The 115343-nt window shown below is 44.8% G+C and carries 65 protein-coding genes (1 of these 65 only partly in view); 4 read left to right on the plus strand and 61 right to left on the minus strand.

The features are described from left to right. Positions 1–141: the 5' end (the start) of a rhamnogalacturonan lyase gene (locus HX021_RS04620; RefSeq protein ID WP_286588779.1), read on the minus strand. The gene continues 1710 nt to the left of window position 1, outside the view; only the first 141 of its 1851 coding nucleotides appear in the window; the start codon lies at positions 139–141; the stop codon falls past the left edge of the window. 38 nt (positions 142–179) lie between these two features. Next, on the minus strand, positions 180–1502 hold the full coding sequence (locus tag HX021_RS04625; RefSeq protein WP_286588780.1) for a rhamnogalacturonidase: 1323 nt from the start codon (positions 1500–1502) through the stop codon (positions 180–182). Positions 1503–1841: 339 nt separating this feature from the next. Between HX021_RS04625 and HX021_RS04630 the strand changes: the two genes are divergently transcribed. Then, positions 1842–3212, plus strand: coding sequence for a glycoside hydrolase family 28 protein (locus HX021_RS04630; protein WP_286588782.1), 1371 nt, complete (start codon positions 1842–1844; stop codon positions 3210–3212). Positions 3213–3352: 140 nt separating this feature from the next. Here the strand turns inward: HX021_RS04630 and HX021_RS04635 are convergent, their stop codons facing one another. The 23 genes from HX021_RS04635 to HX021_RS04745 form a co-directional block, all read right to left on the minus strand. Then, the gene (locus HX021_RS04635) at positions 3353–6226 is read right to left on the minus strand and encodes a glycoside hydrolase family 2 protein (RefSeq protein WP_286588784.1); all 2874 of its coding nucleotides are present in this window, start codon (positions 6224–6226) and stop codon (positions 3353–3355) included. A 218-nt stretch (positions 6227–6444) separates the two neighbouring features. Next, entirely contained in the window at positions 6445–7386 is a 942-nt protein-coding gene (locus tag HX021_RS04640) for a glycoside hydrolase family 43 protein (RefSeq protein WP_286588786.1), read from the minus strand. A 10-nt stretch (positions 7387–7396) separates the two neighbouring features. Further along, positions 7397–9808, minus strand: a complete 2412-nt coding sequence (locus HX021_RS04645; protein WP_286588788.1) for a glycosyl hydrolase 115 family protein — start codon at positions 9806–9808, stop codon at positions 7397–7399. Between the two features lie 15 nt (positions 9809–9823). Further along, on the minus strand, positions 9824–12352 hold the full coding sequence (locus tag HX021_RS04650) for an alpha-L-arabinofuranosidase family protein (RefSeq protein WP_286588790.1): 2529 nt from the start codon (positions 12350–12352) through the stop codon (positions 9824–9826). A 96-nt stretch (positions 12353–12448) separates the two neighbouring features. Further along, positions 12449–13756: a rhamnogalacturonan acetylesterase gene (locus HX021_RS04655; RefSeq protein ID WP_286588791.1), complete on the minus strand. Its 1308-nt coding sequence runs from the start codon at positions 13754–13756 to the stop codon at positions 12449–12451. Positions 13757–14084: 328 nt separating this feature from the next. Further along, positions 14085–15155 carry a glycoside hydrolase family protein gene (locus tag HX021_RS04660; RefSeq protein WP_286588794.1) on the minus strand — a complete coding sequence of 357 codons (1071 nt, stop codon included), beginning with the start codon at positions 15153–15155 and terminating at the stop codon, positions 14085–14087. 469 nt (positions 15156–15624) lie between these two features. After that, entirely contained in the window at positions 15625–16992 is a 1368-nt protein-coding gene (locus tag HX021_RS04665) for an FGGY-family carbohydrate kinase (RefSeq protein ID WP_286588796.1), read from the minus strand. A 12-nt stretch (positions 16993–17004) separates the two neighbouring features. Further along, positions 17005–18279 (minus strand): sugar isomerase, encoded by a 1275-nt coding sequence (locus tag HX021_RS04670; RefSeq protein WP_286588797.1) that lies wholly within the window; start codon positions 18277–18279, stop codon positions 17005–17007. Positions 18280–18358: 79 nt separating this feature from the next. Further along, on the minus strand, positions 18359–20482 hold the full coding sequence (locus tag HX021_RS04675; RefSeq protein WP_286588798.1) for a bifunctional aldolase/short-chain dehydrogenase: 2124 nt from the start codon (positions 20480–20482) through the stop codon (positions 18359–18361). A gap of 137 nt (positions 20483–20619) precedes the next feature. Then, entirely contained in the window at positions 20620–21696 is a 1077-nt protein-coding gene (rhaT, locus tag HX021_RS04680) for an L-rhamnose/proton symporter RhaT (RefSeq protein ID WP_286588800.1), read from the minus strand. A 270-nt stretch (positions 21697–21966) separates the two neighbouring features. Next, positions 21967–24288 (minus strand): DUF5703 domain-containing protein, encoded by a 2322-nt coding sequence (locus tag HX021_RS04685; RefSeq protein ID WP_286588801.1) that lies wholly within the window; start codon positions 24286–24288, stop codon positions 21967–21969. Between the two features lie 10 nt (positions 24289–24298). Continuing rightward, positions 24299–25720 carry a sialate O-acetylesterase gene (locus tag HX021_RS04690; protein ID WP_286588803.1) on the minus strand — a complete coding sequence of 474 codons (1422 nt, stop codon included), beginning with the start codon at positions 25718–25720 and terminating at the stop codon, positions 24299–24301. Between the two features lie 195 nt (positions 25721–25915). Continuing rightward, positions 25916–27934, minus strand: a complete 2019-nt coding sequence (locus HX021_RS04695; protein WP_286588804.1) for an aceric acid hydrolase — start codon at positions 27932–27934, stop codon at positions 25916–25918. A gap of 7 nt (positions 27935–27941) precedes the next feature. Next, positions 27942–31415, minus strand: coding sequence for a glycosyl hydrolase (locus HX021_RS04700; protein ID WP_286588806.1), 3474 nt, complete (start codon positions 31413–31415; stop codon positions 27942–27944). Between the two features lie 30 nt (positions 31416–31445). Beyond that, positions 31446–34766 (minus strand): glycoside hydrolase family 2 TIM barrel-domain containing protein, encoded by a 3321-nt coding sequence (locus HX021_RS04705; protein ID WP_286588808.1) that lies wholly within the window; start codon positions 34764–34766, stop codon positions 31446–31448. After that, positions 34744–36903 carry an alpha-L-rhamnosidase-related protein gene (locus HX021_RS04710; RefSeq protein ID WP_286588811.1) on the minus strand — a complete coding sequence of 720 codons (2160 nt, stop codon included), beginning with the start codon at positions 36901–36903 and terminating at the stop codon, positions 34744–34746. Before HX021_RS04710 ends, HX021_RS04705 begins: the two co-directional genes overlap by 23 nt. 16 nt (positions 36904–36919) lie before the next feature. Further along, entirely contained in the window at positions 36920–38227 is a 1308-nt protein-coding gene (gene fucP / locus HX021_RS04715; protein WP_286588812.1) for an L-fucose:H+ symporter permease, read from the minus strand. 12 nt (positions 38228–38239) lie between these two features. Further along, a complete protein-coding gene (locus HX021_RS04720) occupies positions 38240–38692 on the minus strand; it encodes a MaoC/PaaZ C-terminal domain-containing protein (RefSeq protein ID WP_286588813.1) in 453 nt (150 codons plus the stop codon). Positions 38693–38741: 49 nt separating this feature from the next. Next, a complete protein-coding gene (locus tag HX021_RS04725) occupies positions 38742–39815 on the minus strand; it encodes a Gfo/Idh/MocA family protein (protein ID WP_286588815.1) in 1074 nt (357 codons plus the stop codon). Beyond that, positions 39812–41035, minus strand: coding sequence for an extracellular solute-binding protein (locus tag HX021_RS04730; protein WP_286588816.1), 1224 nt, complete (start codon positions 41033–41035; stop codon positions 39812–39814). Before HX021_RS04730 ends, HX021_RS04725 begins: the two co-directional genes overlap by 4 nt. Beyond that, complete coding sequence (locus tag HX021_RS04735) at positions 41028–42170, minus strand: CaiB/BaiF CoA transferase family protein (RefSeq protein WP_286588817.1); 1143 nt, start codon at positions 42168–42170, stop codon at positions 41028–41030. Before HX021_RS04735 ends, HX021_RS04730 begins: the two co-directional genes overlap by 8 nt. Before the next feature lies 1 nt (position 42171). After that, on the minus strand, positions 42172–43323 hold the full coding sequence (locus HX021_RS04740; protein ID WP_286588818.1) for a CaiB/BaiF CoA transferase family protein: 1152 nt from the start codon (positions 43321–43323) through the stop codon (positions 42172–42174). Continuing rightward, positions 43316–44479 carry an ABC transporter substrate-binding protein gene (locus tag HX021_RS04745; protein ID WP_286588819.1) on the minus strand — a complete coding sequence of 388 codons (1164 nt, stop codon included), beginning with the start codon at positions 44477–44479 and terminating at the stop codon, positions 43316–43318. The genes HX021_RS04740 and HX021_RS04745 overlap by 8 nt, the downstream gene beginning before the upstream one ends. A 383-nt stretch (positions 44480–44862) precedes the next feature. Between HX021_RS04745 and HX021_RS04750 the strand changes: the two genes are divergently transcribed. After that, positions 44863–45639: an IclR family transcriptional regulator gene (locus HX021_RS04750; RefSeq protein ID WP_286588820.1), complete on the plus strand. Its 777-nt coding sequence runs from the start codon at positions 44863–44865 to the stop codon at positions 45637–45639. Positions 45640–45645: 6 nt separating this feature from the next. Here HX021_RS04750 and HX021_RS04755 read toward each other — a convergent pair whose 3' ends face one another. From HX021_RS04755 to HX021_RS04900, 30 genes are all read right to left on the minus strand, one after another. Beyond that, complete coding sequence (locus HX021_RS04755) at positions 45646–47226, minus strand: sodium:solute symporter family transporter (protein WP_286588821.1); 1581 nt, start codon at positions 47224–47226, stop codon at positions 45646–45648. Beyond that, positions 47223–48317 carry a Gfo/Idh/MocA family protein gene (locus HX021_RS04760; protein ID WP_286588822.1) on the minus strand — a complete coding sequence of 365 codons (1095 nt, stop codon included), beginning with the start codon at positions 48315–48317 and terminating at the stop codon, positions 47223–47225. The genes HX021_RS04755 and HX021_RS04760 overlap by 4 nt, the downstream gene beginning before the upstream one ends. 1 nt (position 48318) lies before the next feature. After that, positions 48319–50835: an L-rhamnose mutarotase gene (locus tag HX021_RS04765; RefSeq protein WP_286588823.1), complete on the minus strand. Its 2517-nt coding sequence runs from the start codon at positions 50833–50835 to the stop codon at positions 48319–48321. Continuing rightward, entirely contained in the window at positions 50825–52603 is a 1779-nt protein-coding gene (locus HX021_RS04770) for a RagB/SusD family nutrient uptake outer membrane protein (RefSeq protein WP_286588824.1), read from the minus strand. The genes HX021_RS04765 and HX021_RS04770 overlap by 11 nt, the downstream gene beginning before the upstream one ends. A 12-nt stretch (positions 52604–52615) precedes the next feature. After that, the gene (locus HX021_RS04775; protein WP_286588826.1) at positions 52616–55732 is read right to left on the minus strand and encodes a SusC/RagA family TonB-linked outer membrane protein; all 3117 of its coding nucleotides are present in this window, start codon (positions 55730–55732) and stop codon (positions 52616–52618) included. An 80-nt stretch (positions 55733–55812) separates the two neighbouring features. Continuing rightward, a complete protein-coding gene (locus HX021_RS04780) occupies positions 55813–58212 on the minus strand; it encodes a glycoside hydrolase family 2 TIM barrel-domain containing protein (RefSeq protein ID WP_286588828.1) in 2400 nt (799 codons plus the stop codon). 176 nt (positions 58213–58388) lie between these two features. Then, the gene (locus tag HX021_RS04785; protein ID WP_286588829.1) at positions 58389–59480 is read right to left on the minus strand and encodes a glycoside hydrolase family 130 protein; all 1092 of its coding nucleotides are present in this window, start codon (positions 59478–59480) and stop codon (positions 58389–58391) included. Between the two features lie 106 nt (positions 59481–59586). Continuing rightward, positions 59587–62349: a family 78 glycoside hydrolase catalytic domain gene (locus tag HX021_RS04790; protein WP_286588830.1), complete on the minus strand. Its 2763-nt coding sequence runs from the start codon at positions 62347–62349 to the stop codon at positions 59587–59589. 104 nt (positions 62350–62453) lie between these two features. Next, on the minus strand, positions 62454–63899 hold the full coding sequence (locus HX021_RS04795; protein ID WP_286588831.1) for a glycoside hydrolase family 28 protein: 1446 nt from the start codon (positions 63897–63899) through the stop codon (positions 62454–62456). Positions 63900–63925: 26 nt separating this feature from the next. Continuing rightward, complete coding sequence (locus HX021_RS04800; RefSeq protein ID WP_286588832.1) at positions 63926–64807, minus strand: sugar phosphate isomerase/epimerase family protein; 882 nt, start codon at positions 64805–64807, stop codon at positions 63926–63928. After that, positions 64804–66213, minus strand: coding sequence for a glucuronyl esterase domain-containing protein (locus HX021_RS04805; protein WP_286588833.1), 1410 nt, complete (start codon positions 66211–66213; stop codon positions 64804–64806). Before HX021_RS04805 ends, HX021_RS04800 begins: the two co-directional genes overlap by 4 nt. Then, complete coding sequence (locus HX021_RS04810; protein WP_286588835.1) at positions 66194–67342, minus strand: sialidase family protein; 1149 nt, start codon at positions 67340–67342, stop codon at positions 66194–66196. The genes HX021_RS04805 and HX021_RS04810 overlap by 20 nt, the downstream gene beginning before the upstream one ends. A 109-nt stretch (positions 67343–67451) precedes the next feature. Next, positions 67452–68108 (minus strand): DUF3826 domain-containing protein, encoded by a 657-nt coding sequence (locus HX021_RS04815; protein WP_286588837.1) that lies wholly within the window; start codon positions 68106–68108, stop codon positions 67452–67454. A gap of 4 nt (positions 68109–68112) precedes the next feature. Beyond that, on the minus strand, positions 68113–70902 hold the full coding sequence (locus tag HX021_RS04820; protein ID WP_286588839.1) for an alpha-L-rhamnosidase: 2790 nt from the start codon (positions 70900–70902) through the stop codon (positions 68113–68115). A 125-nt stretch (positions 70903–71027) separates the two neighbouring features. After that, positions 71028–73802, minus strand: a complete 2775-nt coding sequence (locus HX021_RS04825; RefSeq protein ID WP_286588840.1) for a glycoside hydrolase family 2 protein — start codon at positions 73800–73802, stop codon at positions 71028–71030. A 15-nt stretch (positions 73803–73817) separates the two neighbouring features. After that, positions 73818–75251: a sialate O-acetylesterase gene (locus tag HX021_RS04830; protein ID WP_286588841.1), complete on the minus strand. Its 1434-nt coding sequence runs from the start codon at positions 75249–75251 to the stop codon at positions 73818–73820. A gap of 1 nt (position 75252) precedes the next feature. Continuing rightward, a complete protein-coding gene (locus HX021_RS04835; protein ID WP_286588843.1) occupies positions 75253–77094 on the minus strand; it encodes a sialidase family protein in 1842 nt (613 codons plus the stop codon). Further along, a complete protein-coding gene (locus HX021_RS04840) occupies positions 77075–78007 on the minus strand; it encodes a glycoside hydrolase family 43 protein (protein ID WP_286588845.1) in 933 nt (310 codons plus the stop codon). The genes HX021_RS04835 and HX021_RS04840 overlap by 20 nt, the downstream gene beginning before the upstream one ends. Then, positions 78004–79458, minus strand: coding sequence for a glycoside hydrolase family 140 protein (locus tag HX021_RS04845; protein ID WP_286588847.1), 1455 nt, complete (start codon positions 79456–79458; stop codon positions 78004–78006). Before HX021_RS04845 ends, HX021_RS04840 begins: the two co-directional genes overlap by 4 nt. 14 nt (positions 79459–79472) lie before the next feature. After that, positions 79473–82574 (minus strand): DUF6298 domain-containing protein, encoded by a 3102-nt coding sequence (locus HX021_RS04850; protein ID WP_286588849.1) that lies wholly within the window; start codon positions 82572–82574, stop codon positions 79473–79475. Positions 82575–82690: 116 nt separating this feature from the next. Then, positions 82691–84322: a polysaccharide lyase gene (locus HX021_RS04855; protein WP_286588850.1), complete on the minus strand. Its 1632-nt coding sequence runs from the start codon at positions 84320–84322 to the stop codon at positions 82691–82693. A gap of 119 nt (positions 84323–84441) precedes the next feature. Next, the gene (locus HX021_RS04860; RefSeq protein ID WP_286588853.1) at positions 84442–86073 is read right to left on the minus strand and encodes a polysaccharide lyase; all 1632 of its coding nucleotides are present in this window, start codon (positions 86071–86073) and stop codon (positions 84442–84444) included. Positions 86074–86191: 118 nt separating this feature from the next. Beyond that, positions 86192–88222: a RagB/SusD family nutrient uptake outer membrane protein gene (locus HX021_RS04865; protein ID WP_286588854.1), complete on the minus strand. Its 2031-nt coding sequence runs from the start codon at positions 88220–88222 to the stop codon at positions 86192–86194. 61 nt (positions 88223–88283) lie between these two features. Next, positions 88284–91538, minus strand: coding sequence for a SusC/RagA family TonB-linked outer membrane protein (locus HX021_RS04870; RefSeq protein WP_286588856.1), 3255 nt, complete (start codon positions 91536–91538; stop codon positions 88284–88286). 18 nt (positions 91539–91556) lie between these two features. Beyond that, positions 91557–92129, minus strand: coding sequence for a DUF3826 domain-containing protein (locus HX021_RS04875; protein WP_286588857.1), 573 nt, complete (start codon positions 92127–92129; stop codon positions 91557–91559). A 219-nt stretch (positions 92130–92348) separates the two neighbouring features. Next, complete coding sequence (locus HX021_RS04880; protein WP_286588859.1) at positions 92349–95849, minus strand: malectin domain-containing carbohydrate-binding protein; 3501 nt, start codon at positions 95847–95849, stop codon at positions 92349–92351. After that, positions 95849–98647 (minus strand): glycoside hydrolase family 95 protein, encoded by a 2799-nt coding sequence (locus HX021_RS04885; RefSeq protein WP_286588861.1) that lies wholly within the window; start codon positions 98645–98647, stop codon positions 95849–95851. Before HX021_RS04885 ends, HX021_RS04880 begins: the two co-directional genes overlap by 1 nt. Beyond that, positions 98647–100233, minus strand: coding sequence for a glycoside hydrolase family 28 protein (locus HX021_RS04890; protein ID WP_286588862.1), 1587 nt, complete (start codon positions 100231–100233; stop codon positions 98647–98649). Before HX021_RS04890 ends, HX021_RS04885 begins: the two co-directional genes overlap by 1 nt. A gap of 1 nt (position 100234) precedes the next feature. Further along, a complete protein-coding gene (locus HX021_RS04895) occupies positions 100235–101773 on the minus strand; it encodes an MGH1-like glycoside hydrolase domain-containing protein (RefSeq protein ID WP_286588864.1) in 1539 nt (512 codons plus the stop codon). A gap of 107 nt (positions 101774–101880) precedes the next feature. After that, the gene (locus tag HX021_RS04900) at positions 101881–104499 is read right to left on the minus strand and encodes an alpha-d-galacturonidase (RefSeq protein WP_286588865.1); all 2619 of its coding nucleotides are present in this window, start codon (positions 104497–104499) and stop codon (positions 101881–101883) included. Between the two features lie 259 nt (positions 104500–104758). Here HX021_RS04900 and HX021_RS04905 point away from each other — a divergent pair, with 259 nt between their 5' ends. Then, positions 104759–105379, plus strand: a complete 621-nt coding sequence (locus HX021_RS04905) for a 3'-5' exonuclease (protein WP_286588867.1) — start codon at positions 104759–104761, stop codon at positions 105377–105379. Between the two features lie 9 nt (positions 105380–105388). Beyond that, entirely contained in the window at positions 105389–107302 is a 1914-nt protein-coding gene (locus HX021_RS04910; protein ID WP_286588869.1) for a DUF294 nucleotidyltransferase-like domain-containing protein, read from the plus strand. 94 nt (positions 107303–107396) lie between these two features. Here HX021_RS04910 and HX021_RS04915 read toward each other — a convergent pair whose 3' ends face one another. From HX021_RS04915 to HX021_RS04940, 6 genes are all read right to left on the minus strand, one after another. Further along, positions 107397–108422, minus strand: a complete 1026-nt coding sequence (locus HX021_RS04915) for a zinc-binding alcohol dehydrogenase family protein (protein ID WP_286588870.1) — start codon at positions 108420–108422, stop codon at positions 107397–107399. 16 nt (positions 108423–108438) lie between these two features. After that, a complete protein-coding gene (locus tag HX021_RS04920) occupies positions 108439–109590 on the minus strand; it encodes an aldose epimerase family protein (protein ID WP_286588873.1) in 1152 nt (383 codons plus the stop codon). Between the two features lie 32 nt (positions 109591–109622). Further along, positions 109623–111323, minus strand: a complete 1701-nt coding sequence (locus HX021_RS04925; RefSeq protein WP_286588874.1) for a sodium:solute symporter family transporter — start codon at positions 111321–111323, stop codon at positions 109623–109625. 68 nt (positions 111324–111391) lie between these two features. After that, positions 111392–112894, minus strand: coding sequence for an L-arabinose isomerase (gene araA / locus HX021_RS04930; RefSeq protein WP_286588876.1), 1503 nt, complete (start codon positions 112892–112894; stop codon positions 111392–111394). Between the two features lie 45 nt (positions 112895–112939). Then, positions 112940–113632 carry an L-ribulose-5-phosphate 4-epimerase gene (locus tag HX021_RS04935; RefSeq protein ID WP_286588878.1) on the minus strand — a complete coding sequence of 231 codons (693 nt, stop codon included), beginning with the start codon at positions 113630–113632 and terminating at the stop codon, positions 112940–112942. 20 nt (positions 113633–113652) lie between these two features. Then, the gene (locus tag HX021_RS04940) at positions 113653–115341 is read right to left on the minus strand and encodes a ribulokinase (protein ID WP_286588880.1); all 1689 of its coding nucleotides are present in this window, start codon (positions 115339–115341) and stop codon (positions 113653–113655) included. Positions 115342–115343: the final 2 nt, after the last annotated feature.

Below are 115343 nucleotides of genomic sequence, written 5' to 3' on the forward strand. Positions count from 1 at the left end.
ACGCCAGCTTAAAAAAACGGAGTTGTCCGTAGCTTTTACACCGACCATCCCCCGATCCAGAAACTCCATCTTGCGTTGGCCTGAAACGGCAAGGGAACCGATCAGCGCTCCTGTCAAAAGAAAAAGTTTTGTCTTCATCATTCAAGGACTAAGTCACAGCAATATACTGGTACAGTATACTATTGCTTTTTATTATTAACAGTTACATTATTTAGGATAAAGTTCTTCACATATTCCTTGTGAATCAGGGGATCTTTGGCTGCACGGACCTGCATATTTTGAAATGTAAAATCCGACAGTACATATTGCTCCGAATTGAGCACATCAAATATGATGTCACAATCTAGGTCAATGTTGCGTAGGACAATATTTCTTGCATAGGACATTTTGATATCTTTCTCACCCTTTAAATCAAAAAACTGGGTCCAAGGTTTGATAAACAACATGCTATTGACATTTCCTTTTACATTTTCAATCAAAATATTTTCATATTCCTGCGGCGTATCCGGACGCATCTTTAATTGCAATAATTTGCGCGCCTTATCTAAGGTATTGTTCCTAAAAATCACATTATAGCTATGGATAGATTCACTGCCGCAAGTCAGTGCACTATGGCAAAAACCAAAAAAACAATTTTCGATAATAATATTTGAATTAGGACCGTTATTAGGATCTTGATCGGACTTTGGTCCTTTACCGCCTTTTAGTGCAATGGCATCATCGTTGACGGATAAGTAACAATCCTTAATCAATACATTACGGCATACATCCAAATCGATCGCATCGGAACTAGGCGCTTTCACAGGTTCCTTGGGTGCAGAAATATGCAAACCGATCAATTTGAGGTTTTCACATTTATAATAATGCGAGGTCCAGAACGGTGAATTGATCAGGCGAATGCCTGAAATCTGCACATCCTTACTATTGGATACATAAAGTAAACGTGGACGCATCTCGTCCATGTTGGTGCACTTTGGATTAAACTGTCTTCTAAGCCAAAAAGACCGCCAATAGCGTAACCCGTTTCCATCGAGCGTACCCTTACCTGAAATTGTAAACCCATCCACCTGATCTGCATTGACAAGCGCCAAAAAATATTTTACTGTTTGACCTTCCATACGAGTCTCCGCTAGCGCGAAATCAGCAATATCATCGCTGCCTTTGAGCACAGCTCCTTCTTCTAGGTATAAATGTGTCTTCGGTTTAAAAAATAATGATCCACTCAGATAGATACCTTTTGGCACTACGACGACTCCTCCACCGCTGGCATAGGCTTTATCAATTGCTTGTTGGATCTTGGCCGTCTGTATGAGGGTGCTATCTGTCGTCACACCAAAATCTGTAATGAGAAATTTCTTTCCAAGTGTTCCGATCTCAGTCGATTTTACGGTCTCGAACCATTTTGAGATTGCTGTTTCGTCCGGAAATTTCCCTTGCGCATGTGCACTGGACAAAATGGCAATTGATGTGAGTAGATGTAAAAATCGAAAGAATTTTTTCATAATATTTAGTTTATAAATATGTTTTCCCTAGCCTAACCATTAAAATTCATGTATTGAAAGGCTTTTTAAAATTGATTAGCGCATTAAAAATATGCTTAATGAGTAGCTCATCTAAAAATATTAACATTTTTATGAAAAGCCGTCCTGTAGTATCCTGAACAAACCGGATTATACCGTCAAGAGAAAACCACCTTGTACTGTCCTGCTTGATAAAATTAGGTTCCGTCTCTATTGTTCATTATTTTTAGGAATTATTGTTGCTAACCCGTTGACCTTCGGATTTTTTGATGAAAATAAACTGAATATTCCATGTGCCCTTTGAAGACAAAAAATGAACATATGAAATATAAATCAATCTTTACCGCTATTTTGTTATCAATTTCTTTCACGACCTTGAGCTTCGCACAAACACATCAGCTCGTACAGGAAAAAATCAACATCAAAGCACCTTTTGAAATTCCGGTGTTTAGCGTTCCAAATTTCGAACATTGTAAAAACTACGATATCCGTAATTTTGGTGCGCTTCAGGGAGACAAAGAAAGTACTACTGCAGCAATTGAGAAGGCAATTGATCTAGCGACAAAGTCTGGTGGCAATATCATTATTCCTCCAGGCGAGTGGTTAACGAAAGCAATCCATCTAAAGAGCAATGTCAACTTACATGTCAGTGAGGGAGCAACCTTATTATTTTCGGGAGATCCAAAAGACTATTTACCTGCTGTTCACAGTAGTTGGGAAGGACTAGAATGCTACAACTACTCTCCATTGATCTACGCATATGAAGCGACAAATGTGGCTATTACCGGTAAAGGAACCGTAAAAGCAGATCTGACTGTCTGGGAAAAGTGGTTCACAAGACCAAAACCGCATATGGAGAGCATCAAAAATCTCTATAACTGGGCACAAGAGGGGGTGCCTGTCGAACAACGTCTCATGGTCAACGACACATCCAATCTGAGGCCTCAGTTTATTCAATTTAACCGTTGCCAACATGTTCGGGTCGAAGATATCAAGATCCGAAACAGTCCTTTTTGGACCTTGCATCTCTATTTAACTAAAGACGCGCTTATACGCGGCATTGACATCTACGCCCATGGGCATAACAATGATGGAATTGACCCAGAAATGAGTCAGAATGTATTGATTGAAAATTGTGTCTTTGACCAAGGGGACGATGCTATTGCCTTGAAGTCGGGCCGCAATCCTGAAGGTTGGCGGTTGAAAGCACCAACAAAAAATATTGTGATCCGTAATTGCGAGATCCGTGACGGTCATCAGCTCCTTGCTGTAGGGAGTGAGCTCTCAGGCGGTATCGAAAATATCTACGTAAACAATTGCACTGTATTGCCCAATGAGAAGCTCATGCATCTACTCTTCATCAAAACCAATGAACGTATGGGGGGGTATGTCAAAAGCATTTATTTTGCAAATATCAAAGCCCAAAATGTAAAGGAAGGTATACTTGGAATTGATACAGATGTGCTCTATCAATGGCGCCATCTGGTTCCAACCAAAGTAAAAAAACTAACGCCAATCACGAATATCTATCTTTCCAACATTGAAGCGGAAGTAGGTCAGTTTATTTCAAAGATCAATGGTAATCAGGAACTTCCGATTCAAACAGTTCAATTAAAGGACGTACATCTTAAAAAAATAACATCAACTGCTATCCAAAATAAATATGTCCATGATTTTTCTTACAGCGAATAGCAATAAAACTGAATAGAGCACAAACTTTTTTTCAAGAAACCTGAATAAGCATTAGTGAAAAGAATGCATGTCATGGGGACTACATCCATAAAAAAGGGACTTTCCATTAAATGAACAGTCCCCTTTTTTATTTTATTCTTTTAATCTGTTAACACATTGACCTTGGGCATCACAAATTGCGTGTTTTCTTTTTCGCCCTTTGGCGTACCAAAGTAAAAATAGAGTGTCCGATTAATGTTTTTATCCATTTGATTAAGCTCACCTGCGGGTCCATTCACGGCAGCATTTCCATTGATTCCCAACGCCAGTTTTGTACCAATAGGAGGAATAGCATCCAAAAAGGAGATATCCCCTGCCGGCAACTGCGGATAACCTTTAGGGCCAGAAATTCCATAAAACTCAAATAATCGCACAAATAAATCTTCCTGATCTGTTGCGACCAAAAACTTCCCTTGCACGGTATTGAATTGTACCCAGCTAACATCCGAGAAGTAACCTTTAAATTCAGGAAATGTCCATGGTCCAATACCGGCTTTGCCATCATTGTACATTTTTTCCCATGTATTTAGTGTAACACCTTGCATCCTATTCTTCCATACCCGATAAGGCCCATTACCGAGCCATTTAGCACCGATAATATAGTTTTCTGGAAAGTTAAAGCTAACGCCCGCATAGGGTACTGATTTCTTCATATTGTAAGCATAATCAAGTTTTAACCAACCGTCTGGGCGCATTGTCCAACGGATAAAACTTAGGTGACCATCAAACGTAAACTCAACAACTTCATTTTTTCCATCTTGCCAACGTTTAGCACTTTTCAGCTTCGACTCGCCATCGATAAGCACTGGACCATTATTGAACGCCAATTTCATGCTATAATCATTGGCCAGATCAACCAATAATCCTGTTTTTTTGGAAATAAATACTGTTATTCCATTTGCCTTAAGTACATAATTCACACTGTCTTCTTTCGATTCAACATCCGTAGAAGATTTTAAAGGTAGGATTTCAGCAGTCAATGTTTGATTGGATTTCACGCGCCATGTCCAGGTATAAATTTCCTCTCCCTGTGGATCAGTCGCAGTCAATATCAGCGCGTCATATCCTTTCCAGTCATCAGGCAAATTCACCTGCAGGTTTCCTTTATGCGTCGGAGCCACGGCGGGACTATTGACTTGTAGACGCAACACCGAATCCACCCCCGTTTCATCCGCATAAGGTTGTTGATACCTAATTAGTTTACCGGCAAACCGACAATTTTTCAGATCGGTAAAGTGATACCTATTTTCCACAGGAATAGTTCCGTTGAAGTCAGCAGGTAATTTCTTCAGCATAATATGCACAGGTGCATAGATTTCCCGAATGGCATAGAAACTTCCCTCTTTTTCGCGATGTGGCCCAAGAATTCCATCAGGGGCATTTACGCGGTTGACATCAATCACATTGTTGAAATCTGTACGCACAATACCTTCATCTGCAAAATCCCAAATAAATCCGCCGGCACCTAATTTGGCATTCCAGTGCAGCTCCCATATATCCGCTAATCCGGCCGCAGCCCCACCATCATCCTGGGCATGGAGAAATTCGGTTGGCATATAAATGTTAGGGCCTTCCAAAATCTTTTTCGTCGAATAAAAGTCTTCATAATGGTTACAGTCGATTCCATTGATCGCATTTCCCGGTCTATGATGTGCATGAATTACCGTTCTAGCCGAAAGATCATATTTCTTGTATTCGTCTACAAGGTCTTTATTGTGTCCACCTTCATTGCCGTTGCTCCATAGTACAATGGAAGGATGGTTGGCATCTCGAATAACCATTTCTCGCACCAGCTTTTTACCCACAGCAGTACTATAGGCCTTTTGCCACCCGGCCAATTCATCCAAAACATATAAGCCCAATGAATCGCAATAAGCTAAAAACGATCTATCTGGAGGATAATGCGAACAGCGCACCGCGTTCATATTCATTTCCTTGATCAGTTTAACATCATTCAGATCCAATTGCGCGTTGACCGAACGTCCCGTTTCGGGCCACCATACATGACGATTGACACCTTTCATCTTTACTTTTACACCATTGACATAGACACCATCGCCCTGACGAACTTCGATCGTCCTGAAACCAAAACGATCCTGGTATTGATATTCCTTGTTCTTCCCGTTCCATAGGGTATAGGTGACCTGATATAAGTTTGGTGTTTCCGCTGTCCATAGCAAAGGTCTACTCACCTTCATTTCGATCAATTTCACGGAGTCCCTGGTTGTAATCGGAAACTTCTGCATCGCGATCAGATTACCCATCAGATCTTTGATCTCTACCGATAGATTATTGGCCTTAGACAAGCTCTCTAAATGCACATTGCTGCGAAAAGTTCCATCTGCTTTCGCATCGATAGCTGTCCAGCTGATATGCTCCCGTGGTGTCGCCTCGAGATATACGGGTCTATAAATCCCTCCTAAAATCCAATAATCCGCAAGACGCTCTGCATTGTTAACTGATTTATCGGAAGACATTTTCGATACAGTCGCTTCCAATATATTGGCCTTGTCAAAGGTGATCTTGTCGGTAACATCGTACTTAAACTGATAGAAAGCACCCTGGTGAATATCTCCGGCTAGCTTCCCGTTGATCTTGACTTCAGTGTCGGTCATCGAACCTTCAAAAACGAGGCTTATTTTTTTCCCCTTCCAGTTTTTTGGAACAGTAAATTGATGCCGATACAGACCTTTTTCATCATGAAAGATAAAATTCTTGCCATAGGTCACATAATCCCGACCATAGTTGTAAGCCCCAAATCCCTGTTGTTCCCAATGACTGGGAACTGCGATCTTATCCCATTTTCCAGCTTTACGTCCCCCTGTCACCCAGAAGTCCCAATTGACTGTATGAACATTGTCCGTTCCCGAAAGATATTGTATTTCCTTCACCGTCTGCGCTGAGGCAAGATGGGCCCTGATCAGATATATCAAAGCAAAGAAAGCAATTCGAATTGTAAGCACAGGTTTATTCATTGTAATAACAAACTCCTAAAATAAAAAGTTCAGGACACTAAAGTGTCCTGAACTTACCTGAATGATTTTCAGCACCAATAGCTATATGTGGACATAGGTAATGCCGGTAATCTTTCCTTATTAAAAAAATTGGAACGCGCTGTTTCATGCCAACCAAAGCGAAACTGTTTTTCTAAACAGACAACTCTACGATAACGTGTCAGGAACTATAGACCAGGTTATCGGTTTGCTTTCAATAGATTTGATAAAACCATTTGATTGACAGTGAAAGCTGTTCCATGACGGACTCCTTTCGGAAAAGTCACTAGATCAGAAACATCTTCCCAGTTGATACCATCTTTGCTCCGTACGGCTCCATATTTATGATCACGATATTTATCGAAATATACATATGTATATTCCCCAACTTGTAGCGGAGCGGGACCTTCCGCCCAATAATCGCCTGTAATCGGCTTAGAAACAGTAGTCGGAAATCCTTGCGATAAACGCTTTGTTGTGGTGGTTCGAATATTTTTCTCAGGCGGATTGGAATTCTCATTTTTCAACACCATCATATATTCCGTATTGGCTTGCTGTATAATAGCCGCATCAATGACACTAAATTGGTGATCAAAGAACAACTTGGTTTTTGAAAAAGCCTTAAAATTTTTGGTCGTAATGCCATACATACGGTGGTTTAAGCCTTTCTCACTGGCACTAGTCTGTACCTCTTTATGTCGACCAGGTATTGTCGTGGCCCAAATGATATAATATTCCTTCGTCGCTTTGTCGTAAAAAAGTTCTGGAGCCCATGCATTTTTTGCATCGGGTTCATCTACCATGACTGGTATTGCTTTTTGTTCGGTCCAATGTATAAGATCTTTGGAAGATGAGTATCCGATAATTTTATCCCACCAACCTGTTGTCCATACAAGGTGGAACCTCCCGTCAGGTCCCTGGCAAATGCTGGGATCACGCATCAGTTTATCTTTTCCTACAGTTGGTGTTAAGAAGGGTTTTCCCTGATTCAATGGTTCCCATTTTAAACCATCCAAACTATATGCTAGATGCAATCCATCAGCACCATTACCTATAAAATAGGAGAAAAGATAGACCGGAGATTGTGCCCTGACAAATAGTGTTAATACTAGAAAAAAGAGAACAAAGATTTGCTTTTTCATTGTTGTATAATTAATAATAGACATTAACTTCATCAACCACTACCCCATCGTCCAGTGCTTTGATGCGCAATATTTCTTGCTGCACTGAAGCCACTTTAAATTTAATCGTTCGAATAGCTTGATTCCGCAAGACATTCTCTTTCCATTCTTCACTCCGTCCTATAGTCTTATATGAAATAGCGGGCGAATGCTGTGGTCCCAGGGAAACCTCAAAACGCAAATCATCTGAGGAGACCGGGTGGGTAGGCAGCAAGTGGACAACAATGGTCACAGAGTCGCCCTTTAATCCTTTCAGTCGATAGCTGGCTTCTACGCCCAATGGAATAGCTGCTGCCTGCCCTTGATAACCTAAACCCTCATATGCTATTGAACCTTTTAAATCTTTACCAGGAATTCTTTGGCCAGGCTCAGCATTGTTGGCCATCGGAACCGCTGCTTTTTCTTCTACAACCGTATCGAAAACAGCCAGGTTTCTTGGTTTAAAATCCATCATATCCTTCCACTTTCCTTTGTTCATGGCATTGTATTGCGCAGTTAAGGTAACGATTTGATCATATGCAGCATGGCTTTTTTGCCATTTAGCTTTGCCATGCCGTGCCAACTGTGCATAAAGGTGTTTCTCGTTCATCTTGGCCGCTGCGACCACAGGGTACAGGACTAATTCAAAATAGGCGTCCTTTCGATCTGGTGGAACAGCTGCATCAATTGCTGTAACAGCATCTTGAATATGTTTATACTGTACCAATCGCTGCTGAATCTGCTGTTCGGACCAAGGCAGGTCTTTAACAATTTTATAGGCTGGGTCTTTCTCTTCGGTACGTGTATTACCCATAAACTCCGGTTTTCGGATATGGGCCAACCGATAGTGTTCCTGCATAATCGGTCCTATTTTTTTTGCCAGCCTACTTCCAAATTCCCGACGCAAGAAATGATTCATATGCTGGTTGACACCTATTTTTTGTACCTGATCCATATTCCAGGCCATGTCCATCACTAATTCAATCTGGTATTCGGCAGGCTTAATATCCCCGACATTGACAATCCACATTTTCCGCACATCATGCTGATAGGCTGTACTCAACTGTTGATAAATCAATGCCGGGCTCATTGTCGACAGCCAAAGATAATCATGGGGCCTACCCCAGTAAGACACATGATAATACAATCCATTGCCGCCCGCTCTGTTTCTTTCTTTCTGATCTGGGAAGTGGGTGATATAGCCATAATTATCGTCACACCACATCAATGTTGTATAATCAGGAATAGCTATACCGGCACGATACACGTCCAATACCTCTTTATAGGGTATAACGACTTGGGGAATCTGCGCTGGATCAGCATTGACATATTTTTTCAACAGATCCGTTTGATCTTTAATTACTTCATTGAACGCATCTTTATAAGCTGCTGTTGTGTTGACACCCTCCATTGCTCCATCATGTTTACCGCGCATACCAAGTGTAAATATGTTATGGGACTGACCGAGTGTTTTCAGTCGATCGGACCAATAGTCAACAATTTCATTTTTATTTGTCAAATAGTTATAGGCCCCCTTGCCTACGATATCCCATTCCGTCGCACTATTTCTAGCGAGGGGCTCACAATGAGATGAACCGATATATATTCCATATTTTTCGGCCATTTCCCGATTTCCTTGAACAAAATAGAAAGGGACAGTTACTTCATGCATTGCTGGCCAGATTGAATTAGCCCGAAGCCGTAATAACAATTCAAAAATACGGGCATAAGTCTTCGGCCCGATCGTAGCCATTTTTTTTGTTTTCGATGGATCAATTCCTGCATCCAACTTAGCTTCGGGTTCATAAGTTTTGCTGCTCCAAGGTGTCAATCCCCAGTCCTCGTCATTTAAAAAAATACCCCGGAATTGCACTTTAGGAAATTGCTTATCTTCGAAATCAGCTGGAAGAGAAACAGTTGATCTTTTACGCGGAACTACATCAGCCCACCAACTCCATGGAGAAACACCTAATTTTCTGGAAATTTCCATCACACCATACGCCGTCCCTCTGGCATCAGACCCAACAATCAACAGTGTAGGTACTTTTTCCAGTTGAATCACTTTCAAATAATATGCCTCCCATTTATCGCTTATATCAGCAAGAGAAATATGATGATCTTTTATCAATTTGCCAATAACGGGATCGTTTAATTCCCCGATAATAATCGTCCCAGGGTCAGCATGGCCGATTCGTCTAAAAGCAGATTGGCCCACCTGCTTTGCATCTGTAGCCAACAGTGCCAGTGCAGTTTCAACCACGGTATTACTGCCTCCATAATAGATATTCGCAGCCCGATCATTTTTGATCAGATTGAACCCTGAACCGGCAAACAAGGGCACAATTGCCAAACAGAGATGAATAAAAACTAAAATAGACTTTTTCTGCAAAGCTGAATATATCATATGATTTGAATGAGGCTATTTCGCACCCGATTGAATCCGGATGATGGTCAACGAATAAGGCGGCAATTGTTGGTTTTTAAGCTTTTCAACTGCCATGGTCTTTTCTTCGGGTTTTGCCGTTTGACTTTCCAATTTTCCTGTCAACTGAGAAACAATAGCCTTATCAGCTTTCAAATGGAGTTGATCCAATTCCAGTTGTATGTTGACCGCAACTGGCAAAATATTGACCAGTTTTACAATGAGCGACTGATCTTTCGGATCTTTAACAATAGAAAATGCCACACGCTTCTGTACCTCAACAGCAGTATTAGAATAGCTTGCTTCTACCGGAATATATTCCGTTCCGTTATTTCGCCCAAATAATTGCTGTACGTAATAGGATGGTGTTAAATTCACATCGGTATTGGAGAAATAAATAAGATCAGGACGCCATTGGGTGTAACCATCTTTAGCCAACAGGGGTGCATAAGAGGCCATCTTAACGACGTCACCATTTCTTTCCAATGCCGTGAGATAGGCCGCTTCAGCCAATGCAACTTCCAAGGTACTCGCCCGCCCATGAATATGGGCAGCATATTCGCCCAAATAAACCTGAGATTTGCTTCGATCATATTTATCATAGAAGTCTTGATTATGAATAAACCAGCCCGGTGTCTGATAATAGTGTTCGTCCATAATGGGAACGCTTAATTTATCCGCGATTTTCCAACCTTCTACATAGTCGGTTCCTTCAAAAAAAGGCCCTGCTGTACCAATAACCTGTATTTCGGGATATTTTGTCCGAATAGCCTTGTAAATCATGGTAAAACGCTCCTCGAAGACATTTGATATTAAATCTTCGTTACCAACACCAATGTATTTTAGGTGAAATGGTTCAGGGTGCCCCGCGGCAGCACGTACCTTTCCCCAGGTACTATTTTTATCACCATTGGCCCATTCAATCAAATTAAGAACTTCCTGGATATAGTCATCCATATCTTCCATGGGGATACCACACTGTTGTCCGCCCAATGGATGACCGTGAGCGCCTGAATTTTGGCAGGGTACTCCAGCTGCTACTACTGGAACAGCATAGGCATCAATATCTTCACAAAATTGAAAATACTCGTAATACCCCAGGCCCACGGTTTGATGATATCCCCACATATTGCGTTGCGGCACACGACTTTCTAATGGTCCTACAGTATTGGACCAATGGTAGATATTTTCAATACCATCCCCATGCGCTAAGCAGCCCCCGGGGAAACGGACAAAACGCGGATTTAAGGCCGCAATAGCCTCGGCTAAATCCTTTCGTAATCCATTCTTACGACCTTTAAATGTATGCTGAGGAAATAAAGAAATCAAGTCCAAATCCAATTGTTGTCGATCAGTAAATACAATTTCCAATATGGCATCCTTACAGGTCGCATTGGATGTCAATACCAATTGATATTTTTTCCAGTTTTTACTGTCAATAGTTAAGGATTTCTCAGCGAGAACCTTTCCTTCTCTCGTACTCATCCGGATCTTTAGTTTACGTGCATTACCAGCGGTCCCTCTTCCGAAAAATGAAAGATCATAGCGTTCGTTCTTATTCAAGGCAATCCCATCATAGCCCATATTTCTGAGTATACCTTCGCCTTGCAGCCTGGCATAATGTTTATTATTGGGATGAATGGGATTTATACTGTCAATATGAAATTGTCCCGAGCCATCCATACGCCAAGCAGTTTTCGCGTTCCAATTTTTATCACGGCCTTGTTTATCACTCAATTTATATTCAAAGTCTCTATTTTGAATCAATTCTGCATAAAGACCTCCGTCTGCGGCATAATTAATATCTTCAAAAAACACACCCACCAACATATCACTGATGGACTTGGTTTGCCCGACCTTCGGCGTCAATTTGACATCCAATGGCTTTAGTCCAGGGAAGTGGGCATCATCGTCAATGCTTCGTTCAGACCATTGTTTTTGCTTAAGCAGAGCGAGATCATAATGCTTGATTAATTCTTTAACTACAGGCCATGAAACTTTCAACTTGGTTCCACACAAACTTTCGCCATTAATGGAGATATTCTCACGAGCCAACAAACTGTTTTTCACAAAAGACAGTGTTGATTTATCCAAATCATTTAATCTAACATAATAATCCTGCCTGCCCCAATTGAAAAAATCAGTTGTAAAGGTATATGCATAAGCTCCATTACTTTCAGGGCCTAGTTGCCATGCACAGGACCAACCACCTCCATTTCGAGGGAATAACACAGGATTTATCATCCGTTTTTCTGATCCCCAGCGTCCATAATCTGATTTTACAAAGGCAAGATCCTCTCCAATGGAGTTCCATTGCTTACCGTCCAGACTCCAGGCATATAACAGTCCTTCTCTGCCAGCGTTCTTTTCTTTTGCATAAGCAAAGAAATAGACCGAATCCGGCTCAGAAGTCCTGCTGCTATGGGCATATGCGGACGTACTGAAAACCCAAAATAGACAAAAAAAGCAGATCGCTTTTGTCAGAAAAAAATAGTAGGCTCTAAATTTGAAAATAGCGCGTTCCATTGGTTATAATTAATCAGAAATATTTATAAATGTAAAAATCACAATTATAAAATACAAACATTTATTATATTATTAGAACATGATATCAATACAAAACTAATTGCCATCTGGTTTTATCACACTATTAATCAAACTCGGAGGCCAATACCAAGTCTTAAAGTCATTTGGGTGATGCGGATTAAAACCTTGAAAATCTACGATGTGCTTAGCTAAGCTCAGCTGATTTTCTTCAATCCCCACCAACACCATCTTTGCAATCTCATATGCCCCATAGGGATTAAAGTGTGTATTATCAGCTAGTGCATTTTCCTGATTTGGGAAAGTATGAGCTGGATAGTGAACAAATGCTCGTTTGGATCCTTCAACGCCCAATGCTTCATAAAATATACTGGTTTTCTTATTAAGGTCGATCAAAGGGACTTGAAGTTCTCTGGCGACCTTACGAGCTGCAGCTGGAAAGTCACCTAACGTTTGTCGCAAGTGTCCCTGTTCATCAAATGAGCGTCGTGCTGTCGAAGTTAGTATAACTGGAATACCACCTTTCGCACGAAATTCACGAACAAAATAACGCAATCGTTCACTGTATCCTTTATACGCACCCGCATTTTCTCCTTTTTCCTTTTGATCATTGTGCCCAAATTCGATCAATAAATAATCACCAGGCTTGGCAATAGAAAGAATTTTTGCCAACCTTCTTGAAGATAAAAACGAACTTAATGCCAATCCAGATTCAGCGTGATTAGCAATGGCAACACCTGTATCAAAAAAGCGGGGAATCATTTGTCCCCAAGACGCCCAAGGTTCATCTTCCTGATTTACCACAGTAGAGTTACCTGCCAAAAATATGGTAGGAATAGAATTGATCGATTCAATACGAAGGTTTGATATACAATTTGTTTGTTGAAACTCTAAAGTCAATTTATCATCCCAGTCCAATTTTTGCTGCTCACGCGGCTTCTTCAATCCAACGATGCCATCAGAACCGATCTTGGGGTCTTTAATATGCACAATAAAGCTTTTCTCTAACGATTGTTTAGGTAACACCTGTTGATTTTCAATGTGTAATCGCCTGGATTCAGACCGTACTGTACTATGATAGGGTTTATCGCTGATGCCATGATAGGTAATCGTAATTTTATAATTTCCTTCAGGAACTTTGACCGAGAAGTAGAATGGTTTATCGCTAAAAAGACTGTTATTCTTTAGATCAATCCTGACATTTTGTTCCGTTGAAAAATCAAATCCATACCCCATCGCATCCGTATAAGATTGGATTTGCTTGAGAGAAATTACAGCCTGATCTTTTCTAGCGTCACCAAAGCTAAATTCCTTAACAATCTGTTTAGCAAACAAAACATGACAGCACAGCATAAAAAATACAATCGTTAAGACTAATCTCTTCATCTTTAAATTTTATAAATTTATAAAAAGTCGATTTTTGGCATAAAATCAGAGGTATTCAGCATTCTGAAGACCTATTTAGTGTAAACTCTAAACGATCAGTAGCGTATGGTCCGCCATTACGGGGCAAGACCAGGTCTCCGATAAGGCTATCCATGGCAACAGTTCAGGACAGCTGAACCATTATAAATTAACAACTTTACACATCATATAATAATTGGTATAATTATTCAATAATTTTAGGTTTTCAATAAAAGGTTTCCTTACTCCCGTTTGGAAACCTTTTATTTTTCAGTTAGGAATACTTGAGTACAGACTACCTATCGATATATTATTGCCAAGCTAAGGTACATTTTCCTAAACCAAAAAAGACTTTCCCTTGCTTCGTATAGCGTGCGGTGTAAACGACGGTAAACGATCCATCTTCTTCTTCGATCGCTCCCAATGGTGTACGGGTAGCATGGTCACCGGCATCGGCCCACAGGTTGTTGGGCGACTGTACCTTCAGCCGGCGCTCTCTAGCCCAATGGATACCATCGTCAGAAAGGCTATAGCCGATTTCCTGATCACCAAAAGAATCAAAAATCGCGAGATAGCCACCAGCTTTAAGTTCTGTAACTTCTACATTTTCATTAAAAATAGCTGAAATCGGGATGGGATTTTGTCCTTCGGGCAGTCGTGTCCAGGGACCACTTAATCGGGGAGCTTTCGCCATCCCCAGTGGCCAATCGCTCTTGGGCACATGATTATGTCCATCGTAAAATGCATACCAGCTATCCCCTACCCGATAAGGATTGAATGCTGCGATAGCTTGCTGCCCTTCCCAGGACTGACTGTTTGCATCGGGCTGCAAGACAATACCCATATCGACATAAGGTCCTGCTATACCATCCCGACCCGCAGCCGTTGATTTTGCCCGCCAGATGCGGCCTTCATAGTCATATCCTTCAAGTTCGCCCCGGGCCTTGTCACCGCCACGATAGGCCACATAAAAGATATTCCAGGCCTGCTCTTCTTCATTAAATTCAACAGCGGTCACCCACACTTCTGAGCGCAGGTTAGTTGCCGAACGGCCAGGTACACTCTCAACGACGGTGAATTCCCGTTTCCAGGTTACCGCATCTGTACTTGTCCAATAGGCAATCCGCATATCCAGGTGTGGCCGACCAAACATTTCATTGACAAACATGTGATATACGCCCTTGATTTTGACAACCTGACCGGTTTCAAAGCCACTTTTATTGCCGCTAGCGCTAATATCAGGGTGCTTATGGTCAATAATTGGGCCTTCTTGAATCTGTTTAACGACTAATTCCTTTTTTCCCTGTGCACAAACTGTTACAGCCATTAAAATACTGATTATTAAAGCACTGAAGTATAATCCCACTAATTTTTTACGCATGGTTATCTTTTTGATCAAATTGGTTTTTTATTATCCTATTACAACCTGTTTGCTCCTACTTATGCCCGTAATGACAGCACAATCACTAGTTTACGGATGTATTATTCCAATAAAAATAATCAAGCTTTTCCTAGCAACTGTTCTGTACCGTTATGTCCATCAACAGTTCAGGACAGTCAAATCATTTCTTTTCATGATCTTTAAACCATCATATAATAATTAATATAATTATTCATAATTTTAGGTTTAAAAAAGGTTTTCATTCTCCCCGTTTGAAAGCCTTTTTTATGTTCAATTGTATCATGGAGATAACCGCTCTTAGTCCCCCTGATTTATTCTCTTCTGTATATCCTTCCCATTCGACCAATTGCTTAAAAAGCTGCTGTAGTCCCATAAAAAAGGCCAGGCAACGAATTGCCTGACCTCACACGATAACTAATAAAAAAACTAAATTTATTCACCTAATCCATTAATGTAATGCTTGTTTTGTTCTGAAATAACGCAGCTCAATGATATCATTTGGGATGGCTTGCGTGTTCCAATGGTCGTGAATGACGAGTGCCGCTCCCAGGGCAGTGGCCTGCGCCATGGAGGCACCGAATACTTCACTGTTGGGAAAGGCTTGTGCGAGTAAGGCCATATAGATCGGATTGCGGCTAAAACCACCATCCACAAATATGCGCTGTACGCCTTTTTGGTTCATCACCAGCGATGTTGTTTTAATCTGTGCCTTGACCAAATGCATGATCAGCACATGATAAGCCTCGCTGTAATTATCAAAATGGCTCAGGTCAATGGATGCAAAAGCAGCTAATTCTGCTGAAATATCCAAAGCCTGATATTTTTCAATAATGTCCCAGTCCAATGTAATCTGTTTGAATTTCCCGGTAGATACCTGAAATGCTTTAGCAATCCGTTTCATCTGTTCCTCGTGCTCATAGCCCGCAAACAAACGGGATGCTTTGACCGGTTTGCCCGTATAGGTCATATATAAGAGACAGTCGTTATTCAACTCATCTTTGGTCAGCGGATCCATGTTAAATGGATTGAATGATATGCACCAGGTGCCCGTGGAAATCAAGATAAAAGGTTCATGAAAATTCAATAAATAGGGGATCAATGCCGAGGAACTATCATGCAATCCACTCCCCACCAGATACCCACTACCTGGAAATGTTGCCCGATATAAACGATCTCCAGGTACAATAGGTGCCATTTTTTCGATGATGCCGCTATCCTTCACCCATTGATGGTAATCATTTTTCCGATAATCCCAGAGTGCTGTATGACAGCCTATACTGGTCATATCTGCATAGGGCGTGCCCGAGATCAGATAACTCAGGTATTGGGGCAGGTGAAGTGCCCATTTTACTTCCTTGAAGATCGCCGGTTTCAATTTGGACAGACGATAGACCTGCAAACCTGAATTGAGGCTTCCCAAACTTGGCGAGGAGGTTTCCGTCGAAAATTTTTCCTTGCCGCCATACTGTGCATAAAAGGATTCCAGTAATTTTTTCGGATATTCTTTCAAGTAATTGTACAAGGGTGTCAATGGGCGGCCATCTTTGTCGATATAGACAAAGCTTGCTCCATAGGAGGTGAAGTTAATGGCTTTGATCTCAAACTCCCCTTTCCGAAATACTTCATGCAATGAATCAAACACAGATAGGCGCAAACTTTCCAGGTTTTCACAGGGATCGCCGTCTTCATCTACTGTTTCCAAAAAACGGGCCGACCGTTCAAATACGATCTGGTACTGTTCGTTAAATAGAAACAACTTCTTGTTCGTCTTCCCGACATCAAATATTGCCACTACCGGTATTGGTTTCCCCTTCATTTCTCTCCTTCTTTATAAACCGGTGGCTACGGTATTCAGGCCACGTTCGGCGATAAGTTGATCTCTTAATTTCGTCTCATTAAACAACTGAACAGGGTTCAATGCTGCCCCACTGCGCAAACGCGCTTCAGCTACCAGTGACCTCACATCGGTGCGGAAAGCATCCTGCAAAATTTCCTGTGCTTTAACCACGTCGTTTGCCTGTTGCGCCTGCTTCAAAGCAGCACGATCCACCAGCAATGCCTGCGCGTAAGCGATCTTAATGGCTTCCACAGATTGCAATAAGTCCACCAATGGATCTTTCAGGTTATGTGAGGCATCGATCATCCAGCCCAACCCTGAAGCATGGTCTATCCCATTGCGATCCATGCCATCAATCAGCTCATTAAAAATCAGAAACAATTGATAAGGCTTGATGCTTCCCGCCGTAAGATCATCGTCTGCATATTTACTATCGTTGAAATGGAATCCACCCAATTTGCCTTCCATCAGCAACAGGGAAACGATCTGTTCAATATTGGCATTGGGCAAATGATGTCCCAAATCCACCAAGGTATAGGCCTTAGGGCCTAATTTATTGGCCAGCAGCAGTGACTGTCCCCAATCACCGATCGTCATCGAATAAAAATAGGGTTCAAACGCTTTATATTCGACAAATAGCTTCCAATCCTCCGGTAGATGCTTATAGATTTCCTGTAAACTCGCCAAGGTATTTTGAAAAGCATCCCTAAAATTCAATTGCCCGGGGAAGGATGATCCATCTGCCAGCCAGACTGTCAACGCTTTCGAACCGACAGCTTTACCATAGTTGATCACTTCAATATTATGAGCTATAGCCTGTTGACGAACTTTGGGGTCCACATGGTGCAATGAGCCGAATTTATAGCTATGCTCCTGTCCGACCTGATCCTGAAAGGTATTGGAATTGACAGCATCAAAACCGATTTCCAGGGAAGCTGCCAGGGCCTTTATTTTTTCGCTGTCCTTAGGAATATCCCAGGGAATATGCAAGGATATTGCACCGCTGGACTTATTCAGGGCATGAAGTAGGCCTACATCTTCAATTTTCTGCTCGAGGGTACCTGGCTCACCTGGGCCAGAAAAGCGACCAAAACGTGTCCCCCCTGTTCCCAAGGCCCAGCTCGGAATGGCAATCTGGAATTGTTGAAGTTTTTCGATAATGGGCTCCACATTTGGTATATCCTGAGCAAGGTGGCCAAATGCTCTTTTATGTTTATCGATGAATTGGTTATTGTGCTGATTTATAATTTGCTTATCAAGAATCATAATGTTTTGGTTGTTGTAAAAAAATCGTTAGGTGCCGCGCCTGTTTCCCTTTCCACACGCGACACCTAAGATATAAAAATTAGCGTACAAATGCCATTGCCACGCCACCATCAACGTTCAATACATTTCCGGTCGATTTGTTCAACAGTCCGCCCACAAAGGCAAAACAAGCGTTGGCAATATCTTCAGGTAAAATGATTTCATTGAGTAGCGTCCGTTTTGCATAATACGCTGGTAATTCCTCCACTTTCACACCATAAGCTTTTGCCCGGCCTTCAGCCCAGCCTCCGGCCCAGATATTGCTATCTGAAATCACCGCATCTGGATTGACTACATTCACACGAATACGTGCCGGTCCAAGTTCTGCTGCACATAGGCGGCTTAAATGTAACTGTGCACCTTTGGCGCTGCCGTAACCCGTATTATTTGGGCCACTGACCAAAGCATTCTTACTGACAATATTCAGGATATCACCGCCAATATCCTGACCTTTTAATACGGGTGTGGCTGCCTGTGTAACCAAAAACTGTCCCTTTACAAGCACATCATACAAGAGGTCCCAATCTTTCTGGCTATGTTCTTCAATGGATTTAGAAATCGATAGGCCAGCATTATTCACAATGATATCAATTCCACCAAATGCCAACGCCGCGTCCTTCAGTGCAGCATGAATCTGCTCTTCATTGGTGACATCGATTATTGCTGAGATGACCGCATCTTTACCAAAAGCTGTAATGAACTCCTGCTCAGAAGCTGCCAGGCGCTCGGCGTTGATATCATTCAACACGACCACTGCACCTTCCTGCGCCATCTTTTTGGCGATTGCTTTCCCTATTCCACCGCCACTGCCAGTGACCAGTGCAATTTTTCCCGACAGTGGTTTGGGCTTCGGCATACGTTGCAATTTCGCCTCTTCCAATAACCAATATTCAATATCAAAGGCTTCCTGGCGTGGTAAGGCCGTATATTCACTCACCGCCTCAGCGCCTTTCATCACATTGATTGCATTCGTATAGAACTCTGCTGCCACACGGGCGGTCTGTTTATCTTTGGCAAAAGAAAACATCCCCACACCCGGGTACAATACGATAACCGGATTTTTATCACGGATGGCAGGACTATTATCATGTTTGCAGCTTTCATAATAGGCGGCGTACATGTTGCGATATTCTTCAAATAATGGCGTCAGTTTTGCTTTCAGCTCTTCGACATTATCCAAGTTCTCCGACTTATCAATGTTCAACACCAACGGTTGGATCTTAGTTCTTAAGAAGTGGTCTGGACAGCTTGTCCCTAAGGGGGCCAAACGGGTCAGGTCATTCGAATTAATAAATTCCAATACCCGCTCATCATCCGTAAAATGGCCGATCATATGGCGTTCGCTAGAACAGAATCCTCTCAGGATAGGCGCTAATTTGGCAGCTTGTGCTGCACGCTCTTCCTCAGGTAGGCTCGTTTCCTTTTGACCAGCAAATACAGGTCCTTTTTTTCCATAATTTTGCTCCAGGTAGGTCGCACAGGCTTCAATGACATCCAAGGAGTTGATATAACATTCGTAAGCAGTGTCCCCCCAGGTAAACAAACCGTGTGAACCCAGCATAATACCACGAATACCCGGGTTTTCTTCCAAACAGGCTCTTAATTGTAGGCCCAGATCAAAGCCCGGACGTTGCCAGTCCACCCAGCCTATAGTTCCCTTAAACAGTTCCTGCGTGATTTGCTTACCATCTTTCGCTGCCGCAATGGCAATTGCGGCATCAGGATGCAAATGGTCGATATGCTTAAAAGGCAGGAATCCGTGCAATGGCGTATCTATCGATGGTGCTTTGGAAGCTAAATCATAGATACAATGATTAAATAATTCGACCATCTCATCCTCATGTTCAATACCGCGATATACATTCTCCAGATTGCGGAGTCGCTGTAAGTACAATGCTGCAAGGCCTGATTTTTTAAGCGTACCAATATCGCCTCCTGAGCCCTTGATCCACATGACCTCTACTTCCTCTCCAGTCAACGGGTCTTTTTCCGTCACTTTACAGGATGTATTTCCACCACCATAATTTGTTATACGTAGGTCAGCGCCTAAAATATTTGAACGATACAGCAGTAAAGCAACCTCATCACCTGCTAGCGATTGTGCTTTCTGATCGTCCCATAAATAGTTTACATGTTTGTATGTTTTCACTTTGTCTATATTCATATTAAGTCATTATTTTTTAATAGCTGTTCTAATATATCCATGCGTTTATGATAACTGCATTGTTTCCAGAGCGCAAAAGGGTACTCCTGATCTATTGCCGTTTGGATCCTGTCAATCGCTTTAGCCGGTCATACCTATTATTTTTCCAATGTTTTTGCAAAGCCGACCACACCGATCGAAATAATGATCGTTACGATACCGGCAATGATTGAACGGTACGTTGGCTTGTCGACGCCTTTCCATTCTTTGAGCGCAACACCCCAGGCATTTGAAATCAAAATGATAAAGGCCATATGCAGGATCCATGAGCTTGCTCCATTACCCAGTCGACTTTCCCCCATTCCATAAAAGAAGAACTGCAGGTACCAGGTTGTACCGGCAAGCGCGCAAAGCAGAAAATTTTTGGCTTTCGGTGCCGCGGGTTTACCATAATCCCGATAACTTCCATTTTTTAAGAGCAGATAAGCGCACCAGATAAAATTGGTGGTGAAGCCACCCCAGAGGATGACAATATAAGTCACATTATTCTGATAGAGGAATTCACCCTGTCCTGGATGGGCGGCCTTCCAAAATGCATTAGCCACCTCGGCCATTGGTTTGCCAGCTTCGATACCAAAATTGAAACAGGCACTTAAAATACCGGACACAATCGCCACGATAATGCCCAGTCCAAAATTGTAATCCGATTTTGTTTCCTTGGACAAAGAAGATAGGTGCTTTTCTTTGGACATGCCGGCTTTGCCACAGAGGTATACGCCCAAAACACAGATCATGAGACCGATGAAAATACATATTCCCGAATGTGTGGTAAAGAAATAATCGATACCGTGCTTACCGGCTGTTTGATTGAAGAAATAATAAATACTTGGCATGAGCGAACCAAAGACCATACTGAGCCCCAGAATAATGCTGCTGCCCAGCGAAACACCAAGATAACGTACCCCTAATCCATAGGTAAGTCCACCGATTCCCCAAAGTAATCCAAAGAGAAATGTATAACCCAAAATGGCTGCATCCGTACTGTGGATAATCGTCACAAAGTTTGGGATAGTCAATAGGGCGGCAATCGGAGGAACGATGATCCAGGAAAATAGCCCGCCTAGAATCCACATGGATTCCCAAGACCATTCTTTCACTTTTTTGTACGGCACATAAAAACTTCCCGAGGCGAATCCGCCTATGAAATGAAATATAACTCCGAAAACTGCATTCATATATACGTTATTTAGGTTCTTAGGGACTAAGTTAATTCTTTGACTTTTCAGAACTGTTATGCACTGTTATGATCCCCTCGTTTGCTGGGTCAAAAACACAAAGGTGCTGTCCAAAAAAATTGGACAGCACCTTTGTGTTTTTGGTATACACTTAGCCCAACGATACGGGGCTCAACGATGAAAGCCTGATTTTTTTCGTCTTAAGTGGCTTACCTCACTCAGCGTCATTCGTTACGCTATGACGAGATAACCGGCCATTCAGGACAAAAGTTATTTTAAAAGATTGACAATGGCAGCTTCCCGATCCTTTGGAAAAACGTTCAGTTCAAGCAGTTGCCCATTTTTCAACCGTCCTTCGACAATGGTCTGGTTGGGTGCATGCAATTTGAAATCCACATCCCAGTCCTTAGGCCAGGCTGGAAACAGGTAAATCTTATCATCAGTTGCCTGCATCAGCATTTCCTGCAGTCCGATCATGCCAGAGCCACCCCAATTATGATCCGGCACCCAATCAAATCCGGGTCCCCAGAATGTTGGAAATCGACGGTCAGCATTTTTGAGTTTTAAGACCGTGAGTTCTTTTGCTTCTTCGGTCAACCCCAGGCGTGCAGCAAAAATATTATGCTGTTTCCAGCCGACGTGGCTCCGGAATTTAAGCACATCGGGATCGTACTTGTAGGTATTTATCGCGGTAGCTAGATCGGGTTTACCAATACCATAAATTCCCCAGGGATATACGGCATATAACTGCGGTGATTCTGTATTGTTGACCCTCGCCCATTGCTGTGCCGGTGCCAATAATGTTTTTCCGTTCAGCTCGCGTAATGGCAAGGGTGGAATACGTGTCAAAAAGCCCTGCAGATAACTTTTAAGTATTGGATCGACCAGCGTTTCCGGCAAGGTCAGCATCCGGCGGGTCACCTGCTGTAAGGCCGTTATGGTCGTTGCTGAATTATAAGCCATTTTATACGTTTCGGCCGAAGAACCTGGATAGAGCACAAGGTGCCCTTGATCGTCCAGGACTTTACTCCCCCGCTGACGTGCTCGATATTGATAATGTTCATCAAAAAAACGTAGGCAGCTTTCGATAAATGGAATATACGCATGAATATTAGCGCCCTGATAACGTTCTGTCTCCAGCATCATCATGCAAAACTCCAATACCGTATCCCACTCATATTCTAGCCAGGCATTGTATTCAAGACCTTTGTCAAAATCTTTTGGCCGTTTCCAATTGTATTCTGCCGGATTGGGAAGACCGAAATTTTCGATCTGTTCGGTAAAACTCGCTCCCGCATGCCCCCAATAAATCTTGGACCGCCACTCGGCATTTTTTAGTATCCGTTGATAAAACTTGAACTGCGCCGGAAGCATATCAAAATCCCCACTTTTCAGCATGGGCCAATACACCAAACGCTGGTTTTGGGCCGTATGCGTTCCCCCACCCCAGTTTCGGAAATCCGGTGTAAAATTAAAACTGCTATCGATGCTGACAGGATCATAGGTAAACAATCCTCCATTAAACTTTGTTGGGTAATCGCCATAGGCATTACAGGCCAACATAAACCGAAATAACTGATAGTTCCGGCCGACCTGCCAAGCGGTATCGTTAGGGTCTTTCTCTCCGGGCTGGATAACGATATGGCTTCGGTCCCAAAAGGATTTCCACCAGGATTCTGTCGCCTGCTTGCTGGATACCAATGTGGGCTTGGTTGCTGCCAGCTCCTTTAGTGTTGTCTTCCATGCATGCTGTTCAGTCTCCTGCCCCACATGTAAGGTCACTTGAAGTGCATGATGGGTTTTTGCAGTTTTACTTTTGAGGATCCAGGATTGATACGGCGTATTCATGTAGCTGCCTGACCGCTGACCGGTGTACACAAAATCCCGTCCTTGAACAAGACCACCAGAGATTAACTTTTTCAACGGATTGTACAAGGAGTCTTTTATTGTCGCCAATCCTTGTTGATTCACGACAATATCGAATGCGGTACTGTCCTGATTTTGATGGTAAAAAACAACATTATTTGCTGTTACTTCTATCTGGTCCTTGGGGGTTACCACCGGTTTTGGGGGAGCCCATTTCCAGGAGTTGGCATTATTTTCCTTTTTCTTTGGAAAGAGATCCTGAAAACGCCAGCTTTCATAAGCGGCTTCCACATCGATTTTCCGATTGGCCTTCACTTCAAGATGGACATTGGGACTGAATACATCCACCCAGACCAACACCTCGGCCTTGACACCTTTATGTTCACCTGTCACGACGATATGACCTTTGTCCAACTGCAATTCTTGCCGGAATTTTTGGCCTTCAAAGGGGTTCGGATACAGATGGAGACGAATACGGCCGAGTTTCAACAAGGTGTTATTTTCATCAAATGCGCCTGTTTTGCCCAGGTACAAAAGCAGCTCCCCATGCTCCACCCAAACGTTCAAGCCAATATCCCCCCCACCCACAGGCATCGATTCAGCAGAATTTTTGCTTTGTGTCGTCCAGGAGACGTTATAGTCTTTCCAGTTGAAATCTTGGGCCCGGGCGGGCGCAACGAAAACAACGTACAGGAATAGCATACCGAAGATAAGTTTTCTAGTCATCTCATTTTATTTACCAATCGTCTGTTCGAAAGGAGCTCAATGGCAAGCCATTGACGCCAAACACATCTCCAATAATATAATCTTTAAAGGCATACCGTACCGCCACCGGTTCAGCCACTTTCGGTGAAGCAACAACAATTGTCTTTCCTTTTAATACAGCTTGTGCAGGATAAAACTGCTGATCCTTACCGGCAATTTCAAAAGTCTTTACCTCTTTGCCATAGGCTGTCAATCCCAAAGGTGCATCGCTGAAGGAAAGCACCGCTGTACTGTCTTTGATTTCAAGCTTGTCGTAACGGGGACTTTTCAGATTCAGTGTACTAAAGCCATAACTATCATGCAAGGCGAGGTAAGCCAGACGTTCACCACTTTGTTGTTTATGCGCCGGATGGATACAATTTTGCTCACCCAAATCCATTGTGACAGCCATTCCCGCCTGGGGAATCTTATCGAGCGACTTACGCTGTGCATCCCGCAGGTAGGCTGAATTATATTTTTCCCCCACATGATAAGGGGGTAATGCAGCATAATCAAAGGGGGCAATCTGCGTAAAATAGAAAGGCAACTCCTTATTTCCCCACAGATCGCGGAACTTTTCCACCATTCGGGGAAAGAGAACTTCATACTGATCCGGACGTTCGTAATTGGATTCGCCCTGGTACCATATCATCCCCCGGATCCCATAACCGGCAATGGGATGGATCATACCATTATAAAGCATGGTTGGAACCCGGTTTTTATCTTTCAGCCCTTCTTCTTGTCTGGGAATCTGAATATCTTGCTGATCGGCCAGCCAGGAGGCTTCCATCCAGGCCTCGACATTGGAACCGCCATAGCTGCTATGGATCAAACCTACCGGTACGCCCAAAGTCTTGCGCAGTTGTCGCCCAAAGAAGTAGGCTGTTGCACTAAAGCCGACAACCGACTGTGGTTCGGCTTTCTTCCAACTACTGGGTTTACTGTCCACCGCCGGTTGGAGCAGCGGATTGCGCGGTACGGTGTAGATACGCAACTGCTCATCTTTTGAATCCATGATCGCTTCTGTACTGCCCAGGATAGGTTGTCCGGGATAACCTTTCAAAGGCATCTCCATGTTTGATTGTCCCGAACATAACCACACTTCACCGATCAGAATATCCTGAAGTTCAATAACATTCTTTTCAGCGACTTTGATCTGATAAGCACCGCCGGCGGCCGGTGTTTGCACCAGGATTTTCCATTGGCCTAAGTCGTCGGCTTTCACCTGGTATTTTTGTCCGTTCCAGGACGTTTGCAAAGTCAAAGTAGCCTGTGGATCAGCCCAGCCCCAAACAGGAACCTGCGCCTTTTGTTGCAGCACCATTCCGTCCGTAAAAAGGGCCGCTAAACGAACTTTCGCTGTCGCGCTCCACTGCATAAGCAGCAGCGCTATCGTAAAAAAATAAGGTTTCATGTAAACGATGATCTATTGTTTTTGATTTTATGGGAACGAATAACACATAACAGGCATGATTCACTCCGGTTTATGATCAGTTGTCATCCTACGCTCAATGCGCTCCGGTTTATTTATCTGGTGCATAATCATTCAGGTCCTTTTGCTGATCCATAGGATCGTGCGATAGACTGCATAATCCTATGGATGGGTGCATCACAATGCAGGTAACCAAACGCTCATATCACCAAATGTACGGTTTCCCCAAGCAAAATAGGGCACCAATCGTACAGGAACAGTCTCCTGCTTTCCCGCAGCAGCTCTGCGGTACAGTGAATTCCATTCCGTACTGCTTGTACGGTAGGCGTTTCCTTCCAATAAGACGATATCCTGTCCGAGTATATCCTGATGTTTGGGTACAAAGTCCGTTGCCGGTTTCATTTTTAAATCAAAGATATTGACATCCGCTGCAACATCCTGTTTTTCCAGGCAGTAAACCACAGGCCCCCGCATGACCGCAACCTGATTGCGGGTTTCCTCGACCAGTGGATTTGACTCCATAAAGGAAACCTCCATCGGCAGTTTGATGGTAACGCGGTCTCCTTTCTTCCATGATCCAGCTAGTATGGCATAGCCTTTTTCAACCGGTGCTTCGATTTTCGTCTCGTTTTTCCATATTTCAGCCTTACCGGCCCAAGCTGGCACACGCAGTTTCAACGTATAATCGGACGGAAATTCTTTCAGCGTAAACGAAGCCGTACCTTCCCAGGGATAGTTGGATGTCTGTACAATATTGAGCTGTTTTCCGTTATGGATTGTCTGTAGTTCATTCCCTCCATACAAGTTCACCGCGACGGCATCGGAAGATAGCCCGTAAGCATAATTGGCTACCTCAGCAATGGTACGCACGATATTTGGAGGGCAACAATTGGACAACGAAATATAGGGAACCCGTTTTTTGGACCAGCGTTGCTGGAAGGGCAGATCAGAGGAGTAACTCAGCGGATTGGTATACAGAAATTTATCACCATCCAGACTAATTCCCGAAAGTACACTGTTGTAGAGGGCCAATTCCAAGACGTCAATGTATTTTGCATCGCCGGTAAAATTGGCCATGCGCCAATTCCACAGCATATTGCCGATATTTGCACAGCTCTCATTATGGGCTGTCAAATTGGGCAATTGATAATCACGGCCAAAGGCTTGATGGATCTTTTGCACTTCCGTTGGATCATAGGATGTTCCGTCCGGTGAGGTTCCGTCATACAGTGCACCTAAGCCTCCCGTGATGTACATCTTACGCTGGGTGACATCATCCCAAATCTCAAAAAGACGGTTGCTCAGTGTTGTATCGGCCAGCTCGGCGCATAAATCCGCCACACCCGCATAGAGGTAACTTGCACGCACGGCATGCCCTGTGGCTTTATGTTGCTTCCGGAAAGGAATGCGGTCCTGATTGTCGTCCGTGCCATCTTCAATTTCACCTTTAATATCGATCAAATGTTTGGCCAGTTCGAGGTACTTGGGGTCCTTGGTTGTCCGATAGAGTTCGATGGTCCCCATATAATGGGACGGACAGATCGCATTGCGGGCCAAGGTTGGGTTGGACTTTTTATAGAATCCATACAGGTAATCTGCCGCTTTTATCGCAATATTCAATAGGTCGCGCTTTCCGGTCGTGCGATAATGTATGCATCCGGCGGTCATTAAGTGACCGATATTATAGGATTCAAAACTTAAACGGTCCTGAAATTCGATATTCTCGCCCGATCGTTGCTGATCGATGGTTGCTTTGGTATAGATATAGCCGTCCGCACGTTGCGCTTTGCGGATTACTGGAATTACTTCGTCCAGCATGCGAAGCAGCTTTTTATCTTTCGTCTGTGCATAGATGGCACAGACAGCTTCCAAGGTTTTGTAAAAATCACCATCATGAAAGGATGGTCCGCTATGTTCTCCTTTTTCCAATCCTGCTGCAATTTCGAAATTCCGATAGGCGTGACTGATGGAGGCATCTGTATACACGTGCCAGAGCTGGGGCACCATCTGTTCATAGCATGACTTTGTACGATCGGCCCAGAAACCTTTGGTCCATTGTACATCTCCCATATCGACCGCCTGCTGAACGGCATAGGGGCTTGCACCGGTATTTGTAATCGACTTTTCCTGGGCCTGGGCCTGTAGAGCCATCGTGAAGGAGAGCCCCAGGATCATTAGTTTGCGCTTTGTGTTCATGATTTCTTTATTTTGCATCTAGCCACAGTAACTCCACTTTCCCCTGCAGACCTGAAGGCTGCAAGCCTTTCAGGAACTTGTCTGATGCGGTCGTTTTTATTTTCTTTTCTACAGTTGGATTTTCTTTTTCGTACCAAAAGCGGTTGCCCCAGGTGTTATAAACCTTGACGCTGATCTTATTGTCACCTTTCCGGATAAAATCGGTCACATCGATCTGATAAGGTCTGGTCCATACAACGCCAGCATACTGTCCATTGACAAAGATTTCGGCCATGGATTCTATCGCCGAAAATTGCAAGTAAGCACGTTGTTTTTTACCAATATGTTTTATATTTAATCCGGTTTCATAACTTCCCGAGCCCGCATGATATTTAATATCCTTGTCCTTACTCGTCGTCCAAAATTGAGGCTCCTGCTGCAGCATGGGCTGTTTATTGTTCAAACCTTCTGGGGTAAACGACCAGGGGCCTGGCAAAGGAGTTGCTGCCGAACGATGGTATTGTGGGAGATCAAGTTTCGTATGGCTTGTCAGTATAAAGCTGGATTGATAGGCATCGAATGCCAAATTAATGACTGATCTATCATTATGGACTTTAAACGATAAGGGCTCGAGTTTATCCAGGACGGGATCATAACGGTAGGCATAGGTGTCCTTATTGCGTAGCGATAGGGAAGCATGTTGTGTCATGCTGTCCTGATTGGCCACAAAATACAGCTGGCCACCTTCAAAACGGCGATGATTCCAGGAGATATGTGGGTTTGCCCCCTGATTGACCAACACATCGGGGGCTATATTTAGCGCGCTAAAATCCTGGGCCTCATAAGCCCCCAGCAACAGGCGTCCTTTTCCGATTTGTTTGGATTGCAATGTGGTATTTGGAAACGGTTTTAGCGCTGAAAATAGCTGACTCAGCAAGTCCTGATATGCTTTTGTTTTGGCAGCGCTCAATTTACCGCGCCAGGTCTGCGGGATATCTTGAAATAGTACCGTCGCGCCTTCATTGATCAAGGTCTTTAGGCGATCCAAGGTCCGCAATGAGTATTGGCTACCGTTAGGATTTAAGGCTGTCTTGCCGGGCATAACGAGTATGGAATAAGCAATATGATCCGCAAAAATTACTTTACCATCTTTCACTTTAGTTTGATTCCACAGTGCATCCGGGTTAAAGGAATCATAGGCATAACCGCGCAGTGGGTCCACCCAATCTTCTGGCCTATACATATTGGCTCCGGTGGTTACACCTGCAATTTTTTGCAAGGGTAAGCCGACATTCGCCAACAGGGAATCCGTCCGCTGCACACGGGCAGTACCAATAATGCCGGGGAGCGCATCAACCAGACTACTGGGCAGCACCGAACGCCTTGGAATTTCTTCCCCAATAAACACGCCTACATCTCTTACAGGCACCCCGTATTGTAAGAGTTGCTGTGCACGGATGGCATAATTTACCCACTCTTTACCTGGTTTCCACCAGATTTGGTCACGCTGAAAATAAGTTCCGATACCGTCCATGGTCATACCCGGTTTGCGATCCATCCAGGGGTTATGTACATATACGTGATAAACGAGGTTATTGATGCCCAAGGCATAATTCCGGTCCTGTAGGCTTTTCAACAACCGTGGATGCTCATCCCATTGGGCTCGAATCTGCGTAAAAGCTTCGGACATGGTGACCTGCTTACCGTAAATATGGCTTCCGGATACAGCATCCAAAATATCTGCCGGTTTATCGTGTGATGGACTTCGCAGCCAAAATTCACCCATAGGGCGGTCTGTTGCCGCAAAATGAGCCAGACCATCCCCTGTCATGACAGGAGCTGTGGCTTCGGCTGTAAATTCCACGCCATATTCATCGGATTTACGGCGCAGTGTACCATAACTATTCTCCTGTAACAGTTCGCTGATGGTCTGCCTGTAGTCCTGCAAAAAGGCTTCGGAATCCATGACGCTATTGACAAAGTAACCGGCTAAGACGGGTAGATAGCCGGTGAGGTCATAGCCCCGGCGTTTTAAAAATTCAGCCGGAAAACTACGGGTCCAGTTCTGGCTGCCGCATTCCCAGGAATCAATATGGAATACAGTCAGTACATCTTTAGAAAGCTGGGGGTCGACCTGCTTTTTGGCTGCGCCAAACCATTGGTCAAACTGAAATGCAACGGTACTGGCATCCAGCTTATCACATTCCAGCCCTTTTCCGGCACCCGCGGTTTCATTTTTATGTCCGGTAGACGTATGTCCGACACGCAAAATTTTCCATTTTCCTGCAGGCAATGTGAGGTCAACACGTCCTGTCTGATCCGGTTTGGGTAGCCGCACAAGCTGCTGTTGGCTCCATATTGCCGTTTTGGCAACGGCTGCAGGATCAGAGTACTTGCCAACGCGCCAGATTTCACCGGTCTTACCCTCAATCTGGTTCACCTGGGCCTCTTCAAATAAACTTATGCCAGTTAGTTTTAAAGAGGGCTTCCATTTACCCGAATCCAGGTCTTCACCACCAGGTTCGCTGCCGGCGGGATCGTAAACAAAACGGAAATATTTGGCTTTAGTATAGGGGATCAGGTGTGTCACACCGTTGTCCCAATCCAACCAGCCCATTCTTGGGGATTCCAGTTGCGTGATTTTTCGGAAATGAATACCATCATCGCTGGCCAGGACCTGTAACCTATTCGCCTGATAATTGGAGGCTGTCCATTCAATTTTCAATGAATTACAGGAAAAAGGTTTATCGAAGGCATATTGGATCCATCCAGGAGCCGACGTGGCAAAATGCTGTCGATTTGTCCGGTCGGCCAGACGTTTTAAATCTTCGCCATAGCTATTGGACACCTGCACCTTTTCCGTCAAGCTGGTGCGTGGAAAATGCGCCAGAGGCATCGCATATAAGGCGATATCTTCGTAGTAGCCCGCCGCTATTGGTGGTTGGGGCAGCTGAAAATTGCGCAGTTGTCCACCACGGCTTTCTATCAGCGTATCAGCATAAACAACTTTTTGCATTGATTTTTCAGGGCTGATCCAGGGTCCTCCGGCAGTAGCAAAACCGTCGTTGGGCAATAAGGCGATCTTCAGGTTGTATTTTTTTGCTTCAGAAACAATGTACCTGAACATATCCCACCATGCGGGGCTCAGCGATTCCGTCGGTGGATCGAAAAGCGGCGGATTGGTTTTTCCCTTAATGGGCGCAAGATAGGCCCCTGCGATATTGTTCTCAGCCATGGCTTTCAGATCTGCCGCAATACCTTCTTTGGAATAGCTGGCATGCATGAAGTACCAAAACACCCAGGGTTTGGCCTGTTCAAACGAGTGTTGCCCCAACGGCAGCAATGTTGCTGGAATGCCTTTTATCTGGGCATTGCTGTTCAGACAGCCCAAAAGAAGACTTGTTCCCAATAACAGCTTAATCCTCGTCATACTGTATTTTTCTAAGCCCTTGACCACTTTCCAGGATCTTGGGCTGTCAAACATCTCGTTATACTTCTTCATCTGTTTTTCCATCGGCTCATTGCAGAGCGGTTAATTATACTGGATAAAATCCTGTATCTGCTGTTTCAGATCTGTGGGGATCAAATAAAAGGAATAGTTGTAGTCTTTTGCCGGAACCTGATATTTTTCCAACGGCTGCGACACATCTGTCCAGGTATCATTTCCGCCTACCCCCATTTGCTTGAGGTCCACATTTAAGGTAATCTTATCTTCTTTTTTCAATTTAAACCAATGTTTTGCGTCAACAATGGCTTGCTGTGAATAAGGCCATGCACTCATGGATAAAGGTTGCTCACCCACGACCAGTAAACCAGTCTTTTTATTTTGTAAGTGCATCCAGCGCACTTCCATCCGGTTGCCATTTTCTTGTGGATAAAGATAATGTTCCATCATGTGGTCAATATCCATACGATAAATGCCCAGATCAAAACCATAGGCACGATCGGAATAATTCTCCATAGGCCCCAGCCCATAATATTGAATGTCCTCAAATGTTGGATTGATCCCCATCTGGAGCCCCACTCGCGGAATATTCGGCAGTCCTGCTTTTACCTGCAACTGATAAGCTACCGACACGACACCTGGATTTTTGACCGTATAGACAAGCTGCACCTGCGCCGAATCACCTGACAGGGCATAACTGGTCTTTACGACATAATCTTGACCTTTGGCCGCTGCAGTTATCGAAACCAATTTTGGATGGCCATACCAATATTTTAATTTTTTCTCCGGTTTCCAGCCCCGCCGGTCATTGTCGGTTGCCGGCCGTGTGAAGTTTGGTCGAATGGCATCCTTCACCATTTCCTGACCCTTATACGTAAAGGTGCTCAGGCTGCCCTTTGACTTATCAAAGATCACCTGAAATTCCTTACCCGAAATCTGTATATTATTTGCGTTTTCGGTTTTGATCAGCCGGCCACCTTTCGCTGGCAAGTTGCGCAGGACATTCGGCTGCTCCTGCAAGCTGAGCTGAGAAGAGGAAATGACAAAACCCATTGGAGCCCAAGCGGTGGCTTCCCGTAAACGGAATTGGATATCCAGCTGATATTCATGATCTGCCTTCCGTTTGAATGGCAGATGGGCGGCAAAACTCAGCGCAGTAGAATCGCCTGGGGCTAAATCAATCGCCGCTATCGGCACTTCCTTGACCAGTTGACCATTGCTGCGAAACAATAAAAAGGCATCGTAGTGGTTCAGGTTAAGCACAGTTGATCTATTTTTAACGTTTAACCGTATTTTTTCGGGATCAATCAAATTGATTTCAGCGGGTTGATAAATACGTTTATTTTCATACATCGCTGCCTTTGGTTTGTTCCAGGCATCGACGATACCATTGAGACTGAATGCACCATTATGCACTTTTTCACCGAAATCGCCACCATAGGCCAGCACCTTTCCATAAATAGAATCGTTACGGATCAACGCCTGGTCTTTGTAATCCCAGATAAAACCGCCGATCAAACGCGGTCTGGAACGGAAGATGTCCCAAAAATCACGAATATTTCCGGTAGAATTCCCCATGGAATGGGTATACTCGACAAAAAGGATCGGCCGATGATCCCCATTATCCTGGTTCAACAAGAGCGCTGGTGTAAAAATTCCGGGGTAAAAACGGGACACGATATCGACATAATACTGATCTTTTATATTTTGAATACGGTGTGCGTGATCGTTGGATTTTGGGTAACGTGGATCTGAAGGATCGATATATCCGGGTAGCTGGTGACTCCCCATGGCGGGTTCATAATGCACAGGACGTGTGATATCAAAATCATGGATCCAGGCTGCCATTGAAGCCGTATTGGGGCCCCGCCCCGATTCATTTCCCAAGGACCAGATGATAATGGAAGGATGGTTCTTGTCCCGTTCGACCATCCGTGTCACACGTTCGTTGAGTGCCGCCAGCCAAGCAGGATCATTCATCAATTTACCACCCAGGCCATGGGTTTCCATATTTGCTTCATCCATCACCATGATACCATAGCGGTCACAGAGTTCATAGATATAGGGATCATTGGGGTAATGGGAGGTCCGGATCGCATTGAAATTAAATTGCTTGATCTGACGGATATCTGCTTCCATGTCTTCCCTTGTCAGCGCTTTTCCCCGTTCGGGATGATGATCATGCCGATTGACACCGTAAAGATAAGTTGTCTTACCATTGATCAAGAGCTTGCTATCCTTGGGCGAAAATGCAATGCTCCGAAATCCGACCTGACAGGTTTTCGCCTCCAGCAGGCGGTTTTCTTGATCATACAGACTCAACACCAGGCGATAGAGGTTGGGCTCCTCCGGCGACCATTTTTTTGGATTTTTAACCGTTGTTTCCAACAGGCCAAACTTGACATTATCCAACCGTGGATAGATCTCGTCAAAGATCGCCGAAGCATCTTTCTCCAAGGGTTTGGTCAGGATAGGCTGATTATTGCTGTCGTAAAGCTGGGCTTTCAGCTTAAAGCCACTGATGCTGTCGCCTGAGAAATTATCAATTTTGGGCCGCAAAGAGAATTTGGCATCTTGATAAGCAGCATCCAAGGTGGCCTGCCAATGAAAATCAGCAATCCGCACTTTTGGTTCAGCCATTAAAAACACTTCCCGGTGAATTCCGCTCATGCGCCAATGGTCCTGATCTTCAAGATAAGAAGCATCACTCCAGCGCAAGACCTGTACTGAAATGCGATTTTTACCTTTTTTAAGATAGGGTGTTGCATTGAATTCAGAAGGTAAGCAGGAATCTTCCGCATAGCCGACATACTTGTCATTGATCCACAACTGATAGGCTGAAATCACACCACCGAAATGCAGGGTGACATTCATTCCTTTCCAGGATTCAGGCAATTCAAAGGTTTTTTGATAGGAGCCTACGCCATTATAGTCTTTCGGGATCCGTGGCGGATCAATGGGTGAAAAAGGATATACGGCAGAACGATAAATGGGAATGTCATAACCTTTCATTTCCCAATTGGAAGGAACCTGGATTTTATCCCAGCCTTTTACCTCGGCTAGGTGAAAATCCTTGGGTGCATCAGCCGGTTTAAAGACAAATTTAAAATCCCATTCCCCATTTAAAAAGAGCATCCGCTTATTGCTCGTCCGGTCATTCTTTAAAGCTTCTTCCACGGTGGCATAGGAATAACCTGTCGCACGTGCAGGATCCCGGTTGATCGATGTAATCATCGGGTTTTCCCATGCTTTCGGAATTTTACCATCCGGCACCGGTGGGATAACAGCGGGTTTTCCATCGACTGTCTGCGCCTGTGACGACGTCAGGGCGAGCGACAACAACAAGGTGGCCGTCCACAGAAAGGTTATCGTTCTTTTCGCTGATTTAATACTTGTAATCCACTTCATATGCTATTCCTTTTTCCAAAACGAGCTCGTAGTCGTTTCCCGAAATATGTTTTACTTGGCCTTGTTGCATACGAGGGACTATTTTGCTTTTCAGCTTTAAGGTTCCTTTTCCAACAGGCGATTTTACTTTAATCTTATTTTTTGACACGTACAGCTCGATTTCCCCCTGTGGTGTAGGCACTTTACCTTCCATCCACTCCTGTGCTGCCAAATAGGGCTTGATTTCGTACTCGGCATAGCCGGCAGCTGTGGGTTTCACCCCCAGGTAGTACTTGCCCAACAGATAGATGGGACTTGCTCCCCAGGAATGGCACAGGCTCTTGCCAAAATCCCGACCATACATCGCGTAATGTTCCACCCCTTTTTTTGCGGGATTATATTCCTCCCAGAATGTGGTCGCCCCAAGCTTTAACATGCCGCCCCAATAATCTTTTATTTCTTTCATCACATGGTCTTTTTCCCCCAATTCACAGAGCGCTTCCAGCTCATAATAACGCATATAGGGGGTCATAATCTTTTGGATCTTATCATTGAGCAAGACATTGGATTTTACTCCGGCACGCTGATGTTCATTGAGATAATCAAAAAAGATCGCAAACATATTGGTATATCGGGTAACATTATCCGTTTGTTTACCGTCAACCCGGCTGTGTGCAAAAGCTTTTTTCTGATCGTTCCAGTAATAGGCAAAGAGCTTTTCTTTCAGTTGGGTCGCCTCGTGTTGATACTGCTGCTGTGCCTTTGATTCGCCAACCAAATCAGCACACATCGCCATGGTTTCAAGACTACGGCACAACAACAATTGCTCGAAGCTTACCTCACCTTGTTTGCTTAAACCTTCGGCCCAGTCAATAAACACCCAGTCTCCAGCCAATCCCTGCATCAGCCCATCCGCATTGCGCCTATCGAGGCAAAATTGCATCAAGGTTTTCATCCGCGGGTAAACCGCTGCAATAAATTCTTTATCGCCCGTATAGCGGTAATAATCATAAATACTTAAAAACCAATAGAAGGTGTAATCCATAATGGTATTGATATGGCTTACCGTAGGTTCTTTTCCGCGTAAGGCCAATATCGTGCGTTTGACGGTTTCGGCATCAAATCCCAGATAATAGTTCATGGCATAGGACTGGTAAGCATCACCGCTCCAGATCCAGCGGTCGCGTTTGATCCCATCAATATAGAATTCCCGGGAGGTAAGCTCCATCGTGTATTTGGCGACATCCCATATTTTATTTAATTCCTGATCCGAACTGCGGAAGGTCCCCCGGTCTTCAACCGGCAGGTATTCGTATTGCATGGCGAGCTGATCAAACTTCACTGTTCCTTCAGGCTCCAGAAAAACGAAACGGAAGGCCTTGGAAAAATCGAGCGTGCTGTCTGCAGGCTGCTGCAAGTTTACATCCAACAGATCAAGCGTTTCACATCGGTCGGTCGCCAATGCTTCCTCCTTAGATTCTCCATAATAGATCTTTAATTTCCCCTGCCCCTGGAGTTGCTGCAAGGTGAGGTAGCCAAAGGTATTTTTTCCAAAATCCACCAAAAAACCTTTTCCCTGCCTTGTCTGAGCAACCGCCTGCTGCGGTCTTGTTGGCAACTTGAATGCGGAAGGTAGCGTTGTAACCTCGTCAAAATTCCATGAACCGGCCTTGACGTAAGTCGTCCCTGATTGATCGGAGGCTTTCCCTGTTTCGTCAATCCATTCTTTATCTTCATAGGTCGCGTTCCAGCTGTTATCGGTATACACATTTTTACCGGCAATATATAAGGCTGGGACTTTAGCCTGATTATAGACCTTAACATTGATTTTTTGTTTTCCTTTCTGGAGCTGCACTTTCGACGGTGTCCCAGGCAGCATCTTGCCATTGATCTTCACATTATATTTGCCTTCGGCATAAATGCTGATCTCTTCGGCTTCGGGCAAGTCAAATTCCTTGCTGAATTCAACAAGCACATAATGGCTGTCCATCTTCCAGAATGGCGGGAAAAAAGTTCCTCTTTCCGTCCGACGATTTTGCATATCGTTGCTCAACCAAACCTCATAATCACCGGGATACCAGATCCAGGTCCGCTGATGTTGTGCGAACAATGCCGTTGTCGCCATGAAACATGCTACTAGTAAAATAAATTTTCTCATATACAATGATGTGTTTTTAACGGTCATGGGCTGTTTTCGTTGGTTTATAACCTTTGAGTGCAAACCACAAGATAACGAGGTAGCAGAGCAAGGGTATACTATATCCGATCTGTGTATTGTCCTGTGCAGCATCGATCATGCTTCCGGTCAGGAAGGGGAAAACCGCTCCGCCCACAATGGCCATGATCAGCCAGGACGAAGCCTGCTTTGTTTCATTGCCCAGTCCGGCAATACCCAAGGAAAAAATAGTCGGGAACATAATGGACATAAAGAAGCCGAGTCCTCCCAATGCGTATAAGATCAGCATGCCTGTGCCCAAAATGGCCACTATGGCCAAGACCGCACAGCATAGGGCGTAAATAGCCAATAAGCGCTGGACCGTGATGTAACGCAGCAAAAAAGTACCTACAAACCGTCCGCCCATAAAGAGCAGGCCATACAGCCCAAGGAAATAACCGGCAGTCTTTTCGTCCACTCCTGCCCCCTGCTGGGCCATACGTATAAAGAAACTGGTCACACAGACCTGTGCCCCCACATAGAAAAACTGTGCCAGTACGGCAAAAGTCAAATGTTTATGTCGGAGCACGGCAAATAAACCCGGTTTTTGCTCAGCTTGTCCAACAGCCTTCTCCCCCTGAATCTCGGGCAGTTTTACAAAAGCAAACAGCAGTGCCACGCTCAGCAGGATCAAACCTAAGGTTAAATAGGGTATTTTCACGGACGAGGCCTCCTGAAGCAGGTAGGCCAAGCGGCTGGCATCCGTCATCGCTGCCAGCTCAGCTTCGGAATAGCTTGTTCCCGACAAAATAAAGGCTGTACCAATAATCGGTGCCACCATGGCCGCCAATCCATTAAAGGAAGCGGCCAAGTTAAGCCGATGGGTCGCCGCTTCCGGTTTACCCAGTACTGCCGCATAAGGATTTGCAGCTGTTTCCAACAAGGCCAGTCCACAGCCGATAATAAACAAAGCCAATAAAAAGAGCTCATACATCCGCTGATCCGCCGCTGGGATAAACAAAAAGGCCCCAACAGCGAAGGTGACCAATCCCAACATAATGGATCGTTTATATCCCCATTTGCGCAGTGCATAGCCTGCCGGTAATGCCATGATAAAGTAAGCTAGGAAAACCGAGGTATCCACCAGTGCCGACTGACTATTGTTCAATTGACAGGCTTTCTTTAAGTGGGGGATCAATATGCCATTTAAATTATGCGCCATACCCCACAAAAAAAACAGGCTGACTATCAGAATAAATGGAAACAGATAAGCTTTCGAAGAACCTGCATCATTTAACTTTACCGTTGTTTTTGTTCCAATTTCCATGTGATAGACCGATTAAATGGTGGATTCTTTCCGCTTCGCCAACAGAATATGGTCTGCGACCAACACCACCTCAGCGCGTTGATTTATAATTTCCACATGCTCCACGACTGTCCCGAAAGCTGGATTTTTAGCCGCCGACTTTTCGGATATCGTTACCTCTGCATGGATGGTATCACCAATAAGAACGGGTTTCACAAAACGTAGGCGGTCGTAGCCTTTCGAAAATGCTTCGGGATTGATCACTGAAGCCGTCAGCCCGATACCAATTGCAAAAACCATTGTTCCATGGGCAATACGCTGTCCGAAGGGTTGAGTTTTACACCATTCTGCGTCCAGGTGATGCGGGAAAAAGTCGCCTGTATGTCCGGCATGGACAACAAAATCTGTTTCGGTGAGGGTTCGCCCGAGTGTCGTCCGTTTATCGTTTAATGTATAGTCTTCAAAAAAAATAGATTCAAAATGCATAGTCTTTATGGTTAGCTTGTATTCGTTGGTTCTCTGTTTATGCTTTATGTTATTCCTTTACCAGGGGCTGTCCACCTTGCGCACTACTCTGATAAGCTGCTTCCACGACGGCCATGGTATGGATAACATCCTCCACCGCGGCCGGTAAAACAGTGGTTTCGCCGAGTTTAAAGCGCATGAGGCTTCCCATGCTGCCGATGAAAGCATCGGGAAACCAAGTTCCTTCAATGGGGTAGGTCACCCATTCCGGTTTGCTCCCATCCACTGGCTTGATACAATATTCAAACACATCGGGCAGGCCATGTGGATAATCCATCAACAAGCCCATTGTCGCTTTGATGGCGCCTTTGGTGCCCTCCCACTTGATATAGCTCTCTTCATGCCGTGGTCCGAATTCGTGATCGTGGTTGGTATTGACGACAGCATGTAGTGTATCCCCATAATCAAATAACAGCGTCGTTCTGCTGGAGGACAAGGCTTTTGCCGGATGCTTTACTGTTTTTGCATACACTGATTGTGGGTCGCCGAGGAAAGAGCGGATCAGATCGATGTAATGCACACTATGATATAAAATCTCCAGACGTGGGTGGACCATGACATGGGGGAAAAGCTGCCAAGGTGTGTGCACGGACACGCGCACTTCCATATCATACAGCTCCCCGATATAGCCCTGATCAATCAGCCAGCGTGCGGCGTTGACAAAAGGTGCCTGACGAAGCTGGCAGTTGATTGCGGCAACCAGGCCTTTTCGCCGGCAAACTTCCAGAATCGCCTGGCTCTCCACGTAATAGTCCCCCATGGGCTTCTGAATCAATACGGCAGCACCATCAGGCAATGCCTCCAAGGTCTCAATAAAGGTATTGGGCATGATGGTCACATCGTATACCGCATTTTCTGGTGCCTGTGCCACCGCCTCCTCCAAGCTGTCGTATACATGTGGGATACCAAATTCCGCAGCCAGTACTTCGGCTTTCTGCTTCGTGCGGTTGACGATACCATGTACCTGAAAACCAGCCTTACGATAGGCCGGCAAATGTGCGTCTTTTACAATTCCACCAGCACCAATGATCATAATGGGTAGCGAGGTTTTGGGTAAAATCGTTTGATATGGAATATCTATCATAAGCATGTATTTATTTTTTTCTGCGCCTTCGCCAGCAGCGAAAGGCTACTTTCGTCCTTATGTATTGCGGCAGTAACGGTTTCATCAATGATATGTGCAATATGCGGCCAATTGGACAACCGTGGCAGTGTCCGTGCAGTCTCGTGTAGATCGGCAAGCTTCTTATAGAAGGGGATCATGCCATTGATCTCAGTATCATGCCAGGTGGAATAGCGACAGCCTACACCACCGGCCAAGGTCAGCATCTTATCCTGCTGCTGGCCAACAGCAAAACGAATAAAATCATAAGCCTGTTGTTTATAGCGACTACCTTCCGGAATGGCATACAACCAGTAGACATTTAGGGAAGGTGACCTGCCCCCTTCAGCAGCAGGGATTGCGGCCACATCCACTTTTCCTTTTACAGCCGAAGCGGCATCGATCTGCGCCCAGGACGCAAAACCAAACCAATTGACCATCATTGCCACTTCACCACGCGCAAATGCAGCACCGGCCTGCACCGACTCATAATTGGCCGATTCGGGATGTAAGCCTCTGCCAGCTGTAAATAAAGACCGATAAAAATCCAGTGCTTCCACAGCGAGTGGTTGATCGAGTTTGATGGAAACTCCATCCGGTAGCAAATCGCCACCACGGGACCAAAGCTGAATGCAGAAATCAAATACCGCATTATGTCCATCCGGATAGCCTGCGAAAACTGTTCCATACAGATGATCTGCCGGCCGGGTAAAAAATGCCGCAAGGTCCAAAAAATCAGTCCATGTTTTTGGGGGCGCCAAAGGTTTCCCATAGTCTTCCTGAAAACGGAGCTGTTCCTGAGGATCTTCGAACAAATCCTTTCGCAGCACCAGACATTCCGGTCCATCATGAAAGGGTAAACCGAAAACCTGGCCATCAAAACGCTGTAAGCTTTTTAAACTTTCTGGCCAGGCTTGTTCCCCACCTTCTGGTGCTTGCTGCAAAAGCATGCTGTCCAGTGCAGAGAGGCCCTGGGTTTCATAGGCAGCAGCAATCCAATCGGTATTGATGTGAACAATATCCCAGTCGCCATTATACAGGCCTTTCTTTTCAAAAAATGCTGTGGTCAACTCTTCTAAATCCAGCGGGACAAACTCCATCTCCAGATCCGATGGGTATAAAGCCTGATAGGCTGACCAGCAGGCCTCCATAGCGCGTTCAAAAGGCTCGAACTTACGGACGGCAAAGCGTAATTTAGCCATATAATTCCTCCCTTATCTTTTGACTATGCTCACCCAGCTGTGGAGAGCCCTTTGTCGCTGTCAGCCGCTGGCCATCGATACGAATCGGACAGCGGGTCGTCTCATACCGGAACCCGTCACCCATAGATACCTCCTGTAGCATATTCAACAGTTTAAAGGCCTGATGTTCGGTCAAGCGCCGCCAGTCCATGACATCGGCACACCAGATATCTGCTGCTTCCAGGATATCCAGCCACTGTGCTGTAGGGGCGTTTAACAGATGTTTCGCTAAAATTGTTTTAATGGTATCTCTTTCTTGAAAAGCCTGCTCACCATCAGCAAAGCCTTCCAGTGCGGGACAATCCAGCAACTTGCTGAGCAGGGGAATGGAACCCATTGCCAGTGCCAGAAAGCCATCTTGCGTGCGGTACACACCATAGGGTGCTGCCAAATACGCATGCGCATTACTTACCGTGCTCCGCTGTGGCAGCAATTGCCCATCGCGAAAATAAGTTGTAACAGCCTCAAATTGTATATCCACTGCCGAATCCAGCATGCTAACATGCACATGGGCCCCCAGCTGCTGTATCGCACGCCGGTACAGGCAGGCCAGTATCGCACTGCAGAGATTTGAGCCAGCAAACATGTCCACAATGGAGAGTCCCATGGCGACCGGACCATGTGTGGCATCCCCACTCAACCAGGTCATTCCGGTCAGTGACTGCAAAAGTAAGTCTTGCCCCGGTCGTTTTACCCAAGGTCCCTCCTTTCCATAGCCTGAAATTTCCCCATAAATTACCGTTGGATTAATCGCCCGAACAGCGGCATAATCAAAGCCCAGCCGTTCCATGACGCCGGGTCGAAAATTATGCAAGACGACATCAGCCTTCAGCAGCAAATCCCGAATAACCTGTGTATCGGCTTCATCTTTTAGATCCAGCACAATACTCTCCTTGTTACGGTTAATGGCATGAAATACCGTTGAGGTACCATTCAATATCGTGTCGGAAGTATAAAGTTGCCTGCAAATATCACCTGTTCCTGGCTTTTCGATCTTGATCACCCGAGCCCCCAGATCAGCCAGCCGCAAGCTCGCCAAAGGACCGGATAGAAATTGACTAAAATCGACTACAGTATAGCCCGCTAATGGTAACATATTAATTTTCTAAGTAATCGTGAACAATGGATTGATTGTGTTGCCCTACTTTCGGTGCCGGTTTATCGGCAAATAGACGTTTTCCGTCAATCTGATAAACACTAGGGGTCGTTGTCAGTGCGCTGCCATCCTGCAACTTCACTTGCTGTAACATACCGGCTTCCGCGAAACCTTTTTCCTGAAAGAAACGGTGGTAATCATTGACAGGACCGCACCAGATCCCTGCGGATTCCAGTTTTGACACCCATTCAGCTGTTGTCTTCTGGCACAGCATGCCGGCAAATTCTTCCAGAATTTCATCGCGCCGTGAAAACCAGGTGGAGGCATCCTGATAAGGTGCTTCCGGTAATCCGATGGCTGCCGCAATATGAGATACATTGCCCATCGCCAGGGCAATATGACCGTCCAACGTTTTATACAAGCCGTAGGGTGCACTCAAATAGGCATGGCCCGCTCCGCGAACGGTAGACCGTGCTGGCAATTTGTGGCCATCGTTGGCATGTGTGGTCAGCAGCTCAAACTGCATATCCAGGGCAGATTCAAGCAAGCTGACTTCGACAAGCGCGCCCAGTTGTGTACGCGCACGCCGGAGCAATGCTGCCAGTATACCTTGTGTCAGGTGCGTGGCACAATACATATCAACCACGGCCAGCCCAAAAGGCACCGGTCCATCCTGCGCGCAGCCCGACAACCAGGAAAGACCCGACAGGGATTGCACGAGCAAATCCTGGCCTGGTTTTTTCGCCCATGGCCCTTCATTTCCGTAACCTGTTACCGTGGCATAGATCATCTTAGGATTGAGTTGACGCACACTTTCGTAATCCAGGCCAATCTTTTCCATCACACCCGGGCGAAAGTTATGCGTCATCACGTCAGCCTGACGGATCAACTTTTTAATCGCCTTCAGATCATGCTCATCTTTCAAATTGGCGGCGTAGGATTCTTTATTTCGATTGATGGTATGAAAGACCAAGCTGCTCTCATCCACAAAAATATTTTTAATCGCAATCTGCCGGCCACCTTCGCCGGCCCCGGGGCGTTCGATTTTGACCACGCGTGCACCGAGATCAGCCAAACGCAAGCCTGCGGTCGGACCGGCCATAAATTGTGAAAATTCGAGGACCAATAGGCCTGCTAGGGGTTTATTATCCATTGCTTTCCTTATTCACTAATGATTCCCGGTACATTGCATTCATGTTCGCCAGCACCGTCTTTTCATCACCGCCCTGCCGTAGATATTCCACAACGATATCGCCGGCATGATCCTGAAAATAGAGGTGTCCATCATAACGAGGGCGCAGATAAGCACGCTCCAGCGCAGGCAGCGTATCAGCAAAGTAATTGGATGTATAGACATTCACCTGTTCATTTTTCCAGGCACGCAGATGCCCCGGCTGTCCCCCGCTTTCGACATACAGCGTTTCCTGGATCTCGGGTGAGGCCACAAAACGTGCGTAATCCATCGCGACATCGATATGCTGACTTTGGGAAGATACGGCTAATCCTGCCCCTCCTAAGGTGCTGATCATCGGCAGGCCATTCAGGGTGACCAAATCGTGAAAATGCAGCAGCTTGCGGGCATATCCCACCCTGGCATAATTTGAATACCCATAGGCAAATGGGCAATAAACGATCGTATCGCCCTGGGTCATTTCTTCAAATACCTTAAAAGGATTTTTCTCGTAGAATGCCGGATCCAGCTCGTCTGCCAGTGATTTGAATAATTTGAGCACCTGTATACCGACCTCATCACTGATGATCTTTTCCTGTTGCTGGCAAGGTTCTTCACCCAATGAACAGCAGAACATGTAAAAACTCATCAGCACGTCTATAGGCAATAATGAAAATCCAACCTTTCCTTTTTTCGCCAGCTCCAGTACGGCATCGAAGGTGCGCGGAACTGTCAGTCCGAGCGCCTGCAGAAGATCCGGGCGGCTTGCTGCAACGGGTGTTGCTGCATCCGTGGCCAATGCCCACTGCTTACCCAAAAAATGATAGCTTTCATGTGATTTCCCCACACTATGGGCATGTTGGTCGGCCAGAAACGCTGGCGACAGGTAATCATCAAATGGGGCAAGCATACCTTTGGCAGCCGCATGGCCTGTCCAAGGGTGATCGATCACCAAAAGATCATATTCCTTGGCCAGATCGGTCACTGACTTATCCGCAAACTCCTGCAGCGTACGTTTCTTCCAAACAATCTCGACTGCCGGGTGTAATTCCTCATACCGTTGTGCAGTTGCAACCATGGGCAGCAGGCCGCGGGTATGCCCCCAGGTAATCCCTTTCAATTGGATTTTCTCTGTCATTGTGTATTCCTTTATTATTTTATGCTGTCTTGCCGAAAAACAGACCAGCTGTATTTATCCTTGATCACTTTGGTAAAACGTTACAAATCCAAGTACCTGAAGCACAGTAAACCGAAAGTGATCATGCCAGTTTTCTATTACGCTACATGTAAATTGCGGCATCGCAGCCTGCAGCAGTTCTTCCTATGATTGTATGCTTGGTTTTAACGATTTATAATCTTTTCCCATCCAATGCTTTTTCGTGATGGAAAAAGCGGTTCATAATATTCAAATATAAATACAATATTTGAATATAAAAATTTAATACACTTTTTTGACCGTCTAAAACTTGGCATCAAATAGTTTTTATATCTTAGTCCGATCATTTGTTAGCAAAACATATTATGGCATTGAATAGCCCCGATAAATATAAAGCCCCAGCGCTCGAAAAGGGATTGGAAATCATTGAATTCCTGGCACTACAACCGGCAGCACAGTCGCAGTCGGAGATCGCTATCGGGCTGCACCGAAGTCCCAATGAGATCTACCGCATGCTGGCATCTTTAGAATCCAGAGGTTATATCCACCGTGATTCCATTTCCTCCAAATACTCGCTGTCATTAAAGCTGTACTATCTTTCGCACCGTCATTCCTTTGTAGAGAAATTACGGGCCACCTCCATATTGCCCATGCAGGATGCTTCCAATGAGATCAAAGATCCTTGTCACCTCTGCGTTATCTACGACAATCAGGTCATGGTCATCGCATACGCCAGGGGCTCTTCGCCCATCAGCATCGTAATTGAAGAGGGCAACCTGTACAATACCTGCCAAACGGCATCGGGGAAGCTGCTCTTGAGTTTTTCCGAAATAGACAAAAAAAGAGCAATCCTAGAAGCTGATCCTTATTACCGCAGCTTAAAGAAAGCGGCGCGCCAACAATTTGACAACGACCTGGATGATATCAAACGCAAAGGCTTCTATGAGATGCCCAGCAGCTATGCTGAAGGCATCATTGATATTTCCGTCCCGATAGGAACCCCTGAAACAGGCATCATTGCCTGCCTCACCGTTTCACAGCTTATCCGGCGTCAAACCGGACAAAATATGTCAACTGAAACGATTGTCGCCAGTTTAGAAAAATGCAGGTCGCGGATTGAAGCGAATCTGGGATTAAGCTGATACCAACTATTTAAAGAACATATATAAGACGATCATTACGATAAACAGGGCTGCCCAGGCAGCCTTTACCCGAACGGTCGGCTTTTCGATTTTAATCTGGATGCTATCCTTATGCTCCAGTTCATACCTGGATTTGGGTACCAACAGGCTGATGGCAATGCCTATAAGCAGTAGCAGGGCAAACAAACTAAAGGAGAGCATCAGGTAGTGCGGCCAAAAGGCATAGCTGTCCTTCGGAAAAATCCAAAGATAACATACACCTGTCCCCAGGCTCAGCACAGCACCAAAAGTCAATAAGGTATTGATGGCTGCCCGGTTGGTCCGTTTCCACAGTACAGCCATCAAGAACGCTACCGCCAAGGGTGGTGCAATAAAACCGAGTATGGACTGGAAGACATCAAAAAGATTGAGCCCTTTGATCTGATCGATCGCCAAAGCGACAAATACGGAAACCAGACAACCGATAATAACCGTGTAACGGCCAACCTGTGTGATCTGCTGATTGGTCGCGTCGGGCCGAATCTGCTTGAGGTAGATATCCATTGTAAAAACAGTGCTCAGGGAGTTGAGCGATGAACCGATCGTCCCGACCAGTACCGCAATCAATACCACAATGACCAATCCATTCAGTCCCGTAGGAAATAAGTTCGTCACCATGGTCATGTAAGCAAGTGAAGGGTCTTTTAGTCCTGGGAACAGCACCGAACAGATGATGCCGGTCAGGATAAACAAGGGCAAGGACAGGATCTTGAGCCAAGCGATGAAATTCACACCAAGCTGCCCCTGTTCGAGATTTTTAGCCCCCAATACCGACTGCACCATTGCTTGATCGGTACAGAAAAAAGCAATCGCTGCCACTGGATAGCCCAATGCAATGGCATACCAGGGATAATCTGGATCAGTAGCTGGCCGGATCAAGGACCAGTAACTCGCTGGTGTCTGTTGTGTCAAGGCGCTGATACCGCCTATTTTGGAAAGCCCCAGAAAGGTCAGAAACGCAGACACGGCAATCAGCAAAATCATCTGAAAGATATTGATCTTGGCTACCGTCTTTAAGCCCCCGGTATAAGCGAACAGCCCTGCCAGGGCAACCAGCACAGTAACCGATTGCCACATCGGAATCCCCAAAATCTGACGCACCAAAAATCCGCCGGCAAATAGACCGAGTGAAAGCCAGGAAATCAGCATTTTGACCAAAGAATACCAGGCTAAAATAGTCTGTGTGTTTGATCCAAAGCGTTTACCCATAAATTCCGGCAAGGTACGTACACCCGTTGCAATATAACGGGGTGCAAATAACACGGCCAATAGGAATAAATAGATAAACGCATACCAGTCGAAATTGACAGCAACAATACCGGTTGTATAACCGACCGTTGCAAAGGCCAGTAACATCGAGGGGCCGACATTCGTGGCCCACATATTGAAACCAATGCTGTACCAACTGAGGGATTTACCGGCCAAAAAATGTTCTGCTCCCTCTACCTTTTTACGGGAAGACAAAAGGCCAATCGTCAACAGTGCCAAGAGATAGACAATGACAATGCCATAGTCAAATACCGTTAATTTGTCTAAGATACTGTTCATCTGCCCAAGCTCAAATCGACACTATAACGTTCCAGTAATTCTCTTGGACGCACAGGTTTTCCGGTTGTCAATGATTCATCCATGGCCTGCAATAAAGCAATGGTGCCTATACCTTCCTTCATATCGGGGAATGCCTCTTCTCCGGTACGGATAGCCCTTGCAAAATGCTCCAGGTAATTTTGATATTCCCCAGCATGGTGACTTTTTCCTTCAAACCGAAAATAATGCTTCAATTTATGCTCCCAGGTCAATATGCGTTCTTCACCCGTTTTATCGGTAATGGCATAACGGAGGTCCATATAATCAGCCTGACTGGCACCTTCGGTCCCCCGTAAGATACAGCTCATCTCACTGTCCCGTGTGACCGGCTGAACAGGTCCGGTATAGGCACCACTCACCCGGGCGACCCGTCCGTCTTCGGCTTTAAAAATAAAGTGCATGGTATCTGCATTTTGAAGCCCCCCTTTTTTACCATTCGCACTCAACATACCATAGCCCATTACCTCTTCGATATGTGGAAGGTACCAACGGATAAAATCAACCGGATGGCTCAGCCCCCCATACAACCATTTGAAGGCCGATTGCAGCGACCAGGGTTTTTCCAAAAACCAACGATGATCGGCATGGTAATAGCCTTCAATGGTAATTAAATCACCGATAAGTCCGGCTTCAAAATCTTCTCTCTGTTTTTTGACCGGTTCAAAAAAACGGGAACTCTGACCTACAAAAACACGTTTATTTTGCTTCGCCGCGAGTTCCAACAAACCATTGGCATCGGCAAGATTATCAATAAATGGCTTGGTACAGATCACATGCTTATCATGCTCTAAAGCCAGCTGTATATGTTTTGCATGCAGATGATCTGGGGTATAAATGGCGATGGCTTCAATGCTTTTGTCATTCAGCATCACCTGATAGTCATTGGTATATGCATGAAAATCAAATTCTTTCATCCGCTTACGGCCTAATTCTTCATTGAGGTCACAGACTTTCACCAAATCTATATATGGACTCTGTAAGGCCGCAGACATGGTGCTCCGTCCTTCTCCAAGACCTAAAATCCCTAATTTTAACTGTTGTATATTTTCCATTTTACTGTTTATAAAAAATCCATGTTTCATTTTTTCCCGTTCCGGGAATACCTTCCTGATAAGTACTCATGCGTTTATTCCAGTCCACGACCCGGGGATTGTCCTTTGTTGTCAGCTGATCGATGACTTTAAAATCCTGGCCTTTTGGAAAAGAAATGTATAATAAGAGCTGCCTTCCATTGCGATAGAGCAATACTTCGTCAAACCCCGCCTTGCAGAATCCTGCGGCCACTTCGGGCCATTCTTTGTATTGATTTTTATGTGCTTTGTAATAGGCTTCCTGCTTGGCTGAATCCTCGACAAGCTGTGCTGTCAGCAGCACAAAATCAGTCTCTTTTATTTTTTCTCCAGCGCAGCTGCTCCGGTCGAATGTATAAAACAGATCGTTGAATACCTTATGGGGAATTGCAGGATAATTGGCCAGCCAGGCGCTTGCCAGTTTTTTGGCAATCTCGTCGCTTGTCTTCAGCAATGTATATTCTTTCCACTGGTATACTTGACTGCTATCGGCTCCTTGCCGGGTAAAAAAGTCCTTGAGTTCCGTCGCCGACAGCTGTTGTTGTGGATCATAAACCTGAAAAAAGACCGGCTTTGTAAAGGGGATATAGCTGTTGATCTTGGCTGCGGTTGGCAAAGGCTTTTTTGCTTTTAGCAGCGAGGCATACTGTGCCTGGATACCAGCCTCCTGCAGCACCTTGGCATTACCTTCCGGCCCGTTGTTAAGCCAGGTCACACCAGGCCCATTGGCATTTTTAAGAATTTTATTGGATGGGAACCAGTTGTTGCTGACCTCCATATAGGCCGATCCCTCGTCCGTATAGAGGTAAAACCAGTGATCGGGAATATGAGCATAGGGCGAATGAAAAATACTATCGATGGCATTGAACTGGATTTTCGTTCCGGGCTGGGCCGACAAGGTATAGATACCCGCCACATCGTACATGTATTTGCCATAATGTGAGATCTTGTTGTACAGCACCTGATTGTTGCGCATGCTATTGACTGTTGGCGTCCAACCCCAACCCAAGCTAATTCCTGTATAGGGCAAATTCAGCAGCTCATTATGCGTTAAGGATACGTTGCGAACAAATCCAGCTCCAATACCTACCGTTCCCCAGTCTTCGTTGCCAATATCCTGGATCAGATTGTTGCTGACCACAAGACCATCGGTCAACATGCGCTCATCGCGGGGTTGAAACGGAAGGTGTGCTTCGACCTGCTCATCCGAAAACTGGCCCAGCAGGATTCCTGATCCACCAATCTCCTGAAATACGTTACCGGTTAGGCTATCCTTTAAGTTACCTTGTCGGTAATCAATACCGGTGGCTGCCAGATGGGAAAAACGACAGGCTGAAATTTTTGTAAAGGCGGTATGGTTGAGCGTGACAGCCGCCTGTGGCCGGCCTAACCAGGCCTGGTTTTCCAGCCCTGCTTTATCAGCGGTACCGGGTTTAGCGAGCTTATAGGCATCTAAAAAATACATACCGGCCTGTAAGGCGACATGCCCATAAAAATGTGGTCTTAACCAGGAGCTATGCTGGAATTGTATCCCCTCGATAGCGACATGCTGCACCGGTGATTCCGGGGTTCCCTGCACCGTCAGTATCGTTTCCAGATAGGGAGCAACCACTTCCAAACGGTCCAGGTTTTCATCGGCTCTTTTGTAATAATAGATTTTATGTTGTTCCTCATCCAAAAACCATTCTCCGGGCTGATCCAAAAATTCTATGGCATTGACCAGGCGAAAGGCGGAGTTGCCATATTCTTTGGACAACCAGGGCTTAGGCCAGGGGTGTTCATTTTGGATTTTTCCTTCCGGCTCATGAAAAAGCAGGGTAATGCTATCCTTGCTGACGATGGCCTCACGCACCCGTAGCTGAGCCACGGCCCACCATTGATGGATAAAAAATTCCATACCGGCTTTGTAGCTGAATTTTTTGGAGAACACATTGGGGATAATAGCCGCCTGTTTTTTAAAATCCCAATTGATGATACGGGGCAGATGGGCATCGTCATGGCTTTCTGCCCGAATTGCCTTACGTGCGCCGACCCACAACTGACGGAAAGGAAAATATTTCCCGCCGACCTGTGGTGCATCAGCGACCATAATGTGTTTGGCAATCGAAGCATCAAACAGTTCCTTACCATTGGCAGGCTGCCAACCCCTGATCGCAACACCGCCTGAGAGTACAGCTTCAGGACCTGCCGCCCTGATCCAGGTCGGGCTCTGGGCCGTTCCGCTATCTTCTGGGCGCAGCAGGATCGGCTGTGCCGGGCGATACAAGCCATCCTGGATCCAGATCGTAATTCCATGCAACATGCGTGGATCCTTTAGCCGCCGCCATTCCCGGGCCTCACGCAAGGCATCCTCCAGACACGAAAATGGAGCATCCGGACTGCCATCCCGTTGCTCCCTGTTACTTTGTTTGCCTACATGGATTTCACCGGTCTGTGCTGATACACTACAGCATACAAAAAAGGTAAAGATCCAAGCAAAAACTGTTTTTTTAATAGCCATTATTCTGAACAAATTCCCCTGGGTTAGTAATTGCATCCATTTGCCCTTGCGGAATAGGTCGCAGGCCATGTACGCCATCTTTAAAATATTGTCCGACATCAGGATTGACCGCCATCAGATAGGCGCGGTTCAATTTGCCCATTCTTTTCAGGTCGTACCAGCGGGTATACTCACCGCACAATTCACGGGCACGCTCATCGAGCATAAATTGGATGGTCAGCTCGCCCGCATTAATGGGCTTGGCGCCGACACGATCCCGTAATACGTTGACGTAACTGGCGGCTGTGGCATTGGCCCCATTCAGGTGAAACGAAGCCTCGGCAGCAATCAGGTATACTTCTGCCAAACGCATGACAGTGGCATAGGCATCACTGGTAAAATTGTTGGCTTTTGGACTGATCAATGAACCTGAATTAAATTTCACCAAGGATGGGTAAAAACCAATGAACGGATTGTCCACCTGTCCAGGCTGTTGGTTTGTACGGGTATATTTCATCTTGACTTTATTATCGGAACCGTACACATCTTCCAGATCAAGCCAGATGTATTTTTGCTGAAATTGGGTCTTTTTTTCTTCCGCATAAGCCGCCTCCCCCTCACGGGCTATTTTAATTGCCAGGGCTCCTTTTGGAAGATTCGTGCCTACACCAACCGCATTTTCTTCGCGGTCGAATTGGACAAGGGCATCCCGGCTCCAATCGTAACTAACATTCGAAAGCCATTGCGTCTGGAACGAAATCCCATAACGAGGATCCAAACTGTTATCGGTATTTTTAAAGACATCAAGCAGGTATTTGGTCGGCATAAATGTTCCCCCAGACCAACGCCCCACCTCCGTCTGGAAACCGGCCAGCTGGATGGCGCCAAAGGTTGTTGGGGTACAGTAAAAACGCTTAAAATCATTGTTATGATCATATACATTGGTGGATCCATACTCCTGTGAGTAAGGGATCTGGTAAAGTGCTTCGGCGTTTTTCTTGTTATTTGCCGCATTAAAATTGTCGATAAAGGAGGCATACAAGCGTACGTTGTAACCAGCTTGATTGTCGATCAGTTTCTTTGCTGTCGCAAGCGCTTCTTCCAGATATTGATTGGTATTGTATTCTTTTGTTTGCAGACAGGCTTTCGCCAATAGGCCCAGGGCTGCTTTTTGGCTTGGCCGACCAGCCTCAGTTGGCCCTATCGGCAAATGTTCTGCGGCAAATCGCAGATCGGGCAAAATACATTTCTCATAGATTTCCAGTACTGGTGTGCGCAGGGCGGTGGTGTTCGCTGAACTTGTTTCAGTTAGGTTAAGCGGACAGGGGCCAAACTGCTCAATCAGGTGAAAGTAATATAGGGCCCGCAAAAAATGGGCCTCAGCCACTTTCGCCAGTTTTTCCGCCTCGCTGGAAAAATCTTTTACCTGATCCACACGCCCAATGACGATATTACAGTAATTGATGGCATCATAGGCTCCATTCCAGTAATCCTTGGCCATATCAATGGACATGGATCCGCCGGAAGCATATTTCAGGTAGTTTTGGTTATTATTGGAATTGAGATCTGCCGTCCATAAATCTGTACCGCCTTCGGTCACGAGCAGGAAGTTCCGGCCATAAAAATAGCGGGGCAGATCGAAATAACAGCTATTGATCAGTTTTTCAAAGCCGGCTTTGTTTTCGGCTACCTTATCCACGGTGACCCCAGAGGGATTATATTCATCAAGCGAACATGAATTTAGAAACAGGCCCGCACACAAGAGTATATTGAAGTATTTGATTTTCATAACATATTGGCATTAAAAAGTAACATTTAATCCGACTACGAACTGCTTTGTCAAAGGAAAATTATCCGAACCGTTGGATTCGGGATCTTGATACTTTAACAACTTGCTTTTCGTAAAGATGAACGGATTGTTAGCGGTTGCATAAAAACGGAAACGTTCCATGGAAAGGCGCTTGATAAAAGACTTCGGCAGGCTATAGCCCAGGGTAATGTTCCGTATTTTAAAATAGGATCCATCTACATATTTCAGGGCATCAAATCCGATATAGCCACTGGTCGAGGAATGTATACCCGGTCTTGGCAAATAAGCCCCCGGATTTTCCGGTGTCCAATAGTCAATATCATCTGGACTATTGCCTACCCCAGTCGTCGGGTCATAACGGGTAATCAGGTTGCTGGAAAGCATCTGTCCCCATCTGGCTGTCAAAAACACCGAAAGGTCCCAGTTCTGGTACTTGAAATTATTCTGAAAGCCTCCCGTCCATTTTGGCACCGCAGAGCCAAGAATTCGCTTATCGCTGGCGCCATAAGCGTGTGTACCGTCTTCTTCCAGCGTACCATCGGTCGCTAACTTGATATCACCGGGTTGAGAGTTGAACAGAGCTGCCTGCTCAGCTTCACTTTCCTGCCAGATCCCCAGGTATTGATAATCAAAGAACGTTTTGATGGGTTGATTCAGGAATAGACTATTTGAAATCAGATCCTTTCCGCCTGGCAGTGCCGTCACCCGTTCTTTATTCGTTGAAAAGGTCAGTGTCGAATTCCAGGTAAAATTTTCACCCTGAATATTTTTTGTATTTAAGGCCAGTTCAAAGCCCCTGTTGTTGGTCGCGCCGATGTTCTGCCACATTTTAAAGGGGGCACCCCAGGATCCCCCCAGGGAAGCTGGCATATCACGCAAAAACAGCAAGTCCTTGGTCTCGGTATTGTACCAGTCTAAGGTCAGGTTGGCTCTACGGTTTAAGAATTCAGCATCGAGACCAATATTGGTTGTATACGATTTTTCCCAGCCCAGATCTACATTCGCCAATTGTTGGTTCAGAATAAATGCCGGGCCAAGGGTACTTTCACCAAAGCCTACCGGTTTAGGTGCATTAAACCCTCCCGCCTGTGTTCCATAAGCACCTACCCCGCCGGAATTACCCGTGACACCATAACCGGCACGCAACTTTAATTCCGAGATTTTACTTTTCAGCGGCGCAAAAAACTGTTCGTCACTTAGGCGCCAGGCAAAGGCTCCTGCCGGAAACACATCCCACTTATTGCCTTCGGATAAACGGGAAACGCCATCCCAACGGCTAGAAAGCGAAACCAAATACCGTCCTTGATAGTTATAGTTGACACGACCTACATAGGACATGGACTGTGAACCGATATAGGAGGATCGGATAACCGATGTCGTTGCCGCACTTAGATTATGAAAAGAATAGGAATCCAGGTCAAAACCGGAGCCCCCAGCATAAGCTTGTTCAGCTTGGTTTTTTGACCAGGAGGTTACGCCTGTCAACGCAAAATGATGGTCCTCATGCAGGTTAAATTCATAATTCAGGATATTTTCCCAGCGATAATTATAATTTCGATCATTGATAATCACGGCCGCCGGTAATTTAAAACCCGCTTCGGGATTGGCAATTGACTGTGTCCCAAAATATCGGCCCGTACGTTGGGATCCGATGGTTGCACCGAAGATGGAACGGAACGAAAAGCCCTTGATCGGGGTAAAATCAAGATAGGCATTCCCGGCAAAATAGTTACTCAGGATGTTATTTTTATATTGATCTTTGATCTGATCGGACAAAGGATTCGTAACTCCATCCACCGGAATATGATTGATATTTCCTTCAGCATCAAAAGCATCCCCCAGCGGCAGAAAGGTCAAGCTATTGCCAAAGACATTTTGTGCTGCCTGATTATTGTCTTTATAGGTATATTGGAGGTTCGTTCCGACTTTGAACAAGTCAGATAATTTGTGATCTATATTGGCCCGTACAGCATATTTTTTACTGTTGTCATTTTTGATCAGCCCTTCCTCATTATTGTAGTTGAGTGAAAGAAAAGCTTTTGTCTTTTCATTGCCACCATTGACCGAAAAGCTGTAATTCTGTTGGATCCCATCTTTCAGCACCAGGTCCATCCAATCTACCCATTTCCCATTTTCAAAGGCTTCCAGCTGTGCGGGGTTTTTGAAGATGTTATTCGCAAACTCCGGATAATTACCATGTTCACCCCGATAAGCTTCCCTTTTTAATTTCATATAATCATCCCCCACCAATCCATGTGGATATTTCGGAAAACCATTATATCCAAAGTAAGCATCAAAATTCACGATCGCTTTGCCGGCTTTACCTTGTTTGGTGCTGATGATGATAACGCCGTTGGATCCCGCAGATCCATAGATGGCTGTTGATGAGGCATCTTTGAGGATATCTATTGACTCGATATCGCTGGGATTTAGGCTGGTAAAATCACCTGGAATACCGTCAATGATATAAAGCGGATTATTGTCCCCATTGATGGATCTATTGCCCCGTAAGCTCGCGCTTACATTGGCTCCTGCCCGCCCCGATGATTTGCTGATGTCCAGACCGGAGACCTTCCCCTGAAGGGCGTCCATGACATTGGCCGTTGGCGTCATCATGATATCTTCGGATTTTACCGAAGCGACAGCGCCGGTCAGGTCCCGGCGTTTGGCCGTACCATACCCGATGACCACCACCTCATCCAAAGCGCGATCGTCTTTTTTGAGCACTACACTGACATTTTCGCCTGCCTTTATGGCCTGCACAGCTTCGGAATAGCCGACCGAAGTGATCCGGATCGTACCATTTTCACCGGGCATATTTAAGGTAAATTCACCGGCAGCATTGGTTGAAGTTGACTGCGTCGAATTGACCAGTGCAACGGTAGCACCAACCACAGGGCTTCCCTGTTCATCCGTAATTTTGCCTTTGATCTCTTTCCCCTGTTGTACGTTGATGCGATTAGCTGTATTGGCATGGAATGCAGCGTTGGCAAATAGCGGTGTGCCCACAGTGAAACTGCTGCAAAAGAGTATTAACATCGGATACTTTGTGGCTGAAGTCGCTATCCCTAGCGTCATTTTTCCGAGATTAATCTTGTTTATATTCATATTGAGTTTTAGATTTATTCGCGTAATGTGGTTGTTTATCTGTTGGTTCATGGACTGACCTGTACGGAAAGGCTTTCCGGTCAGATCGTAATTTTTTGGTCCCCTAAGGCAGAGCGGATGATCACTGTACAGGCTTTATCCCCTGTTTTTTGAATAATTCCCAATGCTTTCCCCTTAAATGTTTTTCTTTTGGGATGATGTAATCCCCTTAAATCGGCCTGAAATCCGTTATCGGTTCCCAGCACTTTTCCATTTCCTGTTACAATAAACTCAATTTCTTGGTCATTGTGCAACACGGACTGTCCTGTTTTGTCTATTAATTCCGCCGTGATAAAGTATAGGTCCCGGGATTCTCCGGTAGCATACTTCTCATGCTCCAAGCTTACTTTCACGGTATGTGCATCCGCTGCTGTCCGGATGCTGGTTTCCTGAACGATTTTGCCGGCCCGCTTTTTAACCGCTTTCAGTTCTCCTTTTTCGAAAGGCACCTTCCAGGTCGCATGCAAGCGTTCTGCGGTCTTTGCTGAGGTCCCCAGACTTTTGCCATTCAGAAAGAGTTCAACTTCATCTGCCTTGTTATAGTAGGCCCATACGTCAACGCTGTCGCCAGCTTTCCAGTTCCAATGGGGTAAAAGATGCAGGACATCTTTGTCGGTCCACTCGGACTGATACATATAGTACACATCTTTTGGAATACCGGCAAGATCGACAATGCCGTAGTATGAGCTCCGCGCAGGATAAGGATAAGGCACTGGCTCCCCCAGATAGTCAAAGCCGGTCCAGACAAAGGTCCCTGCCAGGAAAGGACGGTTTTTAACCGCCAGCCAGGCCTTTTCATGGCTCGTACCCCAATAAGCGGCCACATTATCGTAAGCAGATACCGTAAAATCAGGATTGCCGTTCACGACATATTTGTCTTTGGAAGATGCGGGCCATAGCTGAATGGTATCCTGCAGCCGGTCATATACGGATCTTGTCTGTAAAGCAGACACTGTTTCTGACGCCAGTAGCGGAATATTTTTAAATTCTACAGGCAGTTTATCGTAATCTTCATGCTTATAGTTGAATCCCAAGACATCCAATGCCTGTGCCTGTGCAATAAAATTTTTTGCATAATTATTTTCTGTCAGCGCTGCGGTGACAGGGCGCGTAGGATCGAGTGATTTAACCAAATCAGCCATCTCTTGGGTTAGGGCAATTCCGGTAGAATCAAATTGTTCGCGGATTTCATTTCCGATACTCCAGAGGATGACCGAAGCATGGTTGCGGTCCCTGCGCACAAAGGCCTCGATATCTTTGTGGTGTTCTGTCGGAAAATCAATATGGTAATCGAACTTATTTTTCCGCTTTTTCCACATATCAAAGGCTTCATTGTACACCAGGATCCCCATTTCATCACAGAGATCAAGCAGTTCTTCTGCTGGCGGATTATGGGCGGTACGAATGGCATTCGCACCCATTTCTTTCATGATCAGTAGCTGCCTTTTTGCGGCCGACTTATTAAAAGCAGCGCCTAAAGCACCCAAGTCATGATGCATGCAGACCCCGAAAATCTTCAAAGCCTTGCCGTTTAAGTAAAAGCCTGTTTTTGCATCAAACCGAATGCTCCGAAACCCGATTCTTTTTTCAATCTGATCCTCAATTGTATTGTTGTTATTCAATAAAGCCAACTGGACACGATATAAATTTGCCGCATTTGGGCTCCACAACATTGGCTCGTCCACAGTCACTGATGTTTCAATATTCCCGCCCTGCTCGGTACCCATCTTTTTCAGCACAAGTTTGCCTGTAGGATCCCACACCGTAAGCTGATATTTCTGTCTGGTAGGAGATGCCTTCGCTGTCACGACCTTACTCAGTTTAGATTGCACCTTTAAGGTTCCCAGTTCGCCTTGGACTTCGGGTGTACTCATAAACGTTTCCTGCTCATTCAGGTATACCGGACTTGTTTTGATCAGGTAAACATCACGGTAGATCCCCGAACCCGTATACCATCTGGAGTTTGGCTGTTTACTATTATCCACTCGGACAGCAATACGGTTGTGCTGTTGTCCATACTTCAGGTAGGGCGTCAAATCCACAGTAAAAGAGAGGTAGCCATTGGGCATTTTCCCCAGGTAACTGCCATTGATCCATATTTCGGCGTAACGGTAAATCCCTCCAAAATGTAATTGCACAGCTTTCCCCTGATCTGAGGTCGGCAGGGTAAATGTTTTACTATACCAGCCAATTCCACCGGGCAATGCCCCACCGGCATTGCCTGCAGGGTAGCTAGCGGAAAAATCAGCTTTAATACTCCAGTCATGGGGCAATTCCACCGATTCCCAAGCCTGGGCATCACCGTCGTCCAAACGAAAACCGAGCTGATCCTGTAACGTAAAATGCCAATTTTCATTAAAGCGAATTTTGGCACGTCCCTGAGCAGAGACCAATTGGAGCTGCAGCAAAAAGAGAAGGGCAATAAGATAATGTAACTTCATAGCGAAATAATTCTTTATACGTACTGATTCAAGGGTTATCCCCGGAATCGTTATACTGATTTTTTATGCATTCATCAATTTTAAAGGCATCCATACTACCTTCAACGTTTAAAAGTTCCTATAGCCGTTTGGCTTTAGGAGCTGATTTTGGGGATTTCAATTTTCAGCCCTAACACTTAAAAATGTAGCTTACTCTGTCCTAAATCTTTGGAAGTTGCCAATGCGATTCCCCGGTTGCCCTGACTATCCACCGCACAGTAAAAGTGGTAGACCACACCCTGCGCTTTCAATACAAAAGACTTATGTGCGTATTGCTGATCAAAGCTCTCACTGGACTCAATCAGGTTGGCGCCTTCCCAATCAGTCCAATGGATCAAATCCTTGGATGCCGCGAAGCGGTTGAAGGCACCCTTACGGTCTTTCCAGAAGGCACCAAAATAAAACATGACCCAGGTATTATGGATCCGCTGGATCATAGGGTCGCCCGTGATTCCCACCGGATGGTGAACCACCGGGTTCGGTTGGAACCGCTTCCAGTTTTCCATATCATCGGACACCGCCATACCGATACGTTCGTACCAACGGGTGGGCTTGTTGTTTGCCAAGGAGTCCCCTACGGCATTGTAATACATGACGAAGCGATAGCCTGTATTTTGATCAGGATCTTCAATCACGTAGCTTTTGAATAGCTTATGCCGGTTTTCCCACCAGGAAACATCCGGATCCGTACTGGTCAAAACGGGCTTGGACAACCGTTGCCATTCCACAGGTTGGGTCGGCTTCTTAGTGGTATAAGCCATCCCAATCGCCAGCGGCTCCGGTTCGTAGCCAGCTGTAGAACCTCCGAAATATGACATCCAGTATTTTCCGACGTAGCTGTTGAGTTTATATTTGCCACCCCACTTGGTGTCAACAAGGGCATTATAACCTGCCCGTTGCCTGGCATCCCAGCTGTTTCCATTGTCCACGGCAATTTGCTTGCCCAAGGTCTTCCAGTTCACTAAATCGCGACTTTGGGCAAGCCAGGTCTCATACCCATTCCCATCAAAGACAATATAGGTCATATACCAATATTTCCCTTCCTTATAAATGGTCGGACAATCCATCAATTCGCCTTTATGCGCTGGTACTAAAACAAGTCCATACTTATAGGGGGTCTTTACTTCATCATAAATTTTTGCCATCTCCGCACTGGAAACTGCCGGGGTCTGAGCCTTCAATTTAGGCCCGAGCAAAGCAATGGATAGCAATAGCATTAATCTTTTCATCTGTCTACTCTTTTTTCTTCGTTCGTACATTCTGAACTATTTACGTTGTTCTCTGATGGTATTTCAATGGGTTTATCGCTAACTAAAACAATCCCGGTAACTGCTTTTACTGGGTAATTGTATATTTTCCCGAACCCAGTTGTAGTTCTACATGGTTTTCTTTTACGTTGACGGTTTGGGCCTCCACGGCCTTTCCATTGACCTGATAAGTTCCCTTTGGCAGCAGCAGGGTACAGCGGCTATTGACGGGAACCTCCAGTTGATAGTTTCCCTGCGCCTGATTTCGGTTAAAATAAATCTTTCCATAGGGACTCCTAAAACTCACTTCGCAGTCTTTCAGTACGTCCAGCATTTTGGGTGCTATACGAAAATGTTTAAATCCGGTCGATTCTGCTTCTTGCCCGATGCCTCCAAGCCCGGTATGAAACCATTCCATCAGATGTCCCAACATAAAATGGTTATTGGAGACATTCGGCAATCCAGCCCAGGATTCAGTGAGTGCCGTTGCTCCTTTGCGTAGCTGATAACCATATCCAGGGCGGTCATCACGGTGATGCATGGCGTAGATCAGCTCATCCCGGTTATGTTGCTGCAAAGTCTGCAACAGGTAACGGTGCCCTATGTCGCCGGCTGTCAGCGCCGTATCGTTCTGGCAGACCGTTGTTGTCAACTTTTCAAAGACCGGCTGTTGCAGATCTTGTGGAACAAGCCCAACATAGAGCGGCATCGCCAACGCGGTTTGGCTGCCTGAGCCATAACGCTGCTCCTGCGGATGATAGAACTGTTGGTTAAAGGCATTGAACACAGCTTCCTGTAAGGTTTTAAATTTTTCAGCATCTTCTTTTTTCCCCAGCAATGTCGCTATGTCGACCATCAACTTCAAGTCATAATAATAAATAGCTGTAGCCGTGATTCCCGGGGTAGTCAGCTGCGAGACACCGGGGCGCTCCGGTCCCAGATCGTACCAATCGCCTAAGCCCTGTGTTAAAATATGATCTTTGGCCTTTGTACCCAAATAATCGATGTATTTGCACATCATGGCATAATTATCGGTCAGGAAAGTTTTATTTCCATACCAGCGGTAGGCATACCAGGCCAGGATAATGGAACTGCTGCCCCATTCTGGCGAATCCCGGAACATGTCTCCGCCCCAGTCAAACTGTACGTACTCCGGGGCAATCTCAGGTACAAGCCCCGCCGGAGTCTGCGACAGCCGCATATCGCGGAGAGACTTTGCAAATAGACGTTCCACATCATAATTGTATTGTACGGAAGGTCCCATCAGGTGCAGCTGTTCAAGCCAGCCCAATTTTTCACGATGTGGACAGTCGGTAAATACGCTGACCATATTGCTATTGATTGCCCATTTGATCAGCCGATGGATCTGGTTAAAGAGACTATCCGAAGAATGGAAACTTCCAACAGTTTCAGCCGCATTGCGGATATGTAATGCCTTAATGCCTTTTAACTGGATAGCCCCTTTGGTTTGTGGGAGCAAAGCGACTTCAGCAAAGCGGAATCCATAATAGGTAAATCGGGGTTGCCAGTCAATTAAGCCATCCTTTTCAAAAACATATTGATAATAGTATGGACTACCTGTTGCCTTCTGATTGGCCGTGCTATCTGCTGTCAGCAGTTCTGCGGGATAGATGCGTACCGTATCACCCTGTTTACCTTTCAATTTGACCGCTACAATGCCCGACGCATTCTGACCAAAGTCATAGACCGTGTTTCCATTTTTAGGACTCGTAAACGATCGTACAGGTGAAAACTCGTGCATTACCCGAACCGGGTCGGCCTCCTGGGCCACCAGCGGTGGGCCATCTACTTCCAGGGCAGCCTGCCAGTTGCGATCATCAAAGGCCACATCCGGCCAATTGGAAGGCAACACATGCCCGTCGTAATCTTCCCCACCGTACATACTGGAAAAGGTGATGGGCGAACGGTGAACTTTCCAGCTCTTGTCTGTCACAATAACTTCCTCACTGCCGTCGCTATAGTGATTGACCAACTTCATTTTTACTTTTGGCAGCCCAAAAGCTACCTTATGCTTCTGATAGCGTCCCTTTACTGGTGGGATATAATAGAAACCGTTGCCCAATAAGATACCGATACTGTTTTTTCCCTTTTGGACTTGCTTGGTAACATCCAAAGCCACATATAATGCTTCCTTATCATATTTGCTCCAACCGGGTTGCAAAAAGGCATCTTCTACTTTTTCCCCATTCAGCAATAACTCATAATGTCCAAGACCTGAAATATAAGCTGTCGATCGGAGCAATTTTTTATTGACCGTAAATGTTTTTCGAAAAACAGGAAGCTCGAACGTCTGGTCGATCCGGAATTTGCTGGAACTGAGTGGCAAGGGGTTCACCATAGCCTTTGGTAGCAGCTCTTTGGCGATCCATTGACTTGCTCCCCAATCTTTGGGCTGCAGTAAACCAACCAAAAAAACAGCTTTTTCGCTTTGCGCACGATTGCCTTTATTGTCTTTGACCTGAACATGAAATTGATAATACCGTCCGGCTTCCAGTGCTTGCCCGGCGTAAGTAACAAACAACGATTGATCTGTGGTTTGCCATCCGGAATCCCAAACCAATTGAGGGTTTACCTGTCCGGCCTTCTCTACACGGATACGAAAAGCAGTCTGTGAAACATTGTTCTGTACACTTTTTAACCGCCAGCTAAACTGTGGTTTATCGGTATTGATCCCCAATGGGTTTTCCCGGCCATTGACCAGTACTTTATCAAATGACAATTGAGCTGAAGCAGGCTTCAGCCCCGTGGCAAACAGCATCAGCATCAACAAGATGCCCTGCAGGCATTGCCCGACCTTTACTTCATTATCCTTCTTTAATATCTTGCCCATTATGCCGCTGCTATCTTCTTTATTAATGATTCCCGAATATGTTTTTTAGTTCCTTGTTTACCTTGTTAAATTCACCCATCAGATTATTTTCCTACCCGAAGGATCTATTGCTGTGATGCTGTTTGGGATAGAGACACATTTTTCATTTTCAGTCCGGTTAAAGCAATGCTATCCACCCTAGTATCAGTACAGCTGAAATGGCTATCCCGAATAAGCAGATCTGTGGCATCTTTTGCAGTCAGAAAACGGGTTCCTTTGCCCTCGATCCGGGAGAACTCCACTTGGCTTAACGGGGATTCTGGGATTCCTTCGATATTAATGCAATCCGCAGAGCGTTCAATCGCTATCCGATCCATTTTGATTTTTGAAAAATGGGGTGTCAAGGCATTCACCTCAACCTGAAAGTTACGGTCTGCGGCTTTGCCGACATGTTGTGCCTGTCCTAACATATCCCAGCGGAGGGCCGAAAAGTTAACGTCCATCCGAATATTGGAAAATAGTAGGTCATGACCACCCCCACCCCTTGGTCTCCGGGTTTTAAAACGGATCCCGACATCTGTTCCCGCAAAAATGCAATCGTGCACATAAATCTCTTGGATCTTGCCAGCGGTCTCACTGCCAATAGTCAGTCCTCCGTGCCCAGTCTTGGTCAAGCAGTTGCGCACCACGACATGCTTGGTCGGTTTATTGACACGCAAGCCATCATAACCTCTTCCGGCTTTCAGTGCGATACAGTCGTCGCCCGTTTCCAGCGTGCAATACTCAATCAGTACTTTTTGGGACGATTCAATATCAATCCCATCACCACGTTGAATACCCTTGGATGCGACCTGTACCCCACGGATAATCACATTTTCACAATAAGTGGGGACAATATTCCAAAAGGCAGAACGGCTTAGGCTGATGCCTTCGATAAATACATTTTTGCAATTAATCGGGGCAATCAATGCTGGCGGGAAGATATAATCTGCAGTTTTACCATCGTAAATACGCTGATCAACAGGTACCTCCGCCAGGACAACTTTTTCAATCACCTCATGGGTCATCGTTTTTTGCCGGACAGATCCTTTTCCGGGGCCGATCACTTTTCCTTTACCAGTAATGGCAATATTGGTAGCGCCATTGGCATAGATGCAGGCCCCCAAAGAATACAGTTCTATGCCTTCGCTTCGGGTGAACACCACGGGTAGAAAGTCTGCTATCTCGCTGCTGAATTCCAGTGTCGCACCTTCTTCCAAATGCAACTCGGTGTTGGACTGTAGCGTGAGTCTTCCGGTCTTATAATGTCCGCTTTTGACCAGCAACCGGCCGCCACCGGCCCCTCCCAAGGCATCCAAACTTTCTTGCAGATCTGCCTGCTGATCTGTGATCACTATGCTACGTTCAGGAAAAACAGGTCGTTGGAATTTCGCTTTAAAATATGGTGAATAAACCGGCGCAATGGCCGAAGGCATATGCGCGGCTCCGACCTGATCCATTGCTGGCCATGCTTGCGTTTGCTCCACTTGGCGCAGATGACAGGAGCTTATCAGTGTAGCTGTTAACGTCAAAAAAAGCAGTATGATCCGGCAAAACTTCATTGGAATACCTCCTTGACAAATTTTGTATTGGTACTATAATTCATTTTGACATCACGGATATACTCCGGTCGGCGGGAGCGCTCGATCACCAACCAGCCTTTCCAGTCCATGCGGTCCAGGCAGCATTTTACCGCCTGCAGGTCCAAACGCTTATTTTCCTGCAACCAAAGACCATCTTCATCTGTGCAATGGATCTGTGCGATGTGGTCTTTGCCCAATATTTCCAGTTCCTGAATCAGATCCCGACCCTTCTTCAAGGCATTGGAAAAATTAAAACAGCTTTTTATGGTGGACTGACCTATCTCTTGCAGAAACCGCTTTTCTTCACGGGCGGACAAGGCCGTTTCTATCGCCACGGTAACCTTATACTTTCGGGCGAGCTGTCCAATCACTTTCAAACGCTCGACCAGCACAGGCCACAATTCGGGATGTTCCACCAGATCACATTGGATCCCTAGCGGGAGAAAGGCTAGCTTCACATTTAATTTCTTCATGGTATCAAAACAGTCCCGGATGGGCTGCAGGTAATTCTCCCGCGCCGCTATGGACTGCGCATAAAATCCGGTCATTGCTAGGCTACAGATGGTTAATCCTGTATCGGAAATAGCCTGCTGATAGGATTTCAGGAATGCTGGATCCACAAACTTATTGTCAAACGTGGGCCGGTTTCCCAGACCACCCATGTCCACTTCCAGTCCGTCAGCACCAATCTCCTTTGCTAAAGCTACCGCACTTAGCTTTTGCCGTTTTAACAGCATCAGATCAATGACGGCTACCTGATAGCGCTGCCTACTTTTGGAGGCAAAAACAACGCTCGGCAGCAGGGGTAAACTGGCTAGCGCCAAGGTTCCAAGGATAAATTTCTTTCGGTCCATCATAACTTTATTTGATAAGTGGTCAATAATTTTCGGAGCTCGGCTATTCCTTTCACTGCATCTTTAGGTAGTTTTTCACCTTTTTCACCAAAACTGTACAGCAGCTGCTCAGGTTCGATCTGTATGCCTTTTTCCGTTATAATATCTGTTAATTTAGCCGCGTTGAGTTGATAATTTTCGATGATAAACTGGTACAGGGCCTGTCTTTTGTTGAAGCCAAAATCATGTCCTTCCTGTGGAAAATGGGCATGCTTCAGCAATTCCGTTTTACCATAGTAGCCATAAATCTGTTGCAGATAGGGGAAATCATGCTTGGCCGTTTCCTGGGTCCAATCCTGACCATCAGAAATGATAAGCAAAGGTTTTGGGGCTGCAATGGCGGCCAGTTCAACATTATTGGTTCCGCCGCAGACGAAATGCACGGGCAATCCGCTTTCACAGGGGCAGCCCCCAAAGAAATAGGAAGACATGGCCACTGCGGGTGCGACCAATGTAATACGGTCATCCAGTGCAGCCATCAGGATGCTGTGGCTGCCACCGCCAGATCCACCACTGATGCCGATCCTCGATTGGTCTACCTGCGGCAAACTGGCTACATAGTCCAGAATCCGTTCTGCACCCCAGGTCTGCATCAACATGGCAATGCTGCTGCGATGATCTTGCGATGAAAACTGTAAGAGAGACTCCCCCCAGGCAAATAAATCGTAGCTGACGGCCATACAACCCATTCTAGCTAAAGTGATAAAGCGCTTTTGCGCATCGGGGCGATACCGTTGTTTAGCCCAGTGTCCATCCGGGGACAGCACAACCGGGATTTTCTTTTCCGGTTTACCGGGCCTATAGATACTTCCGTTGATATAAACGCCGGGAACAATCTCCAGGGCAAAATTTTGAACCTGATAGTCGGCATAACGGCGGACGGACTGCAACTGAATTTCCTTCCTTGGAATCTGCTGCAGTTGGTCCCAGTACATAACCTTCCGAACAGCGTCCCGCAGCTGGTTTTTGCGTATTTCCCAGCTACTTTTGTCTGTATATTTTTTGGCGAGCAGATCCAAAAACGCCCAACCCTCCTCCGGCTTCCAGCGATGGTATTCGTAGGCTTTCAATTTAAATTGCCCTGGCTTATCCTGTTGGAGTTTTAAGCCCAGGGGATAAAGCAAATTAACTTCAGTCGCCGCCAGATCCGCACGGAGCCTCCAGGGTGCAAAATCAACCCATCGGTCACTGACAAGATCGGGGCTGTACTTGATATGTACTTCAAAGCGCTCTTCTAATGTTGTCAGTACCTTTTCCAGAGGTTGTCTAAAGTTGTTTTCGTAATCCAATGGTGCCTCCTGCCCTTTGCCGGAAAGGCAAAACAACAACAATAGCAGCCCATATAATAGACTAATCTTCTTCTTTAACATAGGTATTTGCATCTGGTTTTTCATAGCCTTTCCGTTGCGGCCATTGGCCATTTTCGATCGCTGTCATTTTCACCTTTTTAGGATCAACAACGACATGTTTCATTTTTTTCCGGCGCCAGGTGTAGCCGAAATGGAGCAACCCATCTTTGGTCTGGATAACCGCGGGATACGAGTATTGACTAATAGGTGAATCTTCCAGAATCAAGGCCGCCGACCAGTTTTTTCCGTCCTTAGAAAATGAGACATGAAGCGGTGTGCGGGCTCCTTTGGCCAGGTTGCCCTCAGGCAGCACATGGTTGTACACCAAGACATGTGTACCATCCTGTAGCGTCAGTGCATCGGTACCGGAATTATTATTGGGTAAGGCTGTCTTTTCAAGTGGCGTCCAATGTTCACCCCAATCGGTAGACCAGGCCGTTGCGATCGCCCGGTTACGGGTACGGGCCAGTAGTTGCAACTTGCCATTGCCATGATCCAGGATACTAGGCTGTATGGCATCCAAATCATCGGCACCACGGGCGACAGGCCCAGTTTTACGCCAGGTTTTCCCGAAATCGGTGCTGACTTCAAAATGAATATTCCACCCCTTTCCTTCGGTACTGGAAGGCGCGATCAGATGACCATTTTGCAGCAGAACAGGTTTATTCTTCACCGGGCCAATAAAACCTGTGGGCAAAGCTTCAGCTGCAGACCAGGTTTTTCCACCATCTTTGGAGTGTTTGATCATTCCCCACCATTCAGATGGTTTGGGACCTATTTTGTAAAATAACAATAAATCGCCACCTGGAATCTGGTAGAGCACCGGGTTCCAGGTAGGTAGTCGCTTCCCATCTGGCTGAACACCATCAGCTACGGATTCTGGAGCAGTCCATTGTCCCTCTTCGTAGCGAGAAACATAAATCTCCACATCGGGGTTCCGCTCTTTAGTGCCCCCAAAAAACGCGTAGACCAAGCCCCGGTCCGTCTCCGCCATGGTTGCCGAATGGCAAGACGGAAAAGGGGCCTTATCGTAGATAAATTCATCTTTTTGAATGCCTTTTTGCCAGACCTTTAAGGTCGGATTCTGGCCATAAACGGCCCCAGCACATAAGAATAACACAAGTGTCAATAGCTTTACAGTGGTTTTCATTTTTCTTTTTTTCATCTTATTGCCCCGCACGGCCGGTATATCGGCCAAGACAATGGGTTTATTGTTTAGATCAGCAGTAGTCAGGTTTGACCAGACGATTTTGATCCTTTTAGTTTGATTTATGTTCTTTTTCGGCTTTCACCTTGTTCACGTAATCTTTGAACAACTGTCGCCAATTTCTACCGTTGGCATTTAAGTAAGCTTCACATTTGTTTTTATAGATCTCAAATATCGCCGAGATCTGTTTCATGCTCTTGTAATCAATTGCCTTCTCACGTGCCTCTTCCAGATTCTTACGGATAAACTGTTCTTCCGTTATGCTGAGGTCCGGTACAATTGCATGATAGCCTTTCAATGTAAAATCCACTTTCCCAATGGTATATTGGTCCAAAATCTGTGCAACCTGCTTCTCATTCAGTTCTTTTCGTAGACCATGCATCAAATTGCCATGGATTGAATCCGGTTGAGCAGAATCAGCAATAATCGAGCGGTCCAGCTCACTGAGCCTCGTCCCGGTATATGGATTAATTCCCGCAGGAACTGTACTTGCAGGGTGGCTGTTATGCCAATCTTTTACCGCAACGAGATGCTGAAAAATATAGTCCGTTACACGTTGTTGTTTTTGTAGATCTGTAAGCCCAAGCTGTGCGGTCCACTGCGTGGCTTTCTCCCGTTCCTGGTTGGTTGTTTGCGCCAAAATACTGTTTTGCGGCAATAAATTACCTATAAATAAGCAGCTGAATACACAAATTAAAGTCTTTTTCATGGTCTTATAAATTGATTGTAAACTGATAGGTTCCTGATCCGATCAACACTTTACTGCCCGAGGCCGCTTTTTCGAACTGTTGTATATCCTGATGTTGGTCCACAGGAATGCCATGCTCACGAATAGCCTTCAGATCTCCGGTCGGAAAATAAAGTTCAGCCGTGGTATTGGCCGGAATCGAAACACGCCATTTCAATACCGAGTTCGACTTGGTCCAGCTTGATTCGATCGGACCAAAACTACTGCCATAGCTGGCCTGTATATGGTTTGGTCCGGCCAAAAATTGGGGCTGCATCCGGATCTGTTGAAAAGCATTTCCTTCCGATTTAATACCTGCCAGATCCTCATATAGCCAAACCAGTAAATCGCCCAGCATCATCACATGATTTTGAGAGTTCATTTTGGGGTGTGCGGTATTTCCGTTCCACAGCTCCCATATGGTTGTAGCCCCATTTTCAACCATATATCCCCAGGAGGGATAGGTCTTGTTCGTTGCAATTTTATAGGCGAGGTCAGCTCTACCCATCGCCGTCAGACTACGCATGATCCATTGGGTCCCAATAACCCCCGTGCTGAGATGCCCCTTATTTTTCTTCTCGATGATGCTCAGTATATGCTCCTTTAACCTCTCTTGATGCTGTTCTTCGACCAAGCCGAACTGCAAAGCCAACAGATTATCTGTCAATGTATTGCTACCATAGTATCCTTCTGCTTGATAGAAGGCCGCATTGAAGTTTTTCCGCAAGCCCACAGCGCGACTCAAAAAATCCGACTGCTCTGCAGGCTTGCCAAGCAGGGCGCTAAAACGGGCCATAACCTGCAACAGCTGATAATAATATGCCGAAGAAATTAAGGCACTTGGGTATTTTTTATCTGCAATTTTTCCCCTTCCGGCTTCAATACTGGCCGGAGGGAAACACCAGTCGCCATAGCTATCCTTCGTGATAATCCCCGCGGTATTGCTGTACCGCGACTGCATATAATCCATCCATTTTTTCATGTAAGGATAATGCCTTTGAAGGATCATGGTATCCCCGGTTTGCTGATAAAGCATATCAGCAACAAAAAGGTAGGTTCCGGGCCAGCTGATGTTGTCGCTGTAGTATTTCCAAAAAGCTGGTGCTACATCGGGTATTGCGCCATCTTCTTTTTGTGAAAGGCGAATATCATCGAGCCATTTACGGTAAAAGTTTGCGTTATCGAAGAGGAAATTTTCTCCATAAGCACTCACAGGACGGTCGCCGAGCCAAGGTTGGCGCTCGTTACGCTGGGGACAGTCTACGGGTATTCCCTTATAATTTGAAGCGATACCCCACCAGGCATTCTGATGGATCTGGTTCAACAGGGGGTTGGAAGAGGCAAAAGAGCCAACATTCGCCATATCATCATAGACTAACCGGCCGATGAAATTCTCCTTTTTGGGTTCTCCTGGATAACCGCTGACCTCAACATAGCGGAAGCCATGATAGGTAAAGTGCGGTTCCCATTCCTCCATTGATTCCCCCCTTAAGATATACTGATCTGTCGCCTTTGCGTCGCGCAGGTTGGTTGTAAACAAATCACCAGTCGCAGTCAATGATTCGGCAAAGCGAAGGTTTAGAGCAGTCCCCCGCTGACCATGGACGCGAAGTTTTACCCAACCCGAAAAATTCTGTCCGAAGTCGATGATATAGCTCCCCCCGGGCCGTTTACGAATGGAGACAGGGCTAATATCCCGCATCACTTTCATCATGCTTCCTAGCTGTGCTTCATAGTTCCCACCGGGTTCCTGTACATAATTGGCCTTTAACCAACTGTGATCGTCAAAACCGCTGTTCGTCCATTGCCCCAGCTCCTGACGGGCATCGTAGCATTCGCCATCGTATTCGTTATTTGCCGTGATAGGCCCAGTAGTGGTCCCTTTCCAGGAATCATCCGTCTTAATGGTTTCTGTACTTCCATCCGCATAGGTGACCTCAATCTGCATCAGCATTTTGGGGAATCCAAAGGTCTTGATTTTATAAGGTTTTGTCTGCCGCATAGCATAAAAACGGCCATTGCCCAACATGACGCCAATGGCATGTTGTTGCCCCTCTGAAAGGGCCTGCGTGACATCCAGTACATTGTACTTTATATTTTTGCTATAGTCTGTCGGAATCGGAGCCAGGACCTGGTCCCCCATCTTTTTGCCATTGATGTATAATTCGTACAAACCCAAGCCCATGATATAGGCTGTAGCTGTTTTCACCTTTTTTGCGGTCTTAAATTCCTTTCTGAAATAACGTGCTGCCAGTCGCCCTTGCTGTTCATCATCGGTGGGGAAATAACGATCAAAACCGATCCAGCGTCCGACCCAATCCTTGTAGTGCAATAAGCCCATTGTCCAGCGTGCAGGTTCAGACCAGCCGGTCTCGCCTTTATTCGTATAGACTCTTACTTTCCAGAAAACCTGGTCCCGGCTCTGCAAGAGCTTTCCTGCATACAGTCTATTGATGGAGTTGTGTGACAGCTGCTTGCCGGAATCCCACAGGTCACCGATATTTTGCTGGAGCTTTTCTGGAGAAGAGGCCACCAGAATGTGATAAGCCTCTTGAACAGTGGCACGCTCGTCCGCTTGAATTTTCCAGCTCAGCCGGGGCTTTGCCACATCTATCCCCTGTGGGTTTTGTAACTGCTCGGTGCACAAATCATACACAATGGGTTTAGCCTGTACAACAGAGCTCCAGATCGTGCCCAGTAGCACGATCAAAAATTGAACAGCCTGTCGTTTTCGCTGTCCATATTTATCCATCCTGTTGATCTCCATTGCTTTCATGAATGCATCCCCTTAATCATTAGCGCACAGTGGCACCAGGTTTTTATTTTTTGCGCGGATTTCATACCGCCTATTTTTTTTCTTTTTACGATGGAATATCCATCTTATCATTTTCCGATATCCTGCTATTTAAAATCAAAATATAACACCATATGCAGGGCCCGTATTGGTTCCTTTTCGAAATCATAGTACACATGTTTCATCCCCATAGGCCCCGTTGTTTCCGGTTTTTGAGTTTTGGAACCAATAGCGGAGATGCCGTTCATAAAGGAGATATCTCCTTTTGGAAAGATCACATCCATGTTTTTCCACTCCGTATCCTGTTGTTCTTTCGGTGTATACAACCGTAGAAACACATCCTCCCGGTCTGTAAAGACGGTGAAACTTTGTTCTTTTCCGATAAATTTTGTCCAGTACATATTTGCGTGATAGCCCTTGAACTCAGGGTATTCAAACGGAGGTTCGCCCGTCGCTGTATTGTTATAATCTTTTTTCCAAACACCAAACTGATTTCCTTTCATCCGGTTTTTCCATACCCGGTAAGGTCCCATCCCCATATATTCCACGCCTTTAATATCCGTTTCAGGAAAGTCAAAATTGACACCCACGAAACGTGTGAAGTAACTTTCAGGAAAATACTGCACATGCATCTTGAGCTGTCCGGAAGGCAGAATTTCCCAGCGCAGGGTATTGTAGCTTTCTTTTTTGTCAAAAGTTGACTGGATGACCACCTTGTCATCTTCATGGCTCAGGGTAAAGTTCTTGTAGTTATTGACGGCTTCCTGTAAAACTGGCCCGTTCCGAAAAGGGATGATGCCCTTCGCATTCTGTACCTGCTCCAACAGCCCTGTTTTCTTATTGATTTGATAACTGATTCCATTGGCACTTATCAAATAAGAACCTGCCTGTTCCGTCACCTTGATCTTTTGCGATCCCGGGGCTGTCATCATGGACTTTGCTACAGTCTCGGGCAGAACAACCGGGAAACTCCAGGTAAAGATTTCCAGTCCTTTGGGATCCTTGGCCGTCACATATAACACATCAAATTGTTCCCAGCCCTGTGGAAGCTCCATCTTTAATACACCTTTAGCACCAGGTGCAATATGGGGTGCTGAAATAGCTCCTGTTGTGCTTGCGTTAACTTGCCGGCCGGCACTCAATTTCTTGAATTCATAGCTGAATGTACATTGATCTACATTGGTAAAGGAATACCTGTTTTCCAATTGGAATGTTCCATCAAAATGCTTGGTGATTTCTCTTTTTTCAACGAAAATCGGACTCCAGACTTCTTTTATGGTATAGAAGCTGCCCTCCTTCTCATGGTAGGGGCCTACGATACCATCCGGACCATGGTTGCCATCGGTATCAATGGACTTATTTTTATCGGTACGCACAATGCCCTGATCCTGAAAATCCCATAAGAAACCACCCGCAGAAAGGGGATTCGCTAACATGGCTTTCCAGTAATCTTCCAGACCAGCACCATGCCCACCATCGTACATACCATGTAGAAATTCGGTTGGCATCACGATATGATGTCCATGATCGTAAGTCCCGATACCATAATTGTATTCGCGGTAATGGGTAGTTTCGAAGCCGCCGTAAACCGCCCATGGATAAATCAGCGGTCTTTTTTGTATATCCTGTTCCCGGAAAATGTGATCCAGTTCGGGATTGTGCCCGCCCTCGTTACCGTTGGCCCAGAAAATCACAGAAGGATTATTTTCAGAGACCAGCATCATCTCTTTCAGCAATTTTGACCCGGTTGGGGTATCGTAATGCCCATGCCAGCCGGCCAGCTCATTCATCACATACAGGCCGAGCGAATCACAGACGACAAGAAAATGGTTATCCGGCGGATAATGTGCCATACGCACGGCATTCATATTCATTTCTTTGATCAGTTTAACATCGGCAATACTGATATCCTTACTCGTTGTACGGCCAGATTCGGGATGAAATGAATGCCGGTTGACACCTTTGAATTTTATTTTGACGCCATTGATATATACCCCATCCCGCTCTTTGACTTCTACCGTTCGAAAACCGAACTTTTGCTTCAACTTATGCTGTACTTGTCCCTTTCTTAGCAGGGTAAATTCGGCCTGATATACATGTGGAAATTCAGCGGACCATAGCTGCGGATTTTCAAAGCGGCCATTGATCAGACCTTCTTTATTAGTTAAGCTTGTTTTCAATTCAGGACCAAATTTATTCCCCTGGGCATCAAAAAGCTGTACTGCTACCGCATCCGCCCGGCCCATTGTTTTGAGCTTGGCCCGAAATGTGCCATCTGCCCTAGCATCCAATGATACCCGTTCCAGATGATCTTGTGGCAGCGCTTCAAGATATACCGGTCGAAATATTCCGCCGAAAATCCAGAAATCACCTTCGCGTTCAGCAGCATTGACGGATTTATTGGCCGAATGCTTAGCAACCTGAACCTCCAATAGATTGTCTGCTCCACGCTTGATCAGCTTACTGATATCATATTTAAAGACATAAAATGATCCCTGATGAATTTCTCCGGCGAGTTTGCCATTAATTTTCACTTCGGCATCGGTCATGACTCCTTCAAAAACCAGGTTGATCTGCTTATCCTTCCAGGTCTCCGGCACCTTAAAAGTATGACGGTACAGGCCGACTTCTTTGCCTTTATTCACCTCTTTATTAAAACCGTAGTTATATTTTCCAAAGCCTTGGAGTTCCCAGTTGGAAGGTACCGGTATTTTGCTCCAGGTACCGGATTTCATGCCCTCGCTCACCTTAAAATCCCATAAAATACCGTCATCCTTTCCCCTGCCCGAAAGATACTGCGTTTCAGTCTGCTGCGCAGAAAGCTGAGCTCCGGTCAGTGCTAAAAAAAAGAAGGATAAGACTGTTTTTATGTTTATTTTCATGATAAGGGTATTGGTTTACAATTTAATGGATTTTAAAGGACTAACTGTCCTGAACGGTGCTGCCGGAAGTCCTGCAGCATTCACTAAGTTGGGTTGGGCGGCCTCATCCCAGGCAAATCGCACCTGACGGACTTTTGGATGGCCCATGGTAGACAGGATAATCCTGTTATGCTCAATCCTCGCGGATACGGGATGGAAAATATCGTCATCGCCAGCTATTTCAAAGAGACGCGGAGGTTTTCCATCTGCACTCTTCAGCCCTTCCGCATGGTTGAATTTCAAAATGATCTGGCTGTCTTTAAAGGTAACGGACTTAAATTCCGGGCCATCCGCAATGACGTTTTTCTTGTAGACATACTTCAATGCTTTCAGCGCATATCTTCTTCCGACCTCCCATTTATAATTTGGATGCAGGTCATTGACATGGTCGACCAGATCGGTCGTGACAATGCGGGCAGTATGTGGCAATTGCAGCACAAGATCCTGTGCTTCCCGAAATTCAGGCAAAACAGTTGTCGCCATGCGGACCTGTCCTTTTTCATCCAGCGAATAGTTAAAGGGCGCAATCTGGGTAAAGTAAAATGGCATATCGGGCTTATGCCACAGTTGTCGCCAGTTCTCGATCAGCGCCTTCATTTTGTAGGTGTAACTCAGATTTTCCTGGAGAAACACGTTGCTTTCCCCCTGATACCAGATAAAACCGCGAATGGCATAGGGTGCCAACGGTTCAATCATCAGCGGATAGAACTTGCCAGGATCACCGGTCTTGGGGATATTTTTTAAATATGCGGAACTATTCCAATATTCCTCGGCAAACCAGGGTTCGATACGGCTTCCGCTTACCGCCGCCGTAATGATACCGACAGGAACTTTCAGCTCTTCCTGTAATTTTTTTCCAAAGAAATAGGCTGGTGCCGAAAACTGGGACAAGGCCGAATCTTGGGCCAAAGCCCAGCCTTCATATTTCCCGTCGGGCTTTGCCAGAAATTTTCTTCGGACCAAAAAGATGCGCAAATTAGGGTTATGGGCCTCCTTTAACTCCTGCTTCGGATGGTAATTCCCTTTCAGCGGGACCTTTTCCTTTGCGATCTTCCGCATCTGATATTCCATATTGGACTGACCTGAACACAACCATACTTCGCCGACAAGAACATCGTGCAGTATGATGCTATTTTCCCCTGAAATGTGGAGGGTTTGTCCGATGCTGTTGGCTTTCATTGGCCGCAACAGCACCTTCCATTTTCCGCTCGCATCAGCTTGTGTTTGTACCTGCTGATTTTGGAAACTTACCGTAATGGTTTCAGCTGGGGCAGCAGTACCAAAAATAGGGACTGGCTGCTCCCGTTGCAGCACCATGTGATGCGCAAAGATATTGGGTAGTACGACCGCAGCCCGCAATTGCAATCCCGATAGGATCAGCAGTATGTAAACAATCAGCCCCTTCATCATACTATAAAGTTTCTGCTGTCAATGCCGAAATTCGATAAACGGCTTCGGCGACAGCCTGGCCTGGATTGGGCACATCAAAATCCTGATCTGTAGGGGTGTCCGCATTTGGAAAACGCCGCACCGCCCCGGTCCGGAAAGACACTTTACTGATCTGGGCGACCGGCTGGAAAAAGAGTTTTGTCCCCTTATCCACACCGTTTACCAAAACCTGAAAGGAACGTGTAGCCACATCAACCAGACAGGTGATCTGATAGCGCTTGCCAGCCTCATATTTTTGTAGAGAGGCATTCCGATAACCGGCCTTATTCTTCAGCAGGCCATCTTTATCAAACATGATCCGCGCCGCCGCGCTCCCTTTATCATCCAGCAGCTCAATTTCCAGCGACCCATGTGTATCTTGTTGTGGTGTCACTGTAAACACTATTTTCGCCTTTTTGGCCGCCGCGATTACCCGATCTGCCTTGGCATAATCATAAGGATCCTTATCCCGCAGTACCAGGCCCCGGTCTTCTATCTTTGCACTTGCCCATAGTGGGCTGTATATATTCCAGGATTTATAAGCCCGTTCTGGTTCTTTGGAAAAGTCATCATGTACTGCTCCAGCCACTGTCGCGGTGATAGGCACCGGTACCTGTGCCACCCAGATGTCCTCTTTATTCATACTATAGGTAAGCCACATATTTTTATCGGGTGTCTGGCCATTCCCTTCCTGGATCCCACGGACATATTGGGGTCCATAGGACTTGTAATTCCCTCCATAACGCATGGTGGTGATCTCGCCATTAATCAATAATAAATCGGTATAACGGAGTCCATCCTCACTGGTGGACACCGCCAGCGGCCATCGGAATTCGGAAGGGTTGTAAACGGTTGCAAAACGTCCGTCTGCTGTTCTTTGTCCCCAGATTTTTGCATTGCTATTGACAAATCCGGGTGCCCGTAGGGGTGAATATGCCCAGGTCTTCCCATTGTCTTTGCTGATGGAGGTAAGTGCATGCTTCCACAGCCCTACCACCCTTCCATCATTTAAATGGTAGTAAGCAAAGGCTTTCACAGGTCGTTTGAATGGAATCAAGGGATCATCGCGGTCGGCCTCTTCCACCCATTGCTGCATCATCAAAGGGGTATGCAGTAATTCTTCACAGGCAGCGACAAAAGCTTTGTCCTTACTCTTGGAAAAAAATGGATATTTAGCCTCTTTTTCATGGAAAGATGAATTAAAACGGATGAAATAAATCGGGCCGAAGGAACCATCTTGCCTAATTTCCCGGACCACACGTCCGAGCCCATTACCATCGTTGGGGTCATCTTTCGCATCCAGCGCAACACCATAATAACCTATGGTCAGGAGCTTCCCATTTTTGGCGGTATAGAAACCCATCCGCTGATGCATAATCGCATACAGATTTTTACCTGCACGATCGGACCTACCCGGTTTCGTAAAACCTTCAGGCACGAGATAAGGTGGAAAAAGCTCGGTCGGTTCAGACCAGGCATACCCATCTTTGGAGGTCAGCAAGAGCGTCTTGCCTTCCGCCACGTGCTCACCTACTGGATTGCTTAAAAACTGAAGGTAATAGGTCTTGTTCCAGTAAGCCAAAAATGGCTGGTGGTTGTAGGTGAAATTATGCCCGCCTGCTTGTGCCGGGAATTCCCGGTTTGCCCGGAATACCTGAATATTGTGCGTTCCTACGGCCGGGGTTAACTGTCCATGGTGATAATCTACATTGGACAAGGTTTTGCCCACATACTTTACCGTATCCTGGGCCCATGCCTTTCCGGCTATTCCAGCAAGGAATAGGCTGAAGAGGATTGCTTTCTTACTATTTCTTTTTGCTTTCATGTCGGCGTAAATTCTTGATCACTTTTTTTGATGCTTTGACGATCGTACCATGCTTATGCCCAACAGGCACAGCGATCTGATCATTGATTGTTGTAAAGGTTTTGAAATCTTTGGTTGCCACGGCTTCATAGCGCTTGCTGCCATAAGAATCAAAATAGATCAACCATTGGTCTTTGATTTTCACAACGCTTGGCCCTTCGGTTAAGTAAGCCGAAAAAGGTGCGGAGATCTGCTCAAAGGGCCCCAATGGATTGCTAGCAAATGCAACACGCAGATCCCTATTTGGCCGTGTGTTATCCTTCAAGACCAATACATAATCTTGCTCCGCTTTTTTGACAATGACGGCGTCGATGATACTAAACCCCGGGTCACTGAATAATTTCGTTTCGGTAAACGTGTTGAAATCTTTTGTCGTGGTATAGTACATGCGATGATTGTTGTCTTCGGCTTCCTTACCTTTGGCAAAACGATAAGGTATTGTTGAGGCCCAGATAATGATAAATCTATTCTCCACATCATCATAAAACAATTCTGGAGCCCATACATTGACCGTGGAAGATTCATGCTGCATGACGGGGATGATCTTTTGGTCTTCCCAATGAATCAAGTCCTTGGAATGGGCATATCCAATCCCTTCATTTCCTTTCCAGCCAATGGTCCATACCAGATGGTAGGTCCCCTGTTTATCCCGTATGATGGAGGGATCCCGCATGATTTTCTGTGTCCCCAGTTCAGGTTTCAGATAGATTCCTGAGATAGATTGCCAATGATAGCCGTCTTCACTATAGAGATAACGAAGTCCTTCGTTAGCCGGCTCATGAAAGGAGGTAAACAGATAGCTATCTTTCTGACAGGAAACAAGCCATGTTACTGTCATCAACAAGAGACCCCATGCTTTTATTTTTCTCATCATACCGAATCCAGAATCAATACCCAATCGTTACCTTCCTGCTGTCCACCTTCCGGTGTAAAGTGCTGCACCCCTTTGTTTGTGAACTCGCCGATAGCCTTTGTTTCACCATTTCGCGGGTTAAACCAGGAAGCTTTCACTTTGTCCCCTTTAATTTTTCCCATGTTGACCTGCATGGGTTGACCTGTATAATTATAGATAAAAGCATACCTATCGGTCCGTGTTGCCAGGAGACGATTGTATTTTTCGCCATTGACCGCAAGCAAGGACTGGTCTGGTACCCGGTCAAAATAATTGTCCCGGGAGAGCATCAGTTCTTTTAAATATTTCATCTGTGCAGCCCCTGGCGCATGAATGGCCGAAGACCAGATTTCATCCGATCCGTAGGCTGAGGTCGTATCTTTTTTGGAATGCATCTGCATGACCGAATTCTGGCCATAGGTATAGCCAAAAGCACCTGCGAAGACGGACCAGTAGCCATATCTTCTTACGTCAGCATCAGTCCAGCGTGGTTCTTTAATATCATGCAATCCCTGTGGGATGCCTTCATACGAAGGTTCCCCATCAATGGTTGGCTTGGTTGGTTTGAGATCCCAATCGGCCGCCATGAACTTCCAATTGTCCTCACCATAATGTTTTTGTTCATTTTTGGAGGTATCCTGATCGTATCGTCTATGTCCGGATTGAACCATATTAAAATCCAGCCAAGATTGCTTGTGAAACCAATCCGACGAGGCTGTTCTTCCTCTGGGATGAAAGGTCATGAGATGATGCTGATCAATGGACTTGATGGTTTGGGCGATCTTCTCCCAGACTTCCATTTGATCAGAGCCCTTGATATCGCCTCCGTTTAACCAGATGATATTGGGGCGATCTTTCCATCGTTCGGCGAGGAATTTCGCGTACTTTTCAGCTTGCTCAACCGACACTTTCCCGTCTTTGACCGGCGATCCCCAGACAGGCACCAAGGCCATATATATTCCTTTTTCGGCAGCTTTGTCAATGATATAATCGATATGATCCCAATAATCATATTCGGCGGTATTGTCCGAGTTGCTACCGGCGGTGACCAATGGTCTTGAGACATCGTTATTCGTCACCGATGAATCGCCATAGGCATTCACGGATGGAACCGTGTGCAATACCATAGCCTGAACCACATTAAATCCTTTTTGTTTTCTATCCTCCAGGTATTGTGCTGCTTCCTCCCGATTCATCTTATTGAACAGCAACCAGCCCGTATCACCCAACCAGAAGAAAGGCTTACCATCTTCGGTTGCAACATAGCGCTGGTTTTCAGAGATCTTCAACAACGGCAGCTCTTTACGCTCTTTTTCGGAAGCACAGGAAAAAACCGTTCCGATAATAGCGCATGATAAAAGGCTCCTATAGACGGCTTTCCAGTTCCGCATTCCTGTTGGTTGTGTGTATAAATAGGGATATTTCTTGTGCATCGACATGATAGATATTAGTGTTTAGCGATCCAGATAATTTCTGGACTGTTCATATAATTGTTGAGGTGAAGTTCTTTTCTTGCATTTATTTTTTCGGTCTTCACGATGTTGCCATTTTTTGGATCAATATGCTGGACAAGGAAACGGCCCTTAAGAGCGTTCATATCCAGATCCAAGGCTGCTGAGGACGCATTATAAACAATCATTCCCTGATCAGACTTTAAGGTCCAATGGCCATTGAGCACTTCAGCCTGCATCCCTGCCGCTGCCCTGTAAAAATCAGGAGTTGCAATTTTGGGTAAATTAGCCATGGATCCTCCAGCCATAAAAGCGGCCCAGGCCATTTCCGGATAGTTATCTCCGTTGTATAAAACGGCTTTCTCCGGATATTTTTTGCGGTATTCAGTGACTGCCTTATACACTGCTTCCAGTGAAGTTTTCTTCGGTTTTAACAATCTTGCATGTTGGCGGGGAGCAAGGTTCTGCCCTCCTTTGGGTGCATAAGTCGATCCATCTGCCTGATAGTGCCAATAGCGGATATCGATGACCTGAATTTCTTTGGACCGCTCTGGATCGGCGAGTATTGCATCCTGCACATCTTTGGTCGTGCTCAAAGCAATAATCGGCTGTTTCCCGGTTTCGGTCTTCCATTCTTTAATCACGTCAATCCAGAATTGTACGAACGCCAAAGGGCCTGTGTATTCCGCACTGATCAACTGAATGACCCCGGAATTGTCTTTGAAATTGTCCAGGCACTGCCGGATATAAGCCCGATGTAAAGCCCGACGGACGGGATGATGAATATCATAAAACTGCTCCGCCATAAAAATGCGCTTATCGCCCGCATAAGGAACAGGCTCCGGAAAACCGACATTATTGATATTGTTGGCTGTGCGCCAAGGAAAATCTGCGTAATGGGCCCCAGCCTCAATAATATTATGTTGAAAATAATTCTGGTGAATCAATACAAGACCTTTTTGATCCGCCAAATCCGCATATTGCTTTAGGCGGCCCCAGTAAAACGGGTTATATTTTGTGAGATCATATTTAGACAGGCCATCGTAAGCAAGACCAGTACCACTTCTGGCGAAGGGCAGTTCATAGAAAGGCGGCCAAACCTCCCCATTGATGCGACGGATACGCTCGTGGTCGTCTCTGCGCCGATCGTACCACAATCCGTAGTTATGGTCGATCGCCAATATATTGTTTTGACGCATGCTATCGGTCATAGCATCCAGGTCATCGGTCAACCCATTGCCAATTTCTCCAGGGACATACCGGGTGATATGCGGCTTGGCTTTCACTGCACCGTATGGTCTTGCGGAACCGTTCCACCAGTTTACCTCCGATCTATTTCCCACCAAAACAACATCGCCCCTGACCAGCCAACCGTTCCGTATTTTCATATCCGGCTGCTTCGGCTGCGGAATATTTTCGTTGTAACCAATCTGGTCTATTGTTTTGGCCTTGCCTGCAAGGATATTGAGCGGTGCCCTATGCTCGGCCTGTTGAATAAAATCAATTAATTGTAAAGCCGGCTGAGCAGCCTGTTTCGTTAAATCCATCGCGACTTCCACAGGCGGGCTACTGGAAGCCTCCGTCAGTACAGGTAACAATATCGCGCGGTCATTTGCGGCCTTCCCAATGCGGTCCGCCAATTGTGCATAATACAAACTTCGAGGCTTGATATATTCATTGGACTGCTCCCAATACCCGTCACCCTGGAATTGTGCCCATATACCAAAAGCCCAATTTTGTGCCGTTGGTGGTTGGTAACACTCCACGAGGCCTGCTGTCGATTGCCAAAAAACACTGTTGGCCGCCGACCAGCCAGCACCTTGTCCATCCTGACCCCGGTTTTTATAACTTAATGCCTGTGCATCAATATCGGCAATATCGAATAAAACGCCTGAGGCCCAGCTATCAATCGCCCCGCTGAAACTAAAAGGTTCCACGGCCTGGCACTGCACAAAAGCATTTGGACCTGCGGCAAGGTAACCAACAGCAAAATCATGATAGCCCTGTTTTGAATAAAGGCGTTGAAATAAAGTTTGCTGACCTTTGGTCAAGAAGGTATAACGTCTCTGGCCCCCAATCTCTGATACCGGATCCAAGGAGATACAATCTTCTACCGTTAACTTCTTTGTACTTTCCAATGCATATACTGCTGATCCTGCAAAATGCCTGAACTGTACACGGCGCACCCAGGTATTCTCAGCATCTGCAATGGTAATGGCCATCCAGCGATGGTCTTCGTCTTTCAGGTTATGCTGATTATAAGTGGATTGAAGCGTTATATTTTCGACACCTACCTGTGCAATGCGCCCGTCCCAAACGTATTTTGCCACGGTTGCCTGACCATACTGTTGATCCAAGGCGGTTGTAATTGGTGCATCGATTTCGATTCGGTTACCACGGACTGCCACGACTGTTCTATCCCAGCTGATATCCCGTTGTCCAGGTTTCCAACCCAAGGAGGTAAGTCCACCCCCGAAATGAGCAGTTCCCAAGGTATTTATCCACGATTGCGTGGCCGGCCGCGTAATAATGAGCGGATCACCAACACGATAGCCTGAAGCATTTTCTACCTCAAATTCCCGGGCATTTACCGGAACATAAGCTGAAATGATTTTACTTTTTTCTTTCAGCCGCATGTCGTTTTTGCCAGCTATACGAATGAGTGTTTCGCGTGTGGTACCTGTTCCGATGAGCGTTGTTCCACCTACTGTAAAACCACTCCCCCGCAAGATCACACCGGAGGTATGTAGCACAAGCGATCCAGACACTTGATAAGTCCCTTTTTCTAACAATACCACGCCCCTCAACCCATCTTTGCCTAAAGGCAAACGCGAAACATAATCCAGCGCCGCTTGTATGCGGCGGGTGGCATCGCCCGATTTGACCGGTACAACAACTTCAATCCGGCCATCCGGAATGGCACTATTGCCACCCATATAGCCGGCATAGGAAAAATCCGGAAGCTGATTTCCCAGCGAATCTTTTTTATAGACCAGCTGTGTACCGTCCCAGGTCAGGGGGCTCACCGTCTTTTCTTGCGCTTGGACAGCACAAAAGAACAAGCAAATACCTATAAAGAAAATACCCTTTATTTTCATCTGTATGTGATCTTTCTTTCAAATGGTCAAATGGAACATCCAGTCCATTTTGTTTATATATTTATGTACTTTTTTCCCTCATTCCCATGCCAATCATGGGGACATTATTTCGGATATTATTTTTTTTGTGGCACCACAGTCTCCAGACTGACTACGCTATTGAGATAATTTTCGATATTGGCATAGCCATTCTTGGCAATTTTTCGCGAATCACCTGGATCATTTGGATTCAATCCCATGCTTTTTTCCACATTGTCCGGAATACCGTCATTGTCCGAATCTTTGTAAGGAGTACCTTCATAGGATGGATATCCACCAACCTGAGCAATATCGGAGATAATACCCTGCTTGTAAGAGTCTTCGGGCAAACGGCGTTTGACATAAGGCGATACAAATCCATGCTGTGGTTTATCTTGATTGTAATAGACTTTATTTGTTGAAACCTGTTTAATAATCCGGGTATCTACAGCGTCCTGTTTTGGCAAAAATGCACCCACATTTTTAAGCACATATTGATAAGCATCTTGTGCGGAAAGGGTTGTCACTGACGCCATAGGGAAAGCTTTATCTACGCGGATTTCCTTTTCGCGGTCACCTACATTGGGTAAATCCTCGATCTGGATCCCACCCGCCCAGTTATCTGCAGTAACTTTTGGAAATCCTTCCACCACATTACCATGGGCATATACTTTTCCATATTGGTCTTTAAAAGCTTTATCCCGTCCGGATTCTGGTTTTAAGATCCGATAGGCAATGGGCTTATCTTTTGGTGTGATCGGCCCTGGTTTATAATAATTATTTATAAAATTAAACAAAGACCTGTTATCACCGCCATCAGCACTTCTGTTCCACCAGTTCCAGATCACGTTGTTGACAAATCCAAAGTCGCCATACATACCGATGGAAGGGTTGCGGCTGATATTTGAAGCCCAAAGATTCCGCATGAAGGTGCTGTTCAAGCCACCAATTGTACTGCCGAAAGCATGGTTATAAGCATCCAGGCATTCAGAAAATATGGAATTCTGAATGGTGATATTGACCGTTGGCAGTTTGAGGTTTTTCCCTTCCCGATCATAGACATGGCGATAAATGGACATGTTCTCATCCAGCCCCCAACTTGCTGAGACGTGATCAATCATGATGTTACCCACCGGATTACCTCCGATGGCATCGTCCCTGCGAAGCACATCAGTTTCACCTCTACGCATGCGCAGAAATCTTAAAATGACGTCATGGGTATCAATTAAAAAGGATTCTCCAGCCACACAAACGCCGTCTCCAGGCGCTGTCTGACCAGCGATGGTAATATAGGGTGCTTTCACGACAATCGGTTTCTCAAGTCGAATTATACCAGCAACATTAAAAACGACGATACGTGCGCCGCCAGCCTCACAGGCCTCCCGCAGTGTCCCAGGGCCGCTATCGGCCAAACTGCTCACAACATAGACCTTACCGCCCCGGCCACCCGCTGTAAATGCACCGCCACCCTCTGCTCCTGGAAAAGCCTTTAACTCTGCCTGGGGTAGATCACTAGGTTTGGCCGCCCAAGGAATATAAGGTTTGCCTTCAGCCTTCATTACTGCCTGTGCCTTTTCCCAGACTTTTTCTAAACGTAGGTCCTCTGCCTTATCGCGGTCCGCAGCTTCCTTTTCTAATGATTCTGGAATAACAGGGTACTGTGCCAGTGCAGCTATTGGACTGATTAAGCCCAGAAAAAGAACAATATTTGGATTGAATAGCGATTTCATATGTCAATGATTATTTCGTGAGCTCATAAGCTCGGGGTTCATTTTTTAACGATTTATATGAAATACCTGGATTACTTTACGCAGTGACTGTCATGTTAATCCAAGGTATTTCATATGCATTATTTTGACGCCAATTGATTCAGGTAAATCTCGATATTAGCATAGCCTGAGGCAGTAATCTTTGCGGAATCGCTCGGATCGTTTGGATTTAACCCCATCTGTTTTTCAACATCATCAGGGATACCGTCATTATCGGAATCCTTGTAAGGTTTACCCTTGTAAACAGGATATCCGCCCACTTGGGAAATATCGGTGATGATCCCAATTTTATAAGAATCTTTAGATAACCTTCTATGTTCGAAATCTTTTTCAGGCAACTTCACATTGCTCAATAGCTTGACAGGCTTACCATTTTTGACATCGGCAATCACCCGTGTATCTACTGGATCCCTTTTCGGCAATGTCGCCCCGGCATGTTCAAGCACAAAGCCATAGGTTTCCTGCGCAGTCATCACCGGGAAATTCGCATGCGGAAAAGGTTCTTTCACACTCATCGCGGCAAAGTAAGGTTGTGCTTCATTGAAAGTCATTGCATCCCCCTTTTTGTTCTCTAATTGTATCCCACCATCCCAGTTATTCGCAGTGACCTTCGTGTTGCCCTCCACAATATTTCCTTTTACATGAGCACGGCCAAAAACTACATAAGGCAATTTGCTTCTTCCCGACTCCGGTTTTAAAATGCGGTAGCTGACTGGCTGATCCAAAGGCGTTGCAGGTCCAGGTTTAAAATAATTGTTCACAATATTATAAGTAGCCTGATAATCACCGCCATCAATCGAACGGTGCACCCAGTTGTAAACCACGTTGTTAAAGAAATTAAACAATCCATTCCAGCCAATGGAAGGGTTTCGTGCGGCATTATTTGCCCAAAGATTGCGCATAAATGTACAGTTCTCTCCGCCCAAAGTACTTCCAAAAGCATGGTTCCAAGTGTCTAAAGCTTCAGAGAAAATAGAATTTTGGATGGTTATGTTCACTGTCCCTCGTTTTTCCTCTGCTTTTCCCGTACTGTCATTATACATATGACGGTACATGGACATATTTTCATCCAGTCCCCAGCTTGCGGAAACATGGTCGATCATAATATTTCCCACCGGGTTTCCACCAATGGCATCATCTCTCCGACCGACATAGGTTTCACCACGTCTAAAACGCATATGCCGAATCAAAACATCGTGTGTATTCAACCATACCGATTCGCCAGCCACACATATACCATCGCCAGGAGCTGATTGGCCTTCAATACTGATGTAAGGAGCACGAATAATCAAAGGCGTTTTTAATCTAATAATACCGGAGACATTGAACACGATAATACGGGGACCACCCTTTTCACAAGCTTCCCGCAAGGTACCCGGACCGTTATCTTCCAAACTGGTCACAACGTAAACCTTACCACCACGCCCGCCGAACGTAAACTTGCCACCGCCTTCCGCTTCTGGGAAGGCTGGGATAGTCGCTTGCGGTAAATCGGTCGGCCGACCGGCCCAAGGAATATAAGGCTTGCCCTGTTTGGCATATTCTTCTATGACAGGTAGAGCCTTTTGCCAAGCTTCATCCGATTGTTTGGTCGCTTTGCGCATTAGCTCATCTGTATTCTTCTTGACATCTTCTGGAATTTTGGGATACTGACAAAATGCGATTGATGTAATAAGACTCAACAATGCTGTCAGCGTTATTTTTTGTAACATGTTTATCTAGTTAGTAGGATTTATAATTTCTAATTCGAATATATGTCAATTATACATTTATTTAAAGCAATGTATGTCACAATTAACATACAAAGGGCCTTTTAGGCCCATTTGTATCTTATTTTAAAGGGTCAAAAGTTCCGGCTCCATTCATGCTATCCCAACCTATGGTTTGTTGCAAATACGGAGATGTACTCAATACGGACTGGTTAAATCCAAAGAAGTAATATTCTGGGTACCATTTAAATTTCCATGTAGGTGTGGCATTTGTACGGTCTAGGTCATCCCGCTCGGTCACCACAAAGTAGTTATCATACAGATAGTCCAAGTATTGCTCTTGATTTTCAATTCCGGCAGGAAATGTTGCCGGTTCCCTTTCCACAATTGGAGCCGTTGCTCCATCCTTTAATAAGGGATCACTTTTGCCAACGTATTCTTCTCCATTCACTTTCAGCGTGATCAATAAACCTGTACGCCGGGTACCGTTTAGTGGTTTAACACCAATCCGCTGGGCTGTTGCCGAATTTTCTTCAAACAATTTCCAACGTCTCAAATCAAAGAAGCGTTTCCCTTCATAGGCAAACTCGATCTTTCTTTCATTGATAATGGCACCAAATAATTTATCTCTATCGCCCATTACCCCACTGAGTCCATAGGAACCATCTTTATTCTCAATTCCGGCCCGTGCACGAATTTTCATAATACCTTCCAGCCCTTCCTGAAGTTTATCTGCTCCAATAGCAGATTCTGCAAGATTCAGCACAACTTCGGCAAAACGCATTTCAATAAAGTCAGTCCCACTTTGTTGGAAACCTGAAGCAACACCATAGGTATTTGATGCATTTGGATCAGAACCTTTCTTTAGATATATGCCACTGCTATTGGCACCTTTAGTCTCAGTTGTTGTGTAACTTGCTGTAGCTTCCTTCTTCCAATAGTAGGTCCATTGACGATAACCGGTAGCCCCATTGTAAGGGAATAAAGCGCCATTATACACAAATGTTTTGGCAAAACGTGGATCTCTATTTTTATAAAATTTATTCGGACTATAGGCATAGGTCGAAGTCGGATCGTCTATACTCTTCCCGTCGAGCATTGGAAATGCGTCCAAGATCTGTTTGGTCGGTGAAATGGAACCACCCCCGAAAATATCCCTTGGGCGAATAGCTTGTTCCCAGCCGTTATTTTTAGCCATATTAGACCCATTGGTCACATTATTAAAACCATAGACCAGTACTGCTTCTGGATTGTTCACCTCCTTCATCCAGATATCACCCCAGGCTTTTCCATTTGCTGTGCCACCGACCTCAAATAATCCGGAGCCATTTTGCTCCAGCAACTGTTTTGCTTCCAAATTCGCATTATAGGCTGCAAGCCAACGCTCACGGGAATCATTCGGATTAAACTGTGGACTTGCATAGGTAAGCAGCACACGTCCTTTTAACGCCGCAGCGGCACCACTGGTAATCCTGCCCCAATTGGAATCATCCCACTTCCCTGGCAGTAAACTTTTGGCAAGATCCAGATCTTTTACGATCTGATCAATACATTCCGAAGTTTTACTTCTTGGAATTGAATTCGCTTCGTTCTCAGCCATCGTCGGATTTTGTGGTTCAAGCACTAAAGGAACCCCGCCATACATACGGACTAGGTCAAAATATTGAAAGGCACGCCAGAAGTACATTTGTCCTTTCAATTTATTCCGCGTTTCTTCGGCTATACCATATTTATCAATCTCACTCAAAAAGAGGTTAATCTCCCGCATTCTTGTCCAAACATTATTGGCGATGCTCGCGCTCATACGCTGTCCAAAATACTTGTTCGCATGGTTATTCACATAGGAAATTGCTGCCCATTCTTTATTGTAATCCGTTTCACCGGCCAGCTCATCTGTTGTCTGTGTAAACGTTGTGTTATACCCCCCATTTTCAGAGGCATTTTGTGTCACAACAAATGACTGCGCATTCGCTGCCGGCAAAAACATACCATACACATAATCCACATAAGACTGCGCCAGTACAGGGTCTTTGAATACTTCTTCATTTACAGCAGTTAAATCCCTTTTTTCTTCCAAAAAGTCATCTTTGCAAGATTGCCCTGTTAACAACAGGCTCAACAGTATAATATTTAAAATCGTTATCTTTTTCATCCTTTTATTTTTTATCAATGGTATCCGATCAGGTTTATTTATCCTACTTGATCTGATGGTCCTATAATGTCAAATTAATACCAAAAGAATATGTTCTCAAACTTGGATAAGCATTCCACGCTGACCCATTGCCATCTTTATAACTATATGGATTATATAAACTCATTGGGTTCATTGCACTGACATAGGCCCGGGCATTGGAGATCTTCAAGTATTGGATAAATCTGTCCGGCAGTTTGTACCCAATATTAAAACTGGTCATGCGCATGCGAAAGGCTGAAACAGTCCAAAAGTTAGATCTAACATTATAGATGTCCGACCAGTTGGGATTGGGCATGGTTCCTGTTGGATTAAGCTCAGGGTCATAGATATCTCCCCAAATAACAGGTAGATTGGTATAAGTTCTGGAGATATCATTATTCAGTTTGTCACGATCATTAATATCAGCATATCCACCAAATGAACCGGCAATTACAGCCTCTGCGGTGATGCCTTTGTAGCCCAGTTTAAAGGTCATACCAAATCCATAATGATTGTCGCTCTTCTTCGCCAATTGAATTTGATCATTCTCATTGATGATACCATCTGGTGCGCCAAATGTACCATCTCCCTGTAGTGCACCTCGTACATCTTGATAGTATAGCATACCGGGTCTAAGGTCCTCCGCCTTGGTACCAAAAACTTCTGTAATGTTGTATTTACCGACATAGTTATCGATATCCTGCTGGGATTTAAACATACCGAGATAGTCATATCCCCACACCCCATTGTCGGAAGAAGCTCCAGGCTGGGCATTCCAAGGATATAAGACATCAGTATCGTTAAAATTCATCTGGATGACCTTATTATCACCCCAGGAGAAACGCGAACTTACTCCGTAACTAAAATCATTGATTTTATCCTGCCAACCCAAACCTAATTCAATACCTGTAGTATTTACCTTACCAAAGTTTTCTCCGGCCACCGATCCACCAACTGTTATGGCAATATTGCCAGTCCGCTCAATGATAATACCAGAACCTTTGGTATAATAACCTTCTATTGTAGCGGACAAACGATTATTTAAAAAACGTGCGTCTATACCAAGGTTATTTTTATATTCGTCACTCCAGGATGTCGCGCGGTTAGCTGTCTTTTCCATCCTCATGCCCGTGGTGGAATTACCATTTCCGCCAAAAACAGCTCCCTTTCCAACTTGGAAAGTGTAACGCTGACGCCATGCCCATGGAGTGAAATCATCGCGGCCCATTTTACCATGTGAAAAGCGAAGCTTTAAATAGTCCACTCCTTTCACTTTAAAGAAATCTTCTTCACTGATTACCCAGCCTGCCGAAATATTATAGAATTTACCCCAGTAGTTTTCAGGAGCGAACTTGGTCGAGGCATCCGAGCGGAACAAAACTTCCGCAAGATATTTTTCACCATAACGGTAATTTAACCGCCCAAGATAACTTAAGGTTCCAGATTCATGCGCAGCCGTACGGGCATCAATCTCACCAAAGGCTGTGCTGAATTGCCCATTGGTTTGCTCAATAGGATCTTCTTTCCAAACATCCTCCTGAGAACTTTTGGCCTCGGCTTTTTCTACAGAGAATAATCCGGAGAAATTATGATTTTTCCATTGCTTATCGTAAAGAGCCGTAAAGTTCAGCTGATAATTATTGCCATTGGAGTTGGAGAAATAAACGCGGTTACCATTCTTAAAGACCGATGGTTCTGGATTGGTGGCGCCATCGTAAATATGTTGATTTTCGCCCAAGCGGGCAAATTCGTAAGTCTTATATTTGGTTCCCACCTGTGTTCCACGACCATTCATCAAGTTTTTATTATAAGACATCCGCAAGGTCAAGCCCTTTAGCCAAGGAGCCTGATACTCCCCATTTAAGTTGACGGTAAACTGCCTGTTGTCACTTGTGGCCAAATTGCCCAGTCGTTGCAGTTCGAAATAATGATACGCGGAAAGATCTTCTGAACGTCCTGGTAAACGAACAGGTAAGCCATCTACAAATGCGGGAATATAGGGCGAAGCCAACAACAGGTTCTTATAATCGTTTTCCTCATTTTCACCACCGATCTTATTAAAGGTTTTTTGCATATCTGCAGTATTCCCCGATACCTGTAAACCTACTTTAAAATTACTCGCCACCTTGATATCACTTCCCGCTCTAAAATTCCAGCGATCATAATTCAATGTACCTAAATTTCCATCCTGTTTATTATAAGCAATATTAGCGAAATAGGTAGCCACCTCTGTACCCCCTGAAACGTTCAGCGAATGACGGGTCAGATAACTTGACTTCCATGCATCCTCCAACCAATCGTATGAATGGTTTTTAAAATGGTCCAGTTCATCCTGGGAAAATATCCGATTGGCATAACTGGCATCGTCGGGTTTTACATTAGCTCCATTCGGGCCGTTCATAATGTTATAATACATACCATACTGGTATGCATTCATCATTTTTGTACGGTATGCTTCATCATTAATTGCATAAGAACCATTATAGCTGATCTTGGGCGTGCCCACTTTTCCTTTTTTGGTTGTTACCAAAACCACACCATTTGCACCTTTCACACCATATACTGCAGCAGCACCATCTTTCAAAATAGAAATGCTTTCGATTTCCGATGGGTCTAAATTATTAAATAAGGTTACATCAGGCTGGTTTTGGCCATTCACCTGAATCACACCATCAATAACATACAAGGGATCGGATGAGCCAACATCCTTGCCGTAATTCAACGGTTGTCTGACGGTTAAATTCGCTTTAGAACCTGGTCTTGCCAGTCCCCCACTGACACCAACGCCTAATAATCTACCAGCTAAGGCTGCCCCGATGTTTGTTGTCGGCAGTTCTTCAATTTCCTCCGCTTTAATATCCACTACAGCGCCTGTCAGGTGGGCCTTTTTCTGGGTGGTATACCCAACCGCAACCACTTCATCCAGCTCGCGGTTTTCGGCTTCCATCCGTATATTCAATACGCTCTGATTTCCTGCCGGAACCTCAAGTCTTTTATAACCGACGTAATTCACGACCAAAATCTCATTTCCAACAGGTAGATTTAATCGAAAGGTACCATCTTTATCCGTTGAAGTTGCCGTACTTGTCCCTTTAATGGAAATAGTCACTCCGGCCAAGGGTTTTCCATTTTGATCAACTACCTTTCCCGTTACATTCTTGAAAAAAAGTAGATTGAGTTCACTTGAGTTAGCACCATAGCTGAAGGAGGGAATTGTTCCTCCCGCTATGATTCCAAAGGCCAGCAGCTTAGCCAACCTTATCGAAGATTTCTTTGGGAATATAAAGTGATTCATAATTTGGGTATATTATATTTATTGGTTTGTTTTTTTGAGTCGTTCGGCCCACTTGTCTCCTTCTTCTTTTAGGTTATAACCGTGGGAGGCTAAGTAATTATTGATCTTTCCTTTGTATTTGCCGAACCAGGCATGTTTTTTCTCCGAAGATTCAGCCTGCATAGCAAGATCACGTGCTTCATATAACAAACTATCAATTGTATGTACTTCTTCTTTTGTGAGCCGAGGTATCATATCCTGATAAGCCTTCACCGTATTGGGGTATACATTATAGGTCATACCATTCTTAATGCCTTCCACTTGTTGGTCTGATAAAACCTCTTTTAGATTTTTTATAAAATATTGGTTTAAATTCGTAGTCTCACGGAGTGTTTCCTGTATAATCTGCTCCTTTAAACTTTTATCCGTATTATCCTTGATTTTTAGATCCCTTAGCATGTAACATGCGTTTAAAAGAAAATACTGATCACGGATCATATGAACAGCGCGTTCCTGTTTCGCTTGATCCTGTAGCCCTAATTTTGCCACAATTTTTACCGATCGGTCGGTAATAGTTTTCCAATAGGTATCATCAACTTGACTAAATGTCATTGATACACTTAAAAATAAAAATGTAAATAATGTAAATCGTTTCATAGGCATGAAATGGTTTATCCCTTTTGATGGTTATTAAACATAAAATAAAGTTTTCACTTTATTTCTATTGCACAAAACTTTTAAATAATTGTCAAACTGACATGAAAAAGTTTTGCGTGTTCAATATAACTGAAAATTTTATGGACAACCGTCATGCACTATCCTGACACGGTATTATTTAACTTCTAAATTATCCAACATAACTCCCTTTGCATCAACAGCATAAAACTTAACATAATAAGTTCCGGCGTTGATCATCGTTTTGGTATCAGCTAAAATATAGTTCCATTTCCCAGAGCGGGTAGGGGTCAACTGTACAGGGGTTTTGGGAATCAAAATTTGCTTATTCTTATCCAGTACTTCATAATATCCTTGGTGTACAATTTGAAATGGATTATGATATTTTATTGTAAGTGAATAAACATCTGCTGCACCAACTTGAAATTCCCAGGCAGTAAAGCCCGTACTGCTATCAAATGCCAGCCGTTTTTGTCCAGCAAAATCAACCTCGATCATATGGTCTTTCCATTTACTTAAAATGGCCTTGTAATTTTTAACCTCTTTCAGATCGTAAACGGGCAACAACCCACTTTGTTGCTGAAATGCCAGTACTGCTCCTTTGCTTTTAGACTTCACAATAAGCGCCTCATTTTTTTTCAATACTTTACGAAATACGCTAAGATAATTGCCATCACTCAGTTGGACACGCTCTTTCGTAGCTTCAAAGCCTTCCGGAATATCTTTTCCCAATAAATATACATTCGTTGGCTTTATAAAGCTCAATGTATAGGCCTTTCCAGCGGTCATCTCAAAATAATCTGAGCCAAACAACGAAGGTGGCAAGGAGAAAAATGTCGTTTTGCTCACTGCATTGGCAGGGAGCACGCTCCCCACATCTAGCCAGCTATGTAGCTTCACATCCAGGTTCTTTACATCCAGATTATAGTGGATCTGATCGACTGATGCTGCTGAAGGTTTCTTTTTCGACGCAATAGCTATCGCTTGTATTACTGCTTGACCGGCATAAACACGGGGGAAATGAATCGCAATCTTGCCATTATCAACTTTAACAGGATAACTTTTTTTAAATGCCTGCTGGAATCCCGCTTGTTTATAAAGATCCAGCTGATGCTCGACAATGCGATTGTTGATGGCCACATCAAAGATTCGGTCACCTTCAGCTGGAATAAATTTACCATACCAAGGCTCTGCAAAGTAGAGCTCAACTAGATATTCCCCATTTGGAACATCAAATTGATAAGCAAGTTCCCCCAATCCATACCGAAAAGTTTGAAAGAGCGGCCACGCTTGTGTTCCTTTAATAGGATCAAAAATCATACGTTGGCTGGCAAAGGTGGAATTCATCCCCTCAAAATTATCCGCCCAGGACCTGCTCCCCCATCCCGCTCTTGTGGTATAAGGCTGATCTGCTTTCCAATATCCCCCAAATTCATCCGTATAGTGGTCACCACCACAGTTGATACGATGCAAATAGTGATATCCGAGGCTTGGTTTTATCAGATCTGACGGTTGATACAGCCTGTTAAAGTGTGGACTTTCTGGAAGATTTTGCAACACAACGGTGTCACGGGCCACGACCTTACCGCCTCTACGTCCTTCGACAAACAACACATTGTATTTGACCTCTACCTGATCAAATTCGAAATGTCTGCCAAATCCAGGATGTTGCTTTTTCCCCAGCGATATAGACCCGATATCATTAAACAGCTCCACCTCCTCACAGTTTGAAAAGATCCTGATATTACTTTTAGTTCCAGGTTGCAACCAACGATTGGGCCATGAATGCATCGCAATATAGGCTACAGGATACTCTTTTTTCCCGTAATGGGACAAGTACATATAAAAGGCATCTGTAGGCTCTCCCCAAGGTGTAAGTAACCCTTTATAGTTAACCGGACCAATCCGGTCGATCTCCCTATTGCCTTCTCCACCCTGCACACGACCTGGATTATCGTGGGAATTCCAAAGCCACAGGTAATGGCCAATGGTACTGTCCTTCACGGAATCTGCCAGCCGCAGCTTCGTTTGGAGAATATCCGCAAATCGTTCTTCATTGTAATTGTTCTCATTTGGAAGGTAAGGTGGTTCAGCATGTAAACCCAAGCTCCGCCATGCACCGTATTCCCCTACCAACAATTGCTTTTTCAGATCTTCTCCATAGGTATTTTGATCTCCACCATAGGTTCCGGTCCAATTTTGGGGAACATCCCAGTCGGTTCCACTACCCCCATTGCAGGTGGTCACTAAACGTTGAACCGATGCTGTCGGATCTAAGTCACGGATCAATTCGGTACATTCCCGGGCGAAATCCTCGGGCAAAGTACTTTCATTCTCTAGTCCCCATAGAATTACCGAAGGGCTATTTCTCCGTTCACGTACCCATTCTGTTAGTAATTGCTTGAAATTTTCACGAAAGGCCGGCGTATCAAACCAGATATGGGCAGCGAGCTGTGTCCATAATAGAATACCATTTTTATCCCAATACTGTTGATAGCGTAAATTATGAGGTTGATGTGCATCCCTAAACGAATTAAACCCAAGCTGCTTTATTTGTCGAACACGTGCATCGATTTCTTCTTTTTCGAATGCATGAGATTGCCCCAATTTATGTTCATATTCTGCAATCCCATTTATAAACAAGGGTTTTCCATTGATTAAAAGGCGTGGATCTCCGGATGGTTTTAGTCCTTTTGACCAACGTACGGCGCGAATACCATAAGCTGTTTCTACCTCATCAACAAGCTGCTTACCGATTTTGATTTGGGTTTTGATGCGATAAAGGTAAGGAGAGTCTACGGACCACAATGTTGGCCGCACTAATAATAAATCATTCAATGTGATTTTTTTGACTGAACGGCCTTGAATTTGGCCAGGTTGTGAAGATGTCACTATTGTACGGCCCTTTGCATCAAACACACGGGTAATGATATCAACATCTTTATGTTCCTGGCTTTTGTTGCTTACTTCAACAGTTTGATGAATGATTGCCTGTTTGCTGTCTGCGGTCTCATCATTCCAATAATGCTGACCAAAAGGTGTAATAGAGACTTCATTTTTGATCAATAAACTGACTGGTCGAAAGATACCCATTGGTTGTGATCCCTCAGAAAATCCCCTTTCCGTGGAGCAGCCGCCATCTACCCAGGGCAAGTCAGTAATATGGGCTGGATGGTCTGCTCGAACAGCCAGCAGATTGGAACTGCCATCCAATTTTATCGCATCTGTCACGTCCAATGTAAAGGTTGTTCTACCACCAGCGTGATACCCCACTTGTTTTCCATTTAACCAGACTGTGGCATAAGAACCTACACCTTCAAAAAACAAAAAAAATCTATTTTTTCCCTTGGCTTGCTTGAGTGTAAAACTTTTTCGGTACCAGGAATAGCCATGCAGATTGCCATGCAGCAGCCTGCGGTATCCCTCATAGCCGTCCCAGTTGTGTGGAACGCTCACTTTTCGCCATTCCTTACTCGTCTGAAAAGATGTTGTTTGAAATCCTGCATACCGAATTGAATCTTTTTCATCCATGATAGTCACCCAATCGTTGTCTAACGCAATCGTTTTACGGACCTGTTGGCCATAAGCGTAGGTACAAAAGCATAAAAAAAAGGAACAGAAGATTAACTTCCTGAACAATAGCAACTGGGTCATCATTATTTTTTCAATTTCAAATCTTTGTCAAAGGCATAAGATCCACCTTTCTGTGTTTTAATTTTTATCGACTGGCTACCATACCGTAAAGAAAGTTCCTTTCCCGCGAGCGATTCAACGGTTAGCCCCAGCAGTTTATGGTCCCTCCATTCCATACTGATCTGAAAACCTCCTCTAGCTTTGAGTCCTTTTACTTTTCCGGTTCTAATTTCTGATGGCAGGGCAGGTAATATTTCGATCATATCGGTATGGCTCTGCAGCAGCAGCTCCGTAATGCCCGAAGCGCCACCAAAATTTCCATCGATCTGGAAAGGCGGGTGGGCATCAAAAAGATTCGGATAAGATCCGCCATCTTTACCTGCTGGCCGTAAGAGCATTTTCACCATATGATAAGCATGTTGTGCATCCTTGAGCCGTGCCCAAAAATTTATTTTCCAGGCCAGGCTCCAACCGGTCCCTTCATCACCGCGCATTTCTAATGAGCGCTTTGCTGCTGCAACAAATTGCGGAGTATGCACGGTATTGATTTCGTCGCCCGGAAATAATCCCCATAGGTGCGACACATGACGATGTTTGTTTTCTGGATCATCCATATCCGTCAACCATTCCTGAAGCTGTCCATATTGTCCAATTTGGTTGGGTGCTATTTCACGACGCATCTGTCGGATGGAATCACGCAATAAGGGGTCCTGGTTAAGTATCTTGGAGCTTTTATCAAAGATGTCAAAAAGCGAGCGAATGATTTGGTGATCCATCGTTGGACCTTTTACCAATCCCCCATTTTCAGGAGAGTTTGAGGGTGTACTGATCCACCATCCCGTCTTCTTATCTTTCACCAAAAAATCTTTAAAAAACAAGGTCGATTCTTTAATCATCGGATAATATTCCTTCAAAAAATGTAGATCCTGTGTATACTGATAATGTTCCCACAGATGGCGGATGAGCCATGCTCCACCCGTTGGCCAAATTCCATGATTGGAATTGTTGATGGGGGCAGTTCCCCGCCATATATCCGTATTGTGATGCAGCACCCAACCCCGCGCGGCATAGTATTCTTTGGCGGTTTCGCTACCTGCAATACGAAGATCTTGCATCATTCGAAATAAGGGCTGCTGCAGTTCGGAAAGATTGAGCGCTTCAGTGGGCCAATAGTTCATTTCCAAATTGATATTGGTTGTATATTTACTCCCCCAGGAAGGTTCCAAATGAGGATTCCAGATTCCTTGAAGGTTCATTGGCTGGCTGCCAGGCCTGGAAGCTGCGATTTGTAAATAGCGTGCATATTGTACATACAAGGCCACAAGCCCTGGATCATCATCTGTCATGGCCTTTTGCAATCTCCTGTCTGTGGGAATTGTATCGAGGTCAATATCTGCCCCCAACTGAATCATGAAACGATCATACAAAGCCTGATAATCTTGTTGATGCATCTGGTATAATCCTTCAAAATCCATGTTACGCAGCGTATTGAATTTTTCCAATGCCACTTGTCCATAGCCTTTGTCCAGTTCCTGATATGATTTAAAATTTGTTGCTGCAGTCAAATAGATTTGAGCCTCATCCGCCTGCTTCACGACGAGCTCATTTCCTTGAACAGCCAGGTCCCCCCCTTTCAGGGCCACATGTGCATAGGCAGTCCCTTGCATGGCCCCGTTTTTCACCCGTACTTCCAGGCACAATGAACCATCAGCAGCCGGATATAGATTAAAATTCTGATGCTTAGTCTTTAAAGACATCCGAAAAGAAATTTTCCTTTTTTGATCAGCCTGCAACTTCACGCCAATAAAATTGTGGGGATAGCTTGCAAAATACGTTCTCGTATACTCTACCCCATCCATTGCGTAACCAACACGCACTTCTCCTTTATCCAAATCAAGTACCCGGCTATAACGTTGCACTTCCCCTTGATCAAATTTTAAGTTTAGTGTACCAAAAGGTTGGTAAGATGCTTGGTACGCACCTATTTTAGGGCTATGTTGATCTTGGATTGTATACTTCCATTTCCCGTGGAGTGACACCAATTTTCCTTTACCACTCTTCAGGCCTATGGTTTGGCGGGGATCTTTGTATCCAGCGATTCCGCCCTTCCCTTCCAGATTTATGACCTGAATGGCAATATTATTTCTTCCCTCCCGTAGCAAGTTTTTGGGGATCGCATAGAAACGCCGCGTCTCGTCACCAGTGGATGCTCCCACAAGTATTCCGTTAATATAGGTATAGTCATTCGTTCGGATTTTATTTAAATCCAGCGACCAACTATCTGCCAGATCGCTTTTGGAGAGATTAAAATCATGGCGAAACCAGACTGCTCCATCCAGGCCTTCGAGTCCTAGATTTTCCCAGCCTTCATAATGAGGCACCTGCAGCATGGGCCATCGACTGTCATCAACATCCAAGGAAAATGGCCCCTGTTGCTGTGCCCTGCTTTTCCCAACTTTCTCCAACCAGGCTGTAGCGTCTTCAGACTCACTTTTTAATCCCATGAATTCCTTCATTGCCAAAGCTTCGGCTTCTTTTTGTTGTCCTTTGTCCAATAGGTCCCGGATAGGCTGAAGATACTGTGACGCTCTTTTTTTATTATAGTTACGGGGACCATCGGTCCATAATGTTTCTTCATTAAACTGTATCTCCTCATTCAGGGCATCACCGTATACCATGGCCCCCATTCGGCCATTGCCAATAGGTAACGCTTCTTCCCATTGCTTTGCAGGATGATCAAACCACACCCGATATTGCGCCAATAACCGGTCCGTAGGCCATAAACAAAAAAACGACAAGAAGCTGTATAACAATACACGCATTATTTATCTGTCAAAGGGTTTATATTAGAAATTATTTGACCACCATGTTGTGCTCCCGCCATAATCCTTTTTACTCTTGAGAGATTATTCCCGTGGACAAATATTTTTTTATTGGCAGGGCCAATAAGATTCAAAAATAGCCCGGTCCCGGACGGGGGGAAACAGTTCTGCACATTCACGGATTGACAGTCCTGCAATTCGATCAGTGCTTTGTCTGCTATGGGCACCATCGTATTCAGATTCCTTACATTTAGCTCTTTCCCCTGGTTAACGGTCAACAGTGCCCCTTGCTTAATCGTGGTATTCACATTGCTCAATGTCAATCCATGTACATTAAGGACAGAGAAACCGGTATTTCCCTGCATATTGATATCAGAAAAAACCACGTTTTCAATTGGCATCTCATCCAACCCCCGCAGGTATCCGATCCGATTTGTCGTACCCGACATATTGCTGATGAAGATATTCTTAAATTGAGGGGTACGCTCACTAATGGGCTCAACCTCAGTTTTGGCATACTGCATGTCCATAACAATGGCCTGATCTCGGATGTCACGCATTACAATATTCGATACCTGAATATTCTCCACGACCCCACCACGACCCCGAGCCGTTTTTAAACGTATTCCACGGTCCGTTCCGTCAAAAATACAATTGGAAATAACAATATTTTTTACTCCACCAGACATCTCACTTCCGATCACAACCCCACCATGCCCACGGAGCATCGTACAATTTGTAATGGTATAATTCTCAGCCGGAATATTAATTTTCCTTCCGGAGCGGTCTTTTCCCGATTTTATCGTAATGCAGTCATCGCCCACACTAATATGGCAATTGGCAATGCGTACATTAGAACAGGATTCTGGATTAATCCCATCTGTGTTGGGAGAAGGCGGATTATCAATCGTAACACCATCCACCGTCACATTGTCGCAATATTGCGGGTTGATCGTCCAAAATGGGGAGTTTTGAATTTTAATATCCTTGATCTGTATATTCTTACAGTTCAAAAACTGAATAAAGGGAGGCCGTAAAAAACCTCTTTCAATCCAACCAGGAAGGTCCGGTGCCAACACATCTTTGTTCAGCCGTTTAAACTCTTTTTGCCACTTACTATCTTCCACTTGTTTTTTGACTTCAACTTCCGAATATCCCCACCATTTCTTCCCATGTCCATCTATGATACCACGGCCTTGAATGCTGATATTTTCTAAGTCTTTACCATAGAAAAGTGGGGAAAAATTAGTGACCGCAGTACCTTCCCAACGGGACTCCACCATCGGGAGGTAGTCATCAAAGTTATCACTGAAATGCAATTCAGCACCAGCATCAATAAAAATCGTAATATTGCTTTTTAAATGTATCGGTCCTGTGATATATTTTCCTGCAGGAAAATAAACGGTGCCACCGCCCTTAGCCGAAGCTGCCGCTATTGCATTCTTGATAGCGAATGAATTGTTTCCCGTACTATCTTTCGTAGCCCCAAATTCCATCACATTCAACCACATCTGGGCTTTCGCACCCAATAGTGTTAAGCATAAGAATACAGTTATTATTCCGCGGTGATAAATATTCCTGATCATATTAATTTAAGTTAATCTTACAATTTTTCAAGTTCTTGTGCTGTAAGGCCATTTTGCCATCTACATACACGGTTAATCCCTTCCCTTTCTGGTATTTTTTGCCCGTAACATCCCAATATATTGCAATGGTTTTTTGATGATAGTTTAATTGCGTCAGCGAAAAATAATCCCAGGTTCCTTTGGGAATCAAGGGCTTAATTTCCAAAACATTACCGACCTGAGGTTTTATACCAATCAGATCCTGGATAATAACATCTGCAAATGTAGAGTGGTTATAAAACTTACTTCTTGGGTTATCGCCCTTCAACCATTCTCCGTTTTTTTCATCTTGATATTCACCGATATAAGGCTTACCGTTCATCACATGAGATTTGGCATATTTGTGAATTTGTTCATATAAATCCTCGGTATTTATTGCGTTATTTTTCTTGTAATCACTTAAATAATTGGCCATCCCTCGGATCGTCTGTGAACTCGTAAAAGGCCAGATAGCCCCATCCCATTCGCAGCTATGCCCTGTTCCCCTAGTCCGGAAAGTTGGCTCTCGACGCTCTGCGGTCGTAGTTCCCCATGGAGCATTAAATCCGGCCGTGTCGGGTAATTGTAACCAAGCCTTTCCATACATCGTTTTATCTGGGGGTAAATGGAAATACCAAGGTATATAACCGATTGCCTCACGTGTAGGATGCAATGGTCCTTTTTCCAGCTTTGTTTTAAAAAACTGGTCCTCCTTGTCCCAGAGGGAATCCAGCACCATTATACGTAAGGATTTGGCATAAGCTTTATATTTTTTCTCTAAGTCTGCATTCGACGCAAGTTTGGCAATAGTGGCAATAGCTACCGCATTTCCATACATATAACTATTGATGGATGGGCGCATATTCTGTACCCTTCGCCCACCAGAGACAGATTCTTCCATCCCATCCTGCACATCATACTGCCAGAAAAGACCATTTTTACTTTTCCGTTCTGCTTCCCACTTTTCAAAATCTTTATCAAGATCCAATAACCGGTCTTTAATGTACTGATCATCCGGACTAACTTTGTAATAGGCCAATAAGGCATCCGGCAACCATGAGCTGAACTGATGGAATCGCCGTTTTGATTGTCCTTTATCTGCGTGATAAAGCCAAAAATCAATGTATTCCTTTAAAAATGCGTTGTCCTTCAACCACCGACCTTCATACAGATGATGGCCAAGTGCACAACTGATGGAATTGTATTTTCCTGCATGTTTCACAGGTTCAATAAATTCCGTCACCAAAGTACCTTCGGGACTTGACTTGATATGTTTGCGATATGACCACCATCTAAAATAATAGGTCTGCTCGATCTCTTCATCTGGGCAGTCCAATAGCGGAATATTCTTTGCCATCCAATCATAACTATCTTTATTGGGGATCTTATTGATCACGGCTTCGTTATCATTGGCATTAAATTGCTCGACATAAACCTGAAGTTTTTTCGACAGATTTTCCTGCGCGCCTACCTGAGCAAGTGAGCAGAAAAGAGCAGCAAAAACAGCTATTTTAATTTTCATTTTCTTGTTTATCATCAAAAAGTTGACAGTAGATTTCATTGAGTTTCCCGTAAAATACCCACTTCATTTTAGTTATTTATCCTGTACTATCCTGAGCAGGAACCCTACTACAATTTTGTTCCATTAAAATAGCCGAATAAGTCATCCAGGTCATCACCCTGGTTGTCTACATCTGCATTATAAGGATTTGGTAGTTCTCCAGCTTCCACAACTCCCAGCAGCAAAGCCTCACCCTTGGGGATTTTTAGTTCGTTCTGGCCCGCAGGGAAAGAGTAGGTGTGGATATCCAGCATAGGCATATATTGAATACGAAGAGCATTCCGAACTTTCGCTTCTGCCTGCCCAAAATCATTGGCACTGGCATCAATCTCCAGCACCGGCTTAGGTGCAAAAACCTTATCGGTACTATTAAAATAGCCTACTAATATTTTTACTGGCTTTTTATTCTCAAAACGAATTTGCGTTCCTTGTAATTTCTGTTTTTCTGCATCGACCAAGATCGCATGAAGCCCTTCCAGTTCATTCGCCAGATGTGTCACCACCAACTCTTGATCTGCATACAGCTTAGCGCCTTTTTTCAATGGAATAAGGTGTTGATTATCCAAGAAGGTAATGGTTCCGGGTTTTAACTTTCCTTTTTCTTTCGAAGCACTGCCGTGATGAGCAGATAAAGAGTCTATCGCATGTTTAAAATTATTCAATTCAGTTTCAAACACCGGTAACATCTCTTTCCAATGGATAAAAGTGGCATCAACTCCGCGCATCGGGATTTTCCGCTGTTTGGTCTGCATACTATTGGCATACAAATAGGCCGAGTTGGTCATCGCTGTCAACTTTCGGTATGCAGCCACACTTTGTTCCAAATCGGGCAAGGCTTTCTGCAAAGCATGAACATCATGTGTATATTTATATTGCAGGAGCTGGATTGCAGCCTTTACTTTGTAGCTATAATGCTTGGCCAATAATTGATGGATTCGGATATCATCGAGCAAGCGGTCAAATTCAGCACTATTTCTGGTTGGTTTGCTCATTGTTCTGATCATGTCAACAGCCTTATCTCCATGTTGTACAATTTCTTCTGCCACCTGCATGGGGGTCTCCCCCAGATGTGGCTCGGCACGGTATTCTTTTTCTGCATAATCAACAATCATCTCTCCTTCAGGAGCTTCTGATTCATAGAGCAGGGTAAACAGGCCATAGCGGTATGGATTGATCAACTGGGTCATCAGCATACCAAGTGAAGACGTCTGTCTATTCCCGTCCGTGATGCCAAAGCGGCGTAAGATTTTGGGCGATATTTCCCCGATTTCCTCGATGGCCGCCAATAGCTGCCGGGCTTCGGTTTCAGGAATACCGTAATAATGAGCAAGTTCAGCTGACCAGTAAGATTTTTCCTGCGATAAGTCCCTATCCCCCTGCCAAGCGTATCGCGCCCAGGCTTTGTACCACATCCAGTCCCGGTCCACTTGTAAGAGTCTATTGGCGACTTTATCTGCCGAATATGGCCAATCCCAGTAAGAAGCTTGTGGATATATATGAATACCGTTTGAATGATGGATATCGTGCATGGCTCGGACTGATTTTTGAATAAAATCTGGAGAACCATACCGGAAAGGTTCCAAATTAGCCAAAATGTGAACATTTTGGATATGTACTGTACCATTAGCACTCAATGAACGGTGCAATTCAGCCCATTTCCCCCGTGGAGTATAAGTCGTTAGTGCCTCACCATTATATTTAGCCATCGTATACAAGTTTTTATAAATGGGCAAGGCCGCCTTCATCACTGCTGGAGCGTCCGTATCGTGGGCTCGTAGAATAATTGGTGGTTCCGCCGCTATTCCTGAAGCTTGTAAACCACCTTTCACCCCCGGAATAATCGTCTTTGTAAACCAGTCAATATCATCTTGCCCCACGCCTTCCATTGCTTCCCCTAAGGTGATCAACAGACCCACATTCGGGTACTTTGCCACAAAAGCCGCAATGCTTTTTCGGGTATAATCTGAGATCAAGGGGGTAATAACCCGGTTTCTCTCTTGTGTCTTTAAACCATGATGGTCCGCAAAAGGCTTGGGTAAAATAATATTATAAAACATCTGGATAATCCAGATTCCTCTTTTATTAGCTTCCTTCGTCAAAAAGGTATAAATCTCTTCATTCTTCTTAAATGTCGCTTCATCTACCTCAAGCGCATAGGGATAGTCCTTTAATTTTACTAAAGAAGAAAAAGGATGACCATTCCATAGATATAATGCATTGTACCTATTATCAACCATCATATCCAAATATCTCAACCATAACTCCTTATCATAAAACCAGGGAAATGACTCAGGCGTATAGGGGTATTCATAAATATCGTGACCAGGCAGATAGCTGGTTTTCTGAAGGCCAATACTCGTGCCCCGCATCACCATTTTTGGACCATCAGCAATAAAGAAAGATTGCTTACTGTGCCAAACTGTATTGGTCAGCAGTTCCAAGCAACCGTATAAAACACCTGATTCGTCCGCCCCGATGAGCCTGATCGTCTCCTCTCCGGGCTCTCGATAGAAGACAAAATGTTCTTTTGAGGTCAATTTACGCTTAATGGAATCTGATAACGACGGTTTTTGTCCCATTGTACTGATCGCAATTTTCAGGTTATCAAGTCGGCCAGATGCAGGAAGTTCTTTTTTCAGAAAGTCTATTGCATATTGGAATCTTTCCCGATTAGAAATCCCGTCCATCGAATATAAGATGTTCGGTAATCTATTCTTTGCGTTAAGTGCAGAAACAAGAGAAAACACACAAAACAAAATACATAGCAGCCTGCTGTACATAATCGGTTAGTTATAATTTATATTAAATGTCAATTTTACATATAATATTTCAAACCTAAGGAAAAGTATCTCGTTTTTTACAAACGGCTTCATCCACAAAAAGAAATTTGTCTGCTATTAACTAGATTATTTTACTACTTTTAATAGATAATCAATCAACGATTCCTTGAAAAAATATCTTTTATTCTTAGACACGGAAACCTCTGGTTTACCAAAAAAATGGAACAAAAAATTTACAGATGGCGACAACTGGCCCCATGTTCTCCAAGTTGCCTGGATCATTTTTGACGCGGCACAACAGGAAATCAAGCGGACCAATAAATACATTTATGAGCCATTGATCCCCATTAGCCCAGCATCAGAACAAATACATGGATTGACACCTCCCTTTTTGATGAAGTATGGTGAAAAGAAAAAAGATGTATTGCGTAAGCTGAGTCATGATATCAAAAAATACCAACCGCAGCTTGTCGGTCATTTTCTTTCATTTGACTTACAGGTATTGTCGGCAGAGTTCTATCGGTCCCACTTACCTATCCCCTTTAGTCAATTAGATTATTTTTGTACCTTATTACATAGCAAAAGGTATGTAAAGAATCCAAATATGGTACACCTTCCTCTTTCGCTATTGCATGAGTCACTTTTTACAACTTTGCCTGACAACATGCATAACGCTGAAATGGATGCTGAAATCACAGCCAAATGTTATTTTGAAATGATTCACAGACAAGAATTATCTGATCAGGACATCAAAAACCAACAATCAGAATTCGATCACATTTTCTAGTGTTATCTTATGAAAAATCAAGATTCCATCTTAACCCTGCTGAAAGGGACCCAGCCGTTTCAGCTCTTGCCCGAGGCTTTGCAATTGAGCATCGTGGAGATGTTATATGAACATCGTTTCACCAAAGATACATTGGTCTATCGCCAGAACATTACCGATATGGAAGGCGTCGACTTGATTCAACAAGGAGAATATGAAACATTTTTCCTAGATGCCTCAGACAACAAAAGATTAATAGAGGTACATCATAATCCTTATTGTTTTGGTGGGATCTCCGTTTTATTGAATCGGACAAAAGCTCTTAAATCAGTAATCGCCAAAAAAGGTACGATCATCTATCGCTTACCCCGGAAAAATTTTATTGAGCTCTGCAATGCCAATGAAGACTTCTTTCAATTTTTCACGAATTCTTTTGGAAAAAGGATGTTGGACGAGGAATTTTCGCATTTTGTAAAATCTCCCGCTTCTTTTGAAGAAAGCTACTTTGCCGCGGACCAGCTCTATTCACGCAAGATTGAGCACATTGTCTATAAAGATATTGTCGCCTGTGAAGCAAACACACCTATTTTTGAAGCCGCAAGAATAATGGCTGCCCAGAAAGTGAGCTGTATATTTATTAAAGATGAAGAAACCATTATTGGCTATGCAACTGATATGACGTTAAGGGATCATGTGATCGCTCAGCAGATTGAAGCATCCCGACCCATTGTTGAAGTGATGGACAATCCCATTGTTAGTATCTCGAATCAAGCCTACCTGTATGAGGCGGTGCTAAAAATGTTTCATACAAAATCCAAATACCTCCTTGTCGAAAAAGAAGGTGAGTACGTTGGCTTTTTAAGTCGAAATAGATTATTGAGTGAGCAGGGACAATCCCCATTGGTTTTTATTCAATCTGTAAAACTTGCCGAAACATTTGAAGAGTTACGGGTTAAATGGAACAATGTGCCAGAAATCATCCATCAATTGCTTGGAAGAGGAGTCAATGCCGAAATTGCCAACCAGGTCATCACTACCGTAGCGGACAGTATCGCATTAAAGGTGATTGAAAAGGTAATTCAAAAAATGGGCCAACCACCTGCCAAATTTGTATTTATGGTAACTGGAAGTGAAGGTCGGAAGGAGCAGACATTAATGACTGATCAAGATAATGCCATTATCTATGAAGATAAAGCCAATGAACAGCGGGAACTGGTACGGGACTATTTCCTCCGTTTTGCCGCCCAGGTTTCCGATCATTTAAATACAATAGGTTTTAGCTATTGTACCGGTGGATATATGGCCAGCAATCCCGAATGGACGCACTCACTTTCGCATTGGAAAAACAATTACAAAAAATGGATCGAGGAAAGCATCCCGGAAAATGCCATTAAGTTTTCCACCTTCTTTGATTGCAGACGATTATATGGCGATCAGGACATCATTCATCAATTAAAAGATTTCCTGAATATTGAACTACAAAAACCAAATGAGCGCTTTTTTGCCTTCATCGCTAAAAATGCACTTCAATATGAACCGCCATTGACATTTTTTAAAACCATCAAAACACAAACAATTGGTTCGACAGAAGTATTCAACATCAAAAAGGCGATGACACCGATTGTGGATCTGGTACGGGTCTATGCACTCAAAAATAGAATCTATGAAGAAAATACCGGTGGCCGTTTAAAAGCTTTATTGGAGCTTGGAGTATTCAGTCAAGCTCAATATGACGAGCTCCATCAGTCATATTACTACCTGATGTCCATTCGATTGAAAAATCAGACCAATCAGATCCGGATCGAAAAGTTGAATCCCGACAACTACATTTCAATTGATCATCTCACGAATATTGAAAAAGCTACATTAAAAGAAATATTTAAGACCATTGGTAATTTTCAACTGGGAATAAAATTAAAATTCACCAATAATATTTTCGGGTAAACAAAAAAATGCCGGGGAAGTGCTGTCAAAAAGTAAATTCCGGTTCGTTGCCATGCAGTGAACCGGAATTTATAACGTCATGTAAATAGATAGATCAATCTGATCCGAATCGAACCAAGATCCGGAACACTGATCCAGGGTCCGCACGCCACTGTTCCAATGCCGCTTGTGCCTCTTCAGGTGTCACCACAGCAGTGATAAGCTCCTCAATCGGGCAGGCCCCGGTTTTCAGATAGGCCATGACAGCCTTAAAATCGGCTGGAGTCGCATTTCGAGAGCCTCTGATATCCAGTTCTTTTTTCACAAAATATTGTGTATCAAAAGGAATCTTTTCCTTTGCGTAACCTATATAAACGACCCTTCCTGTAAAAGCGGCAGCTGCTATGGATGCCGTATATGTTTCAGGACGACCTACAGCTTCAATAACAACGTCGGCACCACGACGGTTTGTGAGTGTCTCTATACGTTCCTCCAAATTCTCCGTTATGGAATTGATCGTATACTTGGCTCCAAGCTTTTTTGCCAATTGCAATTTTTCGTCACTTACGTCAACAGCTATAACCGAAGCTCCCCGTCTGGCTGCTCGAATAATAGCCCCAAGCCCGATCATACCACAACCAAAAACCATAACCTGGTCACTATCTGTTACTGCGGCACGGTTTACCGCATGGAAGCCCACACTCATGGGTTCCACTAGTGCAAAATCACGCACGTTAATGGCCTGATCAGCGATCACTTTCTCCCAAGGTACCACAATATAAGTCGCCATAGCACCATTGCGCTGTACACCCAATGTCTGATTGAACTCGCAGGCATAGGGCCGACCATTATCACAAGCTGCACATTGCCCACAGCTTGTATAGGGGTTGACAGTCACCTGCATACCAGGGCTATAGTTGTCGGGAACACCGGAGGCAACTTCTTCAATCACAGCGCCGATTTCATGTCCAGGAATGACAGGCATTTGTGCCAACGGATTTAATCCCTTGAACGTATTTAGATCCGATCCGCAGAAACCAACATAATGAACCCGCAACAGCACCTGACCTGGGGTCAGCACTGGTGTGGGTAGATCAATAACAGCAACACGACCCTGATCAACAATTTGGATTGCTTTCATCTATTATTTTAATTAACTATCTTACCAAAAAGCGATATTCCGTTTTTGAACTATAAGTGTCCCCTGGCTTCAATACAGTTGATGCAAAGCCTGGGTGATTTGGTGCGTCCGGGAAATGCTGGGTCTCCAAGCAAAATGCGGAGCGGAATGGATACGCTTTTCCATCCTTTCCCTTTGGATCAGTATCTTTCATAAAGTTACCGCTGTAAAACTGCAATCCAGGCTCAGTGGTATAGATCTTCATCTCAATCCCCGTTTTGGGTGCATACACTGCCGCAACTTCCTGAAAACCTGCTTTCTTATCCAGCTCAAAATTGTGGTCATAGCCTTTTCCGATTTTCAGCTGTGCATTTTCATCATTGATGTGGGCACCGATTGCCTGTGCTTTCGTAAAATCAAAGGCTGTCCCCTCCACCGGTAGGCTCTTTCCCGTTGGTATCAATGTGGCATCGACCTCAGTAATTCCTTTGGCTGCAATCTGGAGTTCATGATCCAGGATAGATGGATCTCCGGCACCATTCAAGTTAAAATAAGCATGATTGGTCAAATTCAAAACCGTTTCTTTGTCTGTCGTTGCCCTGTAGTCAATGATTAACCCTCCGTTATCATGCAGGGTATAGGTAACTTCCATGTTCACGGTGCCCGGGTATCCCGCTTCCCCATCCGGTGAAGTATACGCCAGCGTGATGGATGTCGCGGTATTATTAACCACCTTCCAGACCTTATTGTATACCCCATTTGTCCCGCCATGCAGCGAATTATCACCATCGTTTTTCTCTAGCGAAAACGTTTCACCATTCAATTTAAAGGAAGCCTTTCCAATTCGATTACCATACCTGCCCACGATGGCACCATAATAATTATTGTAATTCTTCTTATATTCTTCAGCCGAGTCGTAGCCCAATATCACATCTCTACTTTTCCCCTCTTTATCAGGAACCTCCAAACTAACCAAACGGGCGCCATAATTTGTTAATGAAACTGTTAATTTCGCATTCTTTAATTGGAAAAGCCGGACTTCCTGTCCATCAATCTGACTATCAAACCCTAGATTGACTGTCGTGTCAGCCGTAGGATTCGATTGCTTATTTTGAGTCGGGTTGGACTGACATCCGTAAGCCAAGGAAGCACACACACACCATGCGGCAATTATTTTCTTATTCATCATGTTTGATTTATCATTCAACAATATACATCATACTACCAAAAACGGACATAAATCGCAGTTACCAATAATAAAGTAACCACAATCAGCGCCAAGACAGAAGGTTCCACTTTAAACATCGAACGTTCCAGCATAAAAGCTTTGGGGTTAACCTTAGGCCCCAAGAGGCTCACGCCAATCATAACCAGCATCGTAAATACGAAGGCTAAGCCCATACAGATCTGAAAGGGAATTTCATAGACCCCTGCTTTATTGGGGTAAGCCGTGTATAACCAAGTTTCAGGTCCAAGTATCTTCGCTGCAAATTCATTAAAAAATATGGATAATGCAAACCCTGTAATCAAGCCTGTGATAGCCGCAGCTCCATTGGTCCGTTTCCAAAACATGCCCAATAGAAACATCGCAAATACCCCAGGGCTAATAAATCCGGTATATTTCTGGATGAAAGTAAATCCTCCAGCACCCCCTATCCCCAGTGAATCATTCCATGTAAACAGCACTGAAAGCAATATAGAGATAATGATCGTGATCTTTCCTACCCATACCATTTTTGTTTCGCTGGCATTCTTATCGAGATATTTTTTAAAGATATCCAGTGTAAAGATTGTAGCGATACTGTTTGCTTTTCCTGCCAATCCCGCAACAATGGCTGCGGTAAGGGCTGCCAAGGCAAGTCCTTTCATACCATTTGGTAAATATCCTAGTATTGCTGAATAGGCGTTATCCGCATGAAACACTCCACCTGGGGCCATCTCCTGCTGTAAAGCACCATTTTTATACAATACATAGGCAGCAATACCCGGAAGCATAACAATAATCGGCATAAGCAGTTTAAGGAAACCAGCAAAAAGAATTCCTGTTCTGGCCGTCTTCAGATCAGCCCCCAAAGCGCGTTGTGTAATGTATTGATTACAGCCCCAATAGTTCAGGTTGACGATCCAGATTCCGGCGAGGTACATCCCTATTCCCGGCAACATCAGATATTTGTTGATATCCTCCTGACTGGCTCCGGGTCCTGGTTTTTCCACGAAGAGATTAAAGTGACTTGGCGAATCTTCCATCAATTTATTAAATCCGGCCAATACATCACTACCAAGTCCAAAATGCTCACTGACCAGAGTTAATGCCACGTAGGTTGTCGCAATCCCCCCGATGATCAGCACAACAACCTGGATAACATCCGTAAATCCAATCACACGCATTCCTCCCAAAGTAATGATCACTGCAAATACCGCCAAAGCAATCGTAATCATATGAAAACTATCACCCCCACCGGCCATACTTGATATGGCAATTGCTCCCAGATAGAGAATGGACGTTAAGTTGACAAAAACGTATAGAAACAGCCAAAAAATAGCCATAATAAGGCTTGTTGTTTCGTTGTAACGATTGTTCAAAAATTGCGGCATCGTGAAAATCTTATTTTTTAGATAGACCGGTATAAACCATACCGCCACGATGATAAGTGCTACGGCCGCAATTAGTTCATAAGCAGCTACTGCAATACCGACTTCAAATCCATTCCCACTCATCCCAATAAACTGTTCAGCCGAAATATTCGAGGCAATCAACGAAGATCCAATAGCCCACCAGGTCAGGGAGCCCTCAGCCAAAAAATAGTCCTTGCTACTGCTCAAGCTATTGGTCTTCTTACGGTAAATCCAATAACCGTAGCCAGCCACCATTAAGAAGTAGATTACAAAAATGATGTAATCTACCGTTGCAAATTTTTCCATATTTTCCCAGATTGGTTATTTATAGATAGGCCATCTATACAGGATTCCAGCACAGATGTCCAGGCCTATTATTTATTCAACAAATAATAGAGTTCATTCCACTTCAGTTGCTCTTCAAGCTTTGCCACCGTCGTCTGTTCATCAATCAACACATATTCTAAACCGGCGATACGTGCAAAATCTTCCAGATATTCAGGTGTTAGGCTAAGACTATAGGCCGTATGGTGCGCTCCCCCCGCAACGATCCAGGCACTGCAGCCGGTTTTCATATCCGGAAGCGGTTTCCATAACACGCGCGCAACTGGAAGCTTTGGTAATTCTTCTTCCACAGTGACTCCCTGAACTTTATTGACGATCAGACGAAAGCGCGTTCCCATATCGACCAAGGAAGCATTTAGGGCATCTCCACTTTGACCATTAAACACCAGACGGGCAGGGTCCGCCTTACCGCCAATTCCCAGTGGGTGCACCTCAATACGAGCCCTTCCAACTGCTAGCGCAGGATCAACTTCCAGCATATGTGATCCTAATACCATGGCATTTTGGGGATCAAAATGATAGGTATAATCTTCCATAAATGCCGTCGTTCCTTCCATTCCGGCTCCCATAACCTTACAAGCGCGTACTAAAGCCGGCGTCTTCCAATCGCCTTCACCGGCAAAACCATAACCTTCAGCCATTAAGCGCTGTACAGCCAGGCCCGGAAGCTGAACCATACCGTGCAGATCCTCAAAGGTATCTGTGAAGCCCTTAAAGTTGCCTTGTTTCAAAAACTTGCGCAATCCGATTTCTATTTTTGCAGCTTCAATCAAGTTGTCATGAAATTTTCCACCAACTTTCACATCCTCCGCCAGTTCATAGTTTGCCTCATATTCAGCTAACAATGCACTGATTTCCTGTGCAGAACTTTCATTGATAATCTGAACCAGATCACCGATAGCATAGGTATTTACTGAAAAACCAAATTGTGATTCCGCTTCTACTTTATCGCCGTCAGTGACAGCAACATACCGCATGTTGTCCCCAAATCTTGCAAATTTGGCTCCCTGCCAATCATGCCAGCCCGCAGCTGCACGTGCCCATACATTAATACGTTCCAGTACCTCTTCATCCTGCCAATGTCCGGTCACCACTTTGCGGCCTATTTTTAGCCGGCTGACCATATGTCCAAATTCACGGTCGCCATGTGCACTTTGATTGAGATTCATAAAATCCATGTCTATACTGCTCCAAGGTATATCCTGATTGTACTGGGTATGCAGGTGCAATAATGGTTTTTGTAAAGCCTTCAATCCTCTGATCCACATCTTGGCCGGTGAAAATGTATGCATCCATGTAATTATGCCAATACAATTCTTTTCATGGTTCGCCGCGGTTAATGTGGCAAAGATCTCATCTGTATTTTTGACGATCGGTTTGTACTTAACCGTTACAGGAATCAAGTGATGTCTATTCAGATGATTTGCGATTTCTTCAGCATGTACCGCGACTTGTCGCAAAGTCTCTTCTCCATATAGGTCCTGGCTTCCGACCACAAACCAGATTTCAAGTTCTTTTAAATTAATATTCATTTTTAACTATTATAGTGTTAGATAAGGATTTTTCAACTCAATGGGTTACTGTCCGTAATAAGCATTTGATCCATGTTTACGTTCGTAATGTTTTTTCACCAGGGCGGGTTTTAGCCGAGGAGCATCGGGGTTGATCTGTTCAGTTAACCAGGCCATTTTTGCTACCTGCTCCAATACAGCGCTATTGTAGACAGATTTCATTCCATCTTTCCCCCAGGCAAAAGGAGCATGATTTCCCACGAGGATCATTTCAACCTGTTTATAATCCAGCTTGTTTTCACTGAAATGATTCATGATCTGGAAACCTGTTTCGTGCTCATAGTTTCCTGCGATCATCGCATCACTCATGGGTGCTGCACAAGGGATATCTGTCGTTAAATGATCGGCATGTGTGGTCCCGAAAATGGGAATGTCCCGTTGACTTTGGGCCCAAGCGGTGGCATATGTGGAATGCGTATGGGTAATACCTCCTATCTCTTCCCAGTGCTTATACAATACCGCATGAGTCTTGGTATCGGATGAAGGACGAAGATCGCCTTCCACCACATTACCGTCAAAATCTACAATAACCATATGGTTTGGCGTCAGTTCCGCATAAGGAACGCCACTCGGTTTAATGGCAAAGACTTGTTGGCTACGATCTACGACGCTTACATTGCCAAAAGTAAAAAGCACAAGTCCTAGCTGAGGAAGTTGCATATTACAGTGGTAGGCTTCCTCTTTGATTGAATGATACATAGTGTTCGAAACTTTAAAGATTAAACATGGACAGTTAACGTATCCTGATGTGCAACAAAATCACCCAGCGCTTTGTAACGTTCATAACGCTCGGCATAGATCGGCACCCATTTCTCTTCAGGTTCATAAGTACGTTCAAATCCCTGTCCCATCGCTTGCATTGCGTCCTCCACCTGAGCATATAATCCTGCTGCAGTTGCTGCGAACATAGCTGCCCCTATCGCGCAGGTTTGTTCACTTTTATGGATACGGATGGGCATATTCATAACATTGGCCATCATTTGCATGATAAAAGGTGATTTTTTCGCTACTCCCCCCAGACCGATCAGCCCCTTTACTGGAATTCCCTGGTCCACAAAACGATCCACAATCGCCTTCGCTCCAAAACAGGTGGCCTCAACGATCGCCCTGAAGAGACGTGGCGCATCGGTTCCCAGGTGTAACCCTGTTAATGCCCCTTTCAATGACTGATCAGCATCAGGAGTCCTACGGCCATTGAACCAATCTACAGCTAATTCAGCTATCGGAGTCACCGGTAAATCGGCAGCCTTTTCACTTAAACTGATCAATAGTTTCTCTTCCAATTGCTCCGTGATCTGCTCACGCAGCTCATCAGAAACCCCATCTATCTGCGGTATCAGCTGTTTTGTTGGCCATAATAAGACCTGTTTGAACCACGCGTAAGCATCTCCAAATGCCGATTGTCCAGCTTCCATCCCGATCATTCCCGGGATGATCGAGCCATCGACCTGACCACAAATCCCTTTCACCAGTATATGCTGCACCTCTTCTTTGGGGGCAACCAACATATCACAGGTAGATGTTCCCATGACTTTACTTAGATAATAGGGTTCGATCTGACCACCTACAGCACCCATATGACAATCAAAAGCACCAATACCGACAACAACTGCTGTAGAAAGTCCCAAACGCTGGGCCCATTCTGTGCAGAGGAGGCCTGCAGGTTGGTCTGAAGTATAAGTATCTGAAAATAATTGGTCTACAACACCATCTAATAAGGGGTCAATCCCCGTAAAGAATGTATTGGGCGGCAACCCTCCAAATTCTGGGGCCCAAAGCGATTTATGTCCCGCAGAACAAACACCGCGCTTAATCGCCGTGGCACGCTCTCCTCCAGTTAATAAAAATGGAATATAATCACAGTGCTCCACCCAGCTATGAGTTGCCTGCCGCACCCGTTCATCCGTTCTAAAAATATGCAGCAATTTGGCCCAGAACCATTCCGAAGAATAGACTCCACCCACATATTTCAAATAGTCCACAGCACTGTTCTGATTGTAGCGATTGATTTCTTCAGCTTCCCGGACCGCGGTATGATCCTTCCACAAGACAAACATGGCATTCGGGTTGTCTCTAAATTCATCCAGTAAAGCCAGGGGAGTGCCTTTTTCATTCACAGCTATTGGTGTCGAGCCCGTCGTATCCACCGAAATGGCACGAACAGCCCCTCCAATTCCCTTTATTCCGGATTTCTGTAGACATTCTTTTATCGTAGCTTCCAAGCCTTCGATGTAATCCAATGGATGTTGTCTGAATTGACTAATGGTTGCGTCACAATAATCTCCCTTTTTCCAACGCGGATAATAAAATACGGCAGACGAAATTTCATCCCCGTTACTCGCATCTACCAGTACAGAACGGACAGAATCACTTCCATAATCCACCCCGATGACATAAGATCTATTCATGT

The sequence above is a fragment of the Sphingobacterium sp. N143 genome, from assembly GCF_030325625.1.
GTDB lineage: Bacteria > Bacteroidota > Bacteroidia > Sphingobacteriales > Sphingobacteriaceae > Sphingobacterium.

What these genes read in the sequence shown, in the direction of transcription:
- HX021_RS04625 (WP_286588780.1), bottom strand. Translation starts at nt 1,502, where the DNA reads ATGAAAAAATTCTTTCGATTTTTACATCTACTCACATCAATTGCCATT.
- HX021_RS04630 (WP_286588782.1), top strand. Translation starts at nt 1,842, where the DNA reads ATGAAATATAAATCAATCTTTACCGCTATTTTGTTATCAATTTCTTTC.
- HX021_RS04635 (WP_286588784.1), bottom strand. Translation starts at nt 6,226, where the DNA reads ATGAATAAACCTGTGCTTACAATTCGAATTGCTTTCTTTGCTTTGATA.
- HX021_RS04640 (WP_286588786.1), bottom strand. Translation starts at nt 7,386, where the DNA reads ATGAAAAAGCAAATCTTTGTTCTCTTTTTTCTAGTATTAACACTATTT.
- HX021_RS04645 (WP_286588788.1), bottom strand. Translation starts at nt 9,808, where the DNA reads ATGATATATTCAGCTTTGCAGAAAAAGTCTATTTTAGTTTTTATTCAT.
- HX021_RS04650 (WP_286588790.1), bottom strand. Translation starts at nt 12,352, where the DNA reads ATGGAACGCGCTATTTTCAAATTTAGAGCCTACTATTTTTTTCTGACA.
- HX021_RS04655 (WP_286588791.1), bottom strand. Translation starts at nt 13,756, where the DNA reads ATGAAGAGATTAGTCTTAACGATTGTATTTTTTATGCTGTGCTGTCAT.
- HX021_RS04660 (WP_286588794.1), bottom strand. Translation starts at nt 15,155, where the DNA reads ATGCGTAAAAAATTAGTGGGATTATACTTCAGTGCTTTAATAATCAGT.
- HX021_RS04665 (WP_286588796.1), bottom strand. Translation starts at nt 16,992, where the DNA reads ATGAAGGGGAAACCAATACCGGTAGTGGCAATATTTGATGTCGGGAAG.
- HX021_RS04670 (WP_286588797.1), bottom strand. Translation starts at nt 18,279, where the DNA reads ATGATTCTTGATAAGCAAATTATAAATCAGCACAATAACCAATTCATC.
- HX021_RS04675 (WP_286588798.1), bottom strand. Translation starts at nt 20,482, where the DNA reads ATGAATATAGACAAAGTGAAAACATACAAACATGTAAACTATTTATGG.
- rhaT (WP_286588800.1), bottom strand. Translation starts at nt 21,696, where the DNA reads ATGAATGCAGTTTTCGGAGTTATATTTCATTTCATAGGCGGATTCGCC.
- HX021_RS04685 (WP_286588801.1), bottom strand. Translation starts at nt 24,288, where the DNA reads ATGACTAGAAAACTTATCTTCGGTATGCTATTCCTGTACGTTGTTTTC.
- HX021_RS04690 (WP_286588803.1), bottom strand. Translation starts at nt 25,720, where the DNA reads ATGAAACCTTATTTTTTTACGATAGCGCTGCTGCTTATGCAGTGGAGC.
- HX021_RS04695 (WP_286588804.1), bottom strand. Translation starts at nt 27,934, where the DNA reads ATGAACACAAAGCGCAAACTAATGATCCTGGGGCTCTCCTTCACGATG.
- HX021_RS04700 (WP_286588806.1), bottom strand. Translation starts at nt 31,415, where the DNA reads ATGAAGAAGTATAACGAGATGTTTGACAGCCCAAGATCCTGGAAAGTG.
- HX021_RS04705 (WP_286588808.1), bottom strand. Translation starts at nt 34,766, where the DNA reads ATGAAGTGGATTACAAGTATTAAATCAGCGAAAAGAACGATAACCTTT.
- HX021_RS04710 (WP_286588811.1), bottom strand. Translation starts at nt 36,903, where the DNA reads ATGAGAAAATTTATTTTACTAGTAGCATGTTTCATGGCGACAACGGCA.
- fucP (WP_286588812.1), bottom strand. Translation starts at nt 38,227, where the DNA reads ATGGAAATTGGAACAAAAACAACGGTAAAGTTAAATGATGCAGGTTCT.
- HX021_RS04720 (WP_286588813.1), bottom strand. Translation starts at nt 38,692, where the DNA reads ATGCATTTTGAATCTATTTTTTTTGAAGACTATACATTAAACGATAAA.
- HX021_RS04725 (WP_286588815.1), bottom strand. Translation starts at nt 39,815, where the DNA reads ATGATAGATATTCCATATCAAACGATTTTACCCAAAACCTCGCTACCC.
- HX021_RS04730 (WP_286588816.1), bottom strand. Translation starts at nt 41,035, where the DNA reads ATGGCTAAATTACGCTTTGCCGTCCGTAAGTTCGAGCCTTTTGAACGC.
- HX021_RS04735 (WP_286588817.1), bottom strand. Translation starts at nt 42,170, where the DNA reads ATGTTACCATTAGCGGGCTATACTGTAGTCGATTTTAGTCAATTTCTA.
- HX021_RS04740 (WP_286588818.1), bottom strand. Translation starts at nt 43,323, where the DNA reads ATGGATAATAAACCCCTAGCAGGCCTATTGGTCCTCGAATTTTCACAA.
- HX021_RS04745 (WP_286588819.1), bottom strand. Translation starts at nt 44,479, where the DNA reads ATGACAGAGAAAATCCAATTGAAAGGGATTACCTGGGGGCATACCCGC.
- HX021_RS04750 (WP_286588820.1), top strand. Translation starts at nt 44,863, where the DNA reads ATGGCATTGAATAGCCCCGATAAATATAAAGCCCCAGCGCTCGAAAAG.
- HX021_RS04755 (WP_286588821.1), bottom strand. Translation starts at nt 47,226, where the DNA reads ATGAACAGTATCTTAGACAAATTAACGGTATTTGACTATGGCATTGTC.
- HX021_RS04760 (WP_286588822.1), bottom strand. Translation starts at nt 48,317, where the DNA reads ATGGAAAATATACAACAGTTAAAATTAGGGATTTTAGGTCTTGGAGAA.
- HX021_RS04765 (WP_286588823.1), bottom strand. Translation starts at nt 50,835, where the DNA reads ATGGCTATTAAAAAAACAGTTTTTGCTTGGATCTTTACCTTTTTTGTA.
- HX021_RS04770 (WP_286588824.1), bottom strand. Translation starts at nt 52,603, where the DNA reads ATGAAAATCAAATACTTCAATATACTCTTGTGTGCGGGCCTGTTTCTA.
- HX021_RS04775 (WP_286588826.1), bottom strand. Translation starts at nt 55,732, where the DNA reads ATGAATATAAACAAGATTAATCTCGGAAAAATGACGCTAGGGATAGCG.
- HX021_RS04780 (WP_286588828.1), bottom strand. Translation starts at nt 58,212, where the DNA reads ATGAAGTTACATTATCTTATTGCCCTTCTCTTTTTGCTGCAGCTCCAA.
- HX021_RS04785 (WP_286588829.1), bottom strand. Translation starts at nt 59,480, where the DNA reads ATGAAAAGATTAATGCTATTGCTATCCATTGCTTTGCTCGGGCCTAAA.
- HX021_RS04790 (WP_286588830.1), bottom strand. Translation starts at nt 62,349, where the DNA reads ATGGGCAAGATATTAAAGAAGGATAATGAAGTAAAGGTCGGGCAATGC.
- HX021_RS04800 (WP_286588832.1), bottom strand. Translation starts at nt 64,807, where the DNA reads ATGATGGACCGAAAGAAATTTATCCTTGGAACCTTGGCGCTAGCCAGT.
- HX021_RS04805 (WP_286588833.1), bottom strand. Translation starts at nt 66,213, where the DNA reads ATGTTAAAGAAGAAGATTAGTCTATTATATGGGCTGCTATTGTTGTTG.
- HX021_RS04810 (WP_286588835.1), bottom strand. Translation starts at nt 67,342, where the DNA reads ATGAAAACCACTGTAAAGCTATTGACACTTGTGTTATTCTTATGTGCT.
- HX021_RS04815 (WP_286588837.1), bottom strand. Translation starts at nt 68,108, where the DNA reads ATGAAAAAGACTTTAATTTGTGTATTCAGCTGCTTATTTATAGGTAAT.
- HX021_RS04820 (WP_286588839.1), bottom strand. Translation starts at nt 70,902, where the DNA reads ATGAAAGCAATGGAGATCAACAGGATGGATAAATATGGACAGCGAAAA.
- HX021_RS04825 (WP_286588840.1), bottom strand. Translation starts at nt 73,802, where the DNA reads ATGAAAATAAACATAAAAACAGTCTTATCCTTCTTTTTTTTAGCACTG.
- HX021_RS04830 (WP_286588841.1), bottom strand. Translation starts at nt 75,251, where the DNA reads ATGATGAAGGGGCTGATTGTTTACATACTGCTGATCCTATCGGGATTG.
- HX021_RS04835 (WP_286588843.1), bottom strand. Translation starts at nt 77,094, where the DNA reads ATGAAAGCAAAAAGAAATAGTAAGAAAGCAATCCTCTTCAGCCTATTC.
- HX021_RS04840 (WP_286588845.1), bottom strand. Translation starts at nt 78,007, where the DNA reads ATGATGAGAAAAATAAAAGCATGGGGTCTCTTGTTGATGACAGTAACA.
- HX021_RS04845 (WP_286588847.1), bottom strand. Translation starts at nt 79,458, where the DNA reads ATGCACAAGAAATATCCCTATTTATACACACAACCAACAGGAATGCGG.
- HX021_RS04850 (WP_286588849.1), bottom strand. Translation starts at nt 82,574, where the DNA reads ATGAAAATAAAGGGTATTTTCTTTATAGGTATTTGCTTGTTCTTTTGT.
- HX021_RS04855 (WP_286588850.1), bottom strand. Translation starts at nt 84,322, where the DNA reads ATGAAATCGCTATTCAATCCAAATATTGTTCTTTTTCTGGGCTTAATC.
- HX021_RS04860 (WP_286588853.1), bottom strand. Translation starts at nt 86,073, where the DNA reads ATGTTACAAAAAATAACGCTGACAGCATTGTTGAGTCTTATTACATCA.
- HX021_RS04865 (WP_286588854.1), bottom strand. Translation starts at nt 88,222, where the DNA reads ATGAAAAAGATAACGATTTTAAATATTATACTGTTGAGCCTGTTGTTA.
- HX021_RS04870 (WP_286588856.1), bottom strand. Translation starts at nt 91,538, where the DNA reads ATGAATCACTTTATATTCCCAAAGAAATCTTCGATAAGGTTGGCTAAG.
- HX021_RS04875 (WP_286588857.1), bottom strand. Translation starts at nt 92,129, where the DNA reads ATGACATTTAGTCAAGTTGATGATACCTATTGGAAAACTATTACCGAC.
- HX021_RS04880 (WP_286588859.1), bottom strand. Translation starts at nt 95,849, where the DNA reads ATGATGACCCAGTTGCTATTGTTCAGGAAGTTAATCTTCTGTTCCTTT.
- HX021_RS04885 (WP_286588861.1), bottom strand. Translation starts at nt 98,647, where the DNA reads ATGCGTGTATTGTTATACAGCTTCTTGTCGTTTTTTTGTTTATGGCCT.
- HX021_RS04890 (WP_286588862.1), bottom strand. Translation starts at nt 100,233, where the DNA reads ATGATCAGGAATATTTATCACCGCGGAATAATAACTGTATTCTTATGC.
- HX021_RS04895 (WP_286588864.1), bottom strand. Translation starts at nt 101,773, where the DNA reads ATGAAAATTAAAATAGCTGTTTTTGCTGCTCTTTTCTGCTCACTTGCT.
- HX021_RS04900 (WP_286588865.1), bottom strand. Translation starts at nt 104,499, where the DNA reads ATGGACGGGATTTCTAATCGGGAAAGATTCCAATATGCAATAGACTTT.
- HX021_RS04910 (WP_286588869.1), top strand. Translation starts at nt 105,389, where the DNA reads ATGAAAAATCAAGATTCCATCTTAACCCTGCTGAAAGGGACCCAGCCG.
- HX021_RS04915 (WP_286588870.1), bottom strand. Translation starts at nt 108,422, where the DNA reads ATGAAAGCAATCCAAATTGTTGATCAGGGTCGTGTTGCTGTTATTGAT.
- HX021_RS04920 (WP_286588873.1), bottom strand. Translation starts at nt 109,590, where the DNA reads ATGATGAATAAGAAAATAATTGCCGCATGGTGTGTGTGTGCTTCCTTG.
- HX021_RS04925 (WP_286588874.1), bottom strand. Translation starts at nt 111,323, where the DNA reads ATGGAAAAATTTGCAACGGTAGATTACATCATTTTTGTAATCTACTTC.
- araA (WP_286588876.1), bottom strand. Translation starts at nt 112,894, where the DNA reads ATGAATATTAATTTAAAAGAACTTGAAATCTGGTTTGTGGTCGGAAGC.
- HX021_RS04935 (WP_286588878.1), bottom strand. Translation starts at nt 113,632, where the DNA reads ATGTATCATTCAATCAAAGAGGAAGCCTACCACTGTAATATGCAACTT.
- HX021_RS04940 (WP_286588880.1), bottom strand. Translation starts at nt 115,341, where the DNA reads ATGAATAGATCTTATGTCATCGGGGTGGATTATGGAAGTGATTCTGTC.